General features: G+C 47.5%; 101 protein-coding genes and 1 pseudogene (2 of these 102 cut by a window edge). 30 read left to right on the top strand and 72 right to left on the bottom strand.

Annotated features, from left to right (window positions below; translation table 11 throughout):
- Positions 1-102, bottom strand: partial view of an EVE domain-containing protein gene (locus tag ABID47_RS25030; protein WP_354501220.1) — the 5' portion only. The gene continues 384 nt to the left of window position 1, outside the view; 102 of the gene's 486 nt are visible here — the first part of the coding sequence; it begins with the start codon at positions 100-102; its stop codon lies off the left edge, out of view.
- 149 nt (positions 103-251) lie between these two features.
- Positions 252-668: a hypothetical protein gene (locus ABID47_RS25025; RefSeq protein WP_354500801.1), complete on the bottom strand. Its 417-nt coding sequence runs from the start codon at positions 666-668 to the stop codon at positions 252-254.
- Positions 669-838: 170 nt separating this feature from the next.
- On the opposite strand from ABID47_RS25025, the gene ABID47_RS25020 reads away from it, so the two are divergent.
- The 4 genes from ABID47_RS25020 to ABID47_RS25005 all read left to right on the top strand — a co-directional run bounded on the left by ABID47_RS25020 (position 839) and on the right by ABID47_RS25005 (position 8993).
- Entirely contained in the window at positions 839-1660 is an 822-nt protein-coding gene (locus ABID47_RS25020) for a helix-turn-helix transcriptional regulator (protein ID WP_354500799.1), read from the top strand.
- Between the two features lie 107 nt (positions 1661-1767).
- The gene (locus tag ABID47_RS25015; RefSeq protein ID WP_354500797.1) at positions 1768-2718 is read left to right on the top strand and encodes an aldo/keto reductase; all 951 of its coding nucleotides are present in this window, start codon (positions 1768-1770) and stop codon (positions 2716-2718) included.
- 107 nt (positions 2719-2825) lie between these two features.
- A complete protein-coding gene (locus ABID47_RS25010; protein WP_354500796.1) occupies positions 2826-4247 on the top strand; it encodes a peptidase M56 in 1422 nt (473 codons plus the stop codon).
- Positions 4248-4511: 264 nt separating this feature from the next.
- Complete coding sequence (locus tag ABID47_RS25005) at positions 4512-8993, top strand: glycosyl hydrolase (RefSeq protein WP_354500794.1); 4482 nt, start codon at positions 4512-4514, stop codon at positions 8991-8993.
- 123 nt (positions 8994-9116) lie between these two features.
- Here the strand turns inward: ABID47_RS25005 and ABID47_RS25000 are convergent, their stop codons facing one another.
- Positions 9117-10244 (bottom strand): beta-ketoacyl-ACP synthase III, encoded by a 1128-nt coding sequence (locus ABID47_RS25000; protein ID WP_354500792.1) that lies wholly within the window; start codon positions 10242-10244, stop codon positions 9117-9119.
- Between the two features lie 452 nt (positions 10245-10696).
- On the opposite strand from ABID47_RS25000, the gene ABID47_RS24995 reads away from it, so the two are divergent.
- Positions 10697-11191 carry a DUF1036 domain-containing protein gene (locus tag ABID47_RS24995; RefSeq protein ID WP_354500790.1) on the top strand — a complete coding sequence of 165 codons (495 nt, stop codon included), beginning with the start codon at positions 10697-10699 and terminating at the stop codon, positions 11189-11191.
- Between the two features lie 180 nt (positions 11192-11371).
- Complete coding sequence (locus ABID47_RS24990) at positions 11372-11905, top strand: GNAT family N-acetyltransferase (protein WP_354500788.1); 534 nt, start codon at positions 11372-11374, stop codon at positions 11903-11905.
- Positions 11906-12225: 320 nt separating this feature from the next.
- Here ABID47_RS24990 and ABID47_RS24985 read toward each other — a convergent pair whose 3' ends face one another.
- Together ABID47_RS24985 and ABID47_RS24980 are read right to left on the bottom strand one after the other, a co-directional pair.
- Entirely contained in the window at positions 12226-13644 is a 1419-nt protein-coding gene (locus tag ABID47_RS24985) for an N-acetylmuramoyl-L-alanine amidase family protein (protein WP_354500786.1), read from the bottom strand.
- A 226-nt stretch (positions 13645-13870) separates the two neighbouring features.
- Positions 13871-14386 carry a DUF4241 domain-containing protein gene (locus ABID47_RS24980; RefSeq protein WP_354500784.1) on the bottom strand — a complete coding sequence of 172 codons (516 nt, stop codon included), beginning with the start codon at positions 14384-14386 and terminating at the stop codon, positions 13871-13873.
- Between the two features lie 138 nt (positions 14387-14524).
- On the opposite strand from ABID47_RS24980, the gene ABID47_RS24975 reads away from it, so the two are divergent.
- Positions 14525-14986 (top strand): copper amine oxidase N-terminal domain-containing protein, encoded by a 462-nt coding sequence (locus ABID47_RS24975; RefSeq protein ID WP_354500782.1) that lies wholly within the window; start codon positions 14525-14527, stop codon positions 14984-14986.
- A 192-nt stretch (positions 14987-15178) separates the two neighbouring features.
- Here ABID47_RS24975 and ABID47_RS24970 read toward each other — a convergent pair whose 3' ends face one another.
- Both ABID47_RS24970 and ABID47_RS24965 read right to left on the bottom strand, forming a co-directional pair.
- On the bottom strand, positions 15179-16063 hold the full coding sequence (locus ABID47_RS24970; protein WP_354501218.1) for an SDR family oxidoreductase: 885 nt from the start codon (positions 16061-16063) through the stop codon (positions 15179-15181).
- Positions 16064-16163: 100 nt separating this feature from the next.
- On the bottom strand, positions 16164-16922 hold the full coding sequence (locus ABID47_RS24965; protein WP_354500780.1) for a glucose 1-dehydrogenase: 759 nt from the start codon (positions 16920-16922) through the stop codon (positions 16164-16166).
- Positions 16923-17105: 183 nt separating this feature from the next.
- Here ABID47_RS24965 and ABID47_RS24960 point away from each other — a divergent pair, with 183 nt between their 5' ends.
- A complete protein-coding gene (locus ABID47_RS24960; RefSeq protein WP_354500778.1) occupies positions 17106-17744 on the top strand; it encodes a TetR/AcrR family transcriptional regulator in 639 nt (212 codons plus the stop codon).
- A gap of 159 nt (positions 17745-17903) precedes the next feature.
- Here ABID47_RS24960 and sigJ read toward each other — a convergent pair whose 3' ends face one another.
- From sigJ to ABID47_RS24915, 9 genes are all read right to left on the bottom strand, one after another.
- Complete coding sequence (sigJ, locus tag ABID47_RS24955; protein WP_354500776.1) at positions 17904-18809, bottom strand: RNA polymerase sigma factor SigJ; 906 nt, start codon at positions 18807-18809, stop codon at positions 17904-17906.
- Positions 18787-20094: a phytoene desaturase family protein gene (locus tag ABID47_RS24950; RefSeq protein WP_435530664.1), complete on the bottom strand. Its 1308-nt coding sequence runs from the start codon at positions 20092-20094 to the stop codon at positions 18787-18789. The genes sigJ and ABID47_RS24950 overlap by 23 nt, the downstream gene beginning before the upstream one ends.
- A 164-nt stretch (positions 20095-20258) precedes the next feature.
- Entirely contained in the window at positions 20259-21131 is an 873-nt protein-coding gene (locus ABID47_RS24945) for a copper amine oxidase N-terminal domain-containing protein (RefSeq protein WP_354500774.1), read from the bottom strand.
- A gap of 17 nt (positions 21132-21148) precedes the next feature.
- Positions 21149-21841, bottom strand: a complete 693-nt coding sequence (locus ABID47_RS24940) for an aspartate/glutamate racemase family protein (RefSeq protein WP_354500772.1) — start codon at positions 21839-21841, stop codon at positions 21149-21151.
- Positions 21842-22039: 198 nt separating this feature from the next.
- Positions 22040-23764, bottom strand: a complete 1725-nt coding sequence (locus tag ABID47_RS24935; protein ID WP_354500770.1) for an outer membrane protein assembly factor BamB family protein — start codon at positions 23762-23764, stop codon at positions 22040-22042.
- 163 nt (positions 23765-23927) lie between these two features.
- On the bottom strand, positions 23928-24761 hold the full coding sequence (locus tag ABID47_RS24930) for a carbohydrate ABC transporter permease (protein ID WP_145028565.1): 834 nt from the start codon (positions 24759-24761) through the stop codon (positions 23928-23930).
- Between the two features lie 3 nt (positions 24762-24764).
- On the bottom strand, positions 24765-25715 hold the full coding sequence (locus tag ABID47_RS24925; protein WP_145948464.1) for a carbohydrate ABC transporter permease: 951 nt from the start codon (positions 25713-25715) through the stop codon (positions 24765-24767).
- Positions 25716-25791: 76 nt separating this feature from the next.
- A complete protein-coding gene (locus ABID47_RS24920; RefSeq protein WP_354500768.1) occupies positions 25792-27105 on the bottom strand; it encodes an ABC transporter substrate-binding protein in 1314 nt (437 codons plus the stop codon).
- A 133-nt stretch (positions 27106-27238) separates the two neighbouring features.
- The gene (locus ABID47_RS24915; protein ID WP_354500766.1) at positions 27239-28165 is read right to left on the bottom strand and encodes a helix-turn-helix transcriptional regulator; all 927 of its coding nucleotides are present in this window, start codon (positions 28163-28165) and stop codon (positions 27239-27241) included.
- A 96-nt stretch (positions 28166-28261) separates the two neighbouring features.
- Between ABID47_RS24915 and ABID47_RS24910 the strand changes: the two genes are divergently transcribed.
- Positions 28262-29458: an acyltransferase family protein gene (locus ABID47_RS24910; protein WP_354500764.1), complete on the top strand. Its 1197-nt coding sequence runs from the start codon at positions 28262-28264 to the stop codon at positions 29456-29458.
- A 460-nt stretch (positions 29459-29918) separates the two neighbouring features.
- On the opposite strand, the gene ABID47_RS24905 is transcribed toward ABID47_RS24910, so the two are convergent.
- The 5 genes from ABID47_RS24905 to ABID47_RS24885 form a co-directional block, all read right to left on the bottom strand.
- The gene (locus tag ABID47_RS24905; RefSeq protein WP_354500762.1) at positions 29919-30761 is read right to left on the bottom strand and encodes a Gfo/Idh/MocA family oxidoreductase; all 843 of its coding nucleotides are present in this window, start codon (positions 30759-30761) and stop codon (positions 29919-29921) included.
- The gene (locus ABID47_RS24900; RefSeq protein ID WP_354500760.1) at positions 30758-31840 is read right to left on the bottom strand and encodes a Gfo/Idh/MocA family protein; all 1083 of its coding nucleotides are present in this window, start codon (positions 31838-31840) and stop codon (positions 30758-30760) included. Before ABID47_RS24900 ends, ABID47_RS24905 begins: the two co-directional genes overlap by 4 nt.
- A gap of 215 nt (positions 31841-32055) precedes the next feature.
- A complete protein-coding gene (locus ABID47_RS24895) occupies positions 32056-32439 on the bottom strand; it encodes a DUF302 domain-containing protein (protein ID WP_354500758.1) in 384 nt (127 codons plus the stop codon).
- 64 nt (positions 32440-32503) lie between these two features.
- Entirely contained in the window at positions 32504-32902 is a 399-nt protein-coding gene (locus tag ABID47_RS24890; protein WP_354500756.1) for a rhodanese-like domain-containing protein, read from the bottom strand.
- 108 nt (positions 32903-33010) lie between these two features.
- Positions 33011-33322, bottom strand: coding sequence for a rhodanese-like domain-containing protein (locus tag ABID47_RS24885; RefSeq protein WP_354500754.1), 312 nt, complete (start codon positions 33320-33322; stop codon positions 33011-33013).
- Positions 33323-33763: 441 nt separating this feature from the next.
- Here ABID47_RS24885 and ABID47_RS24880 point away from each other — a divergent pair, with 441 nt between their 5' ends.
- The gene (locus ABID47_RS24880; RefSeq protein WP_354500752.1) at positions 33764-34588 is read left to right on the top strand and encodes an alpha/beta hydrolase; all 825 of its coding nucleotides are present in this window, start codon (positions 33764-33766) and stop codon (positions 34586-34588) included.
- 449 nt (positions 34589-35037) lie between these two features.
- On the opposite strand, the gene ABID47_RS24875 is transcribed toward ABID47_RS24880, so the two are convergent.
- The 6 genes from ABID47_RS24875 to ABID47_RS24850 form a co-directional block, all read right to left on the bottom strand.
- Positions 35038-35940 carry an AraC family transcriptional regulator gene (locus tag ABID47_RS24875; RefSeq protein WP_354500750.1) on the bottom strand — a complete coding sequence of 301 codons (903 nt, stop codon included), beginning with the start codon at positions 35938-35940 and terminating at the stop codon, positions 35038-35040.
- A 195-nt stretch (positions 35941-36135) separates the two neighbouring features.
- Entirely contained in the window at positions 36136-37083 is a 948-nt protein-coding gene (locus ABID47_RS24870; RefSeq protein WP_354500748.1) for an aminoglycoside phosphotransferase family protein, read from the bottom strand.
- 378 nt (positions 37084-37461) lie between these two features.
- Positions 37462-38682 (bottom strand): multidrug effflux MFS transporter, encoded by a 1221-nt coding sequence (locus ABID47_RS24865; RefSeq protein WP_145141166.1) that lies wholly within the window; start codon positions 38680-38682, stop codon positions 37462-37464.
- A 199-nt stretch (positions 38683-38881) separates the two neighbouring features.
- Positions 38882-39256 (bottom strand): hypothetical protein, encoded by a 375-nt coding sequence (locus tag ABID47_RS24860; protein ID WP_354500746.1) that lies wholly within the window; start codon positions 39254-39256, stop codon positions 38882-38884.
- Positions 39257-39329: 73 nt separating this feature from the next.
- Positions 39330-40250 carry a GNAT family N-acetyltransferase gene (locus ABID47_RS24855; protein WP_354500744.1) on the bottom strand — a complete coding sequence of 307 codons (921 nt, stop codon included), beginning with the start codon at positions 40248-40250 and terminating at the stop codon, positions 39330-39332.
- 80 nt (positions 40251-40330) lie between these two features.
- Complete coding sequence (locus tag ABID47_RS24850; RefSeq protein WP_354500742.1) at positions 40331-40675, bottom strand: winged helix-turn-helix transcriptional regulator; 345 nt, start codon at positions 40673-40675, stop codon at positions 40331-40333.
- A 105-nt stretch (positions 40676-40780) separates the two neighbouring features.
- On the opposite strand from ABID47_RS24850, the gene ABID47_RS24845 reads away from it, so the two are divergent.
- Entirely contained in the window at positions 40781-41164 is a 384-nt protein-coding gene (locus ABID47_RS24845; protein WP_145141171.1) for a RidA family protein, read from the top strand.
- A 144-nt stretch (positions 41165-41308) separates the two neighbouring features.
- Positions 41309-41407: pseudogene (locus ABID47_RS24840) on the top strand (helix-turn-helix domain-containing protein); the annotation flags it as partial.
- Between the two features lie 23 nt (positions 41408-41430).
- On the opposite strand, the gene ABID47_RS24835 reads toward ABID47_RS24840, so the two are convergent.
- The 17 genes from ABID47_RS24835 to ABID47_RS24755 form a co-directional block, all read right to left on the bottom strand.
- Entirely contained in the window at positions 41431-42477 is a 1047-nt protein-coding gene (locus tag ABID47_RS24835) for an N-acetylglucosamine kinase (RefSeq protein ID WP_354500740.1), read from the bottom strand.
- Positions 42474-43985 (bottom strand): argininosuccinate lyase, encoded by a 1512-nt coding sequence (gene argH / locus ABID47_RS24830; protein ID WP_354500738.1) that lies wholly within the window; start codon positions 43983-43985, stop codon positions 42474-42476. Before argH ends, ABID47_RS24835 begins: the two co-directional genes overlap by 4 nt.
- A gap of 159 nt (positions 43986-44144) precedes the next feature.
- Positions 44145-46721 carry an NEW3 domain-containing protein gene (locus ABID47_RS24825; RefSeq protein ID WP_435530669.1) on the bottom strand — a complete coding sequence of 859 codons (2577 nt, stop codon included), beginning with the start codon at positions 46719-46721 and terminating at the stop codon, positions 44145-44147.
- Positions 46722-46895: 174 nt separating this feature from the next.
- Positions 46896-48638, bottom strand: coding sequence for an ABC transporter permease (locus tag ABID47_RS24820; RefSeq protein WP_354500736.1), 1743 nt, complete (start codon positions 48636-48638; stop codon positions 46896-46898).
- Positions 48639-48654: 16 nt separating this feature from the next.
- A complete protein-coding gene (locus ABID47_RS24815) occupies positions 48655-49737 on the bottom strand; it encodes an ABC transporter ATP-binding protein (protein WP_354501212.1) in 1083 nt (360 codons plus the stop codon).
- A 276-nt stretch (positions 49738-50013) separates the two neighbouring features.
- A complete protein-coding gene (locus ABID47_RS24810) occupies positions 50014-51093 on the bottom strand; it encodes an extracellular solute-binding protein (protein ID WP_089548848.1) in 1080 nt (359 codons plus the stop codon).
- Positions 51094-51128: 35 nt separating this feature from the next.
- A complete protein-coding gene (locus tag ABID47_RS24805; protein WP_354500734.1) occupies positions 51129-52298 on the bottom strand; it encodes an ROK family transcriptional regulator in 1170 nt (389 codons plus the stop codon).
- 529 nt (positions 52299-52827) lie between these two features.
- Positions 52828-55593 carry an Ig-like domain-containing protein gene (locus ABID47_RS24800; RefSeq protein WP_354500732.1) on the bottom strand — a complete coding sequence of 922 codons (2766 nt, stop codon included), beginning with the start codon at positions 55591-55593 and terminating at the stop codon, positions 52828-52830.
- A 335-nt stretch (positions 55594-55928) separates the two neighbouring features.
- Positions 55929-56360: a universal stress protein gene (locus ABID47_RS24795; protein ID WP_354500730.1), complete on the bottom strand. Its 432-nt coding sequence runs from the start codon at positions 56358-56360 to the stop codon at positions 55929-55931.
- A 5-nt stretch (positions 56361-56365) separates the two neighbouring features.
- Entirely contained in the window at positions 56366-57595 is a 1230-nt protein-coding gene (locus ABID47_RS24790) for a CynX/NimT family MFS transporter (protein ID WP_354500728.1), read from the bottom strand.
- Between the two features lie 193 nt (positions 57596-57788).
- Entirely contained in the window at positions 57789-58349 is a 561-nt protein-coding gene (locus ABID47_RS24785) for a helix-turn-helix domain-containing protein (RefSeq protein WP_145141191.1), read from the bottom strand.
- Positions 58350-58562: 213 nt separating this feature from the next.
- Positions 58563-59726 carry an epoxide hydrolase family protein gene (locus tag ABID47_RS24780; protein WP_354500725.1) on the bottom strand — a complete coding sequence of 388 codons (1164 nt, stop codon included), beginning with the start codon at positions 59724-59726 and terminating at the stop codon, positions 58563-58565.
- Between the two features lie 174 nt (positions 59727-59900).
- Positions 59901-61832, bottom strand: coding sequence for a fructose-1,6-bisphosphatase (locus ABID47_RS24775; RefSeq protein ID WP_354500723.1), 1932 nt, complete (start codon positions 61830-61832; stop codon positions 59901-59903).
- Between the two features lie 289 nt (positions 61833-62121).
- Positions 62122-63012 (bottom strand): alpha/beta fold hydrolase, encoded by an 891-nt coding sequence (locus ABID47_RS24770; protein ID WP_354501210.1) that lies wholly within the window; start codon positions 63010-63012, stop codon positions 62122-62124.
- A 32-nt stretch (positions 63013-63044) separates the two neighbouring features.
- Complete coding sequence (locus tag ABID47_RS24765; protein ID WP_354500721.1) at positions 63045-63659, bottom strand: DUF2239 family protein; 615 nt, start codon at positions 63657-63659, stop codon at positions 63045-63047.
- 169 nt (positions 63660-63828) lie between these two features.
- Positions 63829-64104: a hypothetical protein gene (locus ABID47_RS24760; protein ID WP_354500719.1), complete on the bottom strand. Its 276-nt coding sequence runs from the start codon at positions 64102-64104 to the stop codon at positions 63829-63831.
- 94 nt (positions 64105-64198) lie between these two features.
- Positions 64199-64648, bottom strand: coding sequence for a MerR family transcriptional regulator (locus ABID47_RS24755; RefSeq protein ID WP_354500717.1), 450 nt, complete (start codon positions 64646-64648; stop codon positions 64199-64201).
- Positions 64649-64821: 173 nt separating this feature from the next.
- Here ABID47_RS24755 and ABID47_RS24750 point away from each other — a divergent pair, with 173 nt between their 5' ends.
- Positions 64822-65673, top strand: a complete 852-nt coding sequence (locus ABID47_RS24750; RefSeq protein ID WP_354500715.1) for an aldo/keto reductase — start codon at positions 64822-64824, stop codon at positions 65671-65673.
- Between the two features lie 172 nt (positions 65674-65845).
- On the opposite strand, the gene ABID47_RS24745 is transcribed toward ABID47_RS24750, so the two are convergent.
- The gene (locus ABID47_RS24745) at positions 65846-66382 is read right to left on the bottom strand and encodes a dihydrofolate reductase family protein (protein WP_354500713.1); all 537 of its coding nucleotides are present in this window, start codon (positions 66380-66382) and stop codon (positions 65846-65848) included.
- Positions 66383-66503: 121 nt separating this feature from the next.
- Positions 66504-67433, bottom strand: a complete 930-nt coding sequence (locus tag ABID47_RS24740) for a DMT family transporter (RefSeq protein ID WP_354500711.1) — start codon at positions 67431-67433, stop codon at positions 66504-66506.
- Between the two features lie 117 nt (positions 67434-67550).
- Here ABID47_RS24740 and ABID47_RS24735 point away from each other — a divergent pair, with 117 nt between their 5' ends.
- Positions 67551-68450, top strand: a complete 900-nt coding sequence (locus tag ABID47_RS24735; protein WP_354500709.1) for a LysR family transcriptional regulator — start codon at positions 67551-67553, stop codon at positions 68448-68450.
- 270 nt (positions 68451-68720) lie between these two features.
- Here ABID47_RS24735 and ABID47_RS24730 read toward each other — a convergent pair whose 3' ends face one another.
- Complete coding sequence (locus ABID47_RS24730; protein WP_354500707.1) at positions 68721-69299, bottom strand: TetR/AcrR family transcriptional regulator; 579 nt, start codon at positions 69297-69299, stop codon at positions 68721-68723.
- Positions 69300-69418: 119 nt separating this feature from the next.
- Between ABID47_RS24730 and ABID47_RS24725 the strand changes: the two genes are divergently transcribed.
- The 3 genes from ABID47_RS24725 to ABID47_RS24715 all read left to right on the top strand — a co-directional run bounded on the left by ABID47_RS24725 (position 69419) and on the right by ABID47_RS24715 (position 71341).
- Positions 69419-70429: an NADP-dependent oxidoreductase gene (locus tag ABID47_RS24725; protein ID WP_354500705.1), complete on the top strand. Its 1011-nt coding sequence runs from the start codon at positions 69419-69421 to the stop codon at positions 70427-70429.
- A gap of 2 nt (positions 70430-70431) precedes the next feature.
- Positions 70432-70731 (top strand): putative quinol monooxygenase, encoded by a 300-nt coding sequence (locus tag ABID47_RS24720; RefSeq protein ID WP_354500703.1) that lies wholly within the window; start codon positions 70432-70434, stop codon positions 70729-70731.
- Between the two features lie 205 nt (positions 70732-70936).
- Positions 70937-71341: a VOC family protein gene (locus ABID47_RS24715; RefSeq protein WP_354500701.1), complete on the top strand. Its 405-nt coding sequence runs from the start codon at positions 70937-70939 to the stop codon at positions 71339-71341.
- 75 nt (positions 71342-71416) lie between these two features.
- Here ABID47_RS24715 and ABID47_RS24710 read toward each other — a convergent pair whose 3' ends face one another.
- From ABID47_RS24710 to ABID47_RS24665, 10 genes are all read right to left on the bottom strand, one after another.
- The gene (locus ABID47_RS24710) at positions 71417-73657 is read right to left on the bottom strand and encodes a helix-turn-helix transcriptional regulator (protein ID WP_354500699.1); all 2241 of its coding nucleotides are present in this window, start codon (positions 73655-73657) and stop codon (positions 71417-71419) included.
- A 104-nt stretch (positions 73658-73761) separates the two neighbouring features.
- Positions 73762-75396: an extracellular solute-binding protein gene (locus tag ABID47_RS24705; protein ID WP_354500697.1), complete on the bottom strand. Its 1635-nt coding sequence runs from the start codon at positions 75394-75396 to the stop codon at positions 73762-73764.
- 29 nt (positions 75397-75425) lie between these two features.
- On the bottom strand, positions 75426-76337 hold the full coding sequence (locus ABID47_RS24700) for a carbohydrate ABC transporter permease (protein ID WP_251678646.1): 912 nt from the start codon (positions 76335-76337) through the stop codon (positions 75426-75428).
- Between the two features lie 11 nt (positions 76338-76348).
- Positions 76349-77281 (bottom strand): ABC transporter permease, encoded by a 933-nt coding sequence (locus ABID47_RS24695; RefSeq protein WP_076176627.1) that lies wholly within the window; start codon positions 77279-77281, stop codon positions 76349-76351.
- Between the two features lie 432 nt (positions 77282-77713).
- Entirely contained in the window at positions 77714-78238 is a 525-nt protein-coding gene (locus ABID47_RS24690; protein WP_354500695.1) for a hypothetical protein, read from the bottom strand.
- A 25-nt stretch (positions 78239-78263) separates the two neighbouring features.
- Positions 78264-78683 carry a hypothetical protein gene (locus ABID47_RS24685; protein WP_354500693.1) on the bottom strand — a complete coding sequence of 140 codons (420 nt, stop codon included), beginning with the start codon at positions 78681-78683 and terminating at the stop codon, positions 78264-78266.
- Between the two features lie 605 nt (positions 78684-79288).
- The gene (locus ABID47_RS24680) at positions 79289-80827 is read right to left on the bottom strand and encodes a UvrD-helicase domain-containing protein (RefSeq protein WP_354500691.1); all 1539 of its coding nucleotides are present in this window, start codon (positions 80825-80827) and stop codon (positions 79289-79291) included.
- Positions 80808-82583 carry an ATP-dependent nuclease gene (locus ABID47_RS24675; RefSeq protein WP_354500689.1) on the bottom strand — a complete coding sequence of 592 codons (1776 nt, stop codon included), beginning with the start codon at positions 82581-82583 and terminating at the stop codon, positions 80808-80810. Before ABID47_RS24675 ends, ABID47_RS24680 begins: the two co-directional genes overlap by 20 nt.
- A gap of 94 nt (positions 82584-82677) precedes the next feature.
- Positions 82678-83400 carry a nuclease-related domain-containing protein gene (locus tag ABID47_RS24670; RefSeq protein WP_354500687.1) on the bottom strand — a complete coding sequence of 241 codons (723 nt, stop codon included), beginning with the start codon at positions 83398-83400 and terminating at the stop codon, positions 82678-82680.
- A 33-nt stretch (positions 83401-83433) separates the two neighbouring features.
- Positions 83434-84114, bottom strand: coding sequence for a restriction endonuclease (locus ABID47_RS24665; protein ID WP_354500685.1), 681 nt, complete (start codon positions 84112-84114; stop codon positions 83434-83436).
- A gap of 1370 nt (positions 84115-85484) precedes the next feature.
- Here ABID47_RS24665 and ABID47_RS24660 point away from each other — a divergent pair.
- Positions 85485-85826 (top strand): helix-turn-helix domain-containing protein, encoded by a 342-nt coding sequence (locus ABID47_RS24660; protein ID WP_354501208.1) that lies wholly within the window; start codon positions 85485-85487, stop codon positions 85824-85826.
- A gap of 293 nt (positions 85827-86119) precedes the next feature.
- Here ABID47_RS24660 and ABID47_RS24655 read toward each other — a convergent pair whose 3' ends face one another.
- Positions 86120-86635, bottom strand: a complete 516-nt coding sequence (locus ABID47_RS24655) for a copper amine oxidase N-terminal domain-containing protein (protein WP_354500683.1) — start codon at positions 86633-86635, stop codon at positions 86120-86122.
- Between the two features lie 578 nt (positions 86636-87213).
- Here ABID47_RS24655 and ABID47_RS24650 point away from each other — a divergent pair.
- The 3 genes from ABID47_RS24650 to ABID47_RS24640 all read left to right on the top strand — a co-directional run bounded on the left by ABID47_RS24650 (position 87214) and on the right by ABID47_RS24640 (position 90256).
- Positions 87214-87303: a hypothetical protein gene (locus tag ABID47_RS24650; RefSeq protein WP_354500681.1), complete on the top strand. Its 90-nt coding sequence runs from the start codon at positions 87214-87216 to the stop codon at positions 87301-87303.
- A gap of 919 nt (positions 87304-88222) precedes the next feature.
- Positions 88223-89470 carry a DUF4062 domain-containing protein gene (locus ABID47_RS24645; RefSeq protein ID WP_354500679.1) on the top strand — a complete coding sequence of 416 codons (1248 nt, stop codon included), beginning with the start codon at positions 88223-88225 and terminating at the stop codon, positions 89468-89470.
- A 174-nt stretch (positions 89471-89644) separates the two neighbouring features.
- The gene (locus ABID47_RS24640; protein ID WP_354500677.1) at positions 89645-90256 is read left to right on the top strand and encodes a hypothetical protein; all 612 of its coding nucleotides are present in this window, start codon (positions 89645-89647) and stop codon (positions 90254-90256) included.
- A gap of 253 nt (positions 90257-90509) precedes the next feature.
- On the opposite strand, the gene ABID47_RS24635 is transcribed toward ABID47_RS24640, so the two are convergent.
- Positions 90510-90755 carry a nuclease-related domain-containing protein gene (locus ABID47_RS24635; RefSeq protein WP_354500675.1) on the bottom strand — a complete coding sequence of 82 codons (246 nt, stop codon included), beginning with the start codon at positions 90753-90755 and terminating at the stop codon, positions 90510-90512.
- Positions 90756-91831: 1076 nt separating this feature from the next.
- Between ABID47_RS24635 and ABID47_RS24630 the strand changes: the two genes are divergently transcribed.
- Positions 91832-93055: a TRM11 family methyltransferase gene (locus ABID47_RS24630; RefSeq protein WP_354500673.1), complete on the top strand. Its 1224-nt coding sequence runs from the start codon at positions 91832-91834 to the stop codon at positions 93053-93055.
- Between the two features lie 10 nt (positions 93056-93065).
- On the top strand, positions 93066-94229 hold the full coding sequence (locus ABID47_RS24625) for a TRM11 family methyltransferase (RefSeq protein WP_354500671.1): 1164 nt from the start codon (positions 93066-93068) through the stop codon (positions 94227-94229).
- Positions 94230-94306: 77 nt separating this feature from the next.
- On the opposite strand, the gene ABID47_RS24620 is transcribed toward ABID47_RS24625, so the two are convergent.
- The 6 genes from ABID47_RS24620 to ABID47_RS24595 form a co-directional block, all read right to left on the bottom strand.
- Positions 94307-95296 carry an HNH endonuclease gene (locus tag ABID47_RS24620; RefSeq protein WP_354500669.1) on the bottom strand — a complete coding sequence of 330 codons (990 nt, stop codon included), beginning with the start codon at positions 95294-95296 and terminating at the stop codon, positions 94307-94309.
- A 21-nt stretch (positions 95297-95317) separates the two neighbouring features.
- Positions 95318-96313, bottom strand: a complete 996-nt coding sequence (locus tag ABID47_RS24615) for an HNH endonuclease (protein ID WP_354500667.1) — start codon at positions 96311-96313, stop codon at positions 95318-95320.
- Between the two features lie 885 nt (positions 96314-97198).
- Positions 97199-98689 (bottom strand): metallophosphoesterase, encoded by a 1491-nt coding sequence (locus tag ABID47_RS24610; protein WP_354500665.1) that lies wholly within the window; start codon positions 98687-98689, stop codon positions 97199-97201.
- A gap of 418 nt (positions 98690-99107) precedes the next feature.
- Positions 99108-100289 (bottom strand): DUF4317 domain-containing protein, encoded by a 1182-nt coding sequence (locus tag ABID47_RS24605; RefSeq protein ID WP_354500663.1) that lies wholly within the window; start codon positions 100287-100289, stop codon positions 99108-99110.
- A gap of 194 nt (positions 100290-100483) precedes the next feature.
- Positions 100484-101053: an SF0329 family protein gene (locus tag ABID47_RS24600; RefSeq protein WP_354500661.1), complete on the bottom strand. Its 570-nt coding sequence runs from the start codon at positions 101051-101053 to the stop codon at positions 100484-100486.
- A 32-nt stretch (positions 101054-101085) separates the two neighbouring features.
- Complete coding sequence (locus tag ABID47_RS24595; protein ID WP_186382123.1) at positions 101086-101391, bottom strand: hypothetical protein; 306 nt, start codon at positions 101389-101391, stop codon at positions 101086-101088.
- 134 nt (positions 101392-101525) lie between these two features.
- Between ABID47_RS24595 and hcp the strand changes: the two genes are divergently transcribed.
- The 3 genes from hcp to ABID47_RS24580 all read left to right on the top strand — a co-directional run bounded on the left by hcp (position 101526) and on the right by ABID47_RS24580 (position 104540).
- Complete coding sequence (hcp, locus tag ABID47_RS24590; RefSeq protein WP_354500659.1) at positions 101526-103214, top strand: hydroxylamine reductase; 1689 nt, start codon at positions 101526-101528, stop codon at positions 103212-103214.
- A gap of 203 nt (positions 103215-103417) precedes the next feature.
- Entirely contained in the window at positions 103418-103540 is a 123-nt protein-coding gene (locus tag ABID47_RS24585) for an IS3 family transposase (protein ID WP_354501206.1), read from the top strand.
- Between the two features lie 394 nt (positions 103541-103934).
- Positions 103935-104540: a hypothetical protein gene (locus ABID47_RS24580; RefSeq protein WP_354500657.1), complete on the top strand. Its 606-nt coding sequence runs from the start codon at positions 103935-103937 to the stop codon at positions 104538-104540.
- 228 nt (positions 104541-104768) lie between these two features.
- Here ABID47_RS24580 and ABID47_RS24575 read toward each other — a convergent pair whose 3' ends face one another.
- From ABID47_RS24575 to ABID47_RS24555, 5 genes are all read right to left on the bottom strand, one after another.
- Positions 104769-106805 (bottom strand): DUF5054 domain-containing protein, encoded by a 2037-nt coding sequence (locus ABID47_RS24575; RefSeq protein WP_354500656.1) that lies wholly within the window; start codon positions 106803-106805, stop codon positions 104769-104771.
- Positions 106806-107057: 252 nt separating this feature from the next.
- Complete coding sequence (locus ABID47_RS24570; RefSeq protein WP_354500654.1) at positions 107058-107993, bottom strand: copper amine oxidase N-terminal domain-containing protein; 936 nt, start codon at positions 107991-107993, stop codon at positions 107058-107060.
- A gap of 202 nt (positions 107994-108195) precedes the next feature.
- Positions 108196-108621, bottom strand: coding sequence for a hypothetical protein (locus ABID47_RS24565; RefSeq protein WP_354500652.1), 426 nt, complete (start codon positions 108619-108621; stop codon positions 108196-108198).
- A gap of 236 nt (positions 108622-108857) precedes the next feature.
- On the bottom strand, positions 108858-109796 hold the full coding sequence (locus tag ABID47_RS24560; protein ID WP_354500650.1) for a phosphotransferase: 939 nt from the start codon (positions 109794-109796) through the stop codon (positions 108858-108860).
- Positions 109797-109996: 200 nt separating this feature from the next.
- Positions 109997-110977, bottom strand: coding sequence for an aldo/keto reductase (locus tag ABID47_RS24555; RefSeq protein WP_354500648.1), 981 nt, complete (start codon positions 110975-110977; stop codon positions 109997-109999).
- A gap of 194 nt (positions 110978-111171) precedes the next feature.
- On the opposite strand from ABID47_RS24555, the gene ABID47_RS24550 reads away from it, so the two are divergent.
- From ABID47_RS24550 to ABID47_RS24540, 3 genes are all read left to right on the top strand, one after another.
- Entirely contained in the window at positions 111172-111795 is a 624-nt protein-coding gene (locus ABID47_RS24550; protein WP_354500646.1) for a CGNR zinc finger domain-containing protein, read from the top strand.
- Positions 111796-111924: 129 nt separating this feature from the next.
- A complete protein-coding gene (locus ABID47_RS24545) occupies positions 111925-112845 on the top strand; it encodes a pyridoxamine 5'-phosphate oxidase family protein (protein ID WP_354500644.1) in 921 nt (306 codons plus the stop codon).
- Positions 112846-112868: 23 nt separating this feature from the next.
- Complete coding sequence (locus ABID47_RS24540) at positions 112869-113237, top strand: hypothetical protein (RefSeq protein WP_076176581.1); 369 nt, start codon at positions 112869-112871, stop codon at positions 113235-113237.
- Positions 113238-113442: 205 nt separating this feature from the next.
- Here ABID47_RS24540 and ABID47_RS24535 read toward each other — a convergent pair whose 3' ends face one another.
- Positions 113443-114273 carry an SDR family oxidoreductase gene (locus ABID47_RS24535; protein ID WP_354500642.1) on the bottom strand — a complete coding sequence of 277 codons (831 nt, stop codon included), beginning with the start codon at positions 114271-114273 and terminating at the stop codon, positions 113443-113445.
- Positions 114270-114662 (bottom strand): MerR family transcriptional regulator, encoded by a 393-nt coding sequence (locus ABID47_RS24530; RefSeq protein ID WP_354500640.1) that lies wholly within the window; start codon positions 114660-114662, stop codon positions 114270-114272. Before ABID47_RS24530 ends, ABID47_RS24535 begins: the two co-directional genes overlap by 4 nt.
- 264 nt (positions 114663-114926) lie before the next feature.
- Here ABID47_RS24530 and ABID47_RS24525 point away from each other — a divergent pair, with 264 nt between their 5' ends.
- Positions 114927-115343, top strand: partial view of a copper amine oxidase N-terminal domain-containing protein gene (locus tag ABID47_RS24525; RefSeq protein ID WP_354500638.1) — the 5' portion only. 264 nt of this gene lie beyond the right edge of the window; the window shows 417 of its 681 coding nt (coding positions 1-417); its start codon is at positions 114927-114929; its stop codon lies beyond the right edge, outside the window.

Genomic DNA, 115343 nt, shown 5'->3' with positions numbered 1-115343 from the left:
ACAGAGCTGGGCAAATCCGCCTTGAACCCCCCGCTTCACGTGAGAGGCGGATACTACGCCGATCCAGTAGCGGCTGTTTTGCTCACCTGCGCTAACCGGCATGGTTTGATTCTCGTATTTCTTTTCCAATATGGGTGCCTCCTTAATAAATCATCTCCTATGACTATATAAAAACGCTGCTGACAACGGTCTGTCAGTAGCGTTTTAGCATCTGGGTATAAACCAATGATATGACTTCTAAATGGTCCTCGCTAATCCTGAGAAAAACGAAAAAACATGCTAAGAGGCATGGAGTGGTACTCCGGATATCCCTTGGCTTGCAGCAAACGGCCTAAAGCATGATCATAATCGTCCTCCTGCTGAAAGAGTACCGTGACATGGCAATGTGCTAGTGCCACATGATCCGTCAGATGTTCGGCGATGTGATACAACATGCGTTCTTCGCTATTCTCCAAACTTGTAGATGAAAATACATGCGCCGTGATATGATTTTCTCTTTTGTCCTCTCCTATTCCATCCTTAAGCCATGGAAAATCCTCATCACGGCTTGGCCGCCCCTCATCCACAATGATAATCCGGCAATCTTTACCGTTCATGGCAACATCCCATGCCTCCAAATCCTTTAATCTTAGGATTCTTTGAAGTTGTTTTAAAAAATCGATGTTCATGTTAGGCTCCTTTCAAAACGAAACTTACACCTGAGTGACGACCACTTGAATCAGTCCATTCCCTTCCTATCGCCACAGGCCCTTATGGTATACTTGTATCGTAAATCAGCCTCAATGATCATGCTGATACCTTGAACGAAACCCAAACCAACAGGTGGTGATCGACATTAATGACGGTACTTAACAGCAGGGCCAAAACGATGGGAGCGTTCCTCAAATCGCGCAGGGAACGTCTCTCGCCAGAGGATGCGGGATTAAACTTCTCCAGCGGTCAGCGGAAAACGCCCGGCCTTCGACGGGAGGAGGTAGCCATCCTGGCAGGCGTAAGCGCCACTTATTATACGTGGCTGGAGCAAGGAAGAGAGCTATCCGCCTCCAGGGAAGTCATCGAGAGCATTGCCAATGCTCTTCAACTGTCTCCGGACGAGAGAGGCCATTTGCTTCAGCTGTGGAATCCATATGAGCCCGATCCCAATGCTGCGAGTTCGGCGCCTCCGGCTGCCGTGGATCCACAGCTGCAGAAGATCATCGATCAAGTAGCCTACCCCTCATATATCACCAATAAGAGAACTGAGGTTCTCGCATGGAACGAAGCGGCCGGTCGGATGTTAACCGATTTTGCTTCCATTCCAGCCGAAGAGCGTTCTTTAATTCGGTTGGCATTTGAAAATGATGAATTGCGCCGACGGATCGTGAATATCGATGAATTCGCGAGTTATGGGGTTGCGGTATTCAGAGCCCATTACGATAAGCATCGGGACGATCCCTGGTTTGAGGCGACGGTGCAGCATCTGATCCAAAGCAGCGAGGAATTTAACCGCTTGTGGAAGCCCTACGAAATTCGGCTCAAGAAATTAGAGCGGGTCATCTTGCAGCCCTCTGCCTCTGATGATCCTGTTGCTTATGACATCCGGCCGCTCGCGAATCTCTCAGACAACCCGGATCTTCATATTTGCGTCTATATGCCGGCAGTAGAGGACAAGGAAAACTGACAGGTAATATTTTTACTAGTAAAAACGCTGTGTGGTTGCCTCAAGTTGGATCGCTTAAAATGGGTTCATGTTCGAGCGATACTAACGAAGGAAACGAGGGAATCTCTATGGTACAGACAAGAAAACTAGGTAAAGAACTTGAAGTGTCGGCCATCAGTCTTGGCACGATGACGATGCCGAATAACGAGGAATCCGTTCGCACGATCCAGGGAGCGTTGGATTTGGGCGTGACGATGTTCGATACAGCCGATTTTTACGGCGACCCGGAATTCCGCCGGTTCGGTGAAAACGAGAAGCTTGTCGGACGCGCCCTGAAAAGCCGACGCGGCGAGGCGATCATCGCTACCAAATTCGGGATCACACACGGCCAAGGCCCGAAAGGCGACCCCGCCTATATTAAAAAATCCGTCGATGCCAGCCTCTACAGCCTGGGCCTTGATTACATCGACCTCTACTACCAACACCGGCCCGACCCCAACACCCCCATCGAGGAAACGGTCGGAACGCTGGCCGATCTCGTTCAGCAAGGAAAAATCCGTTACATCGGGTTATCGGAGGCACCCGCGGACATCATCCGGCGAGCCCATGCCGTCCACCCTATCACCGCAGTTGAAACCGAATATTCACTATGGAGCCGAGAAGTGGAGGATGAAGTTCTCCCTGTTCTTAAGGAGCTGGGTATCGGCCTTGTCCCTTACAGCCCGCTTGGCCGCGGCTTTCTAACTGGTCAGATCAAGAAGCCTGAGGACTTGCCGGCGGACGATTACCGGCACCGTTTCCCAAGGTTTCAAGGCGAGAATTTCGTCAAGAACGTCGAGGTTGCTTCCTTGGTCGAGAAGCTAGCTGCGCAAAAAGGCTGCACCCCCGCCCAACTAAGCCTGGCATGGCTCCTGGCGCAGGGTGAGCAGATCGTTCCGATTCCGGGAACAAAGCGGCTCGACCGTGTGCAGGAAAACCTTGGCGCGCTGAATGTAAAGCTAACGGCCGACGATTTGGCTGAGATCGAGCGAATCTCTCCGAAAGGCGTTGCCTCCGGCAGCCGTTTTCGTCAAGCCTGACTCATATAAAAACCGGTGAGAATATGACTCTTAAACAGATGAAGGGCGCCCAATTGGGTTGCCCTTACTTTATTTCTGCTGGCAAGCACTAGGAGCCCTTGAGCGTCTTGAATCCTAACCCCTTTCCCTTGCATCAAAAAGAAATTCGTAACATCCATGCATCCGATTACGTTATACCAATGTGGAATGCCCAAGCTGTAGGTTATCTGCACTTTTTGGTGTTAACAACAAGGAAAGGAAGATATTGCATGATCCCCAAATACAATAAGGGCCGCTACACGGTCTCCGTTGCGGTGATTGTTGTCCTGATCATAGCCGTAGGCGCCGTATTGCTGACACAAGGTCACAAAACCGGGGAACACAACTCATCGGATCAAAATACTCAGACCGCTCCCCAGGTCCAAAGCGCCTCATTTAAGATCGAAAGACCGATGGACTGGTTCAAATGGTTTCACAGCCTCGACCGGGCAGCCGATTTTTCCAAATTCGAATACAAGGTCCCGGATTACTTGCCCGATGGTTATCAGCTCAGAAATGTAGATCAGAATATGCTCTTCTCCACTCCCGATCGGAGGGATCTCTTAGATGTCGTAATCATCAGCTTTGTATCCCAATTCGGGAACAACAACGAACAAAATATTGAAATAGTGGCCTCCAAGGGGCCAGGTAATATGCTCGAGCAGGGTTTATTGTGGGGCGCTCCCCGTTCATCTTCCTCGGGAACAGCCGATGCTCCGTCTTTCCAGGAAGAACAAGTGACGCTCGGACATGTTACAGGCGTACAGTACACAAAAACTCAGGGCATCGAGCGCAAGCCGAATGGAGCCACAAGCTTTGTCTGGCAGGATGGTGGCGTCTCTTATGCAATCAACTACTATAGCGGGAACGAGACTTCAAAAGAAAAACTTCAGCTGCACCGCGGAACACTCACGCAAGAGGATCTGGCGCAAATCGTCCAATCCTTCGTTCCCCCGCAGCAAGTCCAACACATTCGCTACGACGGGGAGGGGAATTCCTTCCCTCTTTACGATGAAACGGATTTGTCCGAGGCGCAGAAGTTTCTCGGTTTCCAACCGAAATTTCCCATGAATATGCCGGACACTCAGCTTAAACTAATTGACTCGACTTTGCTGCGTCCGAAAGATCAGAACACCGGTTTCGATCTTAGACCCTCTGCAGACACACTGTGGAATATTTATAGCCCACCCTATGATTCAACCATATATAATCTGAACGACCAGCTATGGCTGTATGAGAGTAAAAAATATCTGGTCGATCCGGCGAAGCTGCCATTCCTGCGCAAGCTGGAGATCGATGGCGTGGAAATCATGGCGTATAACGACAACGCCCACGTCTATTTTGGGCCATTTTACGGTGCGGACAAGACAAAAATAAAAACCCAAACCTATTATTTATGGAAGCGGGACGGAATCTGCTATACCGCGGTCTTCGTAGGACTGGACAAATATCAGGAAGAGAACCTTAAAACGCTGATTCTTGCTCCCTCCCCTCCATTGAAAAACACATAATCCCTCGGCCTCCTCATTCTTTTCGAATGCGGGGGCTTTTTCCTTTGAACGATGATCCAGGCAAAAGATAACAATTTAATATTTGTTATCATTTTATTAGTAAATTAATATAACTAAATTATTGCCAGACACACCCCGTTATGATAGTATATTGACTCGAAAAGGAATAAATAAAGCGGTTACATATTTTTTAAATATGATCTCCTGTTAGCACGGAAACCGCTTTGTTAGCCCTTTATCTTCTATCAATCAAGGGGAGTTTTCATGAAAAAGTCATCCAAATGGCTGGGTACTACCCTATCGGCGGTATTGATCGCTTCACTAGTGTCTCCCGCCTACGGATCAGCAGCTGTCCAAGCAGACCGCAGCGGCATGACCGCCAAGGACCTTACGGGGCACTGGGCACAGGCCAGCGTGCAAAAATGGCTGAGCAGCGGGCTGATCCAGGGCTATCCGGATCACACCTTCCGCCCTAATGCAGAAATCACGCGTGCAGAATTTGTCTCGCTCATAAATCATTTGTTCGGCTTTACGGCCCAGTCGAAGGAAGCTTATGCGGATGTCCCCGCCGACTCCTGGTTTGCAAGCGCTTTCTCGATTGCCAGGGAAGCAGGCTACTATACCGGATATCCCGGCAACTCGGCCAAGCCCGGTGAACCGCTAACCCGTCAGGACGCTGCAGTGCTGCTGGCACGGGCGTTTGAATTCAGCGGAAACGGAACAGCCTCTACCCTTAACTATCCGGACCAAGAGCACATCGGGGTTTACGCCCGCGAAGCGGTCCAGGCGCTATCCGGTTACTTCCAAGGCTACCCGAACGGAACCTTCCGTCCTGAGGTACCTATTACCCGCGCGGAAATCGTTACCCTGATCGATAAGCTGGTCAGCGCATACTATCCGGCTGCGGGTACTTATACCGCCGGGAAGATTCAAAGCAGCGCCGTGGTGAACCACGGGGGTGTCATCCTGAAGGACGCCGTCATTCAAGGTAATTTGTATCTGGCGCCAGGGATCGGCGACGGCGAGGTTACCCTCGATCATGTCACGGTTCAGGGCACCACTTTTGTCGAAGGCGGCGGCGCCCACACGGTCATCGTGAAAAACTCCGATCTCGGCAGCGTTCTCGTCAACCGCCGCGACGGCCAGGTGCATGTACAGCTGTCCGGTACGACCCATATCGGGCAGCTGGCGGCAAACAGCCCGTCCAAGCTGGACGCGGGCGACAGCTCGAGCATCGACAGTGCTGAGTTCAACCAGCCGGTGCAGCTGAGCCTCGGCGCCGGTTCCTCCATCGCTTCCTTGACCGTGAACCCATCGGCCGCAGGCACCGCAATCACGGGCACGGGCAGCATCAAGCAGGCGGTGATCCAGGGCAGCGGCGTCACGCTGAACGGCAAGGCGCTTCCGCCTGGAACGACCAGCATCTCAGGTGGAGCAGCCAATGCAAGCCCTGCGCCTTCCGGAAGCACAGGCACCACAGGCGCAGGCGGCAGTCCTTCGGGCAGCACAGGCGGCGGTTCCAGTTCCGGCGGGAACGGAAACGGCAGCGGCGGCGGTCCGGTGGAAAACGTCACGACCGTCAACCTGACGGACGCAGCGGCAACCGACCGCACCAAATCGCTGTTCGTCTATTTGAACCAGCTCCGCGGCAAGAACATCCTGTTCGGCCAGCAGCATGCCACGACCGAAGGAATGTCCATCACAGCTAAGGACGGAACCCAGTCCGACACTTTCAACAGCGTCGGTGCCTATCCGGGGCTGTTCGGCTGGGATACGCTGAGCCTAGAAGGCAAGGAAAAGCCGGGCGTGGCCGGCAATGCCGAGCAGAGCCGCGACAACCTCGTCGCCGTCATGAAGAAAGCCTACGCCGACGGCGGCGTGCTGACGCTCAGCTCGCATATGCCGAACTTCGTCACCGGCGGGGATTTCTACGACACCAAGGGCAACGTCGTGTCCCACATCCTGCCGGGCGGGGACAAGAATGCGGCGTATAACGCTTTTCTCGATCAGATCGCCGACTTCGCCCTGCACCTCAAAACCGATGACGGCAGGCCGATTCCGGTCATCTTCCGGCCGTTCCACGAGCAGAGTGGAAGCTGGTTCTGGTGGGGGGCCGCTTTTACAACGACTGACGAATACAAGGAGATCTACCGTTATACGGTCGAGTATCTCCGCGACAAGAAAGGCGTTCACAACTTCCTGTACGCCTACTCGCCTGGCGGCGGTTTTGGCGACTCTGCGGATACCTACTTAAAAACCTACCCGGGCGAAGACTACGTCGACATCCTCGGGTTCGACAGCTACTACAACGGCGAGGGTGACTCCTGGTTTAATGGCGTCAAGACGGAAGCCAAAACCGTGTCCAACATCGCAGACAGCCGCGGCAAGGTCGCTGCCTTCACCGAATTCGGCTACCAGAAAATGAAGGTCTCTGGCAATACGACGCCCGACTTCTACACGAAGCTGGCGGACACGCTCAAATCCGATCCGGACGCGAAAAAGATGGCGTTCATGCTGACCTGGGCCAACTTTGGGCCGGACTCCATCTACGTCCCTTACCCAACCGGCGACCCAAATCAGGAGCATGAAATGCTGCCGGATTTTAAAAAGTACTACCAGGATGCGTATACGCTGTTCAGCGACGGGGTGATCGGCGCCTATGATAAAAAGGTCAATACCGCCTCCGAGAAGGGCTTCATGCATATCGCCTCTCCGACGGCCCAAAGCACCATCAAAGAGGCTTCAACGACCATTCGCGTCCGCGTCCTGAACGAAACGCCGGATCGCGTCGTCTACAGCGTACAAGGTTCGGATACCGAGTATCCGATGACGCTGAACCCGGACAGCGGCTACTACGAGGTGCAATGGACGCCGGCAGCGGAGCAGAACGGCAAAACCGCGGACATCACCGTTAAAGTGTATGGCAGCAGCGGGGCCGTGCTGCATGAACAGACGAACACGGTGTTCGTGAAAATCGGCGAGGTGCTGGCCGGTGCCTACACTTTCGATACCGCCGCTGACACGGAAGGCATCCAATACAACGGCGAATATACTAGTTCTTCGGAAGGAACGAATGACGGAAGCGCGGCGTACAGCGATTTTAACGGCGGATCCCTGAAGATCAGTGCGCCGCATTTGAACGGAACCGATTCATGGCAGGAGCTGAAGCTGGAGTTAAAGAACGCCAAGGCTAAAGCCGGCGCCAGCTCGCTCGCGGGTATCCAGCGGGTCAAAATGGACGTGTGGGTCCCCGCTGCAGCCGGGGCATCCAGCGAACAGGCCAGCCTGCGCGCGATCGGGCAGCTCCCACCCGACTGGACTAATAAGTACGGCATGGACACGACGTATTCGTCGTTTGTGTCCCTGCCCAAAGAAACGATCGATGGCGTGGAGTACGTTAAATTCAGCCCGACGATCGATTTTACGAACGCGGATGCGCTGGCGGCCGCCGACGACATCGCCTTGTCCATCGTGGGCAGCGCGCTGCAATCGGATGGAGATACGCTCCCGGTTTACGTCGATAACATTAGGCTCTACAGCGCCTATGCCGAATCGTCGGGCGACCCGTCCGTCGTCGACGACTTCGAGAGCTACCTGGGCAGCAGCGACGCCTTAGCCAGCAAGTTCGTGCACGCCGGCGGCGACCCGGCCGGCGCTGCGCTGGACGGCACGCACAAGCACGGCGGCAGCTACGGGCTGAAGTACACGTACACGCTGGCAGGAAGCGGCTACGCCGGCATCACCAAGGCGATGAACGGCGCGGATTGGTCCGGCTACAACGCCCTGCAATTCTGGTACCAGCCGGACGGCCAGGGCCAGAAGCTGGTGATGCAGATCAACGCGGACGGCAAGACGTACGAGTACTACCCGGACACCAAGACGACCGAAGCGGCACTCATCACCGCTCCGTTCAACGAGTTCAAGCCCGCCAACGGGGCGACCGGCACGTTGACGAAGACGAACCTGAAGAACGTCCAGGCGTTCTCCATCTATACGAACGCGGTGCCGGACGGCAACCGGCTGACGTCGTCGATGTATTTTGACGACATCCATGCCCTGCTCGATCCGAACGCTGGCACCGTGCCAAGCGGCAGCGCAGGCGGCGGTACCGCGCCCGGCGTGCTGTTCGACTTCAACAGCTCCATCGCCGGCTGGTCGCTGAACGACGACACGCTCGGAGCCGGCAACCTCGCCAATCCGGAGGATGGCGGCAGCAAGGTGCTCAGCGCGGACTTTCCGTCGGCGGGCGCAGCCGACAAGCACTTTGAGCTCACCTACATGAGCGACCAGGACCTTAGCCAAGGCAGCACGCTGATGGTCCGCGCCCGAGTGGCCGGCGGCACGGCCAAAGCGAAGCTGTTCATCAAAACCGGGTCGAATTGGGCCTGGGCTTCCACTGACGAAGTGGAGCTGACCGGCGAATACCAGTGGATCAAGCTGAACCTGAACGGCAAAGACGCCAACGGCGCCGCCATCGATAAAACGCTGATCAAGGCCATCGGGCTGCAGATCGCTTCACCAAGCGGTGAAGGAACAATGACCGTGTATGTGGATGACGTGACGCTAGATGAGAAGGGGCTGGATTCCATGGTGAATGGCGGCACAGAGGTCAACGAGGATGGTGCTGCTAGTAATACAGGAAGTGACGTCGCAGGTTTCAGCGAAGCCGGTAACGCCACTGATGAAGGTACTAACAGTCAAGGTACTGTGAGTGAAGGTGGCGAGAATGAGGGAACGCATGAATGAAAGCCTGGAACCATCTTCATGACTAAATTCTCCTTAATCAACGAAACAAAAAGGACCCTCCGCTGAGGGTCCTTTTATGCAAGTTATGGAAATCGTATTGGATACATTGTTACAAGGTGGCTATCAGACCCCAACCACGGTCAACAGCATCGTCGAAGCCTGAAAGCGGCCGCTTTCCGGAACGACGCAGACGATTTGCTGCCCCGCGGAGAGGCGTCCGGAATACAGCAGCTCCTCCAGCATGATGTAAATCGAAGCCGCCGCCGTATTTCCTTTGGTGTACAGATTCGTAAACCATTTTTCCTCAGGGATCGTCACGCCGCCCTGCTCCAGCAGCTGGAAGATCTCTTCCCTGAACACATGCGACGAATAATGGACCACCATCCAATCGACCGCGTCCGGGTCAATCCGCCCTTCTTCCACCAGCTCCAAAAAACGCCGCGTCCCGACCTTCGTAATTTCATTCACCAGCCGGACATCCTGCTTCAAATTCAGCGCGCCGTGATCGGCCGCTTCATGAATAGAGGCGTAGTCCAGCCATGAACGGCCGCCATCCTCCTTGCTCATGCCGGAATACATGCAGGTCTCGTACTCATTGGCATACGACTTGTTGTCGATCCACTCGATGCGCAGGGAGAGCCCCTGTGCAGAGGGTTCATTTTGCAATAGGGCTGCCCCCGCTCCGTCCGACAGCATGAACCGCAGAAAATCCGTGTCAAACGGTACCCGGCCGTTGCTGTAAATGCCCTGCGCCTCGAATTTCGTATGTTTGAACTCGCGGCTCAAAAACTCGCTGGAACAAGCGATGGCCGTCCGGTGCTCTCCTGACTTGATATGTAAAAAGGCGTTCTTCAGCGCATGCATCCCGCTCGCGCATAACCCCGAGTGCGAAGAAATCTCCATCACCGGCAGTCCCGTCTCGGCGTGCACCATACTCGCAAAACCCGGCAGCAGCAAATCCGCTCGTGTCGTACCGGTCGCCAAGAATTCGACGTCCTCCGGACGGACACCGGCGCTGCGCTCCAACGTCTCTCGTATGGCCAGGGCCGCCATCTCCGCGTTGGTGTACAAGCTCTTCTGCTCCTTGTCCATCGCGTAGTAGCGCTGCTTGATCTGATTCTTTTCCAAAATGATGCGCTTCGTCTTGGAGGATCTGCCTCCGATTTTGCCAAGATAATCTTCCATTTCCTCATTGCCCACCGGGGCGCCGGGAAGGAACTTCCCCATGCTCGTGATATAAACGGATTTCATATAACACCTCACTAAAGATATGATTACTAATTATGATATTAATCCCACTAATTGTAAAGTAGATGAAAAATTAGTAGATTCAAATACTCTCCAGGTGTGTTTTTAAACAACAAAAAAACCGCTTTATTCAGGCAGCGGCAGCCTCTGCGATCCACTCTTTTACCGTTGCAGTCACGGGATGAAGGAAGCCGGTTCGAATGCAGCGCAGACAATGAAGATAATCCAGAAAGGCTCAATCAAGAATGGCATACCATATCTTATTGGAAAAGCGTTCATGCGTGTTGGGTAAAGGCGGGATTCAGATCAAAATGGTTGTCTGCCTTCACAATCGGTCCCATGCGGCTGTCTTCAATTTGGACTCTTTCATCTTCCATTTGTCTATGACCCTTTCAAAAATCTCACATAGATTAATAGTGCAGTACCGATTCTTTGATCAGGATGGAGTGGATGCTATGAGTTTTTATGTTAGAAACAGTACGCCGAACCCCGTATGGGTCGCGGTGGGGTACTATGATCCGGATTGCAGCCCGATCACTTATTCAAAAGCTGGCTGGTACCGCATTACCCCTGGAAGACGTATGCTCCTCGTAACGGGATCCTCCGTAAATCAAACGTATTATTACTATGCCTATGATCAATTCGGCAATACGTGGAGCGGAGATTTCCCCACCTATGTTCCGAGTACGGCTTTCAATATGTGCTGGATCGAAAGATGCCAAGGTACCGGCTGCAGAGAAGTAGGGTTCGACGAGGTCAATGTCGGCAATTCCCAAAACTATACCATTACCCTGGTAGAAGCCGCAGGCGCAGCGAAATCAAAAAATATGAGAGCACCAAAAAAGAGTACGCGGAAGTTTAAATTAGGCAAGGCCAGCTTGAGAAAAACTCCTGGTAAATTGGGCAAACTGGGCAAAGTTAGAAAGCCGAGATATGGTAAACGGAAATAACGCTTCATTCCAAAGCCGCAAAGATTCTTATCGGGAATCGGCGGCTTTTGCTATTTTTCACACATCATGCTATAGTCATTAGTCTGCTTAGATTCTTTTACATAATTAAGATGACGACGAAGGAATAGGCCACCCGTATTCAGAATGATTAGTATCCATATCAACCGGTAGGAGTGATGAATGATGAATCAACACGAGTTTGATATTGTGGTCAAACCAGCCGAGGATTCTCAATTGGATTTGCTTGAGGAAGTGTTCAGCCCCGGGAATCTGACATATCCCCAGCATCGCCGATTCGAAGTACAGAGGAAAGGTGATGGCGTATTTCTGATCGCATGGCATACAAATCATCCGATTGGACATTTCTTACTGCGATGGAGTGGCCCTGACGATCCTTGTGTAACTCAATATATCGATGTGACTCACAGTGCCTTTCTGGAGGGAGGACTCACGAAAGAGGGCTATCGCAAAAAAGGTGTAGCAACGGCGATCATTCGTGAGGCTGAGAAATTAGCAAGCGAAAGAGGCTGCACCCATATCGGTTTGGAAGTGAGCAGCAAAGACAATCCCGAGGCAAGAAGGCTATATGAACACCTGGGTTATATCGACTGGGGTTACGGTGAATTTCAGATCAGTTGGGAATACCATGATAAGCACGGAACAAGCACCCGCTCTGATATTGTTATTTTTATGCAAAAACCAATAGTCTATTGATCAAGCGAAAGCCCCCCATTCCAGCCAAGGATATGGGGGGCTTTTCTATCGATTGATCTTATAACCTATCAAATTGTGCCTGTTTGTCCAGTCAAATCGATTCGTAAAAGCATAGATTGTTAATATAGGAGGTGATCATTATGTGTTGTAATCGAAAAAAAGTAATCGTCGTCAAGCTGCACCCCGGTCAAAAAGCTGTAGTCATCTGTAAGAAAAAGAAAAAACATCGGCATGATCATTGGAAATTCTATTAATGCTCTCTGAAAGAACGCTCTTCGAGCGTTCTTTTTTTGTTTCTCTTCCTCCCTGCGATGTTCTCCCTATGTAATGCTTAAGTACTCTTTGATGCCATCAACAATCGCTTGAGCTGCCTTATACTGAACGGTGTCCGATAGCATGGCTTGTTCATCCGAGACATTGCTTAGAAATCCGACCTCTAATAGAACCGCAGCCATATGGGTCTCACGAATCACCTGCAGGCTGGTGTTTTTAACGCCGCGGTCTTTCAGCCCCATCGCCTGGACCAAACGCTTGTGAATCGCATCGGCGAGCTGTTTGCTGCTGCTCCGCTGATAATAATGGGTCTCTGTACCGGTTGCTTGCGGCGATTCCAGTACGCTGTTGCCATGGATCGATACAAAAACGTCCGCATTTAATGAATTGGCCAGCTGCACGCGTTCTGTCCGGGTAGGGTACACGTCGCTGTCACGGGTCATGATGACTTCAATTTCCGGTTCCTTAAGAAGAAGTTCCTGCACTTTCAGAGCAAGCGCGAGGTTAAAGTCTTTTTCATGTTTGTTGCTGATGCTCGTGGTTCCCGGATCGCTGCCCCCGTGTCCCGCATCAATGACTACGATTTTTCTTTCATTCTCGTCGCCTGAAGACACTGGAGTCTGGGGATCGCTGCCCGTCTCAGATAGATCTATAATGAGCTGATCGCCGATAAACTCCTGATGATAGGAAGCCGGGTTACCCTGGCTTAACTCCACCACGACCCTGACTTGCTCGGGGTCCCTGCTAAATAGAGAATATCTGACTTCGGATACATCCGGCTGTCCGCTCACGTCCAATTTCCCCATCATGGCAGAATCCAGCGGCTGAGTCAGAGCCCCGAAGGTCGTATTGGGTAAATCAACAACGATTCGGGCGGGGTTGGCTAACGTTGAAATCTTGGGCGTCACTTGGCCATCCATACTAATGACGAGCTGTTGGTTTACATAATTGATCTGACTCACATGCGTCAACGGCTCTGTATTGTCTGCTTCGGACTCGGAGTTCGGATCTTTGCTTTGATCCGGGTTTTGAGGCGGGCTTGTCAGGTATACCGTTTTATTGCGGTTGTCCCAATTGACAGCGAGTCCCATTTGTTCGGTGACGAACCGGATCGGAACGACCACGCTTTGATTCATATTCCGGGGAGCCGTATCCAGCCGTACGAGCTGATCCGCGACCTTCGCCTCTTTTTTGCCGACGGTTAACAACATGGCTTTGGCGTTTTGCTGGATTGTAACGCTGTGGGACCGTTGATCCCAGTTCACCTGAAACTTTAAATTTTCCGCCACCACCCGAAGTGGAATCATCATGGATTGATCAATGATCGAGACCTTCACATCAGCCGGCAGGACCAGTTCCTGGCCGTCTAATACAATCTTGGATGGCTTGGATGCGGCACTGATTGAATTGGGGAGCAGGATCAGCAGGAACAAAGACAGGAACAGCAGAGACAAAAATTTCTTCATTATGCACCTCTGTTATGATTTGAACTTTCTATCATGATTCTAGTAAAAGCGACAAAATACCATTTACAATATATAACAATAAAAACGAAAAATAGTTGCGCTTGAAGTGAAAATGAGGTGAGTTCCTTCTATGAATAAAAAAAAAGATGACCCTCGAGAGAGTCATCTACCTGTAAATCTATTTAAAAACTTCTAGCAACCGTAATGATATCTACTTCAGAACTAACTAGCCCTTAATAAACACAATCTTCACGCCAACGACCTGATTATCTGCATTTACAGCCTTGTACACCCCATACGCCCCGTCGCCCATGCCTGTCCGCGATACGACGCCGCCATCCAGAACGCCTGCTTCCTCCCCGCTCTCGGTGAGATCGCAGCAGGCGAAATACCATTCGGTATCTTGGTCCTGTTTACCGTCAGGGGCATCGGCATCCGGGATCCGGTGCTTTTCGATATCAAAAATCCCCGCCTGCCCGCTGTCCACCCCCGCCACAAAAGAGCACTTGATCCATTCCAGCGGCGCCGCCTGTTCCGCCACGGAATGGTGGTAAGCCGTCAGCTTGGCGTTGGCTTCGCCCCAGTCGCGAACCTCGACCTTCTCCACTTCTCCTACCCATGTGCCAGTTAAGGCCGATTCCAGCACGCCCATAATAATCGTATCCCGATCCAATTCGTAACAAGGATCCGCTACGACCAATTGCCCGGAATTTACTTCAAAATTGCCTAGTTGAATGACCACTGAGGATACCTCCAATAACTGTGATGATTTGGGTTTATTTTAACATGTGTGGTGGAAAAAGCGTCTGTACTAATAGAATTTGTCCAAATGAAGCGTCCTATTTGATGCTATTAAACTTAAAAAAGGAGATGGTATTTGATGAAGCGCCGTTCTTTTCTATCCCTTGCTGTGCTGACTGTTTACATCTTAGTCTTTGGTGCACAAGCAGTGCTTGCTTCAGCGGGCCCGGATTCCCGCGGAGTATATCGTCCTACGATATACATTAGTGGGGAAAAACAAGCCTTAACAGCGGCGATTCCTCCAAGTGGATCAACCTTGGTTCCTTTCAGGGCATTTTTCTCGGCGTTAAAGATGGACGCTCAGTTTGATAATCAAACCAAAACCGTTACGGCTAAAAATAATGATACAACGGTTACTTTAACTGCCGGAAAAAAGATTGCTACTCTAAATGGCAAGGAAGTACAGCTTTTACAAGGTCCAGAACTTGTTGATGATGGTCTTATGTACGTAAATCTTCGGTTTATTGCTGAAGCTTTTGGTGGAAAGGTTCAATTTGATAAAACCAACCTAACGATACAAATCGATTTCCAGGATAAATGAATTCGTGGGCAAGATCACCTAAATGAAAAACTAAGCGTTTCCCTACCAACAAAAGTCTTGGCCTGTACCCAATACTTCCATGAAGGAGGTACCGAGTCACAAGCCAAGACCTTTTTATTCATAAATGTTACGATCAGGCGAATTCATTAGATAACCTTTAAAAAACCTCTTCATTTACCCAATCCATCAATTTTAGCGGTTAAAGTAGTGCCCCTGTTCCAGATCCGCGATCAAACCAGGGTTCACGGGCTGCCATCCCAGGCGTTCCTGGGTCAGGGCGCTCGACGCCAGATTGTCAGTCGACGCGGCGAAGGCGAGCCAACCGAAGTAAGCGTCTGCCTCTTCGCGGGAAATGCTGCGCACCGGCAGGTTCAGGTGGCGGCCGATGACCTCAGCGATCTCCCGGAAGGGCACGCCCTCATCGCCGACCCCGTGATACACGGCACCTGCGGCTCCTTTTTCCAACACCAGTCTGAACAGGCGCGCCGCATCAAGCTGGTGAACCGCCGGCCAGTGGTTAAGCCCCTCATCCACGTACGCCGCAAAACCTTTCTCCCGCGCGATGCCGATCAGAGTCGGAACAAAGCCGTGCTCGCCCGGCCCATGCACAGACGGTGACAGACGGACGACCGAAGCTCTCACTCCGCGTCCAGCCAGCGCGAGCGCAGCCTCCTCGGAGCGGCGCGGCGTAGACTGTGTCGACGCCTCTTCTTCCGTCCCGAGCCGCCCCGGCGTAAGCATCAGCGTTCCCGAGGTCGCCACGAATGGCTTTCCAGTACCCTCAAGTGCCGCCCCGATCGCCTCGATCGCCTTGCTATCCGCCTCGGCGGCTGCCGCAAAATCCGCGAAGTCGTGTTTAAAAGCCAGGTGAATCACGCCGTCCGCTGCGGCGGCGCCTTCCTGCAGGCTGTTAAGGTCGTCCAAGGAACCGCGCTGCACCTCAGCCCCGGCAGCCGTCAGCGATGCGGCAGACTTATCCGAGCGGGCGAGCCCGACGACTTGATGCCCCGCGGCAATGAGTTCGCGAACAACAGCGGAGCCGACGAACCCTGTTGCGCCTGTTACAAAGACGCGCATATTTTTTGCTTTTTCCATTGTTGCCATATAGATCCGCTCCCCTTCTTTTGGTTCATTTATAACATATCGGTTGGTTAGCCAACCACGAATTTAGACGTACTTAGATTTGCGAGCCGCCGCCGTCAACGGGGAGCTCTGCTCCGGTTGTGTAAGTCGCGTCGAACGCAAGGAATGCGACAGCTTTAGCCACCTCGCTGGGCTCACCGAAACGCAGCATTGGGTTCTCTTGTCTCATCTGCGCCTTGGTCTGTTCCGCGGCTTCGGCCGGCATCGATCTGTCCAGAATGCCTGTGTCGATCGGACCGGGACTGACTGCGTTCACACGGATTTTCCGAGGCAGCAGCTCGCGGGCGAGACTGCGCGTCATGGAGCGGAGCGCTGCCTTGCTGGCAGCGTACGCGCTGATCATCGGAATTCCAAGCACGTTCGCGACCGAAGTCGTGAGAACCACGCCGCTCCCCTCGTTTAGCAGCGGGACGAGCTTTTGCACGGTAAAATACGGCCCCTTGGCATTGATAGCGAGAACTTCGTCGTACACCTCTTCCGTAACGGACTCAAAAGGAACGAAACGCGTCACGCCAGCATTGACGAACAAGGCGTCGATCGTGCCAAACTCCGCCTTCACCCGGTCGGCCAAGGCGTTGATATCACTCAACGACGAGGCGTCACTCACGACAGCAACGGCATTGTTCCCCAGTTGTCTCAGAGCCGAATCGAGCGTGGACTGGGTACGTCCGGTGATCAATACAAGCGCTCCTTCATCCACCAGCATCTTCGCTGTCTCCAGGCCGAAACCGCTGCTTCCTCCTGTAATGACGACCCGCTTGCCTTCGTATTTCCCTTTTTCCACAGTACTCATCGTTTATTTCCTCCCTTGGCTTAGAAAATCATTTATTTTTGCAAGACCGATTATAACTCCACAAATTAATAAAGTAAACAAAATTAATAAAAAAAGTTAATTTATTAATTTTCGTAAAAAACGTTTGTGATCACAACGAATTCGTTATAATATGTTGTATAAGCACAAAGGAGGCTTCATTTCGTGAGAAAAGCCGTAAGCGCCGATCATTACATCGAGAAAATAAAACCGGTCATTCGAAAGAACAAGTTCAGCCAACTCAAAATAGACGATATCGCCAAATATATGGACATCAGCAAAGTGACGCTGTATAAGCATTTTTCATCCAAAGATGACATCATTCAGCAGGTTGTAGAGTATGAGATGAACTACTTGCAGCAGGCCGATGCTGTGGTGAACGACGAATCCGTCTCTTATATCAAGCGTTTTCAGCAAACGTTCCTGCAATCGCTGATCTGCGTCATTTTTATATCCGATTTGTTCCTGGAGGACCTCAAGGAATTCTATCCGCGGTTGTTTGAAAGTCTGGTTATTGCCCAGCAGAATCGGAATAAAAAGCTGGAGAGCTTTTTTGAAGCCGGGATGGATCAGGGAATTTTCAACCGGATGAATGCAGTGCTGTCTTTAGTTCAAGACGATGCTACGCTGCGGCGGATCATGGAACCGACGTTCAGCATCCAGTGGTACGACCTCACCTTGAAACAAGCCGTTATGGAGTTTTACCGTATGAAAAAATATCAAATGATTCGCCCTGAGCATTGGGACAAGGTTGATGAATTCCAGATTGAAGATGAAGTCGTTAGAATTTTGCAAACCATATAATTAATCATTTTGTTCATCGTTCCAGCACGACCTGATCCATGAACGCCAATAACCCCGCTGGCTCGCGCCGGCAGGGTCTTTTTCACACTTTCTTCTATTATTCCTCTAGCTTAACGATAATCGCGGTTGAGTCATCGTTTGGTTTGTTATCCGCGACTGTCACGGCGTGCCAAGTTCATCATCCCGCTGCTCGAATGCTGGCAGGTGCCTTATTTTCTCCGGATTTCCTACGGCATAGATCGATTGAATCTTGTCATCCTTAAAAGAAAAAGAATAAACGTACTGATCCCCATTCTCCATCGCAAGCCGGAAGCCCGGTATGCCGTTGACAGAAACGAACGAATACGCAAATTTACCCGCATGCATTTTGAGCAGATTAAGCAGCAGTTTGGTAACCTGCTCGAATCCAATGACAGGCACCCGTGCCGCCTTGACCTTGCCGCCGCCATCGGAGATCATGACAGCACCCTCGCTGACCAGTTCCAGTAATCGGCTTGTATTTCCTTGCAGAAGGGAACTGACGAAATCCCTCAGCTTCTCTTCGGCAATGGGAACCGGGAGAGTCTGCTCAGGCTCGGCCTGAATGCTCTTTTTGGCCCGGTGGAAAATTTGCCGGCAGTTCGCGGTGCTCTTGCCAACCATCCCGGCAATCTCATCGAACGAATAATGAAAAATTTCGCGGAGGAGAAATACGGCTCTTTCGACGGCACTCAGCTGCTGCAGGAGCAAAAGGTATGCCGTTGATATGGATTCGCGCCGCATATAGATCTCGGACGGATCGGCCTCGGCGGCATCCAGCAAACCCATCAGAGGCTCAGGAAGCCAGGGACCGACATAGAGCTCCCGTTTCTTCGTCGAGGAACGGAGCAGATCCAAGCAGCGGTTGGTCACGATTTTGTACAAAAAGGATCGCTCATTCCGTATCGCATCAGGTTCCTCCAGCCGGCCATAACTTATAAAGGCCTCCTGCACGATATCCTCCGCATCCATAACGCTGCCCAGCATCCGGTAGGCATAGGATATCAGCGGTTTTCTATAGGTTTCATACAATTCTTCTATGCTCATGGGTCGCCATTTCCTCGCTCTCCAAGGAGAGAATATGCCGCACAGCCCTTTTCGCGCTCGCTGTCGCGGCGTCGGTTAGTAATTCCCCGTGCGAAGCCCAATCTCCTGCCACGTACAGCCCCTTGATTTCCGGAACGGCAGGCCCCGGGTTCTCCTGACGGTTCAGGTGCATAAAATCGTGGCAAACCGTAATCTTCGGCAAATACTGCCGGATGACCAACTCATCCCTCCAGCCTGGCTGCACGAGATCCAGCGTTTGTTCGAGGTCTTGCAAATCCCCTTGGGGATCGCTTTCCAGCCCCTTATATTTCATCACGGAAACGACCTGGTATCCATCGTCGCTAAGATCAGCAGCACGCGACTGGTTGGAAAGAAAGACCGTCCTGTCGATGCCGTACACGAATTGCTGATCCGGCTTCGGCAGACGGCGGAGCGCGACATCCAGGCACGCAGCCGTAATTTCGACAGCCTGCTCCTTCCAGGTATGAAGGGCGGTCGTTTCAGCTCCGGGTACCAGCTGGTGAGCGACCGCGGGCGATGCGGCGACGATGACGGAATTCGCCTTGATTGTCGTTCCATCTTCGCAGAGCACATGCCGTACGGAGCCTTCAGCGTGCCCAATGGACACGGCATTGCTCTTCGAGAGCAGCTTCACGCCGCCATCCTCAGCCAGCTTGCCTAACTCGTCGACCATCGCGCCCCAGCCCCGGTCAAGATACAGCACGCCCTTCAGGGAGTTCTGAAGCTGCCGCAGTACTGGACCCGCCGCCTGCAGATCCGGCGCTACCACGTAGCTTGCCGTGCGAAAAAGCGAATAAAACAAATGCCGCAGCATGGGGTCCTTGATATTCCCCTCCAGCCATTCCCGGAGACTGACCCGCTCGTACCGGAGCGTATCCAGTTTGCCAAGCTTCGCCAGCCAGGAGGCCAGCTCCACCTTCCCTTTCCAGGACAGCAGCGGCGTGGTAAAGAGCGATTTGACCCCCATCGGCATGGTCACCAGCTTCCCGTTCCAAATGCCGAGTGCATCGGTGGAAGGCTGACCTCCCTGCAAACTTAGCCCCAGCTCGCGGAAGGTCACAAACGCATCGCCGTGGTACAGGGCGTGCCCGCCCAGATTGAAGTATGCTCCCTTCTTTTTCACCGTGATGGCTCGCCCGCCGAGGCGCTCCTGCTTCTCGATCAGAATCGTCCGCTTCCCCGCCTTCGCGGCATACACCGCCGCTGTCAGACCTGCTATGCCCCCGCCAACTACCGCCACATCGTAATCGTATTCCATCTCCATCTCGATCATCCCTTTCGGTGATTTTACCCGTATGACGGGGAGTGAGGATGGGATGTGACAACATCGGCCAGGAAATTTTATAAATATTTTCTGGCGTACTGGCGTTCTCCAAACTCTATATCATTTAAAAAACGCGCCCTGGCGGGCGCGCTGTCGATGAACTCCTATTTTAATTGGTCCGTACGAACTTCATTGGGGACCGGGAGTATAATCGTAGACAGTAATCCTCCGGGTGAGCTCCCGATGAGTGGCGTCTCATCCCCCACCCTTCCATAATAAATGGAGTCATCGATTCGATCCTTCGTGAAGAATACTTCAGATTTCTCCGGGGCGGGGCGCTCCCCTCTTTCTTTACTGTATCCGGATTCCGATTCAACGCCCTCCCAAACCAGCCGCTTCACATCATCCTGAATGACATAATAGGAAACGAGATCCCCCTGATTATAATAATATCTTAGCGCTTCACCCTCCGGAAAATGATACCCGTAAATTAGCCCTTCCTTAGTAGGTCCCAACGTGTTGGTATCCGAGGTCGGCAGGTCAGCGGCAATTTTGCGTGCCTCAGCCAGGTTCGTACCGCGATACAGCGTTTCATACTGCTGCACCCGATCCGAACTGCGGATGATCACCGTATTGGTGGTACCTTTCCACATCACTTCTGCGTTAAAGGCTTCGCTAATAAAACGCAGCGGCACCACAACGCGTCCGCCTCTCAGCAGAGCTGGTGACTCCAAAGTTAGTGTTTTCTCTCCAAGCTTCGCTGTCTTCTTCCCTACAGTCAAAATAAGCTTTTCTTTCGACTTAGGGGCCGCTGCGGTAACGGTTTTACTTTTGGAATTCCAGTCCAATGTGATATTCAGTGATTTTAGCGATGCTAAAGAAACCATCGTATGACCGTGCAGAATGACAGGCGGCGAGTCGGTCTGAATGACCTCACTGTTGATGACTATACGGGTTGAGGAGGCTGCCATCGACGGTACCGAAACGGAGAATAGTAACACCATACCGAATAATGAGGATAATAACTTCCTTTTCATCCAATGACCTCCAAGTTTCACGATTTCAAAGACATATTTACAGCCTCGCAAGCATGGATGTAGGTTGTGTCAAACAGAGGAACTTCTGCGTCTTCCGGCTTCACCAATAGTCCAATTTCTGTACAGCCTAATATAATCCCTTCGGCTCCAGATTCGATTAAGCCCTGAATAACCTTTTTATAATAATCTCTGGATTCCTGATGAATCTTGCCCAGGCATAACTCTTCGTAGATGATCTTGTTTACGGCCTCTCTGTCATCCCGATCTGGAACAATTACCTGAATCCCGTTCAGCTCCAGGCGTGATTTATAAAAGTCCTGTTCCATGGTGTACTTCGTGCCAAGCAGCCCAACCGTCTGAATCTGGCTTTCTTTGATTTGGGCTGCTGTAGCATCCGCTATATGCAAAATGGGGATGTTGATCTTGGACTGAATATCATCGATAACTTTGTGCATCGTATTGGTGCAAATGACGATAAAGTCAGCTCCCCCTTTTTCCAAAGCGCGTGCGGTTTGGCCTAGCACTTCTCCCGCCTTATCCCAGGCTCCTTCCGCTTGGTAACGTTCAATTTCTTCAAAATCAACACTATATAACAGGCATTTCGCAGAGTGCAGCCCGCCTAACCTACTTCTTACTTCTTCATTGACCATTCGATAGTACAAAGCAGAAGATTCCCAGCTCATTCCGCCAATAAGACCGATTACTTTCATTTTGTGCTCATCTCCATTGTCCTTGGTTTGTCTTTAAAAATCAGCCCCGATTAACCTTCAATTCTGTAAAGTGAATGTGGAAAAACGGCGGTCATCCCGCCGTTTTCAGTATACATTAGGCTGCTTAAGGACAATAGGAATTTTTCCATTCGTTCTGTGTTCCTTAACTCTGTCTCTAACCGCAAGGATCCGCCAACGTTATTTCGCGGCGGCCCCCTTAGTTACCTCCACCGTACGCTTGCCGGCGTTCCATTTCACCTGCACGCCCAGCAGATCACCGAAGTCCTTGATCGGCACGTAGAGCGAGCCGTTCAGCGTCGCCGGGGAGTAAGACAGTGCGGCTTGCTTCCCGTCTGTGAGAGCAAAAGGGGAGCCGTCGGCGATCGAGAAAACGCGCATTCCGTAGGTCACGGTCGTCCGCTTCGTCTTGGCGTCGTAAGCGACCTTGGCTCCGAGCGCTTCCGTCAGCGACCGGAACGGGATGAACATCCGGTTGTCTGCCGACATGACGCCCGCTCCAACCCGCAGCGGAAGTGCCTTCCCATCCAGCGAGACCTTGGCATCCGATTTCGCGAAGGCTCCCGCCGTGCTGCCCCCAGCAGCGGGCTTCGCCAATTCGGAAGGCAGCGGGTACGCATACAGCTGGCTTTCCGCCTGGACGAGCAGCATACCGCCCTCAACCTGAAAAGCTCCGTAACTGCGCGTCTTCGTCTGCGCACGGAACAAAGCCTTCCCCGTCGAGACGTTCAGCGCGTAGACGGTACCGTCACTCTGGCCGACGTACAAGCCGGATTGAATCATATCGATGCGGCTGACCGGATTATCGGGGCCGTTATAATTCACATACGAGCGATCCACGATTTTGCGCGCATGAATCCCGCGGCTGTCCTCATCGAGGAAAACCAGCTTGCCGTTATAGGGGCCCGCGATGAACTCTCCCCGATCCGCTATCAATTCCGGCTTCACAACAGCGGGATCGGCGTCGTAATTGAAGCGGAAGACACCCTCGCCGGCGACGGCCGCATAGACGTCATTGCCATTCATCAACACTTTATATGGGGGATAGACCGGGTTATCGTCAGCCTTTAAGGCAACAAACTTCTTGCTTGCTGTAATCTTGCCAGTCTTCACATCCACCTCGTCGATGTTCACCGCAGTCTCCACATAATCAGCATTCGGCCACTGGTCCTGGAAGTAAAGCTTATTCCCTTCCGACTTGAGAAGCCCCGTATGATCGCCCGGCAGCCGCCACAGCGTTTTGCCTGTGGCTGGATCGATCGCATAAGTTGTATAGACGGTAATCGCTCCCGATTCCACGGCGCCCGAGAGCAGCGTCCCGCCGACGCGCTGAGGCAGGGACTTACCGTCCTGATTCCGCCATTTCTCCTTGCCTGTAGCAGGATCCACCGAGATGAGTGAACCGCCGGCAAAGACGTACAAGGTCCCGCCGTCCACGGATATCTCGGGCGCATGCCCCGATGGAGCACGGTAGATGCGTGTGCCCTTGCCGGTCGCCTTATCGACCCGGTAAACCGAGCCGTCTTTGGCACCGACGTAGAGTTTCGTTTCGTCGGTACTCGTGAGGGTTGCATGGCCAAGTCCCATTCCGAACGACCACAGCGTCTTCCCGGTGGCGGCCCCCTTCGCGATCAGCTTGCCGCCCGCGATGTAGTAGACCTTCCCCTGCCCCGCTTTAACTACGGAAGGATTGGAGGCGGACGAGTCCTTCGGCGCATCAAGCGCCGCCGTCCATTTCGGCTTCGCGAGCGGTATCGGATTCGTCAAATAAAATTCCGAGCCCGGGCTAGAATAACTTGCGTTCGGTCCGGAGGTTTGAGCCCACGCCGACGGGCCTGTCCAGGCACTCCCGAGCGTCCCGGCGAGCAGCAGCCCGGCAGCGGCCATAGTCCATTTTCGCATCATCAGGTTCCTCCCAGCTTCTAACGAAATTTGCCAACTGTCTTATGGACGCTGCGAGCCGGAGCAAAGTTACAAGAATCAAAAAAGCTGATTGGGGTTTCCAACCAGCCTTTATATATGCGGCACAAACTTGCCTTCCCTTTGAGTTCGCCAAGGGATGAATGAATCATTTGAACCCCGTAAAAGCAGATCCGGATTGCATATAGTACTTCTGCCCGAAAAAATAGAGCAAAATCATCGGAATCGCCATGATCGTCGACGCGGCCATCAGCTTCTCCCATTGCGCCCCATGATCCTGCTGGAATCCCTGCAGACCGAGCGTCAGCGTCCACTTGGCGGCATCGTTCAAGTAAATGAGCGGTCCCATAAAGTCCGTATAAGCACCTACGAAGGTAAACAGGGCCACCGTCGCCAGCGCCGGCTTCAAGGTCGGCATAATGATTTGCGAGTAAATACGAAACTCGGATGCACCATCCATTTTCGCGGCTTCAGACAGCTCCTTAGGGATGCCTAAGAGAAATTGCCTCAATAAGAAAATGTAGAACGGTGCGCCGAAAAAGGCTCCGATCGTCAGCGGCAGGATGGTGTTGACCCAGCCCAGCTTGGCGAAAATGATGTACTGCGGAATCAACTGCACCTGTGAGGGCAGAATCATCGTTGCCAGGACGATCGCGAAAATGATTTTGCTCCCCACCCACGGAATCCGGGAGATCGAATAGGCCACCAGCGGAGAGGCAAACAATTGCCCGATAATGCAAACAACGCAGATAACCAGGGTGTTCAGCATATAGTGTCCGAAAGGCACCGTTTCGAACGCGGCCTTGTAATTCGACCATTGAAACGATTCCGGCAGGATGCGCGGCGGCAGCTCAAAAATTTCGTTCGATGACTTGAGCGAAGTGAACACGAGCCAAACGAACGGAAAGAGAAAAAAGAATGCGAACAAAATCAGCATCGTATGCGGAAAAATTTTCGTGCGAAACAGCTTGCCAGCGCTCATCCGCTATTCACCTCCGTAGTAGACCCAGCGTTTGGACGTTTTCAGGACCAGCAGCGTAATCAGCATGACGATCACGAACAGGATCCAGGCCAGCGCCGAGGCGTATCCCATTTTCAGATTGATAAAGGCTTCCTGGTACAAATTGACGGCATAGAACAATAACGACTGCCCCGGCCCGCCGAGAGCACCGCCGCTTGACTTGCCACCCGCCAGAATGTAGGATTCCGTGAAAATTTGAAAAGCCCCGATGAGTCCCATGATCAGCTGGAACAAAATGATCGGCGACAGCGCCGGTACCGTGATTCTCCAGAACCGGTGCCACCAGTTGGCGCCATCGACCTGGGCCGCTTCGTAGTAGGTTTGGGGAACCCCTTGCAGCGCTGCAAGAAAAATGAGCGCCCCCGCGCCGGAGCCCCACAGTCCCATCAGGATCAGGGAAGGCTTGGTGAACCGGGGGTCGAGCAGCCAGGCCGGATCGGGAAGATGCAGCCAGCGCAAGAAAATGTTGACCAGGCCGAAGTCCGGATTCAGCATCCAGGTCCAAAGCAGAGCGCTCGCCACGCCGGGAATGACGGCCGGGAGATAAAAGATCGTGCGGTAGTAGCGGATGCCCTTCACCTTGAAATTCAGCAGCAGCGCAATAAGAAGCGAGCTAAACAGCGTGACCGGAACGGATATGAACGCCATGAACAGCGTGTTGCTGATCGATTTATAGAAGCTGCGGTCTTTCATGATCGCGGCGTAGTTGTCCATCCCCACCCATTTTGGGGGATTGAACAGATCGTATTCCGTCAGGCTGAAGTAGAGGGAGCTGAAGAAAGGATACACGGTAAAAATCAGAAACCCGATGATCCATGGGGAAGCGAAGATCAGCCCCAGCCAAAAATAATGCCACTCCTTCCTCGTCCAGCCCCTTCTCCGCCTAGGCGCCGCTGAGGATATCGTTTCAATCATCTGCACGTCCTCCTCGTGATTGTTGGAATGCGGGCCCGGCCCAGGAGCGGACCGAGCCCGGATGTGAACAACCGGATTATTTGACTAAGGGCTGGATCTTGTCCTTCACCCGTTTCAACCCTTCGTCCAAGCTGACTTCCCCGCGCAGGATCGCGTTATACTGGTTCGAGAATTCGGTCATGTACTCCGTCGAAAAGGACGTGGCCGGGAAGGAATGCAGGTTCGGGCTGGAGGAATATTGTAAGAACTCTTGGAAGCCCGGCACCTCCTTATAGATTTCATGTGTCTGCAGTGAGGTTCGGGTCGGCAGATTGCCGATGGCTGCAGTGAACTCCGCCATCTGCTCCGGCTCGGTCATCCATTTCAGGAACTGCCACGATTCTTCCGGATGCTTCACGCCTTTCGGAATGTAAAATACGCTGGTCGAGACGTTGCCCGGGTCCTTCAGGCTCGGGTTGCTCTCATCGTACGGAATGGGCGCAATGCCGTATTTCAGGTTCGGGGCGTACTGCTTAATGAACGTCGGCAGCCATTCGCCGTCGATCGTCATCGCGTATTTGCCTGTAAAGAATGGATTCTGCGGCGACATGTACTGCCCCAGCCCGGATGCGAAGCGGTCGAGCTCCTTCGATCCGAATTGATCCCAGATTCCTTTTCCGAATTCTACGGCCTTCTTGACCCCCGCATCGTCGGGCGTGACCTGCTTCTTGTCCGCATCGTAATAGGATCCGCCGTAAGCGTAGCTGAACGTATAGGCATCGACACCGGGCCATAGGCCCAGCTGCTGGAGCTTGCCTCCATCCTCCTTGACGCTCAGCTTCGCGATGTACTCCTTGAGCTGGCCCATCGTCTCCGGCGGCCCGCTAAAGCCTGCCTTTTCCAGCAGCTCCTTGTTATAGAAAAGCATCGAGACGTGCATCGCGATCGGTAAAGCGTACGTTTTTCCATTCGATTGGGAAGAGCTCAGTGCAGCAGGAACGAAGTCGCCGAGGTCGACGTTGTCCTTCTTGATAAAATCGTCCAGCGGCATCATGGCCCCGCGTTCGCCCCACGGCACGACATCCTGACCGAAGTTGGACGCGACGTCAGGCGGATTGCCTCCGGTAATCGCCGTCAGCTGCTTCTGGTAATCGCTCTGGGACAGCCCCTTTACCTGAATGTCCGGGTTGGCGTCATTCCATTTCTTGATCAATTTCTCGAGGGCTTCCGCCTCCATGCCGGTCCAGCCGTACCAGAAGCTCAGCTGCACTTTTTCTTTCGGGGCATCGCCGCCCTTCGCTTCGCCGCCTTCCTGGCTACCCGTCGCCGCATCTTTGCCGCCGCAGCCCGACAAGACGGCGACCAGCAGGAAAACCATCATGAGCCCCCATGTACTCCCTTTTCGCATCATGTCTCTTCCCTCCTTAATTTGGGGCGGCAGCGCCGCCAATGCGCGCTTGCCGCCGTCAACTACCCACATGTTATCATGTAAGCGTTTTAGTTAATTTCACTATTGTCTCTAGTAATTGGATTATCGTTAAAACTTAAAATGGCTTGCCCATCACTTGTTTTCGGAACTGGTTCGGGGAAATGCCCGTGTATTTTTTGAAAATCCGGCAAAAATACGCGAGCTCGTTGAACCCTGTCGCATAGCACACGTCCGTGATGGACATGGACGGCCGCTGCAGCAGGACGAGCGCGTTGGATATCCGTAAATCAACGAGATAGCGGTTGAAGGTCTTGCCCGTCCACTCCTTGAACAGCCGGCAAATCGTCGGCTTTGACATGTTGGATATGGCGCAGATATGCTCCAGCTTGATGTCCTCATGCGCATTCCGGTCGATGTATTCGACGACCTTGTTCATCGTGTCGCGGTACCTTTCGATTTTTTGGAATCCGGCCTTCACCAGCTCTCCGTTCACCTGGCGGATGATGATCGACAGCAGCTGCAGGAGGCTGGCCTTCAGCACGATTTCAAAAAAGGGCGTCCGCTCCTCGTATTCCCCGAGCATATCCTGAAGCAGGCCGCGGATTCTGCCGTCCGTGACGCCGTCGAAGGCGATTTGCGAATGCGGCGTGCAGTCCGACTGCGAGAAATGCTTCAAATACTCGGCGTCGAAAAATCTCCGTTCTCCTGAAGGATCCGCAAAGCGCTCGTTAATGAAGGACGGCATAAATTCGCAGCCGAGGATCTCCCCCTCTGTCTCGAAGGCCTGCACGCGGTGCAGCGTAAAAGGGGGAACGAGGAACAAATCGCCTTGCCGGATCCGGTACTGCCGATTGGAGATCGTGTGCACGAACTCGCCTTTGGATACGTACCAGATCTGATAATAGTCATGGAAATGGGTGGACAGGCTGACGAGGGTGTTCATCCGGTACATCTTGCAGTGCAGATTTTCCAGCATCTCGAGCTTCGAGTTGAAATAGATGACTCCGGAGCGAGTCAATCGATCAATATCGAGCTTTTTCATTGGGCACGGCTCCTCTCATTTGATACGGAAGTACAATCTTTCCCCTCGCGAATCGCCTAGAATGGGATTCAAAAATCGAGGGAGGCTCGCACTTGTATGAAGACTAAAATCGCTTATTTGGATGGTTTAAGAGGACTGGCGGCCTGCGTAGTCGTGGTGTCCCATTTTTTTCAGGTCTTCGCGCCGTCTGTCTTCGAAGGAAAACCGGAGATCGCCCACTTTCCCTTTGAAGGCTTGGCCGCGCGAACGCCGCTGAACCTGATGTTCAACGGCAACTTCTCAGTTTGCGTCTTTTTCGTGCTGAGCGGATACGTGCTGAGCTGGCGCTATTTTCTCACGAAGGACAAAATGCATATTTACGCGTCCGCGCTGCGCAGGTTTTTCCGGCTCGCCATTCCGGCTTCGCTGTCCGTACTCCTCGCTTTCGCGGTCATGCGATTGGGCTGGGGATTTTATGACGACATCCGCCAAACAACCCAATCGTCGATGCCCGATCCCTTCACGGCCAGCCCTCGTGTGCTCGACATGATCCGGGAGGCGCTGTACCACACCTTCTTCACTTATGGATCCGGTTACAATCCCGTGTTATGGACCATGACCTACGAGCTGCTGGGTTCCTTCCTTATTTTCGGGTTTCTGCTGACCCTCGGCCGCTTCAGGCTGCGGATCATCGGTTACGCCGCTCTTGCGGTGCTTCTCGTCGATTCCTATTACCTCGGGTTCGTGCTCGGCATGGCGCTCAGCGACTTGACGTACAGCGGCCGCAACCGGCTGACCGCCGTTCTTCCGCCTTGGAGCGCTCCCCTGTTTCTGGGGGCCGGACTGTATCTCGGCTCTTTCCCTTACGTGGGGACCCAGAACACCATCTACTCCATTCTGGTATGGAAAGGCTCGTCCACCTTTTCGTTCTTCGTGTTCTACCATACGCTGGGCGCTTGCCTGACCTTAACGGCCTTGCTCATCTCGCCCGGCCTTAAGTCACTGTTCGGCCGGCAGCCCTTCCTCTACCTCGGCACGATATCCTTCTCTTTATACTTGGTTCACTTCACCATCATTTGCTCGCTGGGTTCCTATCTGTTCTATCAGTTCCACCTCCTGTTCTCTTACGGCCTTAGCACAGTCCTCACCGTTATCCTAACAACTCCTTTTATCTTTGCATTAGCCCATCTTTTCTGCCGGTTCGTCGATGCTCCCACGTTGGCAACGCTCGGTCCCTGGAGCAGGCGGGTCATGGAACGGCTGGTTCGGAAAAAGCCCGGCGGCATGCCGGTTGAAAAATCGAAGGGGATATAACATTAGCTCTGGCGTTTATGCGACGGAAAAAGGGAACAAAATTCTTAACATTGTGCAAAGTGGCCGCTGCGGTTACGGATCGTTCTTCCGATCGCTGTTGTCTCCAAATTTCTTGATTTTATATCACCAAAAGGTAGAAATTCGCAGACAAAGGCGATGCTTTCGAAGCGAGCTTTCCTGCGGAAAGCTTGTAGGCGAACGCTACCGCTTCTACAGATCGATTCCGTCCCCTCCACTGCTTTTGCTTACCAAGACTGCCAAAGCCCGTGATCGTTCGCTGGCCAACCCGTTCCAATGCAAAAAAATCTCCGGAGACTCATTGTCAACGCACAGCCGTGCACTGACAACGAGTCTCCATGAAGATCGAATGATGCCGCCCTAAATGAATTCAGGCCCAACGCAAAGCAGCCATTCCCGTACTCCGCGAAAATGGCTGCTTTGTTCTGTTTTTGCCGCCTTATTAAGTCTCCGGCAGATCGATCCAGCGATACGGCTGTTTGGCGGCGATTTGGCCGTTCTCGATGATCGACATGATGGCGACGGTCTCGGCAGGCGGCACGCTCGCCTGCCCGGTCTCGAAAAACGTCACCAGATCCCGAATGAAGCGCTGAAAATAATCCGATGCCGGCTGCATGACACGGCAGGCACCCGAATCGTAGTTGACGACCATCATGAACGGGCAGCCCTGACCCGGCTGCTGAATTGTGGCCTGCCGGCCGCCCGTGAACTCGATCAGCAGTGCCGGCACAGCCTCCGTGCCGACGAACATAACGCGCTTCGCGACCTTTCCCATGAGCGCGACGATCGGCTCAATCTGGTGAATCGAATAGTTCTCGAACAAGCCCGGGCCAAGGCTCGAAATCACCCGAATCCCCGCGCGCTCGATCTCCCCGTATTCGTCGGCATAACGCAGCGCGGAAGAGGAATACAGCGGTGTGTGATGCTGCGCGGCCCGCTCGAACAGGCGCAAGGCGGCTGCCCGGTCCGGGGCAAACGTCTTGTCCACGTACGTCGGCTTACCCGAGGCGAGTGGCAGCTCCGCCAGCGCCTCATGCTGCTCCGGGTTGTCAGGCGACAGCACGATCAAGTAGTCGCTTTGGGCGATCACCTCTTCGATCGTGTCGCACCACATCACGCCATGCTTTGCACACCATTCCTGATTGGTGAGCCCATGCTCCGCGTCCTTGACCGCATACGCAAAGGCGACCTCCATCGCCCCGCCTGAGGCGTCCTTGATCCATCCGGGATATTGGTTGGCATGCCATTCGTCCAGGTAATAGTCGATAAAGCCGATTTTCTTCATGCCGGTGCCACTCCAGCTTCCGTTAAGGAAATCTCGCGGCTTTCTTCAGAGGATTGGTAAATGGCCTCGATCATTTGCGCAGTCAAAATCACCGTGTCAATGTGCGACGACAGCTTTTCACCGGAATGGATGCCCGTGATAAAGCCGTCGATCTCCTCCTGGAACGCATTGGTCTTCGGATAGTTCGGCGTGCTTTCGATCAATGCGCCATACTTCGCCGAATATAGCGTGAACTCCTGACCATACTGGAGGCGAATGCCCGCCTTGTCACCAAGGAAATCAATGTACGTTTCTTCCACGCCGATGTTTTGCGCCCAGGCGCCGTTGACCGAAATCGACGGGCCTTCGGTCCGAATCATGGCCGTCACGAAGTCGTCGACGTCATAGCTGCCCTCATAGTTTGGAGGACCCGCCCACATGTTCAGATAAGCGTAATTTTGCATGTCTTTGCCCAGCTTGGAGTACGCCTGCCCCGTCACCGTCTTCGGCCGCGGATCTCCCGCGCAGTACATGACGATATCCAAATAATGAACTCCCCAGTCGATCAGAGCCCCGCCACCGGCCACCGCTTTGGTCGTAAAATCACCGCCGAGCCCGGGAATAGAGCGATGGGCGCGGAAGCTGACCACGACGTGGTACAGCTCGCCGAGCTCGCCGCTCTCAATCATCTGCTTGATGATGTTGACGCCTTTATTGAAGCGGTTGACGACGCCGATGTTCAGCGTCATACCGGTTTCGTGCTGTACCTTCTGCATCTCCAGCGCCTCCCGGTACGTCCGCGCCGCCGGCTTTTCGCACAGCACATGCTTGCCTGCGCGCATGCAGTCGATCGCGATCTTAGCATGAACGTTGTTCGGCGTGCAGATCGATACCGCCACCACATCCGAGTCCTGCAAAATGACCTGATAATCCTCCACCGCCGTGCCGCAACCGTACTGCTCGACGGCTTTCTCAGCCCGTTCCTTGCGAATGTCGCAGAAATACTTGATCTCGGCATCCTTGTTCGCCATGTACGCCGGGATGTGCGCATTGTTGGCAATGGTCCCGCAGCCGATCACAGCTACAATCGTTTTTGACATAACCTGTTCCCTCCGATGGTCCTGCACCCGGTTAGGCAGATCCGGATTGCAGAGAATATTTGACCGATATACGATTCATAAAAAAATGCCATCAGCCTTCTCAGCTGACAGCATTTCATTTATCTATTGTTCACGGCCAACTTACCGACATGTTATCATGTAAGCGGTTTAGTTGATTTTACTATCGTATTGGAAAATAGGATTATCGTATCCGTTTATATACTCTTATCCACACATGCCGTCAGGCGCTTTTCGATATCGGATGCAATGCTCATCAAAGCTTCGTTCTCTGCCAACCCGATCAATGCCGTTGGTTTCGGCATGCCGATCTTGGTTATTCCGTTCTCCACGTACACGGCCAGCTTGCACGGCAGGAAATATCCGACCAATGCATTTTCAGACAGTACCCGTTTAGCTTCAACCGGATTACAAACCTCCAGGATCTCATACGGCATATCGAACTCAACACCCTTTTCATTAAGCTTCTCCTTCATGTCCAACCGCCAAAGGACGCCGAACTTTTCCGCCTTCAGGTTTTCCGTCAGAGCTTCAATCGCTTGTTCAATCGTTTTGGTCGTTTCAACCGTGTAATGAAACATCGCATGTCAGCCTCCCGTTTTTATCTCACCATTAGGTTAACTTAACCAAACGTAATCATGGATATTACTTACGCGACAGTTTTCCGTTCCAGGCACCCAGACCGCCCTGTAGATGCGCCAGTTCCTTGTGCCCGTTTTTGAGCAGCATCTTCGCCGCGCTTTTACTGCGCATACCGCTGCGGCAGTAAAGGAGCACCGGTTGATCCTTGGGGATTTCAGTGAGCAATCCGGGAAGTTGGGACAGTGGCATGTTTTGCGCCCCGGCAATAAATCCTCCCTTAAATTCACCCGGTTCACGGACATCGATCAGCAGGGGTTTAACCGGCTTTTTCATTTCGTCACTAAACTCCTGTGCGTTCAGGCTCCGGAGTCCCTTAACTGGTTTTAACCTCGTAAATACAAACCATCCAAAAAGTACGATGATAACGAAGTTGATGATTGTTCCCGTTTGCAAAGTTTTCACATCCTTTAGCTTTTGCTTGTTTCAGAAAAGCATGAGCTTGTACCGTTAACAGCTGCCGGAACCCACACTTATGCTGAATACGGGCCATTTATATGGTTTTGCCGGAGGTCAGCGGACAACATCATTCCAGTTGTTCATGCCTCCCGTCATATTCACCACGTCGAATCCCTTTTCGTTCAGCAATTCACAGGCAAGACCGCTGCGATTGCCGCTGCGGCAAATCACGATAATCTCCTTCGACTTATCAAGCTCATGCAGTCGTCCGGAAAGCTGCCCGAGCGGAATATGTTTGGCGCCTTCTAAGTGACCCGCAGCCCATTCCTCAGGCTCGCGAACATCCAGCATATACAACTTCTCACCACGATTGAGTCTTAATGCTACTTCCTGCGGTGTCGTTGCTTTGGGAAATTTGAATGCCATGCTGTTTCACTCCTTATCGATGTTATACGTATACCCCTATAGGTATATTAGTTTCGATTTTCCCCTTTGTCAACTTTGGTAAGTCCCTATGAAGGAATTACCAGTGTTTAGAAAGCAAATCAAGGCCAGCTCATCAACTGAGCTGGCCTTTTTAAGCGGAACCATACGTCACCTTCAATCACCTATTTTACAATTGATCGGGTAAGCAATGCTTAGTGGTGACAAGACAACAAAAAAGCCCGGGATCGTCCGTCCTCGGGGCTTATAACATTCATTTCTTTAGTATATTCTGTTTATCATTATTGGATCAGTAAGTTCAGTTTGGAGATGACCTCCAGAATTCTTATCAAGTCCTGTACCTATGACCAATTCATTCATTGGGTTGGATTCATATTCAGTTCATAAAGCTGCTTTATGATCTTCCTACAAGGAGGAGATGAAATGAGTATGATAAAGACGGATATGTTAACTGTGCCTGGAGCAAGTATCCACTATGAGGTGCGCGGGGCAGGGCCTGTACTTCTGATGATCCATGGGGGCTGCGGTGATGCCGATGTATTTCTGGAGGTTGCGGACCTGCTTACCGATCAGTATACAGTCGTCACTTACGACCGCCGGGGCCACTCCCGCAGCAAGCTCACCAATCCGGCTGAAAATTACCGGATCGAGACGCACAGTGACGATGCTCACCGCCTCTTGGCCGCGTTAACCGATGAGCCGGCATACGTTTTCGGAAGCAGTTCCGGGGCAGTCATTGGACTTGATCTGACGATGCGCTATCCCGGACAAGTGCGTGTGTTGATTCCGCATGAACCGCCTTTGCTGGATCTTTTACACGGCGATGAACGATTACAGGCCAAGACGATTATGGAGGACCTGATCGCAGATTACCGTAATTTAGGCTTCACTTCAGCCATTGGACTTCGAGATGACGACGGCCCCAGCCCTTCTTCGCCGCCGAGCGATGAGCAAAAGGAACGCATGATTGCAAATATGGAGTACTTCATGGCGAAGGAAGCTCCGGGCGTGCTCGGATATGCTTTCAAACTGGAGCAGCTCCAAACTGCGCTATCTCATTCTACGGCACAAATCCGCCCCGCTGTAGGCAGTACTTCCAGACATTATTTTCCCGCCCGCTCCGCCGAAGGATTGGCAGAACGTTTGGAGGTAGACATTGCCGAGTTCCCGGAAAATCACATCGGCTACCAAGTGCAGCCAAAACCGTTTGCTGAGCGGCTGAAAGACGTTTTGAGTTCACTAGGATAGTGTACGAAAAATTATTTTTAAAACCCGCCCTCTACCGCCACTACGCAAGAAAAGCCAAGAAGGTGATGTTGACCTTCTTGGCTTTTTCCCATATCTCATAAAAACAGATGAATGTCAGTGACAATAACATTGTTAGCTGCGTAGATGTTGGACTAACTGAATAGCTATTTTAAGAGCCAGTTAATAGCCTCTAGTACATTTTCAGCTACAAAATCTGGAGCAGCTTGTTAAACGGTATCGGCGGCCGATATTTTGAAAACTGCAACGAGGTCGGACCTCGTGTTGGAGAGACTCAGTCGGGGCTCGCCTCTTACGCAATGAATCCCGACGCGGCTGAGGAATTGTGGAATGTGTCTATGGAATGGATTAATAGCTAATGAGTCACTAGCCTATTTCATACAAAAAGACCCCTTTACGAGGGGTCTTATGTTACGTTATTACATAATCGGCTATACCTTTTTTACCGGCCGCAGCACAGCATAACCATATCCTTCAGGGAAATGCCGTTGGTAGTCTTGTTTGATCCCTTCATCCCATTCGTAGCCCATACCTGTGGGGTCGAAGTTCCACGCCACTTCTTCAACGGTTCTCATCACAGCGCCATTATCCTTCAAATAGTCGAAAGGCGGGTGAAAAAAGACCAAATACTCCGATTCCGGAATTTCCCTGCACTCCATCCCTTCCGGAATGAGCCCCTCGTACTCCAGTGAAACGGGGATTCCATATAAGTACCCCTTTTGACCATTTTGGTAAAACCATCCCGCCGTCTGACCCATTTGTCCAGGGAGGGCGTGGTTGGACATACTCTCCAGCGTGCCACAGATCTCGTCACAAGAATGTCCCCTTTCCCAGAATTCCCCAAAGTTTGCTGCGGAAAGGTCCCAAATCCCGATAAATTTGTGCGCCGGAATGAACTCGACTTTGATCTCCGCTGGTTGCAAATGCACCTTGCTCATCTTATCCCGCTCCTTGATCAAATAATGATAAGGCGAGAATACCTCCTGACGAATAGCCAACTTAATAGGTCGGGGAGCTTTTTGGTAAGCTGCGGGGGTGAGCTGAAAAGCTTTGTTGAACGCACGCGTAAACGACTCTTGGGATGAGAACCCGTACTTTAAGGCAATATCCAGAACCCGCTGGTCCGTGTCACGGAGCTCCAAGGCGGCTCGACTAATTCTTCGAGTCCAGACGTAATCCCGTAATGTTATCCCGGTCAATTGGTTGAACTGCCTGGAACAATAATAAGGGGAATAGCCTAACTGCTCCGACATCTTCAATAAAGACGAACTCTCCGTTATATTGGCTTCGATCCAATCCACCATAAGCTGGACCATTTCGTTCCATTCGTACATGGAAGTCCTCCCTCCTTTCCCTTCGATCATAGCACCGGCGATCTTCGCATATTTGATTCGAGTTGCACAATAAAAACCTGGCGTTCCTTGTGGTAAGGTTCTCCGCGCTGTCTGTAACGGCAAGTTTTAGGGCCATCCTTTGTGGGATGGCCCTTTCTTAAAACTATTTGATACTACTTTTGGTCAAATTACCAGTCAAACATTAACTTGATACTGACTGTACCACTTAGGCACAGTTAACTCAAAGTTGTTATGGTCATCCATTACTTGGTGGATCTTCATCAACATTGCATCTAACTCATCCGGTTTTACCTTCAAGATCCATACGACGGATGAGATCAAAGTCATGGCTAGATAGAGTGAATAAAGTTGCCAGAACTCATCGTCAGGTTCATTGTAATTATTGTATCCCTGGATTTGACCGACTGAAAAAGGCACACTAACTTCTGCACTAAAAATACCGACTTTCACAAACTCATGAATTGGATCTCCCCAGTCGTACCTGTTGAAATCAATGATACCTGAAAGCTTCCCGTCCTTAACGATAAGATTTCCAATATGGTAATCATCATGTTGGAAAATATTAGGCCTACCCTTCATTAAGTACAGTTTGTCATCAATAAAGGATAACAACTTCTCTTCGTTATTTATTGCAACTCCGCATTTGGTATACTCCATTCGATATCGATGATGCTTGGCGGCCATTCTTTCATCCCAAGACTTAATGTTATCAGGACAGATAACCTGATGAATCTTCTTTAATTCGAAGCCCGATTGAATACCGATGTTGAATTGCTCTTCTTTCGTTAAAAGTAGTAACTCTTCTGATGCTTCATTTCCCTCAATGAATGAGACGATCATGTAACCGAGTTCTTGCTCAGGTAGGACCCCAATTTCAATAGGTCTAGAGCATTTCACATCATGCTTTTCCATCATCTTCAGTCTGCTAAATTCCAATTTCTTGTTTTCATCCTGATCTATGTTGTAGGTTCTTAATATGTATTGGGGGTGGCCATTGCTATCATATACGATGTATTTACCATCACTTGAGTATCCCTTGTGAATTTGTTCAAGCTTTGTACTGTTTCTTAGTAGAGGAATGGAGTTGCGAAATCGTTCATACTGATTCATGGAATCACTCATGCTTAACCCTTCTTTCTCTAATTTATCTAACCGAATCAAGTCCAAAATCAGATATATATTATATTCGTGACCTAATGCCAAGGCCCCTTGTTCGAGGGGGCATTTTCATCTTTCAGGAGGGATATACAAATGAGGATCATAAAGACACATCAAGACTTCCAATTCCTGTGTCGAGCCGGGGCACTCACAGAGGCACTCCTTGATCAGATCGAGGACTATTTTCTGCAATTAAGGAATGAGCTAGAAGACGATGCTGATAAGGTTCTCCGCGGTTGGTCTTGAAGTACAAATACAGCAGCCGACTAATTGCCGGCTGCTGTTGTGTTGTTTGTGGCTATTGTTCTCTGTAAGCTTTACTAACTCTGTCTGATCTAAAAATCAGGCTCGGATTTGCGCCTGTTGTGATGCACGCGGAGCTTTTCTTACCAGTCCGAAATAAGCGAGCATGGCTGCCGTACTCGTCGCTAAAATAATCAGGCCTAGCGGAACGGCGGTATTTTCACCGGCAATCCCAACCATAGGAGCAACCACCGCACCTAGCAGAAAAGGGATGACCCCCAGGAGTGCGGCAGCACTGCCCGCCATATTGGCCTGTCTTTCCATGGCTAGCGGAAATGCCGCAGTGGATGTAATGCCTATGGAGCAAACAAAGAAAAACAGCGGGATGACCAAGGCAAACAACGGACCATGGAATACAGCGACCACTAGAACGACGATACTCGCCGATAAGGCTACCCATAGGCCAAACAGCAGAAAAGCCTGTTCAGATATGCGATGCGCCATCCGCCCGACCAATTGCGAGCCTATAATCAAGCTGATGCCATTTGATCCGAATAGCAAGGCGAAAACAGCCGGTGTGACGCCATAAATATTTTGATAAATAAAAGGTGTTCCTGAAACATAAGCAAAGACACCCGCGATCATAATTCCCTGTGCCAGCATGTAGCCGACGAACTGACGGTCACGCAAGAGCATTCCGTAGCTGCGCAGCTGGTTCGCGAAGTTGGGTTTCTCGCGTCTTTCCGTGGGGAGCGTCTCTTTCAAGCGCCACTTTGTCATCGCCCACAAGTAAATCCCCAGCAGAGACAGCGCGATAAACACGCCGATCCACGTTGTAAACGAAAGAATACCGCTGCCTGCAATCGGTGCAGCAAGTGGACCCAAATTACCTACAAGCAGCAGCAAAGAGAAAAATTTAGTAAGTTCGTGGCCGCTGTACAGATCGCGGGCTATGGCTCGCGAGATGACGATTCCCGCGGAAGCGGAAAACCCTTGGGCGAATCGGAACAGAATCAGCAAGCCAATATTGGGTGCGAATGCGCAAGCCAACGAGGAGATGATATACACGGCCATGGAGATCAGCAGCGGATTCCGCCGGCCATACACATCGCTTAGCGAGCCCATAACGAGCTGACCTATGCCTAATCCAAGCAAACAAGCCGTCAGGCTAAACTGGACGAGTGAAGCGCTCGTATTGAAATTCTGTGCGATTTCAGGAAATGCCGGTAAATACATATCAATCGTAAACGGGCCTAACGTCGAAAATAAACCCAGCAACAAAGCCAGGCCGAAAACATTCCCTGCATTATTTTTGCTCATTATGAATTGAATCTCCAATTCTAGTATGGTTTCTATTTTCTAAGATCATTTTCAGACATGCCGATGAGGCAGCTCACATCTTTTTCTCCAGTCTCCTTTCCTAGTCTTCGTTAGATCTTCTGCGCTTCTTTTCATGTTTAGTTGAAGTATAAGGCCTAGAGTTAACTGTAGGTCAAGGATTTTCGCTTATAGAATTTCTTCATTGAATCACGTCCGCCTCCGGCAATGTAATATACACGGCGTCAATTTCACTTTTCTCATCCATTAATGCTTTTGCAATTCGATGTCCCCCATCAATTAATTGTCCGTCTGAACATAATAATATGGGGTACTCCATGTTGGCGTTGATAATCCGCTGACAATGAAGCGCAACATTCCGTATCGTTGGAATGGGTGTCCTCCTGCTATCTTTAAACCAACAATCCTGATCTAGTTCCTTTATTGAATCAATTTTGATTGTATGAACGGGTAAGTTCTTAGATAACTCCCATAGTTTCTCTACGTCCCAGAAATGATGCCTTCCGTCAATCATCCTTCCATGAATATGCTTCATTCGTGAAAGTAGCTCTTCCACAACAATCACCTCAGTTTTTCATATTAATCGATGGCATAGCGTCCTCCACTCCTTGACCGTGACGGGTAATCTGCTACGGTGAGAAGATCGCTGCATAATGAATTCTTTGATATTCCTCCTGAAAACCAAATTTTGTATAGAGCCCTTTAGCCGCATCGTTTTTGCTGTCTACGCTTAACCGGACATCAACTGCACCTGAATGCTGAAGCCTTTGCAATATTTCGGATAGCATTGCTTCCCCAATACCCCGTCTGTGCCATTCACGCTTTACTGCAAGGGTCGGTATTCTGGCATGAATTCCTCGAAGTGTAGCACAAAGGAGGCCAACCGCTGTCCCCGTTTTATTTTCACATAGCATATACAGGTTTTTGGAAAAACTCTCTCCCTGAAATTCGTGAATGACACTCTCAACCGTTTTGTTACCACCGAATGCATCGTTATAAATCTCTGCCCAAATTGGAGCATCTTCTAGCGTAGGGGGACGGAATTCAAATTCTGATGGAGGGCTCGAAACGTTGATGTGGTTTAGGTCGTTTAAGCACAAAATATCCAGGTTGTTTTGCTCCTGCATGCCAAAATTGGCACCAAGAGCGGTTTCTCCAGAAATACTCGTGAGTGCACGATGAATAAAGTGAATTTGTTTCGCCTCTTGTCGTGCGATTTCAGCCAGTCGTGTAAAAATAAACTTGAACATTGCCGTACCAATGCCTCGCCTGCGCCAATCCACGTCCACCGTCCCGTAACAATACACGGAAATGTGTGTAGTCCGTTCAACGAAACATAAAGAAAAATAACCGGCGGTTGTCTGTCCAAGCTCAACAACGAACGTGTTATCCCTAACTCTTTCCCTGGGTTCATCTAAATCCTGCTCAAACGCTTCGGTCGTTAGCCCGTTCAACATATGAAATGGGTCACGATTGATCATGGTTACAATGTTTGCTGTATCTGACCGTTCATGCAGGCGAATTACCAAGTCATCATCCGAAAGTTTCATATTTGGCCTCCAATGCATCGTAACGATTTATATCAATGCGGCCGGCATTGAACTAACATTTCCCGTTAATGGAAAGCCACTCATATCTTCGGTTGGTTTTTGACTCCCCACTCGCATAACCCTTCCAAAACGGGTAAGAGTGTCTCCGCCTTCTCTGTAAGACTGTACTCAACTTTTGGAGGAACTTGAGGATACTCTTTCCGTGTCACCATCCCATCCGCTTCCAATTCTTTAAGTTGTGAACTCAATGTTTTAAAAGTAATAGCCCCGATCTGTCTCTTCAGATCATTAAAGCGAACCGTTTGATTTTCTGCCAGGAGGTAGATAATCACCATTTTCCATTTGCCGCCAATCACGGATAATGTGTATCCAAAAGGTGTATCCTGAACATTTTTAACTTTGCCTTTATACTCAGCCATGCTCATATTTGCACTACCCTTTCTGATAGTACCTATCAATAAAGTGCGTACTATATTTTTATTTTTTCTCATCTTATACTTGCCTTACTTTGAAGTAAAGGAGAGAAAAAAATGACTACAGTGAAAACCTACAATCACGATCTTTGGGATCACGGCATCACCCAGGGCTACAGCGTCAATGGCACGATTTACATTTCGGGACAATTTTCCCATGATACAGAGGGAGCGTTTGTTGGCGAGGGAGATATCGAGGCACAGACCCGGCAGACGCTGGAAAATCTGGATCGAGTACTGGCGGGATTTGGTGTCACGAAATCGAACCTGGCTTATGTAGAGATCTATCTGACAAAAGCGCAAGAGCATTTCGAGCATTGCATTCGGCTGTTCAAGGAATACATCGGACAGCACAGGCCAGCCGGCAGCTGCATCGGCGTAACATATCTCGCGTCTCCCGAGCAGCTGATCGAAATCAGAGCCGTCGCACACACGGACTAACTCGGCTAACGTGGTTGGCCGGACTGCAAGGGCGCAGCATTTACGAAAAAAGACTGAACGCTCTATTCCGGGCTTCAGTCTTTTATTGATGATCGACAAAGTATTGATTGCAGTAAGATTTATTAGAGAGGCCAGCGGAGCGTCAGTGAACTAGAGAACGGAGAAAAAGCGCCTTCTAAGCTAACAGTGACTGCATTAGCAAAGGCGCTTCAAGCTAAGCCATTGGTTTTTGTTAAAGGGTAGGGGACAGATCGTTCCTCGACCGCCTAGAGCAGCCGCATCCCCTGCGCAATCACCCCGTAAATCGGCTCCATCTTTGCCTCGTCAACGCTGGCCAGAGGCGAGATGGAACGGATTCGTTCCGCCAATCGGCTTCGCACAAGCGGAATATTTTGCAGCACGCCTCCCTGCAAAATCAGGGCAAATGGCTCTTCCGCTGCAGCCAATCCGATTCTTTCGATCACGGCCCGGGCCCCTAGAAACAACTCGTCGGCAGCAGCCTCGAGAATCATGCGTGCAGACGCGTCTCCCTCCTGCTCCGCTTCACTCACGAGCTTGCTGAGCCCGGCTGTTTTCTCCACGCTGTATGCCGCGGAGTAGGCCCAGTTGAACAGTTCCTCTTCCGTGCGCAGCTTCAGATGATGCAGCAGCTTATCCGTTAGTGCCGTAGCGCCGCTCCTTCCGTCATATCCACGCAGTGCGGCGATGATGGCCTGCTTACCGATCCAATAGCCGCTGCCTTCATCGCCGACTCGGTGGCCCCAGCCGCCGGCACGGACGCTTTCACCGCTCGCGTTAATCCCGTACACGATTGAGCCGGTACCGGCGATGACCAGAATGCCGGGGGCGCCGCCTGTGGCACCGAGTAGAGCGGCCACGCCGTCATTCTCCACGATGATGCGGTCGGCCTGCACCTGCGTGTTTCGAAGCGCTTCATGGACAAGCTCCTCAATCACCTGACGGTCATAGTCAGTATCCAGGCCGGCGAGGCCGAACACCGCGCAGGCAACATGCAGCGGTGAATCTACTGTTACGGCAGGTGAAGGGTCTTCGGCCTGAGAAGGGAGAGGAGCAGCATCCCCGTCCAACGCAGACCGCGTATTCCCTTGAACATACAGATCCGCCAGCTGCCTCTTGGCTTCCTCGATCGCATGCGTAAGCTCAAGCGCCGCTGCTTCGCGCCCTACTCCCTGGTAGTTGCATGATCCCGCACGCCCGCTCGCCAGCACCCGGCCCTCGGCATCCGCAAGCACGGCCAGACACTTCGTCCCCCCGCCGTCTACGGCCAGCAGAGGAATGGTTGCCATGTTCATCGGCTGCCGCTCCAGCCGGCCAAGATGTCATCCAGGTTCTTCAAGGCTCCCTCCACCTGTTTGCGGGCTGCGTCCAGCCATTGCTCCTGAGTCTGCTGGGCCCCTTTCCGCTTCGTGATCACGCTTTGAATTTCCGAAGGAGCCGGTCCGCCGGGGAGCGTACGAATATCCACAAAATGAACCGGATCCAGCGCCATTCGCAGCTGCTCCTCCGTCAACGAGAGCTTGCGGCCGATGACCACCAGTGCGATCTCATTGACAAGCTCCAGTGTAATCTGGTTAGCGGCAAGTCCATCGGCGACAGCACGCTTCACGAGACGGCTTACGATATGATGGGAGCTGCGGAACGACAAACGGTCGGAACGCACCAGCGTATCTGCAAGCTCGGTCACCGTGGCAAAGCTGCCCTCGGTCCGCTTCCGCAGCACCTCCTTATTAACGTCCACAGTTCCGATGACGCAGGAGAGCAGACGGTACATCCGTTCCAGCACCTTCAGCGCCTTCCAGGCGTAAGGCTGCATATCGTCCTCGGTATCGACAATATCGCCGAATGGCGTGTTGTGCATCATGGTCAGCACGGTTTGGGTATTGCCGACGCAGCTGGAGAGCAGCGCACGCATATGCTCGAACGATACCGGATTTCTTTTCTGCGGCATGATCGAGCTGATTTGCACGTAAGGATCGGCCACGCGCAGCATGCCGAACTCCTGTGTGCACCACAGCAGGAAGTCCTGCGACGACCTGCCCAGGTTAATTGCGGCCAGCTGCACGGCCGTCATCATCTCGCCGACGTAATCCGCACCGCCAATCGCGTCGTAGGAGTTATAGATCAGCTCGTCGAAGCCGAGCAGATCCTTCACCCGCTCCCTGCTGATGGCGAAGCCGGATGTGGTCAGTGCTGCCGCCCCCATGCTGCTTCGGTTGCAGTTGGCATAAGCCGCCTGCAGCCGGCGAATGTCGCGATCCAGTGAATCGGCCATCGCCAGAATATAGTGGGCCAACGTCGTCGGCTGTGCCTGCTGTGTATGCGTGTATCCGATCATGATGGTGCCCTTATGCTCCTCCGCAAACGAAAGCAGCTGACTCTTGAGTGCAAGGGCTCCGCGAAGCGTTACGAGCAGCTTCTCCCGCAGCACGATCCGGTAAATCGCGATGCCCATATCGTTACGGCTGCGGGCGAGATGCAAATTGTCGGCAATGTCTCCGGCCGCTGCATGCAGCTCATGCTCAACCTGAAAGAACAGGTCCTCGAATTGTCCCGTATATTCCGCTTGGCGCAGCCCCTCCAGGTCAAGGGCGTGGATGGCCGACGCGATTTGAAAGGCTTCTTCCCCGCTTACGAGTCCCTGCTCCTTCAGCATGATCAAATGCGCTTTGTTGATCGCCATCATCGCCCCGAGCAAGCTGTTCTTCGCTTCATCGAAGGCAGGCTCGAGCACGGCTTCTGTATAGGTACGCCCCGGAAAATGTCCGCCTTCCCGTTCTAAAATCTGTTCCCGATTCCTCATGTTGCCCCAGTCCCCTCCATGGTTTGTTTTATGTACATTAAGCCAAAGTCTTTATCCGTGTGAAAATCCAGGGTCCGGCGCGAAGCCTATCGCTCCGCGCCATCCCCTTTCAAGCTAAATCCTTCAACGGTTCATCCTACATTCCAGCCCGATCATCCATTATTTTGGGGGAGTGGTTCCGGTGGAAACCGTCCCTCCCTGCTTCAGGCTGATCATGTTCACGAACATGCGAATCGAGCCTGGAACAAGGCTTGGCATTTCGCGGTACCAGACAATGGAGCTGTACGTGTAATTCCCTTTCCCATAAGGGGCTGTGAGGAACGTGCCCGTAAACTCTTTCTCACCCGGGTCGCCGTTCGAGATCAGCTCCGTGTACTCCTTGCCCCACTCCGATGGGTTGTAAGCCGAGCGGTCCTGGATCCAGTTCTCCCAGTCGGCCGATGTAATTTTATTCGGCGTGTTAAAGATCGGATGATCCGGCGCAAGCATCGTCACCTTGGAGTTTTCGTCCGTGACGCGCCATTCGATCAGCGGCGCGCCAATCTTGATCGGATACGGAGCGAGGTCCGGCGACCATTTGTCTTCCGGTTTGTGATACTGGACCACCAGGTTGCCGCCATTTTTGGCGTAATCGAGCAGACGCTGATTGCTAGGAATCAGTTCCGGCCGGAACGCATAGGCCCGAATGCCGAGCACAATCGTATCGTACTGCGACAGATCGCCGAACTGAATCGTTTTGGCGTCCAGATTCGTCACATTGATGCCCACCTGGCGCAGCACCTGATCAATGTTATCAAACCCGCTGGACACATAGCCGACCTTCAATCCCTCCGGCACCTTCAGATCGAACGCTTGAATGGCCAGGTTGGCCGGCTTGACGTAATAGGTTTTGCCGATATGCGGATACTGGATGACCTGTACCGTTCTGCTGCTGTCCAGCGTTCCGTCGCTCGATACAGCCGACAAGCTGTAGCTTCCCGCCTTCACGCCCTCGGGCGCCTTGACCGTAAATTCAGCCGTCTTGGTTTCGTATTTGGCCGCGAAGCTCAATTCCTGCACCGCAGGCTCCACTGTCCAGCCCTCCGGCGTTTTCAGCGAGATTTTCGTCTTCTCCGCGCCTGGCGCATAATTCGTCGCGGTCACCTTGACCGATACGGCGTCTCCCGATTTCAGCGTATTCAGAACCGCCGCTTCCGGACTTAGGGACAGCGCAACCGGCGGCAGTACGGCTACCGCATTATCCGGAACCGCATGCAGCGTTGCCGCCGTTCCAAACGCCTCATACCCGATATCCGCGGAAATCAGCGGAAGCGCATAAGGATTGAAGTCCTCCGCCTGTTTCGGCACGGTGACCTCAAATTCGGTTTGGACCGTTTTGTTTTTGTCCAGCTTGGCGAAGGTCGCCGCTCCTGACGCTTTTGCATTCCAGCCTTCGGGAACATTCAGCTTCAGGCTGACCTTGCCGACATTCACGTCTCCGCCGTTAAAGGCCGTTACCGTCACCTTCGTCGTTTGCCCCGGAATAAGCTCTCCGGTCTCCGGCTTCACCTTCACGACGACGGAAGTCGCCTCCTGGCTGGCTTTATTGAGCTGTCTTTCCTTCACGTCCAAGCGATGCAGCAGATCATTTTTCGCCGATGAATCTAAAGATGATGACTTCACAAGCTCTACGGCGGTTTGAACGTCCGCTTTCATTTCGTGAACTTCGCGGGCGACTTCCGCAAAAGCGGGATAAGCCGCAATGACTTCGCTCGCGTCCTTTTGCAGCGTGTCCAGCTGCTTGGCGACTTTGTTGTCTTTTCCTTTGGCATCTATTTCTTTGGCCAGATCGTCAAACGTAAAGGCGATTCCGCCGAACAACGACGCTGCCGGCTTTTCGTCCTTCTTGCCGTCCGCCGACGCCTGCAGTGTGTAGTAGGCCGTTCCTTGGCCTTCGTCCACTTGCCGGCCCATACCCTGGCTCTTATGCATATAGCGGGATTCTTCTCCGAGCTGGGCATAGGAAGCGCCGTACAGCTCGTTGTATTCGTTGACCGGCAAAGAGACATCGTATGCCTTCTCCGTTCCTGGTACATAGAGCTTTTTCGGCTGCCAAGGCTGCAGCCCTTCCTTCAGCTGCTCCGGGAAAATCTGCGGATTGCCCGCATCCTTGAAGGCACGTACGGTCAGCACGTTGATCGCGCGATGATGCCCGTGCGTCGAAGGCTCGTTCAGGAACGCCGGAATCAACACATCCGGACGTTTCTCCCGGATTTGGCGGATCAGCCGTTCATAAGCGACGTCTTCGCCCCATTTTTCCAGCGTTTCGTCCGGGCTTTTGGAGAATCCGAAGTCATAGATCGGATCGTCCAGCTTCTGGCTCAGGTTCGCCAGCGTCACATTCGTAATCTTCGATGCTTCCTGCAGCTCCCGTGTGCGGATGATTCCGAGGGCGTTGCCCAGCTCGCTGCCGATTTCATTCTGCCCGCCTTCCCCGCGGTTGGCGATGACACTGTATGTATCCACGCCGAGTCCGAGCGAAAGATACGCGAGTGTCGCACTATGCTCATCATCCGGGTGAGCCCCCGTATTCATCGCGCTGGCAATGGTGGTGAGGGGCTTGATGGCTTTCCATAAATCGACCCCCCCCCTGTCAGCAGATGCCTTTCCTGGACCGGCCTGAAAAGCAAGCGTTCCTGCCATCACCAGGCTCATCGACGCCGCCATCCATTGTTTCGCCCTGCGTTTCTTACTCAGTTCACGTTGACGCAAGTTACTTCTCCTCCTTCAAGCGTAAGTGTTGGCCTGCATCGGCACATGCCGCTGCCTGCCTGTATCATTATCGCAATCGGCTCGCCTTTTATCGGACAGGTCGCCGCGTAATGAAAAAAGGTATTCTTTTACCGCTTCAGGTTCAGGAAAATCTATCGGTCAAATCGCGGAGCCGGCATTGCCGCCGGTCAGCCTCCGGGAAACGTAAAGCACGAGAATAATCATGACGATTTGCAGCACGCCGTACGCGCAGGCAGTTCCGAATTCAAAGGCGTACATCCGCTGAAAAATCTCGACCGAGATCGGCGTCGTCTTGTTGGTATACAGCAGAATCGAGGCGACGAACTCGCCGATGCCTTCCACAAGCGCCAGCAGCGTGCCCGCCAGGATGCCGCTCAGCGCCATCGGAAACACGACGCGGCGGAAGGTGTACCACCAGGACGCTCCCAAATTTCGCGCCGCTTCCTCCACCGAGCGGTCGGTTTGCATCAGCGTGGACGAGGTCGAGCGGAAGATCAGCGGCAGATGCCGGACGAAATAAGCCAGCGGCAAAATCCAGAAGCTGCCGATCAGTACCTGTCCAAAGGAAAACGCATTGGGCTCGCTGAACGCCGTGATGAGGTTTACGGCCACGACCGTGCCCGGTAGCGCCCAGGGCAGCATGATCAGAATATCGAGCAGCGTCTTCCCTTTAAAGTTCATGCGCACGATGGCATAGGCGGCTGCGACGCCGAACAGCAGGTTGCCGATCGTCGCCGCGATGCTGATTTTGAAGCTGTTGGCGATGGGACGCCATGTTTTGCTGTCGGTGAAGAGATCCTTGAAATGGTCCAGCGTATAAGACGGCGGCAGCACTTGGGTCGTCCACTTCCCGTCTTCGGAAAAAGCAAGCAGCACGATCACGAGGATCGGCAGCATCAGCACGAGCACCCCGAGAAAAGAGAGAACCATCGCGGTGTTTCTGCCCGCTTTGCTTTTCACCTCGGTCCGGTGAACGCTGACGCCTTTGCTCATGTTTTGGTAGTTCCGCGCGCCTTGGTACCACCGCATCAGAATAAGAAACAGAATGGACACGACGGACAGCAGCGTCGATTGCGTCGAAGCCATATCCAAGTCGCCGTTGGTGCGGGACAGATAAATCTGCATCGTCATCGTCCGTTCAATGCCGAAGATCAGCGGCGCGGTGTACGACGCCATCGAGATCATAAAAACGAGCAGCGATGCCGCAACGATGGCCGGCGTCAGCATGGGCAGAATCACCCGGCGCCAGATGGTGAACCGGTTCGCCCCCAGATTCGCTGCAGCTTCCTCAAGCGACGGATCAAGCCCCTTGATCGCCGAAGACGCCGTCATATAAAAATAGGTGTACATCGTAAACGTATGGACCACCAGCACGCCCCAAATCCCTTTCAGCGTAAAAGGCGGCTTGTCCAGATGAAGCAGATGCTGCAGTCCCCGCGGAATAATCCCGCTGGAGCCGTACAAAAATTCAAAAGATAACACCCCGATCAATGGCGGCAGCGCCATCGGCACGAGGACAAGCACCGACAAGAGCTTGCGGCCGGGGAACTCGTACCTCTCGAGCAGGAATGCCATAGCCACTCCCACGATGCCGCAGGTGATCACACTGAGTACCGAAATGTATACACTCGTCCACAGGGCCTCCAGATTCGCCGTATGTTCCAGACTGAAGAAACGCGAGTAGTTTTGGAGCGAAAAGCCGCCGTCCAACTGCAAACTCTGCCGGAACGTCTGGAAGAACGGATAGATGACATATGCCAGTAGGATAAGAAATAACGGCGCAATCAGCACATATACAAAATGCGGCGATCTCGTCAGCGAATTCCATCGGCTGCTTGGGCGAATAGGCGGCGGTGCCAATTGAGGCTGAGGTTTGTTCATCGCTTCGGGTCACCCCCTATTCCAAAAAATAAATGCTGTCCGGCGCCACGTAAAACAACACTTCCTCGTCCCGCTCCCTCATCCGGTGCCCCTGCCCGACAAACATCGCCTTCACGGACAGCGGGCCGGCCTGAGCCATATAATTCACACTGATCCCGGTGAATTCCGATAGCAGCACCTTCACGGCCATCGTATTGGCCTCTCCGCGTTCGGACGCGGCGGCCTCCCGGACAGCCTCCGGGCGTACCGACAATGTAACCTTCTGTCCCACCGCCAGCTTGCATTCGGGCGAGGCGTTTTTGGCGAGGCCGGTCAGCCGCAAATCCGGTGCGAGCCGAACGTCTACCATCCCGCCTTCCAGCCGCTCCACCGTGCCTTCCCACAGATTGGACTCCCCGATAAACGAAGCGACGAAACGGTTGACCGGGCGGTTGTATATTTCATGCGGCGTACCGATCTGCTGCACGACGCCATCCTTCATGACCATGATCCGGTCCGACATGGACATCGCTTCCGATTGATCATGCGTGACGTAAATCGTAGTAATGCCCAGCTCCAGCTGAAGCCGCTTGATTTCCTGCCTTGTCTCTTCCCGCAGCTTGGCATCGAGGTTGGACAAGGGCTCATCGAGCAGGAGAATATTCGGCTCGATCACCAGTGCGCGAGCGAGCGCAACCCGCTGCTGCTGCCCGCCGGACAATTGATCGATACGGCGCTGCCCGTAGCCGTCGAGATGCACCAGCTTTTGGGCGCGCGTGACCTTCTCGTTAATTTCAGCTTTTCCCTGTTTCCGGACTTGAAGACCGAAAGCAATATTCTCGAATACGGTCATGTGCGGAAATAAGGCGTAGTTTTGAAATACCATGCCCGTGTTGCGCTTATTGGGCGGCATGTGGGTGACATTATGCTCACCGAACAAGATTCGTCCGTCGCTGGGGTAATAGAATCCGGCGATCATGCGCAAAGTGGTCGTTTTGCCGCAGCCGCTCGGACCCAGAAAGGTAAAAAACTCGCCCGGATTGATATGTACGTCAACCTCCTCCACACCCTTGGCCCCACCGAATGTTTTGCTGACGCGGTCCAGCGTGACTCCGATCATCATTCGTCCTCCTTCAAGTCATTAACGTTCAGATGCAAATAAGTAGCTACATAAGTTGATCTATTGAAATGGATGATGGGGGGGCAAGTACGTAAACTGTTCCTATGATCGCTCTTGTTTTCGGATTTCTTGATAGTATATGACCCTTAAGGTAGAAATCCGAAAGCCAAATGCGACCGCTCCGCTTCTTCGGAATCATTTTACTCCCTTGCCTGCATCGTATTCTTTGATTTAACTTATATGGTTGCAGAACTTTGCTCATCAAGCAGCAATCCGTTATTTGCCGCCCTTGCCTTTGATATTCTCATCCCAGTACTGCATCCATTCCTTCTCTTTATCCGCCAGAACCGTCCAATCCAGGTCCAGCGGCTTGGTATCGAGGTTTTTGTACCAGTCCGGGAACTGGCTTTTGTCGATATCGGTCCGGGTCGGAATCTGGAACAGCTTGTCCGCCTTTTCCTTAAGCTGGCCTTCATCAAAAATAAAATCAAAAAACTTCTTCGCCGCGTCCAAGTTTTTGGCACCCTTGATAATACCGACACCATCCACCAATATCGGTGCACCGCTGGTCGGATAGATGTAGTCAAACGGCTGCTTCTGCAGCTCCTTCTGGATCAGAATGTCCTGCAGGTTCCACAGCGACAGCTTTCCTTCCTGACGGGCCAGCTTCAAGTACAATTGGGTCGGGTCTTGCGTGTACTCTTTCGTATTGGCATCGAGCTTTTTCAGCCACTCGTAGCCTTTTTCCGGATTCGCGGGATCTTGGCGGTATATCATGGCATCATAGATCGTTCTCATCGTGCCGGACGCCATGACGCCGCGGATCAGAATTTGATCCTTCCATTTCGGATCGAGCAAATCATCCCAATCCTTCGGGGCATCCTCTTTCTTCACCGCCTCGGAGTTGTACATGATGACCTCGGGCAGCAGCATCTCCCCGTACCAGCGGTCCTGCTCGTCTTTGTATTCGGCCGGAATGCTGTCCGCATAGCTCGGCTTATACGATTCCAGCAGCCCTTCATTCGCCGCCGTGATAAAAGAAGACTGCGTGCCGCCCCACCAGAAGTCAGCCTGCGGGTTGGCCTTCTCGCCGCGCACCCGCTCCATGATCTGCTGGGCGCCCATCGTCATCACTTCGACGTCGATATCCGGGTTCAGCTCCTCGAACTTCGGCAGGATCTGCTCGACGACGTTTTTGTCGCGGGCGGTGTAGATGACGAGCTTCTGTGATCCTTTGTCCCCACCCGCTTCACCAGAGGCGGCCTGTTCCTTGTCTCCGCCGCCGCAAGCGGTCAGACCGACCGTCATTGTCAGAGCGATGGACATCATGCCGAGCTTGAACCATTTCTTTGCCATTGTTAATCCCCCTAATTTATAATTCGAAATATTAACTACCTGGATGCGTACGAATGCGCTTCAAGCACGCTGTGCACCGCACCCATGAGCCCCGCGCGCTCTCGCAGCGCCGCCAAGCGGATTTCTGGCATCACCGGCACCCAATCCAGCAGCAGCTCGCGGATCCGGTTCAGTCCGGCTTCGTTCAAATGCACCATCTCGCCGCTCAAGACCAGCATCTCGGGATCGAGCACACTGACCGTATTGGCGATTCCCGAAGCCCAGCCGTGATACACGTCATTTAGCAGTCCCTCCGCCTGCGAGCTTCCTTCCTCGCTCAGCTGGATTAACTGCCGGAGAATGCTCGTCTCCGGGTCGACTTCAAGCCCAAGCGCCTTCGCTTTACCGTGTATGCCGTTCACCGAGAAATTCTTTTCGAACACACCGAATTCGCCTTTGCGTCTTCCCGGCGAGTCACCGATCCGCATATACCCGATTTCTCCGGAGGCCTCCTTGCTTCCGCGGTACAGTTGCTTGTCAAGGATAATGCCGGCGCCGATCCCGGTTCCGACGTACATATACACCAGGCTGGATACGCCAGACCCGGCCCCGCCGAAAAATTCGCCCTGCGTCATCATGTTAACGTCATTATCCAGCACTACCGGCAGCTGAAGGCGCTCTTCAATCTCCTTGCCTACGGGGAGGTCCATCCAGCCCGTGCTTGGAGCATGGCTGACGGTGCCGCTTCGGCGCTGCGTAATGCCCGGAAGCCCAACGCCGATTCCGATCACCCGGCCCCGATCCGTCCCGCTCATATCCAGCAGACGCGCCAGCGTCTCCTCGAGCGCCTGAAGCGCGGATTCCCCATCCACCGGCTGCTTCAAACGCGTATGCATTTGGGCAATCAGCTCGCCCTTCATATCGGCTACCGCCATTTCAAGCTCGCTACCTTCAAACACCGCGCCTACGACCGCGTACGCCTGCACATTGTATTCCAACAGGATCGGCCTGCGCCCCCCTCTGGATTCTCCTGTACCCACCTCACGAATGAGCCCTTCATGAATCATCTCTTCCACCAATGCCGAGACACAAGGACGGCTAAGCTTCGTTTTTACTGCCAGTTCGGCTCGTGACAAGCGGGGCTCCTGCCGGAGCTGATGCAATATACCTTCCCGGTTCATCTGCTTGACGAATTTGGCGTTCCCGGTTTTCCCCCTACCGATCACGATGTCATCCACCACCTTACTTTGTTAAAATAACTAACAAATCCAAATTTAGGCTCAAGTATATGAATGCGCTTTTAATCAGTCAATGCGGTTTCCCGAAAATGAGGAATCATGCCTAGTCGTCGAAAAAACTCGAAACTCATGCTCACCTCCTCCTCTTTCCAAACGTTCAAATTCTCGCCTGCCCCGAAATGATACGCTTTTTCCAGTCTCCACCATCTGTGGAATATCCCTTTTCTTAGGATCGAATCAGAGTTAAACCGTTTTTGTGGGATACGACTTTCTTCCCGCACCCTTTTTTCCTATTTTGAAATTAAATTCCCACTAAATAACGAGAAAAAGCCGGACGACAATCAGGCGTAAATACCTGGGTATCGACCGGCTCCTCTTCGGGTAACTTTTACAAACTTTTAGCATGATACCTTCTGATAGAAAGTCATTTTTCAAATCGTCACAAAAAAAGGCCCCCAGCGTTTTATGCCGGGAGCCTTCTTCATAACATCAATCGTTCATAGGGTTAAAATTTCATCTACCCTCGAAGTACGAACATATTCAGCAGGACCGTCACAGCCTCAGCTCTTGTAGCAGCTTCTTGGGGAGCGAACCGGTTGCCGTCTTTCCCAAGTATAATCCCGTTTTGTTTCAGAAATGCAGCGCTGCCCTTGGCCCAATCCGGAATTTCGCTGTCATCCGCGAAGCCTGCTTCCGGAGTGCCCTTGCTGATCTGGCCCACAGCATTGGTAATGGTGACGGCTATCTCAGCGCGTGTGATTTCTGCGTTCGGACGGAAAGAACCGTTTTCGTATCCTTTCATCATGCCTAGCTGCACCACTTGTGCGACCGCATTTTGTGCCCAAGCACCGATACTGGCTGAATCGATAAAGGTCAGCTCAGCTCCTGTCTTTTTGAGGCCTAGCGTATTTACAAGCATTACCGCGAACTCTGCGCGGGTGACCGTTTTGCCCGGTTTAAACGTGCCGTCAGGATAACCGGTGACGATTCCGGTGCCTGCCGCCTGCTTGATGCTGGCTTCCGCCCAGTGTCCGGAGATATCGCCAAATTCCGCTGGGTTGCTGATGACGGTTAACCCGGTTACCTGATCTATGGCAAGTACTGCAAACTTTGTGAAGTGATCGACAGTGACAGCAATGCGGTTTTCCTGTACCCTGCCGGCCGGAACCATGATCCAAATTTTCTTCGCTTCATCATAATAAAAAACAGCCGCCGTTTGATTGCTTTTCAAGCTTGCCGGGTCAAATGCAAAAGTTAGTGTTACCGATTTATCGAAGTATGCCGGTACATTTTTTGAAAGCTCAAATACCGGGCTAAGGAAAACTTCATTATGAGTTATAAATTGATGAGTGTCCGGTATTTTTTCGATCGCTAATTTCAGCTCTTGCTTTGTCGCACATGCTGGAACAGAAATCGTGATGGCATCTCCTAATCGAACCTCTCCGACTTTACCTGGAGGAAGGGTTAATTGACCATCCGTAGAGATTATTTTGTTATCGCTCGGGATTACCGGTGTTGTTGAACAGCCGCTGCTTACACTTCCACCACTACTGACGCTGCTACTGCCACCATTGTCGCGGCTCCCGCCCTCATTTGTCTCGCGATTAGCACGTGTAACGGAGATCGTGTAGGTCTTAGTCGAAAGATCCTCAGCTATTACAACCACCGTAATGGAGTTTACACCTACGTTTAATGAAATATCCTGACTTGGTTGCCCGCTGGCTACCGGACTTCCGTTCACGGTCATCGTGGCGCTGTTATCCTTCATTGCCGCGTTTACTTTTATGCTGGATACAGCATAAGGAACATTGGCGGTATAGCTTGTCGTTTCGGGTACAAAAGCAGGGCTTAATGTGCCGCTCGATATGGTCAAATGGCTCAATGCCGCAGATGGCAGCACCGTATCGACAGTATAGGGATTGGATTTTGTTACTCCCTCCCCCAATGAATTGCCGGCCGCATTATGCACCATACTGTTGTCGAGCGTAACGAAATTGTCAGCCGTATTGACGTTAGCATTAGGCGTCAGCGTAACATTCCAAGTCCTTCCCCCGTCGATCGAAGTGAGATTACTTAGTGTCCCGTTACTCGCCGTAAGGCTGGATAAGTTAAAGTCTGACACCGCCTCCGAGAAAGTGATGGTCACAAGTGAAGTTTCGCCTGTCTTTAGCTCATTGTCGGCAACCACAATGGTGGCTGTTGGGCGTACAGTATCAATCTCGTAGTTGGCGGAATTGATAGTTCCTTCACCTACATTGCCGGCGAGATCCGCCACTCCTGTATAATCAAGCGTGATAATATTAGTGTTATCCTGTATACCCGAGGCCGGCGTCAGGGTCGCCGACCACATCTTGCCACCGTCACTCGAACTGAGGTTACTTAATGTGCCATTAGCCACCGTCAGGTCATATAAGTCGAAACCCATTACCACTTCTGAAAACGTAAATGTCACGGTTGTAGTCTGGCCGGCCATCAGTTTGGAATTGGCAATCGTAATCGTGGCCGTTGGCCGCTTTGAATCCAACTCGTAGGGGTTAGAGGCGATTGTTCCCGTTCCCGGGTTGCCTGCGTTATCCATTACACCCGCTAAGGTAAGCGTTATGACATTGTTTTGGACGTTGAGACCCGCTGCGGGCGTCAGGGTCACCGTGTACGTGATGTTGTCTGAAGTGCTTAGGTTACTTAAAATGCCGTTTTGCGGAGTCATGTCGGCTAGATCGAAACCGGTCACCGCTTCCGAGAATTTGATCGTTACCGTTGAAGTCTGACCGATGCCCAGCTTATCCTTGTCCGTCATAACCGCAGCCGTTGGGCGCGATGTATCAACCTCGTAATTGTTGGAATTTGTGGTTCCCGTTCCCGGATTGCCTGCAGCATCTTTTACACCCGTTAAGTCGAGCGTTATGACATTATCCTTGGCTTGGCTGTTCGGACTAGGAACCAGCGTCGCCACCCAGGTGATGCCGTCATCTGAAGAGGTTAAGGGATCTAATGTGCCGTTACCCACCTTCAGATCATCATTCGTAAATTCGGTCACCGCTTCCGAGAACGTGATCGTAACCGTTGAAGAATCCCCAATGATTAGTTTATCCTTGGCCACCACAACGGTGGCCGTTAACGGTCCCGTGTCAGACTGGCCCGTTCCCTGAGAGGGGGATTCGGCCAAATTAACCACATCGTCGCTGACTGGCGTGCTCCCCGCCGACTGGACAGCGGCTGCTTCAGCACTGGCGGACGCTTTATTGATAGTTGTTAAAGGAAGCGCCCCCGCTATAATGATCAAACACAGAAATAACCTCCATATTTTTTTCACATGGTACACATAGACCTCTCCTTGTTTTTCTATTCATCTATCAAACTGTTATTTTATTCCTTCCATATCACTCTCCATTATAGGTTTTAGCAACGAATCTAACAATCGACTTGCCTGGATTCTAAACATAATATTTTTAATAGAATCGCCTCGGGCAGCCTCTTGACTACACCAAAAAAGCCAAGAAGGTAATCTTCACCCTCTTGGCTTTTTCCCATATCCCCTGCTGACAGATGACATTAACCGATGTTCCATATCCAATGGCTTCATAAAAGCTACGTTTCTTCCCTGCATCTTCAATTGAGTTAATGCATAATGAGGACTGGACAATGGGATAGCTGTGAAACCTTGTGGCTGACGCTTCCAAGCATCATTTCTTTGATGCCCCTTAGCCCACGGCTTCCGATAATAATAAGTTGCTGCTCGGTATCCCTTGCATAATTTAATATTTCATGTGCAGGATCACCCTTAAGATGAACGGTTTCCGGGTTAATCCCCGCAGATTTCAATTTAGATTCGGCTTGCTGCAGCTGTTCCAAACCCGCTTTCTCCATTTCGTTCAATATGTCTTCCAAGAAATTCTCTGGTACATAGGTCATGCCATTCGACACATATTCCTGGCTGACATGAACCAAGGTAACTTGCGTTTTTTTCTTTTGGGCTATTTCAACGGCTGCATCAAGGAGCTTGTTCGTTATTTCAGCTTGATCAATCGCCACCATCATTTTGTCAAACATTCCAATCATCCTTTCCGTGGCAGCTCGTAACGATTTCGGCTACCTACATAACGGTTTTTTGCTGCGCCTAAACCGACTACAAAGAGTAAGACCGAAGCGCCAAGCAGAATGAAAAGCGGCAGGTTCCAACTATTTGTCGCATCATGCAGATATCCGATAAGGGCAGGACCGATTGCGGCAAGCAGATATCCGATCGATTGTGCCATGCCGGACAGTTCCGCTGCCTGATGCGCATTTTCAGTACGTAACCCGAAAAACATCATGGACAAACTAAAGGCGAAGCCTCCACCGATTCCGAGTAAGATGATCCACAACAGAATGATATCGGAGCTGCCGTAAAGGATCCCGAGCGTTCCCGTCAACAGCAACATGGTTGTGATAACTACTAACAAACGTTGGCTGGACATGCGCCCAGCAATAACGGGGACAATAAAGGTAAATGGAAGCATAGCCAACTGCATGATCGAGAGGTACCATCCGGATTGGCTGGAATCAATTCCTTGCTGCTTTAAAATTTCAGGCAACCATGCGATCAACACATAGAAAACCATGGACTGTATCCCCATAAACAAGGTTACTTGCCAGGCAAGCGGGGATCTCCAAACATTCACCTCGTTGCCGGCCACCTGTTGACTCGTCGTGGCCGTTTGCTTCGTTTGATTTCTTAATTGGGGTAACCAACAGAGGACCGAAACAAAGCTTAGCATCCCCCATATTCCCAATGCTCCCTGCCATTTTAGACCTGCGTTCACGGCTACTGGTACACTGATTCCCGATGCGATTGCTCCGCATAAACTCATTGAAATGGAGTAAACACCTGTCATGGAGCCAATTTTATTCGGGAAATCCCTTTTGATGATACTTGGCAATAATACATTACACACGGCAATGGCGAATCCAAGAATGGCTGTTCCAATAAACAGATCAACTGCGCCAGACAAAGAACGTATGACAATACCAACTGTCAGGAAGATGAGGGCCATCAAAATGATACGTTCAACCCCATATTTTCGTCCTAATTTCGGTACTAGAGGAGATAATAAAGCAAACGCAAGCAAGGGTACCGTTGTGATCAGGCCCGCTAATGTATTTGAAATATGAACGTCATCCCTTATGAGACTCACTAAAGGACCGACAGAGGTTAAGGGAGTACGTAAATTAGCTGCAATAACAATAATGCCGAGAATGATCAGCCCTATAGAGGATGGTACGGCTTTTATATTTTGTTTCGGCATTCTTCAATTCTCCTTCCTGAATTCATGCCTATGATGCAAGTACATTCGCGCGAACAACAAAAGTATATTATAGTATACTATTTTTAACAAGAAGTATTTTATAGTAAACCATATCTCATCTAAAAACAAAAATACAACTCTGAATCCCATCATGGAATTCGGAGTTGTACTTAATAAGAGGAATTTTCGATTTTTAGAAACCATACTTTAAGGATATATGGAGTACGGTTTCACTATCCGTAGGATTCGTATAAGAGTGAGCATAATCTGCACGAAAACTCATCGTATCATATTGATTCAATGTGTAAATCTCTCCGTTGACTTGTATTTCAATGGAACCCGTCATGACCGTCGCAATTTCTGTTGTATTCACATGATGACCTTCAGGGTAATATGAGCTATTCGGCTGTAAGTATGCCCGACACATTTCAATATCGTTGCTTTTAAAGACAGGTTCAATGATCCAATTTTTTTGACCATTAGAAAATCGCAGTCCTTCCCCTGCCCGATACAGACTAACAGGTTCTTCTGATTTGAACAAAGCCAATAGCGGTAAAGATATGCCTTTTGAAATTTTCCATATCATCCCCAACGTTGGATTTGTCTCGCCACGTTCGATATTCCCCAGAGTAAGTTTGCTGACGCCCGTTAACTCCGCTAAGTCGTCCAAGCTCATATTTTTTTCTTTTCTGTACTTTTTCAAGGCACCGCCGATTTGTAATACAATTTGTTTTGAGTCATCGATTTCTTCCATTTGATATTCACCTCAATAAAAAACAGTTATAGGGTTATAGATCTATGACATTCATTTCTTTAGTTCATTCTATACAGTATATTGTTTATCTGGATTCTTTTCCAGACGGCTAACCGGAGCAGCCCAAGCTGTTTGCCGAGCAGCTGAAGATGTTTGATGAAAAAGCCAAGAGGGTGAACATCACCCTCTTGGCTTTTTCCCATATCCCTGATATCAGCGGTATCTTCTGAAGAATGACTGAATGTCGGGAATCAGAAGATCCGGCGCATCCAAAGCGGCAAAGTGGGTGCCGCACTCAAACTCCGACCAGTGTACAATATTGGTATTGTCGCGTTCGGCAAACCGTTTTATCGATTTGAAATCATCTCCGAACACGGCCACTCCTGTCGGAGTCGTATTCGGTCCTTGCGGTTCCTGCTGCTGATGCGCGTTCTCGTAATATAACCGGGCGGACGATTCCGCCGTATTGGTCAACCAGTACAGAGTGACATTCGTCAGAAGTGCATCCCTGTCAATAAAATCCACATGATCGCCGAAACCGTTAAATAACTCGGCTATCCATGAGAGCTGACCTGCCGGCGAATCCGCAAGTCCGTAGGAGAGCGTCTGCGGCCGGGTGGATTGGATCGAATTGAAGCCCGCCCGTTCATGAAAATTCGCCAGAAATTGAAGCCGCTTCTGATCATCCTCCGATAAATCCACCATCTCGGCAGGATCTCCTGACGGGAAAGAAAATAACTGCAGCACATGGATGCCGCGCAGGCCTTCCGGCTTTTGTATACCAAGCTCTCTGGACACGAGTGCGCCGCAGTCGCTGCCGTGTGACCCGTACTCTGCATATCCCAAACGTTTCATTAACGTATCCCATGCCTTTGCAATGCGGGCAATATTCCAGCCGGAGCCGAGCGCCGGACCTGAGAAGCCGAATCCGGGAACGGAAGGGATGACGAGATGAAATGCGTTCGCCGGATCGCCGCCGTGGTTGCGCGGATCGCTAAGCGGACCGATCAATTCCAGAAACTCCACAATCGAACTGGGCCAGGCGTGGGTAAGCAGCAATGGGAATGCATCTGGCTCTGGCGAGCGAACATGCATGAAATGGATCTGGGCTCCGTCGATTGTCGTTGTAAACTGCGGGTACTCGTTCAATTGCGCCTCGTATTTCCGCCAATCATACTCATTCTGCCAGTAGGACGCCAACTCTTTGATGTAGTCGAGTGAAATGCCGTATTTCCAGCCGGCCCCGTTCATCGTTTCAGGCCACCGCGTCCGGGACAGACGATACCGAAGATCATCAAGATCATCCTGTGGCACGGCGATATGGAAAGGATGGATCGCTTCACTTACCTCGTAACAATTCGGGTTAACTGTAGTCATTTCATTTTCCTCCTCAAATGGGTTGGCGTTTGTCTTGCTTACATTACTAATATTAGACCACCCACCTTGACAGCATTATGTCAGGGTACTGCAGGAGGCAAAACATTTTAAAAATAAAAAAGCCGCCCTCGGGCGACTCCTTACCTAAAGCCATGGTTCCATTTCGCAGCTGCTTCATTTCATATAGCGATATTCCAGGAGATTCTTCAAATTGGATATTTTCTGCTGCAGCTTCTCCCCGACGTTGGTTTCCCTCACCAGCTTCCGCTCCAGTTCTTTGTCCACCAGTCTTTTGACAGACAATACGTCCGTCCCGTTACATAACACATCTTCTCTGGAATTGAATTTCTGATGGGCGACGAGCTGCATGCCAAAAGAATTATACAGCAACGTATACCCGGCAATGCCGGTTGTAGACTGATAAGCTTTGGAAAAACCGCCGTCGATGACGACCATTTTCCCGCCCGCTTTAACCGGGTTCTCTCCACGAATTTCTCTAACCGGCGTGTGGCCGTTGATGATATGTCCATGATCCGGATTCAGCCCGAAATCCAGCAGGATTTTCCGGCAAATCTCCTCATGTTCACGCAAATGGTAGTAAGGGTTCTTTCTCTCCTTATGGGTTTCTTTATCTTGGATAAAGTACCGCTCAAAGGTGGTCATTTCTCTTTTTCCAAAGAGCGAGGAGCACTCCCCTGTCCAGATGTACCACACCATATCCGTAGCCAGATCGTCCGTCTCTTCCGGATGCGCAAAGGCGTAACGTAAATAATATTCAAAAACATCGAGCAGCTGACGGCCTGAATACAGTTGATCTTCGATCTGCATTTCTTCCATATTTCCTTCTTCGTCCAAAGGAATACAGCCGTGGATTAACAAATTCCCGTTGTATTTTAAATAAAGGCTGCCCTTTTTCATCAGAAAATTCATATGTCTCGCCAGCTTTTCGGAATGCTGAACGGAGAACAGCAGCTTCTCCAGCACCTGCTGCTCCTCCTCTAACAATTGTTCAGGCTGCTCCGGGTTTACAGTAGCGAAACAGGTGTTTTCCAGCGGGTAAGTTTTCCCGCCAATGTTGATTTCATTGTTGTCGTAATCGATCTTCTCCAGCAAAAGCCTTTCAGACATATTGAAGTAAGGGCGTCTCTTGATAATCGGGATTTCAAGCTTAAACTGGATCATGGCAATGGCTTGATGAATTTTGGTAATCTGCACAATTTCCGACTCTGATACGTTGTGGTCCGCCTGCAGCTTCGGTCTGAAGACCGGATTGTCATCATAGTACTTCTCCGCCAAGTTCAGCAGTGGACGAAGATTGATTCCGTATACGTCTTCGATGATGTCCAGATTGTCGTATCTGGCGCAGATCCGGATAATATTCGCAAGGCAGACCAGGGAACCCGAATAGGCGCCGATCCACAGGGCATCATGGTTCCCCCACTGGATGTCTACTGAATGGTAGTTGATCAGGGTGTCCATAATTTTATCCGGTTCCGGCCCGCGGTCATAAATATCTCCGACCACATGAAGATGGTCAACCACCAGGCGCTGGGTCGTATAAGCAAGGCCGATAATGAGCTTGTCCGCCTGTCCCAGGGAGATAATTTGCCGGTATATTTCCTCATAATAAGGATCTTTATTGTGGGTCAAATCCGTTTTGTATAGAAGCTCTTCGACAATATATACAAACCGCTCCGGCAGAGCTTTACGCAATTTCGAGCGCGTGTATTTGGAAGAGGCATAAGAAATGAGCTTAAGCATGTGTTCGATCGTTTGTCGATACCACCGGTTCAAGGCTTGTTTATTGCACAGATCTCCTTTAACCAGCTGAATTTTTTCTTCCGGATAATATACTAATGCCGCAAAATCACTGATTTCTTGATCCGTCCATTCCTCACGGAACAAATCTTTGATTTTCTCTTTGACGGTACCCGAACCGTTCCTGAGCACATGCTGAAAAGCCTGGAACTCTCCATGCAAATCACTGACAAAATGCTCGGTTCCCTTGGGGAGGTTGGAGATTGCTTCAAGGTTGATGATCTCGGTGATCACTTTTTCTTCCGTATCATATTGCTGGGCCAATAAATCTAAAAACTGCGCATCCAAAACAGAGGTCCCCCTTCAAGGAAAAATGATGATGTATAAGATTTTTTAAGCTGGCGGCGTACCGTTATGCTTAGTGTAGACAATAAAAGGAAAAACATGACGGTTTCCTTGTTCCCTTGGTATTATGCTAACAGCTTCGCCTTTGGTGAATCAAATTTGCATGAAAAAGAAATAGACCGCCCTTTACAAAGGTTTACGGTCTATCTCTTGTGATCAGCACTGCGTCCCTGAGCCTGCACAGCCCTCTGGGCACCGCGGACTCCGGTTGGTCGCTCTTCAGGAACGCGTGTCAATTGCGGCGAGCCGTCCGCTCTATGCCATCAGCGATTTCTTCGTACAGTTGATGCGGCAAGTCGTGCCCCATGCCATCAACCAACATGAGCTCGGCGCCAGGAATGGCTGAAGCCGTGTCTTCGCCACACGCCGGGAGGAACATGGGATCGTCCACCCCATGAATGACAAGTGCGGGTACTTTGATCATTGCCAGCCGTGGACGACGGTCACCAGAGACAGCGATCGCAGCAATTTGTCGTCCGACACTGCCTGGATCGTAGGCTCGCTGGACTTCCTCCAGAATGAGCGCCCGATAAGCGTCCTCTTCAAACGGATAGCCAGTACCGGCAATGCGTTTAGCAAAAGAGAGGCTGTGCGCCAAAAATCCTGTTTCATCCTCAAAGGGGTTCGGCGCCGGTTGAGTCATCATCGCCATGACATCCGGGGAAGTTGGCGGAAGGGCGGGATTACCGGAACTGGACATGATGGAAGTGAGTGATAAAACCCGGTCAGGGTACTCACTGGCAGCAATCTGGGCGATCATTCCGCCCATCGACCTGCCAACGAAATGTGCCCGGTCAATGGAAAGGGCGTCGAGCAGTCCGATAGCATCGTTGGCCATGTCGTCGAGAGTGTAAGGAATGTCCGGACGCTGTCCCGACATGAGAGCAGCCGCCAGTGCGTTAAAATCCAGCGTCTGGTAATGGCTAAAGTGTGTCGAGCAACCCACGTCGCGATTGTCAAAGCGGATCACCCGAAAGCCCCGCGCTGCCAATAGTTCACAAAACGGAACCGTCCATCGTATCATCTGGGTTCCAAGCCCGGCGATTAAGATGATCGCCTCGTCATTTTCGTTGCCAAAACTGTCATAGGCCAAATCCATGCCGTTGACTTTCAAAGTGTTCATCATCATGTTCTCCTCCATCCACATGCTTTCATTCAGACGCTCTCTTCAAGGAATGCATTAGCGGATAATTTTTTGATATGGTCTCTGATATCAGGTGCCCAGTCATCGATAACGTGGTAAAAACGATCCACATCTCCAGCATACAGTGCCCGCAGCGCTTCCTCGTAATGATGAAAGTTCCCTGCCATGGCTGTCATAAAGTGATATGTCGCTTCTTGGGACTCTCGTCTTTTGCTCTGTTCTCCACCAGCATGGCGAGCTTCATCAATGAGTTTTCGTAATGTTACCGAAGCCCCTCCAGGTTGACTCTTGAGCCATTCCCAATGCCGCGGCAATAACGTAACCTCACCGGATACAACCCCCAGCTTGGGTCGGCCGACCCGCCGTGCAGGCTGATGATCCACTTTCGTATCGGGAGGCAAGTCACCGAACTGTTCTCCTAATCGATCGAGCACGTCGTCTGTCTTCCCGTGAAAATCAACATCGATTTGCTTCCCCGAGGTATCGTCAAATATAAGCAGCTGTGTGAGGTCCCTGTCATCCAGAGTATCTTTTACCGTAGAAACGACGTGCTGTAACGAACCACTGGCGACGACTCTCACGCCCAAAAATGCCGTGCAGTAAAATCGCGTTAGGTCATTTCCCATGCCTCTATCTCCTTCTCTGATTTCTTCACCAATTATACCCGGTTAAAAATAGTTAAGTCAATATTACCCGGATAAAATAAATTTTGTCGCTCGCCCTGGTCGTTTATCCAAATACAAAGAAACCAAGAAAGGTCAAACTCCCTTCTTGGCTTTATCCATTTTTTAAGCATTATCTGGTTTCAGATTTCAACTTATCAATATATTCTTTTCCCTCTAGCAGGGAAAGGCCTAAAGTTTCTCTTGCTTTTTTAATGGCTTTTACGTCTTCACCCTCTTTTATCAACTGACGAAGTTCATCATTTATTGGATTTTCAGGCAGTCCCGATTGTTGGGTTAACTGGTTTATGGTATATTGCATTCCTTTTATACGCCCTTCTAATTTACTCACCTTAGCCCATAAATTTATGATGATCAGGAGAGATATGATGATTAGAATATATTCCATTTCCGAATTAAACCTCCAAACTTTATGGTTGATCTGTAGAACTACCCATTTTCTACCCTTCGATTAACGCCTTTGACCCGCTCACGAATATCTCTTATGCCTTCTGAACCGAAGGCGAGTAAAATACGTCGCCATGCATATGCTGAATGTTGTCCCAGTTGCCTGGATTGGTCGTGTCTGGAGAGCGGTGCTCCAGAATGGCCTGATAGAGTTCCGTTTTTTGTTCCAAATGGGCAATGTGCCGCTGGGCTTCTTCGAGCTTAACGCGCGCGGCTTCTTTATGTTCCATGATGAGTTTGTAGCGCTGCGGAATAGACGAGTCCCCTTCGAGACAGAGATCGATGTACGTTTTGATGACTTCAATCGGCATCCCGGATTGCTTAAGGCATTTGACGCCAAGCAGCCAGTTGATCGATTCTTCGTCGAACATCCGAATGTTGTTTTTATCGCGCTGTACGCTCGGCACCAGACCTTTATCCGTGTAAAAGCGCACGGCGTGCTCGGTAAGTCCCGTGATCAAGGCGGCTTCTTTGACCGTATGCATGGTAATCCCCCTTGGAAAATAAATTTTTGATAGAGGCTTGCCTTCGTGTTACACGAAGGTAGTAGGCTTATTGTAAAGCAAACCGGCCCTAAGCGGAAGCCCCGCTGAGGTGCCCGATTTCCGGGATTCACGGCCGTTTGCGGTTTTACACTTAACCCATGGGAGGAATTACAATGCAAACCGTGACTTTAAATAACGGAGTACAAATGCCGATCATCGGCTTCGGTGTCTACCAAATTCCCGATGCAGAAGAATGCGAGAATGCGGTATATGAAGCGCTGATGGCCGGTTACCGCCTGATCGACACAGCTTCCGGGTATCTGAATGAGGAAGCAGTCGGACGCGCGATTAAGCGCAGCGGCGTACCGCGTGAGGAGCTGTTCATCACAACCAAGCTCTGGGTTCAGGATGCTGGCTACGAGAGCGCCAAACTGGCTTTTGCCAAATCCCTGAAAAAGCTGCAGCTCGACTATCTCGATTTGTACCTGATTCACCAGCCGTTTGGCGATTACTACGGCGCTTGGCGAGCGATGGAGGACCTGTACCGCGAAGGCAAAATCAAGGCGATTGGGGTCAGCAACTTCCTGCCCGACCGTCTGATGGACCTTATCGTGCATAACGAAATCGTGCCCGCCGTCAATCAGATCGAAACGCACCCGTTCTACCACCAGATCGAGAGCGCCGCTTTTATGAAAGAACAGGGGGTACAGCACCAGTCGTGGTCACCGTTCGCTGAAGGACGTAACAATCTGTTTAGCAACGAAGTGCTGATCTCGATCGCGGAAAAATACAACAAGTCCGTCGCCCAGGTCGTGCTGCGCTGGCTTGTTCAGCGTGAAGTTGTTGTCATTCCCAAATCGGTGAAAAAAGAACGTATCGTCGAAAATTTCAACATTTTCGATTTTGAGTTGAGCGCGGACGATATCGAACAAATTTCCACCCTCGATACGAGAGAAAGTCTTTTCTTATCGTACCGCGATCCGGAAGTCGCCAAAATGATGGGCAACTGGAAAATCGATCTGTAACCCTTAGTTTAGACTCCCCTCTACCGCCACTACACTACAAAAGCCAAGAAGGTGATGTTCACCCTCTTGGCTTTTCCCATTCCTCGAAACAAGGGGTCCTCTGACTGCCGCTACAGCCGGAGAACCCCTATGAAAGTAACGTGCCCTTTAGGCCGCTGAGTCAACCGCATAACTAAGCTGGAACGTAGGTCAACCGGATCACCTTCTCGCCAATTCGATCGCTTGCCACGAGGCGCAGCGGCGGCCGCGGACCGGCGAAGAACGGCTTGCCGTGACCCAGCACGACTGGATGGAGATAGAGTCGATACTCATCAACGAGACCGAGCTCCGTTAGACTGTGGGCCAACTCCGGCCCGGCAACTTCAATCTCCCCTTCATGCTGAGCCTTCAGCCCACGTATGGCCGCTGCGAGGTCGCCCTCGATCAGAGAAGCGTTCGGACCGACGGACTTTAACGTCCTCGACACCACCCACTTCGGTTTGCTTTGCCACGCCGCTGCGTATTCCCGTTCCGGCGCATCCCATTCCAAATGGTCTTCGTCCCAATACCGCATGGTCTCGTACATGCGGCGCCCGTACAGGCAGCCCGCCAGGCCGCGCACGTCGTCGATGAAATGACGGAATAGCACGGGGTCGGGCTGAAATGCCGGGTGGTCGTGGTCGACGAATCCGTCCAGAGACTGGTTCAATGCGAAAACGATCTTTGCCATGCGACTGACTCTCCTCCCTGGTTTTCTCGCACATTCATCATCAAGAGTACATGTTTCATATGCAGCCTCCTTTATGTCTGCATTTTATCATCCAACAGCATGTCCGGTTTCTCATGGATTGCTAATGTGCACAGTCCTGGCCTGACCGAATACATACCGGTTTCGTTCTGGCTTTTCCCGATCGGATGAGGTTAGCGGACAGCAGCATCCCCGTGATCACGATAACACCGCCAACCATCTGGGAGACCAGTAATGCCTGACCCGTCATCACAGACAGGATCGCCGTGAAAATCGGCATCAGATTCATCGTAATCGCGGCTTTGCCCGGTCCAAGCGCCTTGACTCCCTGGTTCCAGAACAGGAACGAACCGATGGATGGGAACAAACCCAGATAGATGACCCCGGTAATACCGATTGCAGTGATATGCCCGGTTTGCAAAGGCTGCATAAACAGCAGTGGAACCATACAAATGACACCGATCAAGGCTGTAAAGGCTACAAAAGTAATCGGGGGCAGATGCTGCGCCCTTTTGTTGACAATGGAATAGATGGCCCACAGGAACACGGCTACGAGCAAAATGCCATCTCCTTGGTTATAATGCGTGCTGAATACGCCAAGGAGGTGTCCCTTCGTCAATACCGTTAATACGCCCAGGAAAGATAAGACGAGTCCCACTCCCTGCCACACCGAAATCTTGTCCTTCAGGAACAACAGCGACAACAAGATCATAACTGCCGGAGTCAAGCTGTTGATCAGACTGCCGTTTGTCGATGAAGTATGCTGAAGTGCTGTATAGGTAAGCAGCGTGTAGAACACAACGCCTACTAGTGAAAAGAATAATAGAAGACCCCAGTTATTTTTCCACACCTTCAGCCAATTGGGTTTCTCCACCAGCTGGGCCATCGGGATTAATACGACAGCTGCAATCGCCCAGCGCAGGAAGGAAGCCCAGACCGGTGGGAAATCGGCCGTAACCGCTTTGCCGAAGATCAAATTCCCTGCCCAGAACAGATTAGCCAATACTAGAAAAAGCCATGCTCTAGCTTTCATTACCAAACACCTCTCCCCACTCTATTCCAAGTCTTTCTCTTGTTCTATAGTCATGTTACAATAACCCTTAACATAAATAAAATGAATATAAGTCATAAGGGAGATATCAAATTTGGTATGAATAAATCACTTCTTCAATTGATTGTTGCGATCTCGGAGACCCGAAGCTTTACGTCCGCCGGGGAAAAGATGAACATGACACAGCCTGCCGTCAGCCGTGCGGTCACCGCTCTGGAACGCGAGCTTGGAGTAACGCTGCTGATTAGAGACCGACGTCTGGGCGTTGCCCTCACACCCGTTGGAGAACGAATTGTGCGGATCTTTCGCGAGATTCTTCAAGGGTATGATAAGGTCGACCAGGAAATCGCCAGCGAAAAGGGAATGGAAACCGGCAGCGTCCGAATCGGCGCATTCCCGGTTGCCGCTTCTTATTTTGTTCCGAAGATCATCAGCCATATCAAACAACAATATCCAAAGCTCGAATTCAGCATTCTTGAAGGGACCATTGCGGACATACAGGAATGGCTGGATAACAGGGTCATCGATGTCGGGTTTGTTATCCCCTCGGATAAAACGACTCACTCTCATCCACTATACCGGGAAGGCATTTATGCCGTGATGAGAGATGATCACCCTTTAAGCGAAAAGTCCATCATCAGCCCGGAAGATTTGCGGGAGGAGCCTATGCTGATCTGCAAAGCCGGTTACGAGCCTCCTGTCCTGCAATGGTTCGACAGTGCCGGGGAAGAGCCTAATATTAAGTACATTCTCTACAACTACAGAACGGCTCTTCAAATGATTGCTGCAGGCGAAGGCTTGGCCGTCATGTCTGAGCTGTCCCTGTTGGACCTGCCTTCTGGCCTCATCCTCAAACGCATCTCACCAGCAGCCTACCGGGATATTCACATCGTCTCCGGTCCTGTGGAGGACTGTACCATTGCGGTCAAAACCTTTATCGAGACCGCTCAGGAGTTGTTTTCCATTCAGGCTGAGTATGAACCCTTGATTAAACTATAGGGTTTTGTCAATTTCCACAAAAATTTTAAAAAGAGATCAAAACGGCAGGCCACCGCTCCGGCTTTCTTTTCCGGACTTCGGCGGCCTGTCGTCTTGCAGTTTAGTTTTTGGCTATATTGCGGTATTGGATCGGCGTAGGTTAACGCAGCAGACGGCAGCCGATTTGGCCGGCTGCCGTCGTGTCATGATGGAGCTATGGTTTCCTGTTAGTTCCATCTTTTGCAAGCAAACCACAAGATCGTTGAGCTGCAGCCCCCTATTAGGGTAGCACTAATTTAGCTGCGCCCCGAAGTTGCTGCTCGATCGATCCGTCAAGATCGCGCTCGCGATAATACGGAAGAGATGCTCAGCCCGTGGCGCTGACGAGGGCTGGTTGCTAAGCCACGCAAGCGCAGCAGCTAGCGAGAACAGGTCATCCCCATCCATGTCGGTACGCGCCAGACCTTCGGCCTGAGCACGAGTGAGAAGTCGCGTGCCTGCCGTGCGCATCGTGATGCACGACGCGTGGAGTGCGGACTCCGGGTCCTCCTTGGCTGCCATCATCACGTCCACAACACCTTGATAGTTGCCCGTAAATGTAACGACGTCGCGTAGCCACGATACGAGTGCATCATCGGGTGAACTCGCAGTTTCGAGCTCACGTGCCTTTGTCGTAAACTCGTCGAAGCTTGAGCGGAGCAAAGCTTCGAGCAGCGCCTCTCTCGTCGGGAAATGACGATACAGCGTGCCTAGCCCGACACCAGCTCTGCGAGCGATATCGCGCAGCGATGCATCGACACCGTGCTCGGTTACAACGACGTTCGCGACTTCGAGTATGTGCTCATAGTTTTTCATTGCATCGGCTCGCATAGAATTCCTCCTTGACAATCGGAGCAGTGCTCCGTATAGTTATAAACGGAACAGTGATCCGATTATACGGAGCACTGCTCTGGTAAGTATAACTCATCTACATGAAAGGAGAAAGCAAGATGTCTATAGATACAATGAAGGCGATTCGTTTGCATGAATTCGGCGGCCCTGAGGTGCTGCGTTACGAGGAGGCGCCGCTTCCCGAGCTGAAGCCAGGTGAGGTGCTTGTGCGCGTTCACGCGGTTGGCATGAATCCCCCCGACTGGTACTTGCGTGACGGGTATAAGTCGCTTCCTCCTGAGTGGCGGCCGCCTGTGCCCTTTCCCATCATTCTGGGGTCGGACGTGTCGGGCGTCGTCGAGGCGGTAGCCACGGATGTGAAGGATTTCTCCGTCGGCGATGAAGTTTTCGGCATGGTTCGCTTTCCCAGCTTTGGGGAGAGCGCTGCTTATGCCGAGTACGTCGCCGCGCCAGCGTCGGACCTTGCACTCAAGCCAGCTGGCATCGATCACGTGCACGCTGCTGGGGCGCCGATGGCTGGCCTCACCGCGTGGCAGTTTTTGATCGATCTGGGGCACAATGAACCGAACCCGCTTCAACCGGAGATGCATCGCCCGGTGCCGCTGGACGGCAAGACGGTGCTCGTCAATGGTGCTGCGGGCGGCGTGGGGCACTTCGCGGTACAACTGGCCAAATGGAAGGGTGCGCACGTCATCGCGGTGGCATCGGGGTCGCATGAGTCGTTCCTGCGTGAGCTCGGTGCCGACGAATTCATCGACTACACCAAGAGCCTTCCCGAGGACGTCGTGCATGACATGGATCTCGTCCTTGATACCCTCGGCGGTCCGACCACCGGTCGTTTCTTGCGTACGCTCAAGCGTGGCGGCGCTTTGTTCCCCGTGTTCCTAGGCTTCTCCGATGCCGATGAGGCCGCGAAACTGGGTGTAACGGTATCGATGACCCAAGTGCGCTCAAACGGCCCGCAGCTGGCGGAATTAGGGCGCTTGCTTGATGCCGGGACGGTTCGCGCCGCTATCGACAGCACGTTTCCACTTGCCGATGCTCGCAAGGCGCATGAACGTGCAGCCGGTGGGCACATTCAAGGCAAGATTGTGCTCACGGTCGTGTAACCATGATTATACTCATGGGTTACGTTCACCTAAATCCGTCTGATGTGAATGAGTTTACTGCAGACGTTCAGTCCGTCGTTTCCAGCACGAGAGCTGAAAAGGGATGTCTCTTTTATGCCTTTACTACGGAAGATGCGCGCGCCGGACGCATGCTGACGGTCCAGCGGTGGCAAGATCAAGAATCGCTGTCGGCCCATGTTGAAAGACATGAGTCGGCGCCGTTTTTAAATAAATGGGGAAACAGAATGAGAATGGACATACTAAAATACGATATCACGAACGAGCGCTCGTTCATGGAATAAAAGCCCAATCGGCTCAATGAACATAACTCCACTGCCGTTAGTTCAAAAAACGAATGTTAAAACGCTACTGACATACTGTTGTCAGTAGCGTTTTTTTATACTCGGAGTATGTAACCGTAAGGAATGGGAGATCAATACGAAGGTTTATGACCCAAAATGATAATATACGGTTCTGTATCATGGATTATAGGAAGGATGGTATTTCATGAATTTTGCTTCTGTACGCATCATTACCGACGACGTGGATCGTCTTGTCGGGTTTTATGAGAAAGTCATGGGCGTGTCGGCGGAACGCCCCGCGCCCGTATTCGCCGAAATCGTTGGGTCATCGTGTACTCTGGCGATCGGCCACTCCCAGACGGTGCAGCTGTTCGGCGCTGGTTCCGCCGTGGCGGCCGACAATCACACGGTCATCCTCGAGTTCCGTGTCGACGATGTCGACGCCGAATACGAGCGCTTGAAGCCGTTTGTCAACGAGTGGGTCAAGGAGCCAACCACAATGCCGTGGGGGAACCGTGCTGTGCTGTTTCGGGATCCCGACGGCAACCTGATTAACCTTTTCACGCCAGTGACGGAGGAAGCGATCAAACGGTTCAGCGGCAGGTCGTAAACGGATAGTTGAAGTGAGTGAGACGATAAAGAGACCAGAGACCATAGCAATGAGCTAAGGTCTCTTTATTTTATCTCACCGGCATTCCGCCGACTCCGCATACTCATCAGGCTTGATGCCTTCATACCGCGCAAAGGCGCGTTTGAAGGAATACACATTCTCGTAGCCCACCGTGCGCGCGACGTGATCGATGCCGCAGCTTCGCTCCCGCAGCAGTTCTTTTGCCTTCTCCATGCGCAGACGGCATACATAATCATAGAAGTTGATGCCGGTCACCTCTTTGAATATTTTGGACACCTTCGATAGGGACATATGATACATCTCCGCCAGCTGCTTTAACGAAATGTCCGCGCTCGAATAGTTGTCATTCACATATTGCAGCAGTTCGGTGCCGGCCGACACGGCCGAAGACGTGTTGGCATACCGCTTCCGCTCGCAAATGAGCGTGCCGACTTCAAACATATAGCTCCACATGTCCTCGATGTTCGCCGCTTTGGCCCGGCTGCAAAACTGCTTCGTGTAGATATCCGTATCCAGATTCAGCTCATGCAGCACCCGCAGCATCGTCTCCATCAACAGGGAGAGCAGCCGGCTCACGCTGGCCTCGGCCAGCTCGCGCTTGTCGTTCTCGGCATGGATTTCATGCAGAATTTGCAGGGACGTATCCAGGTTTCCGATCTTGAGGTTATTGATGAGCTGCACTTCCCAATCCGTCGGATAATAGTAATCGACGCCGGCCTGCATCGTCTCCTCCTGCAGCACCTGAAAATGCTCACGCGAGAATATGGTGTAGCGCAGTCTTTCATTGGCCGTGTAATACGATTTGCTGATGCCGACCAGCCCTTGCTCAACCCCTCCGTATAAAATATCGGGATGAAATCCGCTCAGCCGCTCGATTTCGCCGGCCATTTCGGCAGCGATACGCTCGAGCATATCATCGTCTCCAAACGGCTGCCCGGAGGACACGATCATCGCCTTGTCTGCGTTCGTAACCTCGAACAGCGCATAGTCCAGCCCGTAACGGCTCATCGCTTTTTCCACGATCACCATCATCAGCATTTCGATCTTCCGGATTTTCTCGAAGTCGGAAAAGTCGCGAATGGCGTGGAAGCTGACCAGCATCGTGCAGTAATACATGTCCTCGGTATAAGCGATCCCCAGTTTGCCCAGCTCATTTTTCTGCTGATCGTCCATAAAATATCCCTTGAGCAGACGAAGATACAAATTCGACTTGGCAGCATTTTCGTAATCCTGCATCGATTGCTGAAGCTTGCGGTTTTCGTGCAGCAGCCGGTCGAACGATTTTTCGATAAAATTGTATTCGGAACCCGTCACCTTGCCGCTTCGGGAATCCTCCACCCGCGCCGCGGCGCTCAGCTTGCTCAGCAGAGCCCCGAGAGGACGGTAACTGATTTTGGCCAGCAGATAAGCCATTAACGCGCCAATAACGATGGATATCAGGATGGCCGCCAGCGAGCTGAACAAATTGCCGATGCCGATGACGCTGCTGTCCGTGTAGGAGATCGCATACTGCACATCACTGGCCTCCGACGACAAATGAATGGGGTAGGAAGCCGCACCGCCGCGGGCTGCCGGATCATTTCGGACTTGGCTGTAAATCAGCGCATCCCGGGACGTCATGACGATCTCCTGCGATTCAATCCCTCCAAACCGGTGCATATACTCTGAAAAGTAAGCGCTATCAATAAACAATACTAAAACCGCACGCGGATGATTCACCACCTCCAGGCTTTGCAGTACCGGAATCACGCGTTTATCGCTGCCCCACAGCTTCATGCTGACCGGAGGCATCATGGTAAAATACTGCTGCTGCGCAAAGGAGCTCTGCAGCTGCTGCTCGGCAGCTTCGTCGAATGCGACAATCGATTGAAAAAATTCCTTCAGCGGGAACATTCCCCACGAAGTCATCGCCTTCTGCTGCTCCGGAAACACCACCATGCCAAACGAGAGAATCCCCTGCGAACTCACGCTGTTGCCGAGACTGGTGCGAATGTCCAGCATCTTGGTAATATCGAATTCCTGATCGTATACATTCGTATCCTGCATCAGCTTCTTCACCCAGGATTCGTTGCTCAGCGTTTTGCCCAAGGTCTTGAGCTCATTCAGTTTATTATCCACCAGATCGGCGATCCGCTTGGCGTCCAAAGCATGTTCCTCATGCTGCCGGCGTTTCTCCTCGACGATGTTCCGCTGCACGTTTAATGCACTGAACACAATAATCGGGATGATCAAAATCGCGGTATAAGACAACAGAATTTTACGAAACGTGCCGCTTCCGAAGCTGCCATTGCGCACAGACTACCCCTCCCCCATTAGATAAGCAAAAACAGGAAAACAGCAGAGCCTCCAAAGCGAAATGGAGCCTGCTATTTTCCAAAGTCATACGGTTACAGTCAACGTTACTGGATGCTGTTGTATCTGTCGAGCAGTTGCTGATCGATTTCAAGCAGCTGGTCCAGCCCCAGCTTTTTCAGATCGGCCATATATTGATCCCAGTTGTCGAGCGATTTTTGCCCCAAAGCCAGCTTGGTTGCAAGCTCCGTGGAATACGTGTTCAGATTGGTCAAAATTTTCGTTTTCGCTTCCAGCTGCTGATCGTCGGGAATCGCCAAATAGTTGTCGTTCATATTGACGAAATACGGCTTGTATTTCAGAATATTGATCTCATTGTCGGCTTTGTATTTCGGTACGCCGGACAGCTCAAATTCGAGGTTCGCGAACTGAACCCGCGGGAACACCGTATCGCCGAACAACCGGAGCCCGGGGACCTGGCCCGTTTTGGCCAGCTCTTCGTCCGAGGCATTGTTGATGAATACATTCGCTCCGCTCTCATCCTTTTTATAGGTTTGTCCTTCGATTCCCCAATACAGAAGTTCGGCGTACTTATCCGAATAGATCGTGTCAAAATACTTGATCGCCGCTTCTACGTTTTTGCTGTCTTTCGTAATCGCGTATTTCTGCCACACCAGAAACGGCGGCTCAATTTGGGCTGCGGGCGCAATACCGTCTACCGCTTGCAGCGGCATGAGCGGAAGATATTCCCCGCCTCCTTTGATCGTCGGCTCCAGATACGTCTCCAGATTGTAATCTCCTGTGGAAGCAACCTGGTTCTCCGTCATCTTCTGCTGCTTCTGCTCCCCTGTCGCCCCGATCAGGCTTGTGTCGAGCACGCCTTCCTTCACCAGCTGCTGCAGGTAGCGGAAGTAATCCTTGATGCCGTCCTGGTACCACGGGGATACCACCTTCTTGTTCTCCACATCCACGGAAGAAATGCTGGTTCCCAGCCCGAACCACTGCGCGATCGGTCCCGAGAAAGCACCCGGATCGTAGACGAGCACCTCATCCTTTTGCCCGTTGCCGTTGGCGTCTTTATCGCGCATCGTCTTCAGCGTTTGTAAGTATTCCTCCGCACTTGTCGGAACCGGAAGGCTCAGCTTATCGAGCCAATCCTTGCGGAGGAGCATCGTTAAGGAGACCGGAGCCGGATCGGTGCCTTGATACGTCTTTTTGTGCAGATCGCTGAACCAGTACATTTTCCCGTCCGACGTCGTTGTCGTCTTTTTCGCATATGGGAACTCCTGCTCATACATCTTCTTGATGTTCCCGTTGCTGTACTTCTCGATCAGCGGATTCAGGTCCAGCAGCACGCCCTGCTTCGCCAGATTGAGCACCGTCGTATTGTCCAGCGCCGAAATGTTGACGATATCCGGAAGGTTGGAGCCGGACGCCATGCGCGTTTTGATGACGACGTTATACTGCTCGTTCGGAACGAGCTCGTAATCGAGCTGCAGGTTCGCATCGGTCAGCAGCTTGTCGACTTCCTTCCAGACTGGGTACTTCTCCCTGTCCTCGAATTTGATGAATTTGTTCGAACCGGTCGGCCCGAGAAGCTTCAGCTTGGCGGACTGCTGCCCGGCCGGGGCGTTGCTGTCAGCTTCTTCTAGTTTGCCGTCTCCCCCGCTGCAAGCGGTTACAGAAGCGATGAGAACAACGGCGACGATGGCAGACATGAACGGTTTTTTCCTTTTTTTCATACAACTCTTCCCCCTTCGGATGGCCTAGCCTATTCCTTTAATGAACCCAGCAGCGCTCCCTTGATGAAATACTTCTGAAAGAACGGATATGTAAAAATGACGGGTAACGTCGTAAAGACGATGATGGCGTATTTCAGTTGGATGTTCGAGAGCATGTTGGCGACCGCATTTTTCGCATCCTCCATCGACAGCATCTTCAAATCGACCGACTGCTGGACCACGACCCGGTACAGGTACATTTGCAGCGGATGCAGCTTCTCATTCGGCAAATACACCAGCGCGTCGAACCAACTGTTCCAGATACCCACGACCGAATAAATGGCGATGACCGCCAGGATCGGCTTGGATATCGGGATAATGACCCTGAACAGCAGCTGCAAATGGGAAGCGCCGTCGATAAAGGCCGACTCCTTCAGCCCGTCCGGAATGTTGGCAAAGAACGTCCGCACCAGGATGATATTCCAAATGCTGACCATCCCCGGAATGATGACCGCGAACATCGTGTCATACAGTCCAAGCTTGTTCACCAGCAGGTAGGACGGAATGAGGCCGCCTCCAAAATACATCGGGATCAGCAGGTACGACACGACCCATTTCCTGCCCATCAGATTGCGAACGGTGAGCGGATAGGCGCCGAGCACGGCCGTCAGACAGTTTAAAATCGTACCCGCACTCACATAGATCAACGTATTGGAATAAGCCCACCACATTTTCGTATCGCTGACGATCAGCTTGTACGAATCGAGGAACAATCCTTTCGGATACCAGAACACATTCATGGCCGCGACTTCCGTCGGATTGCTGATGGACATAATGATCACGAAATAAAAAGGATACAGCGTGATTAAGCAAAGGGCGAGCGCCAGCGCATACAACACGACGTCGACGACAACCGAGCCTTGCTTGATGGTGTTCGGATTTCTTTTGACCAAGGCGGCCATGGGACTCCCCCTTACCATAAGGCGTAATCGGAATATTTACGGCTGAGCGTATTGGCTGTGTACAGCAGTGTGAAATTGATGATCGAGATAAACAGTCCCACGGCCGTTCCTGCGCTGAAATTGCCGCCCAGCAGGCCGTCGCGGTATAAGTACGTGCCGATGACGTCGGCCGTCTCGTACACCATCGGGTTATAGATGAGCAAAATAAACTCGCTGTTGGCCGACAGCAAATTGCCAATCGCAAAAATCAGCAGGATAAAAATCGTCGGCCGGATGGCCGGCAGCGTAATATGGAGCATTTGCTTGAAGCGGTTGGCCCCGTCCATCTTCGCGGCTTCGTATTGATGCGGGTCCACGGAGGACATGGCGGCCAAATATAAAATGCTGCTCCACCCAAACGACTTCCAAATGCTCGTAATCGTATAAATCGCCGGAAAATACCCCGGCTCCGTATTCAGCGCCACCGGCGTGCCGCCGAACAGCTTGACGATGGCGTTCACGATGCCGTCCGTATTGATAAAAGACAGCACCATCCCCGCCACGACCACATTCGAAATAAAATGGGGCAAATAGCTTGCCGTCTGCACGTATTTTTTAAATACGCCGCTTTTCAGTTCATTGAGCAGCAGCGCAAACAGGATCGGCACCCAGAAGCCAAACACCAGAAAATAAAAGCTGAGCAAAAACGTGTTCCGCATCAATCGCCCGAAATACGGGCCGTTAAAGAAGTCGATGAAATGCTGAAAGCCGACCCAATCGGTTCCGTGCAGGGATAGAAACGGTTTGCCCGGGTAGTAATTCTGAAACGCGATCAGAATCCCGTACATCGGAATGTAGCTGAAAATAAAAATGTGAACCAGAACGGGAAGCATTATTAAGTACAGCTGGAGGTTGTCACGCACTCGAAAAGATTTTCGCTGATTCGGCTGACGAATGGCTCTCATGATCTTCCCCTTCCCTGATGATCTCGACGGAACTTGCAGGCCCGCTTCCGCATGGACTCATGATATGCCGAGCCCCGGATTTCAGGCAAGCAACATTTTTTGATGGGGTGAGCAATATTTTCGGGGGTGGGGGGGGGGTAAGCGGGAAGGGGGTGTTGGGGTTAGGTGCACGATGTAGGATGGTTTGAGGCAAGCATGCAGCATCGGATTTTAAGCAAGTCGCATTTTTTGATTGGTTGCGCAATGTTTGCGAGGGGTTGGTTTTGTTGCCAGATTATAAAGAGAATAAACCTGATATGTTCCATGCCCAAACGGAGAGAAGCCGAAAGAAATTACCCGCATTCTCTGCTTCTAAAAAATAAAAATGCGCCCTACGGGGCGCATTCTTTTCGATTAATACTTTTATTGGCGGGCCATTCATCTTCCTAAATATTAAGGGGTTACAATTTCAACTCCATTTACATACCAAGAATCCGAGTCACCACTTTTAGTTTTCAAATCCATCACAGCATATAAACCATTGGCTTTTTCCCAGTAAACTAGAGCTTGTGACTCATCTGGATTTATAAGTACAGCTGGCATATAATCGCCAACGTCAAGATTATTTTTTCTATCCTCACTATAAAAAGCGTCTAAAAAAGAAGATCGTTCTTGATTGGAAAAGGAAGATAACTTCTCATGAAGTTGAGTAAAATCTATAAATGTCCATTTTGACAAATCTTCATCTTTGACATTGGTTGCAAAAGCCTTTCCACCTTCGCTCTCTAATATTATATCCCGCCCTTTGGTCCATGACTCTGTTAATCGATTTTGAACTTCTTTTGCCCGATCTTGGTGTTCAGAACTTATAGTTGGAAAAAGAGTAGAAATTGTATTACTTGCATATACACTCGTGCCAGTTATTAAAACTAGAATTACAACTGTAAGGATTATAAATTTGCTTTTCATTTTTCTCATTTATTACACTCCTTCTTAAAAATAGTTAATTTAAGTAAAAACTTTCTTCTCCAGCGTCAGTCCAATCACTACCATTCCAATAGTAGCCTCCTACTCGACCTGCCCATGTCATTGTATACAGACCTGACTGACTGTGGGTCTTACTTGTAATAAGAGCAGTAGCAGATTTATCAAGATAGTAATTAGTACTTTCAGCTTGCTTCGATCCAAGAAAGGTACCGTCTCTATATAATTCATAATATGCCCTAATTGTACCTGGTACAAAATCGTGACCAGCAAAAACAGTAACTCCGCCTTCTAAATAGCCACTGGTTTCCCACATACTAGCACTTGCACTCGCTCCCGAACCCGCTGATACCGATGAAACTGAAGTCAACATGCCACCAATTATTGCTAGTGATAGAATACCATAGATTTTAATCTTTAACTTTCTTGATGTCTTCATTCAAATTCCTCCTTAAATCAAATTGTAATTTTATTACATATTTTATTATATATTACTTAAATTTAAATTTCCATAAATTTTGGCAATTATTATATTTATACCAATATGAACCCAATTATTTGAATATAATGAAAAAATTTAGTTTCTTAGTAGTTAAAGCACAATTTATTCCCGTTAGATATAAGATCGAGGTCCGGGATTCGAGCGTATTTTACCAATATATGTGTTATAATGCCATATTCTGTGGTTCCTTACCTGCTCAGATCATCCATATTAGTGAACTAGAGAACGGAGAAAAAGCGCCATCTTTGCTGATGATTACTTCATTAGCAAGAGCGCTTTAGGTTAAAGCTTCGGTTTTGGCTGAGGGCATAAGAGGAAACTGGAGGAATAATAGGTTGTTCCACTTAGAGAATCTTCTAAGATAGGTATAAGACATCTATCTCGGAAAATAGGCGTTAAGGCGATGTTAACAAATAAGTAAGTTTGTGCGCTTTCCACCAATTTCTTTTAGTTCTTCCTAGAAACTCGTCTAACTTAAAATTTCAAAGAATTGGGTAGCGCTCATATTGTTCTCTAAATTGGAATTATCAAGCAAAATTCCATCATAATTCATTGTCAATGTACCTAAACAACCTGCTAGAATCACTTAAACCATATGTCAAAGCAGTGCTTAGTACATGATCATGGTATTCTGTTGTATCGATCATCATTATAAATTTTTCTTTTGCTCTTGTTACACAGACATAATGATTCTGTACATCATCATTATTATGAATATTATAATAACGAGCGAAACTAATTACCTGATCAAATTCTAATCCTTTTGATGCGTAGACCGTCATAACTTTGTGTTTTTTTTCCATCATCTGAAAAGCCATTTCATATTGTGGATCACAAACACTTTGGCAAAATTTTGTTACTTCATCTGGTCCAACTGTTATTCCTAAGTAACTAGCAAGGTTACTAATTGTTTCTTCTATTTTTGTCACAACTAAATTGTCTGCCTTTTTCAAACTGCTAATGATCTTATTGATTTCAACCCTAGTCTGTGGTCTTTCGTCAACCCCTATTTTTTCCATAAAATCATAAATGGTATAAGTCGTGTTTTTAGCGAACATACCCAGCTCTTTTAGAAGATAGCCATTCGGTAATCCCTCATCAATAGGGGTTCTGGGAATAAACACAAAATCGTAGCCATTACTATTTAATAATTCGACAATTCTCTTTGCATGATTATTAACATTGGAGATAATCGTCACTTCTTTATTTAGATTGATAGTATTTTCATCAATTAAATTTGATAATATTTTTGGGATATTAGTAAATGTTCTAGATGGATATTTTATCAAGATAACATTATTAACCATATTATCTTGATTTTCATAATATCGTGTATTATGAAATAAATTTGCGTAATTCTCGATTTCTTTATGACATCTAAAATTTGTCACCAACTCATAACTGTTAAAGCTCTCTCTTGCTAAAATTTCAAAGATGTTACTCACAGCTCCACGCCACAAATAAATTGCCTGCTTTGCATCACCCACTATGAAAATTTTTATATTTAGCTCATTTTTTAAATACATAAAGAATTGGTGCATATCTTTATCTGAATCTTGGTATTCATCTATAAAAAGAGTAGCATATTTAGATTTAATATATTCTTGAGCCGCTACTGACCTTTTTATTATGGCAAGAGCAAGTTTAAATTTAAAATTATTCTTATTGTCATTAAAAGATCCAAGAATATTTTTTGATTTGAGTTGCTCTAAACCTTGTGTAGCAACCGTAAATTTATACTGGTTTCCGTATTCAACAGAAAAATCACCAGAAAAGTCTGGGCCAAACGCATCTTTAAGAAATGGTCTCGTTATTTCATTCTCTATAAATGAATCATTTGTCATAACTACAAATGGTTTCTTTATTGACTGCTGAGCTTTCCTTTTTATTTCATCCGTTGCCTTAACTGTAAACGTAATAGCTGCTATAGTTCTGTGATCTGTTAATTGGTCTAATTCAATACACATCTTTTTAACCATTATCGTAGTTTTCCCAGAACCAGCGCTAGCTGAGACTAATATGCTATTATCGTCTTTTAAAATGTTATCCCTTGCCTCCTGATCAACCAATTTCGATCTCATCTGACACCAACTTTCTTAATGCTTCAAATAAAGGATGCTTAATAACACTCAAACAATCTTTTTTTGATAATTGATTTGTTAGTTCAATCATATTAATCAATTTATGATCTTGTAGATATTTAATTGGTTCAGAACCTAGTACTGTCTCCATCTTTTGACCAATTACATCGTATAAGTCATGCTCTAGATCAATTTTTGATAAATAAATATCATTATCTTTTAATAAATTAATTTGAGTTTCATATTCTCTATATAGTTCCAGTTTTTTCTCTTTAATCATTTGATCTTTTTCACTTGGTTTGTAAACCTTTTTTCCTTGCTTATTTTCTCTGAAGTAATTAATTTCAACCGCTTCTAAAGAGACTTCATTATCTTTATTGCCTTCCAGAAGATTCAAGCACCTTTGGATACCTATTAAATCAAATTTTGTAGGCTGATTTCTTTTTGACTTCAGATCATTATCCGTTTTAACAATCACAGCAATATTCAAACCACGCAGCACTTTTACGTATGGCTTAAATTTAATTCCACTAACATCTAATATAAAGCCGCCGTTTAATTCATAAGTGGGATGAACTTCCTCTAATACTTTTTCAAATAGTACTTTTTCCGAAGGCCCTTCTACTAACAAGACTTTATCTGCAAATAAGGCTATTGCCAAGGAGCGATTCAGCTCTTTTTTTACATTTTTATACTCATTATCTACACGATAAATATAAGATTCACAAGTAGTACCACTGTGTGAATAAACCCTAATTAAGGAAGCGTTATCCATTTCGTAAAGTAATTCTGATGAATGCGTTGATAAGAAAAAATAATTATAAACTTTTGAGCTAAACAATTGTTTGGATAAGGCAATTTGCATCGATCTATGTAAACTATTTTCTGGCTCTTCAATTAAATAAATAATGATTTTGTTTCCTTCTTGTAACTGTATTAAGTGATTTAATAAAGAGTATGCTAATATTTTTTTTCTGCCATCACCTGAAGTTGGATAAATATTTTCATCATTGTCCCTTTTAATATAAGGAATTAAATTATTGAAATACCCATTAATGGAGAGTTCCGATTTCATCTCAATACTTATACGCTCGTTTTTCAACTTCTTATATTCATCAGTAATAGTCGACTGAAAAGTTTGAATTACACTCATGCTACTTATTTTATTGTTTAATGTTGTAGCCAGTTCTTTTATTTCATTCGATATAGAAATATCCGAATCATCTAATTTAGCCTGGTTAAATAACCTATTACGGTTCTTAGAAAAGGTCTTTTCCAAATCTATAGTAGGGTCGACATATACAACCTTGAATAGATTATCAAGACTGCTGAATATCCCATTTTGATTGATTTCTATTAACTCCTCCAATTTATTTCCCCAGTAAATTTTAGGAATACCAACATCTTCGCTTTTATCGTAAACACCTTCAATTTGAAAATAGAACTTATTTAACTCATCACTAGATCTCGCTCCACCAACTTTAGAAATAATATGTTTTGAATCATCATTGTGAGTTCGATCCGACAAGTCAACTCCTAATGTAATTTTAATGCTCACTTCCGTGTTGTTTTTATAATAATCCGATGCCTTGAACCCATTTTTCCTTACTTCTTTATCTAATAAAAATCTTAGTGCAAACATAAAATTGGTTTTACCAACGTCATTCATTCCAAATATAACATTTTGATTCGTTAAACTTACTATTACCTTTTCGAAATTCCGAAAGTTCTCTATCTCTAAACTTGTAAGCTTCAAAAAACTCTCCCCTAAGTATTATTTTTTTATCTAAAAAGAATCATTTTACAAAAAATACTTTTTTGTACAATGTCTTAATCTTAATTGCTGTGCTTTATCTCGTTACTCTTTTTTTCTTCCCCACACTCCCCGCCTTTTCCACATGTTCTGCCCGAATCTTCGGATCAGTAATATTCGCATCACTCAGCGCCTGATAAATCTTCTGGATATCCGAATCCGTCAGAACCATATCAGCCTTCTCCGCCTGAATTCGGTTCATTTTACGTTGGATATATTCAGACAGCTCCACATCATACACAATCAGTTCGTCCGACTGAATTTTTCTCAACTCAGGATCTACACTGAACCGACAACGCATCGTAAACGAAACAAGCGAGATGTATCGGCTGCCTTGGTAGTCGGAGAGGTAACTCTTAATCGCTTGAATATGGCCATAATTTTGCATAAACGGATTGTACATCTTAAAACGGTTGCTTACAGTCCATGACTTATCCTCACGCGTTCCCTTAATCTCTCCGTTGTAGTTCTTGGTCTCGATGACAAATAAACCTTGCGGGGTGATCACCACATGGTCGATCTGCGAATACCCCGTACGCGATTTCGGATTGGTTACCAATAAATCACTCAAATACTTGCATCCTTTAGGGAGTTGATCTAGCTGGATATTAATTTTATGCTCACCGAGCTCTCCAATTCGAGTCGGTTGAACTTTAGGCTTCGTGCTGCTTCCAGATGGTTTGGGGTTACTCTTTGCTTGTGCTTGATTCTTCTTTGGCGCTTCAGAGGATTTAAACATGGATGTTAATTTTTTCAACATACAAAAGCTCCATTCTTATGTATTGGGGTTTTACTAAACCCGCTTTTTCTTCTTCCATGAATTAAGCTTATTCTCAAGCGCAATCCCGTTAATCAGTTTGATGTTTAATCCCTCCGCGGCCTCCCTAGCTTTTTCAGTAAAATTGCTCGTAGTGACCACCCATGCATCGTAACATCCATGCACTTGTTTTCCAGCCTTTAATCTAAGTACAATATCGTTCCCTACATTCTGCTTCCACCTTTTACACTGAACTGCTATCTTATATCCTTCTTTTCCACGTAAAATCAAATCTACTTCATGGTCTCCAGCTCCACCAATTCGCTCAACAGAATACCCTTGATTTTTATAGTATAACTCCATCAATCTTTCAAAATCCGTTCCAGATAGACTATGAATATCCGCTGTAATCAGCTGAGCATCTGTTAATCTTCCTGAATTTTTAGCAGCAACTTGCTGTGTTTTGTTACTTTTTGAATCTGGGGTCCTCCGAGTTGTGCTACGCTGTTTGCCCCCGGATTTCTTCTGGGCTCTCTTCATTTCTACCCACAATTCCCCTACCAATGGACCAATAATAAGACCTGCGACAAAAACACCAATAAAAACTCCCCAGTGTAATTTGGGGAACAACAAAAATAACGACAATGCAATAATTGCAAACAAGGCCCTCAAACCAGTTGCGATTTGATGCCCTCTAGCTTTATAAGTTTTTGCCAAAACCCGTTCTCCTTTTACTACTAAATTCATATGATTAAAAGCACGCTCAAACTATTTTCTATTCAATTCGATGCGATTGTTCTCCAATAAGACTAGTTACCAACATTTCCCTTAAGTATTATATCATTAAAAATTGCATTTGAGAGAATTAATCTAGTTCAAATGTTATACCCCATCTCTATGGGTGAATCCATAGACCTATCTTTTCAAAAACAGAATGGTATGTTCAGAGGATAAAAGAAGTCTATGCGACAGACACTCAAGATGAGCTGAGCATTTTTTCGCGTCGATCGGTCTTAAATTAGTGCGCTGGAGAACGGATAAAAATACCCTCTACACACGCTTCGTCATCCTCCACTGTGTCTCCAAATCATTCTTCTTCTAATGTTCCTAAAACAATAAGCTGTCCCGTCTTGTTCCAGCTTCGATTTCCAAAACGCTTCAAACAGTATTTGACCGGAATGCATTCAGCAGTCTGCCGCTTCCCCAGCCTTCCAATTCGGATGAATGCGATTTTCCAGTGTGTCATATTCGTACTGCCCTTTGTCTTCAACGTATGGCTGAGAGATAACCTTTACCTGTTGACGGAAAGCCGTTCCTAACTGGCTACCGATATTTTCCTTGAGCATTAATTATCATTATTAACTTCACTTGAGTGAAGTATGGGACATCTTAATTGGAAAATATGGAACGGTACTCCTCCGAGCCATGGCTTGCAATCCTTCGTGATAAGAGAGTTAATACATCGTCCACTCTCCTTAACAACCTCTTAAGATGAGTGATTTGGATTTGTTGAAGGAGAGCAGTGTCTTTGAAGCTTGCCAGAAAGTGAATGGACTGAATAAACATCACAGCATCCAAATCAAAGCCAGAATCCTCAGCTGTAAGCCGAGCCACATCATCTAGGGATAGTGAATGAGGAAGATAAGTGAAATTGTTTTCTTTTATATACAGCGCCGTCAGCATAGAATCCAATGCTCGATCGCCTAACACAATGCAAATATGAGCTGAGGATTGGTTTATAAAACGAAATGCCGAATCCATATAAATCTGTGAGCGATCAAGTAACTTATTAATAATTCTCGTTTGAATAGTCCTGTTCTCTGTAATCTTGACGTCTTATTCATCGTATCTGTGCCATTATCCATGGAGGTTGAATGCTTATCCACATACTTCAGCTCCCACTTCGGTTTTGAACGACTCATATTGAAAACATTGCCTCGGATGTTATGAATTCGTGGATCGTGGAAATACTTATATTTACCATTATACACCAGATTAATATCTATAAATATTATTTTCAATATTCAAACACTGGTGTATAGCTGTTGTGATTTTATCTACACTTTTTAGTAGAGAGGTGTGGAATGATGATGGATAAAGAGATCCTTCTTCGATTAGGTGCTCGTCTACGTGATTTGAGAAAAGAAAAGGGATTAACGCAAGAAGCCCTCGGGGAAAAAGGCGGGTTTCATTTTTCATATATAGGACAAATCGAACGAGGAGAAAAAAACGTGGCTCTATTAAATCTAGCCAAGATTGCTGAGGCATTAGAGGTAGATATATCTCAACTCTTCACCTATACCAATGTAGAGAGTAACGAAGAATCGCAAGCTGATCTTCAAGAAATAGTGCATTTGCTCGAACAACAAAGTCCTCAGCAGATCGCTATGGCAAAGAATGTGCTAAAAGCGATCTTTAATCATAAGTAAATTATCTAGCATAGTAAAAAAGCTGATTGGAATGCCAATCAGCCTCATGTGTAAAGATCAACTATTAGATAACGAAATTATATCGTCCACCGAATCCCTATCACCCGCTTCACTAAATCCACCTGCTCATGATCCAGCTCCACCTTCACTGAACCCGCACGTCTCTGCTCATGCAACTGGATGACAACCTCTTCTTTCTCTAATTTCAGCTCAGCAATTTCCGCAGCCCGTTCAAAGATATTTCGAAGTATACAACGCCGTATAGCAATTAATTTCTCGTATAATTCTTTTCCTCAGGGATGTCTACAATATACAATAACCCCTTTGTTACCATCCGCTTCACCTATCTGTATGGCCTTTCCCTGCTCATTGATAATGCCATAAAATACAGCTGCGATAGCTCCAAAGTTTTTATAATATACAAAAGGCCCTTTCAAGCTTGGCTGCACTTTATAATAATCAATTCGGTTTTCCTCTTTCACAAAATACTCATCCGCTTTTCCTACAGGGAAATAGCAGATCACCGTCATTAATCCACCCGCATTAATCTGTTCCTTTAAGCTCACACGAGGTAGAGAGAGGACCCGGATTCGCTCCAAGGTGAGAGCACTTTTAGCATGACTACTTACCGTTAAACTCCCACCGGTTACCGTTTGAGTCTTTGCATCCCATGCCACCGGTTCACCCAACGCCTCTCCAACGAAGCTTATAGGAACCATGACCCTTCCATTCTTTATCTGGGCAGGCTGCGCTAATGGAGTCCCCTCATCTCCGATAATCCTATACTTTTCGTTAACCTTGAAGAACATGATCACTTCTTTTCGATATTAGATCCTAACCTGTTTGCGGATATTATCCCAAGACATATTGAGATTGCTTAGACCAAGCTTTCCAAATGATATTTTCGGTACCATCATGTTCCCTGCGTTAAGTAAGGTGCAACATCTGAGTAAATGGGGCCATTCTTCCCGATCACCTTGATGCTAGAGGCCAGTGCCTGATTATGTCCTCCAATGAACATGGATATCCCCAGTGCTGCAGTTGCGAATAAGGTTAGTGTCTCAAACTTTCTCATTACGCTCTCTCCCTTCACACCGGAGGTAAAGCCTCCTTAATATGTAAGATACTCTTTGTTTATAAATTGTTTTACAAAATCTGCAGAGATTGTCTAAAAAAGAGAATGTATCTTATCTTTGCTTTATTTTTCAAAATAGAATGGTATGTTTCAGAGGGCAAGTGAAGTCGATGCTATAGCAATTATGATTATTTCAACTATCCAATAAGGAGTTATAACGTGACTAATCATAGTGAGAAATCCATAGAATTGGTTGCTTTCGGCTGAGCCCTGCGTAAAATCCGCAAAGAAAAAAAGCTCACTCAAGATGAGTTGAGCGTCTATTCCCGCGTCGACCGGTCTTATATTAGTGAGCTGGAGAACGGAGAAAATGCGCCTCTCTGTTCACGATTACTTCATTAGCAAGGGCGCTCCAGCTTAAAGCTTCGGTTTTGGTTGAGGGTTATGAGAGAGAACTTTGGAGAAATAGTGGTTGGTTCCGTATTTTCAGTCCAAGAATCTTCTGAATCTCGGTTGATTGCCATCGTTACTTATCTTTACGTTAGAAAATCTCAGAAGTAATTTTGGGCCAGTCCCAAAAGTGATCTCTTTGGGAGACAATTAACCAATCCTGGAAAATCTCGAAGCTCAAAGAAAGCTCCTCTCCATCATGGTCGGGAGGAGTATAGATTGAGCGAACATATAGATACTCTCTTTTTTGTTCCTTGAGGCAGTTATGATGATTCAATTACTGCATTTTTTCGGAAAAACCAGCATCCATTCGCTTCTGTTGTGGCTGAGGCCGGATTTAATTGTTGCGTGGTGAATGCATAGCTTATAATCTAGGGATACTCCCAAAAAGACTGCATTAATTAAAGCATCTCAGATCGGCCCCATTTTATCATTTCTCGCTTTCAACATCTTTCTCCATAAAAGTCACATTCTGCACATGCTTTTAAAGTAAATAGTAAACAGTCAATGTTCCATACAGAAAATTTATAGTGGATTAGGTTAGCAACCACAAAATGAGGGCTGTTATATCTATGATGTTATAATTCAAGACATTTTTCTATGGATTCCAAAAACCGTTGAGACAGCTGAAGTAAAAATGCCTATTATATTTTTTACAACGAGTGTCTGTTGATACAGTGTTATAAATAATTATGATTCGTCAAAAGAGTACAGCATTATCACTTCAAACGGACGCTCACTATTGATTTGCCCTGCGCGGGCAAATCTTGCGAATTAACTCCTAATCACGATTGAGATTAAGGCTTAATTTCCAATTCATAGCCATTATCTGGTACTATTACATTATGATCAAATAGGGAGCTGAGGGAGTATGGCATACGAAGTTCAGGTATATGAAGTAGTAATCGCTTCACCTAGCGACTTAAAAAATGAGAGAATGAAAGTAAGAGAAACTGTCCTCCAATGGAATGCCGAACATTCAAAAAATTTTAAAATTATCTTTCAGCCAGTGATGTGGGAAATGGATACTGTCCCGGAAGTAAACATCCGTCCTCAGGAAAGTATAAATAGACAGATCATTCAAGATTCGGATATTATGATAGCCATGTTTTGGTCTAAACTTGGAAGTTCTACAGGTACCTCAATTTCTGGAACAGTAGAAGAAATCGACCTATTTATTGCTGCTGGGAAACCAGTAGCATTATATTTCTCAGATAAGAGTACTTCAATCTCTAACATTGATGCACCTCAGCTCGAAGCTTTGAGAAAGTATAAACAATCAATTAGCGAAACCTCATATTACAATATATTCAAAAGTACCAATGGTTTAAAGCAATTAATTTTCAAGTACCTTACAGTAACAGCACAAAAGTTGTCTAGAGATAGAAATAACCATTCTATATTACAATCAAATGATAATAATGAATTCATTCCAATTTCGTCGAATAATAGTATTTTTAAAGAATTATTCGTGCAAGCAAGTCATTCCAACGCAAACGGATATTGGTTGAGTATTGTCGCCGATTATAATGATGGTTATTCACATTTTGACACTGATAAAAAGCAACATGTCCTAGATTGGTCTACTCAATTACTTTACACAATATTTCCGCAAAGTGATGTTAATAAACAATATGGTAAAGATTATGTGTTAGTAACAAATCTATTAAATAATTCAATGATTCCCATCTTTCGAGTTCAGTACTTTAACGCTGGAGTCGTAATTATTCAATGGAGGGGAGACAGCTTATCTATACCTTTAGAATGGGTTATTACGCTGTGTTTAGTCTCTGTGATTCAGGTCGTTAATAGTCCAATAGTTACAGGTAAAAGCCTTGGACGACTAGGAATTGCTTTAAGCAATGCTCCTGAAGGAGGAATCAATACCAACGGTGTTTTTACAGCATCATCGACAGATGTATACCTTATGTCGCGTAACTCGACTTGGGAGTCAGTAATAGTTGGTAGCATTGATATAGATGAAATCATTAAAGAGTTTGTTCGTGATACATTATCATCATGGGGATATTACGGTTTTGAAAAAAATCTGAATGAGCTTATTATAAAAAATGTTAAACAGGAGTTCTTGCTCCAACAGCGTGGATTAACTTTCTTATAAAAATTTAATATCCTGAGTATAGCGAATTAGATGGTATACATCATTACGTTATTTAGTCTTTCGTCTCCTGTCTAAATCTTGATCACACAATATCACTAATGACAACTTTGGACCGTATAATTTTTTATACTGAAAGAAACTAAATTACCTTATCGAGTTAATAAAGGAGGTTCTATGAAAATCACTTGCATTGAGTCAGACTATGCTCATATTGGTTATGTGTATCTACAACCACCATTTGGAAAAATACCCCATCCAGCCAACTGCAAATTAAGTCAGTCCATTGATATTTCCCAGATCCAAATACCTTTTGAAAAGAAACCGGAACTGGGAACCTACCTCGACAACATGACTATGCTCCCTTATTCATTTAGAAGCGGATATCATCAAGAGAAATTTGAAACAGAATATGGAGTCGATTTTGACAGTTCCGGATACATTACCGGCTATGAAATCGGATTGTCTCCAACGAAATTTATAAAGCACATTGAAAGCCAGTCATACAGGCTATACGAATCGTTTTGGAGGAATCAAACCTATCATATCTTCTTACTTGATGAATATAGCTCGGTATTTTCTAAAAATAATATGATTTGTCCGATGAACCGAAAGGAGGACGTCTATCTTATCATTCAATTCGTTGAACCCGAAGCACTCGGTGTAACCGTCTACCCTTCGGAAGAAAAGAAAATTACTTTGATCAAGGCGCTTATCTCAGCGAAACCAGAGCTGTATCCATTGGGTTATTTGTTGCAACCCGACTTTGAGCTTTTCGAAGACAAGTAAACTCTAAACAAATCTAAATTGGGTATGGGAAGACTGCCCATGAACAGCCTTCCCATAAACAATCTATTATGCTTTCTTTCAATTCCCCACTCCCCTGCTTTCTCCACATGCTCAGCCCGAATATTCGGATCGGTAGTATTCGCATCACTCAACGCCTAATAAATCTTCTAGATTTCCGAATCCGTCAGTCATCTCCGCAAGTATCCGGTTCATTTTACGCTGGACTATTTGGACAGTTCAACAACATACATAATCAGTTCGTCCGACTGGATTTTTCTAAGTTCCGGATCCACGCTGAGCAGCAATACTTTGTATACGAAATGAGCGAGATGTAGCGGCTGTTTTGGTAGTCGGAGATGTGACTCTTAATCGCTTGAATATGGCTGTAATTTTGCATAAAAGGATTGTACCTCTTAAAACGAATGCTCACCGTCCATGACTTATCCTCACGCGAACCTTTAATCTCCCCAGTATAGTTCTTAGTCTCGATAACAAACAAACCTTGTGGGGTTCACCACATGGTCAATCTCTTCCGCCATTTTGGATTAGCCACTAATAAATTACCCAAATATTTACATCCTTTATGGAGCTGATCTAACTGGATGTTAATTTTATGTTCGTAGCTCTTCAAATCGAGTCGGTTGAACTTGTTGCTTCCTTACTCTTTGCTTCCACTGACTTTCTTCTTTCAGAGTATTTAAACATTGACATTAATTTTTCAACATACGAAAACGCCGTCCTTATGTAATGAGGTTTTTTATAATACCCTGCACTTGCTTTCCTGCTTTCAACCTAAGAACAGTATCATTTCGAACATTCTGTTTCCAGCGCTTACACTGTACTGTTCCCCCCAAAGGATCAGATCAACCCCACTGCCACCCGAACCACCCGCTCAACATAATACCCTTGATCTTTGTAGTACTAGTCCATATATCATTCAAAATCCGTTCGAAATAGATTTTGAATATCCGCTGTAATAAGCTGAGCATCTTTCAATTCCCCTGAAATTTTAGCGGCAGTTTTCTGTGTTTTATTACTTTTTGAAGCTTGTGCACTCCGAGCGCAGTACGTTGTTTGCCTCCTGATTTCTTCTAGGCTCTCATCTTTTTGACCCAGCGATCAGAATCCCAGACATCGGAATATAGCTGAAAATAAAACTGTGAGCCAGAACAGGATGCATTAAGTATAGCTGCAGATTGTCACTCACTCGAAAAGTTACAGGCCCGCTTCCGCATGACTCATGATATGACAAGCCCGGATTTCAGGCAAGCAACATTTCTTATGGGATGCATAATATCTCCGGGGGTGTGGGCAGGGGGACACAGGCAGGTAGGATGGTTTGAGGAGGCATACAGTATTCAAGTGTTTTTTTGATTTATTCGCAATGTTTGTGAGGGTTTTTGGATACTCAGTAACAACTAAACTTTCTTTAGTTTTAGTTCCCTTTGTAACATAAAGATGATACAATAGAGATAAATATAAGAACGTACGTTTGAAGTTTTTGTTCTTTTGATATTAACATCACATTATTATGATAGTGTGGGTATATGTTTTTAAGGAGGTTGAAATATTTATATGGCAAGTATCGTTAGTACCAAAAAAAAAAGAAGTTTATCAGGTACATTTACTCTTAACAAAACTGAACCTATTCATAGATGGTATAAATATGATGAAGGCTACTCTAGTGAATTTATAGTTAATGAATTTGAACGTTTACCAATAGAAGCTGAGACTCTTTTTGAACCCTTTGGCGGATCAGGTACAACCCCACTAGTAGCCTCACAATTCGGCATTCAATCATTCTTTAGTGAAATTAATCCGTTTATGGCTTTTGTTACTGAAACAAAAATCAATACAGTAAAGGCCTCGCATCAAAAAATGGATCAAGTTATTGGGCAACTCTTGAACTTAAAAAGTAATGTACTTGGTAAATTAGAGTTCGAGTCCTTTATTGGTTTGTCATTTGATGGATTTGAAAAATATTACAAACCTGAAGTTTTAGCGAAACTCCTGGCCATCAAGAAACTTATATTAAGTCTTAATGAACCTCTTTCAATAAATATTTCAAAAATTGCACTTGCTTCAATTACCATAAAAGTTTCTAACATGGTTAAGCGTGGTGATCTAAGATATGCAAAAGATAGTGAAAAAAAACAAGAAGACTTTGATGTTGTATTTCATTTCGTAAATAAATTAGATGAGATTATTTACGATATAGAAAACCATTCAGAGTCGGTTCATTCCAATACTAGCTTTATTCACTCAGATGCTAGACATGTCATTCTATCTAAAGAAGTAGATTGTGTTATAACTTCGCCCCCCTATTTAAATGGTACAAATTATATAAGAAATACAAAGTTAGAGCTAAAGCTATTAGATTTTATAAAGTCTGAAAAATGTTTACCTAACCTTCATTCAGGTGGGATAATGGCAGGAATCAACAGTGTATCTAAACGTCGAAACATACCAATCATCTTAGATGAGGTAAAAGAATATGTAACTCAATTAGAACCTGTTACTTACGATAAGAGAATTCCCATTATGGTTGCTGGATATTTTTATGACATGGACATTGTTTTCGGCAAATTAAAACAAATATTGCGTAATGATGGGATTTTTGTTTTAGATATCGGTGATTCTCAATTCGCTGGTGTACACATCCCTACCGATGCAATATTATCTGAACTTGCCGTGAAACATGGCTTTACTCTATACGACGAGGAAATATTACGTACTAGGAGATCTAAAAATCAGATGATACTATCTCAAAAAGTACTACGCTATCGGTTAAGAAAGTGAGGTGTTTCTTTTGATAAATGAACTAACAAAACAGAAAACATCTACTGAGTTTAAGGATAAAGCTGAAAAATTCATGGCTAATTTGCCATATAGAGAGAAGCCATACAGCGGACGGAACTGGGGGCATGCCTGGCACTCACTGTGTTCATATCACGGAAAATTAAAACCAGCTATTGCACACTTATTGATTAAAGAGTTTACTGAAGAAGGCCAGACAGTTCTTGATCCCATGAGTGGAGTAGGTACTATTCCATTTGAAGCATGCCTGCAAGGTAGAATAGGTATTGGAAATGATTTAAGTGAAATGGCTTATACTGTCACTAAAGCAAAATTAGAGATTACAGATAAAAAGAAGGTTGAAAGAATATTAACAGAACTTGAAGATTACATTAACAAGAACACGGTAGAATATCGTGCTGATGATATTCCTTATTCCGATTTTGGTTTAAATGGAAAAGTACCCGAATACTTTGACCCAAAAACATTTTCAGAAATTATAGCTGCTCGAAGATTTTTCATAGATAAAGAAATTGCATCTCCGGAAGATGCATTTATTTTTTCTTGCTTTTTACATGTATTACACGGAAATAGGCCATATGCTTTATCAAGGAATTCACATCCGCTAACACCTTATGCTCCTTCAGGGAAATTTATATATAAAAAAGTGATTACTCATATTAAAAATAAAATTGAGCTTTCCTATAAGAAAGGCGAATGGGATAATTTCATGGAAGGACAAGCAATTTTTGGAGACTTATTTGATCTCCCAAAAAAGGTGAATAACGTAGATGCTATTATCACATCGCCTCCCTTTTTCGATTCAATTCGATTTTATAGTAGTAATTGGTTAAGACTATGGCTTTCTGGTTGGGAACCTGAAGACTATAAAAATGCAGAAATGCGATTTTTAGAGGGGAAACAAAAAAGAGGCTTAAATATTTATACCGAATTTTTTAATGTCTGTAGCAATCTACTGAAAGAAAATGGAAAAGTCATACTTCATCTTGGTAAATCAAATAAATGTAATATGGCAACAGAGCTTGCTAAGCTTGCTATTCAGTATTTTCAGGTTGTCTACGTTGGAGACGAAGATGTGGAGCATTTAGAAAAACACGGAGTATCTGACAAAGGGTCTACGACTGCACATCAATTCTTATTCTTAATCAAGAAATAGATGTTGTATCAAACAAGCACTGCCTTTCAAATATGAATAGCAGTGCTTAATTAATTTTATTTTTAAAACTCCACTATCTAACGTGCAGCATTAGCTCGAGAAATTAAATCCTTCGAAATATTTGGCCCTTCAAAAAAATCGAAACCCTCATATTCAATAATGCTATTGCGTAATGAAATTAATTTATCTTCATATTTGGCAAATTTGTTGACCAACTTCTCAACTTCTTTTGAATCTTTTAATTTTTCAATTGCAAGAGGATTATAGTGAGCATCACCACTTAAAATGGCATACGGTATACCTGTAAGCCTATGTAATTCCCCTAACTGGTCTACTTCATAGAATTCAGATGGCCATTTGTCTGATTTTCGTGTATTACAGGTTTGGCATAATAATGTGGCATTTTCCGTAGTTAACGGCCACAAAAACTTAACAGGTAAGGTATGATCTAAAGGCTTTTCTTTTGAATTCTGATAAATTTTCAAATCTTTACCACAATTAAAACAAGAGTGGTTAAATCTTGAATAAACCTCTGTACTATTAAGTTTATGATTTCCGGCAATATTTACAAACAGCTTTCTTTTCTGAGCATATTCTCTATGTTGATCAATAGTCCGTATGGGGTTTGCTAAATTGTTATATATATCTTTACATGTCTTACATTCGCTTTGATGACCAGAGCTTGACTTTGACTTTAATCTTTTGAGTGTTGAAAATGCGGAAATAGGTTTTAACGCATTACATAAAACGCAGTATTTAAATTCACTAGCTTCTGCTATATAATTGTCGTGTGAAACAATAAATTTATCTTCTTTAATTATTTCGCCGTCCACTTTATATTTATAGTCAAAAAACTCAGTTTCTCCACCGTATTCAAACTTAAAGTTACATTTTGAACAATATAATTCAAAGTCTTCGCATATATCATCCTTTTTAACAAACAAAAAATGTTCACATTCGTGATTCAAACATTGGAATCCAATATATATAGTTTGCCCCTTTACATGTGTTGCCTTTTTTCTGTTCTCCTTAATTAATTCATTCTTTTTCTGTCTTCTACTACTCATAGAATTACCTCTCTTATTCCATTATAAACTTTTATCGGCCTGGTCAATCCAAATACTTGAAATTGTATTAGAATACTTAAAAAAATCAAAATTAATATCCCTTAATAATCTATTTCGCAACTTTATAATTTCACCAATGTATCTGCTATACTTTACTAATAATTCATCCACTACTTCTGGGTCACTTAATCTTTCTAAAGCTTCAGGATTATAGGTGGGTTCCCCATTTAACAATTCAAATGGATAACCAGTCAATACTGTAAGATACTGAATTTCGCTTGTATTATAAAACTCTGTTGGCCAATTGCCTGACTTTTCCCCATTACATTTACGGCATAATAATGTAGCATTCTTAGTGTTTAAAGGCCATAAATAATAAACTGGAAGAGTATGATCTAAATGTCTTTCAATAGAACTCTCAACACTAGAAAGATCTTTTTTACATTTAAAGCATCGATAATTGTATCTTTCGTATATTTCTTTACTAATAATTTTTTCATCGCCTGACAGATCCATGTACATTCTTCTCTTTTGGGTTGATTCCCTGTGTTGATCGGATGTTCGTGTACCATTCTTTATGCTGTTATAAATTTTCTTACATAAACGGCATTCCCCCTGTCTTCCTGAATCTCTTGAGCGATGGTTATCGAAATATGATAATGGCTTCATAGTATTACAAACTATGCAATATTTAAATTTCTCAGCCTCATAAACGTATTCTTCATGAAGAACTGTAAAATTTCCACTTTCTGCAATGATTCTAGCACCATCATGATCTACTTCCATATCGTACTGAAAAAAGGTTGTTTCACCACCAGCATACATCGAATAACTGCATTTCTCACATACAATTTTGAAATCTCCGTTCAACTGGTCTTCTCTAACAGTAATAAAATTCTCACAATAGGGATTTAAACATTGAAACACCTTAAATACTACATCCCCCATTCCTTTTACATGATCAGCCCTAATTTGACCATGTTTTTTAACTTTACTATATGCTTTTCTTCTAGCCATACGTTAACCTCCTTTAATCAATATATTATACATTCAAAATTATGGTAAAGACACCTAAGCTATAATTGGTTGCTACAATAAACTTTTCACCTAAAGTTCACCTGTAATTACTAGATCTTTAGGTTCGGACAAAAATGTACCGGATAATTGTATATCATCCTGTAGCTGTCTACCAACCTCTCTGCAAGGCTTCCTACGCCACAGTGCTTTCCAACTTTAAAAAGTTATCTCCGGGGCGTTTTCGTGTTATTTTCTTTTAGCATCAATGCTCCGGAGGAATCCCGATTAATCCTAATAATCAATTCAACCTCTGGAGCATTCCTGCTTCCCGTTAATCTCATAAGCCTAACCAATACCTTATGGTGGTCTTTTTCACTTTGAGCTGTCAGTTACGGTAAGTTTTTAGTACTCGCTCTTACGAGAAAATTACTCTAACATAAAATGCATGAAAAGGGCCCATCTTTCAGGGCATATTTTAGCAGTTTTATTCGTAATCCATTGATTGTTCAAGTTTAAAATCAAAACAAGTTACTTCCGATTCCACTGCTCTATGATCTCCCTTTAACATGATTCCACGTTGAAGGAGATTAAGCGTATGGGACGATCATTCCCTTCCGCTTCTAGGGCAAAAAAGATTCATAACAAAACAATACCGCAGTGGCTTCGATTCCATTAAGTTATGATTTACTTTTTTCTAGATATTTGGGAATTAAGTAACAGATAATTTCTTAGGGTAGGCCGCTCCCTAGAGCGACTTTCCGACTTAAGTATATTGTCTAATTATATGGAAATTTATTGGTACTGATGGCAGGGTCGTCACGCTATCTGAAACGAAAACCGTCCATTTCATCACAGTACACGAATCCGATTCGGGTGTTACAGGCGTCACATTAATGTGTTTTGATCTTCTAATAATGTGACTGGTCGAGGCAACAACGGTGTTATTTGCATCAATATTTGTACCTCATCTGCATTAAGCGACAAGTTGTTTATTGCTGGCAAGTACATATCAACGTTGCAAAATGTGATGCGGTTTTTTTTGTCACTTCGCACAGTATTAATCGACTCCATGTCAATTCCATAACGCTTTATTGTTAATAACATTAACCAAAACCTCATTACATCGTAGTCATCCAACGGTCGCATTCCTTCTATAAGTAAGGGCATTCTGTTATAAACATATCCAGTTATTACAGCCGTAGTAACAAAGGCTCTTACGTCTGAGAAATCTCCGCTTTCTATGATTGCAATTGAGTGATAAATAGCTTCTAACACTTGCCTGGATATATTTCCAGAAAGATTTAATCCAATATATGTATCTCTTAAATATCCATTAGTTATTTCTTTTACACTTTTCAGATAAGCGTCCGGTGAATTGGCGAGAACTGCAAAATTATGCTTGTTTGCAGCGCATCGCCTATACCCTTTTAGTTTTACCTTAGAAACTAATTCCACTTCACTTTTGGCGTTCGACACAACGATAGGAGAGTGGAATTTAGATATGGACTCAAAATTACTCCGAGCAATAATGTTATGTTGGTCTATAGATTTTTCCAATATCCCAAAGTGACAGGAAGAGTACTGCTTCCCTCCTTTTCGTTCTAAATCTTCAACATCATTATTGTAGTATCCACGCTGTGATGAAACATTGTTGTATTGCTGCTCGCTTCTGTGGGTATGACCAAATACTCGCCAACTATTGTCACCTTTGAGTACAGTTGTCGAACTCCACCAGCAGTCTTTATCTTCTTTCGTGAAATCAACCATAGGGAAATGGGTAACAATCAATACCTTTTCTTCTTTGTTTAATGTATCGTTAGCGAAAGACACCCACTCATCGTGTAATGCTATAATCCTTTTAGGGTTAAAATCTTTTACTTTTTTGGCATCCGGAAGACCCATAAACTGCCTCAGTGTTACTTGGCGCTTTCCACGCCGAAAGCTCGTCCAACCAGTATCTCCTATAACACAAATATCGTTATAATAATATTTGCTGCCCGTAACGAGAAATTTAAAATATTGATTATCTTGCGTTTCATCAGAAAATAGATTGATAATATCCTGATGACTCTTTGTTCCATTGTTCCAGTAATCATGATTTCCAAGCACGAAAAAACCCTTTATTTGTTTTTCCTCTAGCTCTTTCACAAACGAAAGTGTCTTTTTATAGCTATCGAAAATATCTCCTGCCAAGCATAATATGCTGTCCGAATACCTCTCTTTTATAAATGAAATAAAATCGCTTTTCATTTGAGAGGCTGCTTTTGCCTTAAATTTTCCTTTCGTATAATCAAAATGCAAATCAGATATAAATACAATCGGATTCTCTGTTTTTTCGATAGGGACATTGTTATTTGAGATTACTAAGTCAGCCATTAGAATTATCGCTCCTACTATATTCAAAGTAGCTATTAATTACTACAACGGCAGTAAGCTCACCTTAAAATTTCTCCGTTACTTATGGTGCGGTTCTCCATTCATTATCATAAGTAAAGAGTATGGTTGTCAATTGGTTATAAACCACACTCCCATTAGAAAAGAACATTGTATTTCCAAGACCAGTATAGTCACACTTCTCCACATACACCATCCACGAAAGTATTTCCACGCCGTTACCGCCAAGGCCTTGTCCCCTCCATCTCACCACGTGATGGTCTTTCCAGAAGTGCACATGATATATGCACCTAATTAACAGACTCAATAAAGCAAACATAAAAAACGCTCCCCTCACGTTAGACAGGTGAAACCATAAACCTGCCTTCGTAAGGGGAGCATCTCAAAGGCTCTTATCCCTTCATTCCGCCTTCTCCAACAACGTCTCTGTGGTCAGCGTAAAGCCCTCGATGACAGTATCTTCGTCAACCTCAATCATAATGCAGCGTTTGCCTTGAAAGCTCACCTGTTTAATATACCTTAAGTCCTGTGGACTGATCGTAATCGTGGCTACCTTGGTTTCGATCTTGATCGATTTGGACGTGAATTTCGGGATCACGCTGTTCGCCTTCAGTTCGTAGTTCTTATCGTCAACGATCGTCTCAAACGCCCGTTCCACGGCTTCCTTGGTCACGTTATCCACGCCGCTTGCGGTCAGCACGCGTTCCACATCGGTGTAATCCAGCTTCGCAGGTTCTTCCTCATCCTGGTGGGATTCAATCACTTGATGGATCTCCTCGTACACGTGTGCGATGGTAGCGGAGTCCAGCTGTTCACCCGCCACTTCCTTTACGATGTCTTCAAAAATCTCTCGCTCTTCCATAGCCGTCACAGAGCGCTCCGCGTTCAACACATCGGAGATAAAGCGCTCATTCGGATCATTGGATTTCCCCGTCGCATAGAGAACCCGGTTCACATCGGAATAATTGTCCGTCACGCTGGGATAGAAGAACCCTTGCTCCGGTGTGCTGAGCTTGATAATCGGATCGACAATAACATTGTACTTAAACTCTCTCTCCACATAGTCGAACAAGAGCGCCTTCCGCTGCTTCTCGGTAGAGTTCACGCTGCATAGAATGAACGGATGTCCGAACACCTCGTCGTTCCCGGTCTCCTCCGCTGCATCATTCCTCGCCTTGGTCGGCCGGTAGTATTGTCCGCGTACGAACGTGATGACCGTATCCCGTTCATACGTCGTGTCCGCCAACATTTTGTTCACGAGCAGCATCATCAGATCCTGCCACTCCTCCGGATCTCCCGTCTGGATCGCTTGGTGAAGCAGCACCTTCGAAGGGTCCTCCGCTTCCTCCTGAAACTTGAGCTCGAACAGCTTATGATCCAATTCACCGGTCAGCAGCTTTTTGAAATTGCCCATGTACAGCTCCTGCTTCTCCCGGTCCACTAGCTCAAAAGGATTCCGCTCCCAGTGATAAATCTCGTTCGTTTCTTTCATAATGTACACGTTCAGAATATCGAAAATCTTCATTAATTCATTATCCATCTTAAACTGCTTGCGAATGTGCGCGATTTCTTTCTTGTTCATAGTTCGTCAGACAACTCCTAGAAAGTAAAATTGGCTATATCAGTATAAACGAAACAAAAACCCTTCGCTATACAGAATGAACTAAAGCCATGTTATAGTCCGCGGTCGGACGCTACAACAAGGAAGTTCTGATGCACAACTCTAGTTCAGTCGATATAGACGGGGTTCTCGTCAAATACAGAAGTTATAGATTCTCAACACGTGCTGCGCCGCAGCTCATAAAAATACTGCACAACAGGATGCTTTAACTTCATTTTCTCGGACATGTTCAAAATCCGCTTTTTCCCAACTCGTCTGTCTACCAAAGCCAGAATATTCAATAAAATATCTTTGCTCTCGATGCTTTCTTCTATAGAAGTAGATAGAAATTGATTAGCTACAGCGACAAAATTGGATTTACTTAATGAAGCCTGTGCTAACATAAGCTCCTTGGCATATCCTGTTATCTTTCGGTTTCTGGCAATAACTTTTAGACGATCCTCTGGAACGTTTCCCTGGGTATCCTTTCGGACCGCTTCCATTTCTTCATCGCTGATCGGAATTTGGATATCCGGGTCATTCTTAATTTCCAGCTCCGTCTGATACCACCTTATTGGACTCGCCTTATCATTCATTCGGAGGACGTCCTTTTTATCTACCGAAATATAACAAAGCCCTGCTTTATCCGGTAAATAACGATAACCCGCTGCGCGGTATTCAACCCTTCCAACTAACGCAGGACTGAGGAAACTCTCCAGCTGCTGCTTCAATTTACTCCAGGACATGGTTCCTCCTATATTCTCAACTAAGCTTTCTTCTATTTAAAAATAACTCTCGTTTCATTGTGCCTCTGTTCAGTATGAATAACCCCATGCCAAAAAACAACCCACAAAGTCTGCACTTTTATTCTCCTTCGTTTCGGTGTCGCACTTTTTCCGTACAAACCGGAACAAATTATCAAGGTCTCTCGTTTCAAAATCAGCCAACGCCGCTCCACTTCTTTTTCCAATTCGCCAAGCATTTCTTTATTTTCTCCCTTGAGCAGGGGTCCTGATGTTCCTATATACTTCAGCCAGTCGCCGATCGGTACCCGTTTGTTCTTCGCTTCCGGATCATATGTCATGTTCGTTTGTCCCTTAGTGATGTTCATCACTTTTTCGGTGATCGCAGCGGAGTATACTGTTTCTGACAGTCCAATGACAACGCGGAAGTATGTTGACCTTAGGCCACCAATCACTCACGAAACGGGGGAGAATCATGAATAACAACGCGACAGAGCCGTCCTTGAATCATCAGCCGTCCATGTTCTGCTTTCAATGCCAGGAAGCATCCAAAGGAACCGGCTGCACCCTTGTCGGCGTATGCGGCAAACCGCATGACGTGGCGAACCTGCAGGATTTGCTGATTTATCTGCTGAAAGGGATCTCTTATCTCAGTCTGGATGTCCGGCTGCCGGAAGCGCTTGAACAGCGCGTATCGCTGTTTATCATGGACTCCTTGTTTGCAACGATTACGAACGCCAACTTTGACCGCGAGGTATTTGTGGGGAGAATCCGAGAAGCGATCTCGCTCCGCGGCGAGGTACGTGCCTATTATAACGAACAATATCCGCAAAGAACGTCTCATCTCCCGGATGCGGCCGTCTGGGAAGCAGAACATGAAACCGCAATGGATGAAAAAGCACGTACGGTTGGTGTCCTCTCCACCCCCAACGAAGACATCCGCTCGCTGCGCGAATTGATTACGTACGGCTTGAAGGGGATGGCTGCTTATACGTACCACGCGCTTCATCTGGAGCGAGATGACATCGAATTGAACCGGTTTATGCGCCGTGCGCTTGCGGCTACGCTGGACGATAGCCTTGAAGTGCAGGATCTGGTCGCTTTGACGATGGAAACCGGCAAATACGGCGTAACCGCCATGGCGATGCTGGATGAAGCGAACACATCCGTGTACGGACATCCGGAAATTACGAAGGTTAATATCGGGGTTCGAAACCGGCCCGGCATTCTCATCAGCGGCCACGACCTGAAGGATTTGGAGGAGCTGCTGAAACAGACGGAAGGAACCGGCGTGGACGTGTACACGCACAGTGAAATGCTGCCCGCCCACTATTATCCGGCCTTCAAGAAATATGAGCATTTTGTAGGCAATTACGGAAATGCCTGGTGGAAGCAGAACAGCGAATTTGCCTCCTTTAACGGGCCGATTCTAATGACGACCAACTGTATCATTCCGCCGAAGGACAGTTATAAGGACCGTATTTATACGACGGGCAACACCGGCTTTCCGGGTGTCCGCCATATCCCGGAAGGGACGAACGGCGCTGCCAAGGACTTCTCCGTACTGATCGAGCAGGCAAAAGAGTGCCTGCCCCCAACGGAGCTGGAAACCGGCGAGATCATCGGCGGCTTCGCCCATGCGGCTGTGATGAACGTGGCCGATCAAGTCGTCGATGCCGTGAAATCCGGCGCGATCCGCCGCTTCTTCGTCATGGCCGGCTGCGATGGACGGATGAAATCCCGGAATTATTACACGGATTTTGCGGCTGCACTTCCCAAGGATACGGTCATCCTGACCGCAGGCTGTGCCAAATACAAATACAATAAGCTGGATCTAGGAGAAATCGGCGGTATTCCACGGGTTCTGGACGCCGGGCAGTGCAATGATTCCTACTCCCTGGTTGTCATTGCCTTGAAGCTGAAGGAAGTATTCGGCTTTGAGGATATCAACGAACTGCCGATTTCCTACAACATTGCCTGGTACGAGCAAAAAGCGGTGATCGTGCTGCTTGCCCTGCTGTATCTTGGCGTCAAACATATCCATCTGGGCCCTACGCTTCCTGCATTCCTGTCGCCTAACGTGGCCCAAGTCCTCGTGGATAACTTCGGGATCGGCGGCATTACCAATGTGGAAAATGACATGAACATGTTCTTGGGTGCCTGATTTCTGCATCTAAACCAAAAAGAAGACACGTAGGATCTGAAGTGCACCCCTTAGAATAGACATTGGAAAAACCCCCTTGGTTTTACCGATGAATTTCTAGGGGGTGTATTTTTAATGGCTATTAAGGGTCAAAAAGATTAAGACGTATTCTGAGGAACTTAAAATGGAGGCAATTCGCCTGCACGTAGAGAAAAAATGGACATATCAGCAGATCAACGATCATTTGGGAATCCAAGAAATACATACGTTTTTACAACCGAAGACTACCACAGCGTAAATTAAACAAACTGACGCCGGTAGAGTACCGGCGCCAGTTTCTAGCTTAGGTGTTTTTTCAATGTCCACTAAATGGGGTCTTGACCATGTGCTAGCAGGGTGTTTTTAGAACTTGACAGGATGATCATGATCCTTGATGAAGAGGCATTAATATTATTGGGGTCAGCAACATCCAATCCACTAACCAACAAAATTTTAGTATATATGGGAAATTTTATGAGGAATAACTTGAAATATTGCACATTTTGGTATATTTTAGGAGATAAGGCGCCTTAATTTTCCATAGAAGGGAGTCGTTGATTATTTTCCTTTGAATAAAAACTTTATCAAGCCGACTGCTACAATTGCTAAAATTAAAACTATTGATATTACCATTATTATAGCATCCCAGTTTATTGTCATTTCATCACATCCTAACTTAAATTAAATTGGAGGAATAGTATCTTGAAAAAATTAATTTCTGCATTGTTTTTGATGGCAGTTTTTGTTTTCCCCATGTCAGCTTTTGCTGATAGCGCCTCATCGGAAGAGCCTCAAACATTAGATCAAATTAAAGAACATTATGAATACATTTTTAACAAATATCAAGTAAATGAGCCATTTTCTGCTGAAGATGCTGCATTTATCCAGGAACATGCGAAAGACGTAGGTGCTGTAGTTGTAAAAGATCCAGGAACTCCTACGACATTTGAAAGTGGGACAAAATACTTCAAAGGATCAAATACTAACTACGCTCTTACAGGTTACATTAATTATGATTACAGTGCCCTCGGAAAAAACAAGTGGGATGTATATATGACTGCTTGGGATATTGCAGGAATCAAAAGAAACATTACCGGTTCGGTAAAAATTGATGGCTTTGGAGTTGTTGACATTAGCACTGGTGCCGTAGGTAAAGTATATACCAGCACGCTTTCTTCATCTTCTTCTTCCAAAGTTTCTTCGTTTGATATGTCAAAAAACGATAGCTATTCCGGTTTACTTTTCATCGTATACTATTATCCTAAAGCGACATTCGATGGATATGATCTTCCTGGTACTATACAATAAAAAATAAGAAGAACAGCTACCTTTTGGTAGCTGTTCTTCTTATTTTTCCACTGTTATATATTGGAACCAGGATTGCCCAATCGCCCAATTATAAACGTAGGCCCCTGTTTGTTTAGCGCTGGCGAAGGATGCGGGAAGCCCGATGGCGAATCCGGTACGGTACTAAATCCGGGTTTTCTTCCAGCGGATCGAGATACCATTCTTTTTTGACCATCCATCCGTCGCCGTTTATCCCAGCACTAACTCAAAACGGGCGAAAATATCTTCTTCATACCACATCGTGAAATTCGTTCCCCATGTGGTGTTCAATAGTGTAAACGTAAATTTATGGTTGTCTGGATGGTATTTGTTGTTATAACTTAGATTGTTATGTGTTCCGATTCCCAACAGAGGGGCATCAATAGGTTTAATGTTGATTTTTTTATCACTGCCATCGTAAATTAACTCTTCAATCATGTGCTGCAGCTTATTTCCGTGACCTACCACTGCAAAAGGTGAAATCACGGTATCCATTTTACGAATCTTCGTTAAGTACGGCGAATTCAAGCGTGGTGTCATGTCAAAAGAATAAATTTCCGGATAACGAATGGCATCTTTATCCTGTAATAAAAGTGCAATCTCTACTTTATCTCCAAATTGATATTTAACCTTGACCACTCTTGGAGCACCATACTCCTCCACAGCTCTTTGGCTATATTTTAAAGTGGCAATGATCGAATCATTTTCCTTAACTAATTTAATAACATGTGGTGTGAAATGTTCACTCAATTGAATGCGTTTTTGAATCTCCATTCCTGGCTTTAAAAAGTCAATGGCCCACCAATTATGCTGCAATTCACGCAAATAGTTGTAACGCAGGTTATCATAGTCATTTTGCCCGGCAATGGTATAGCTCAGCACCCCGAGTTTGTTGTCCTGATCAAAGTAGAGGATTCCATCCTTCTCTAAATGGTTGATAGAACCATCGCTAGTAAACATCACTTGATACCCGTTTATCGAAATCAATTCTTCTAAACCACATTCAGTCCCTTGGTTATCAAAGATATGATAGGGGACTTCGATCCGTTGTTTAATGTGATGTTGATCTTCAGGCTCCAAACAAGCGATTGCACGATCAATGTTCTTGCGTTGTTCTTTCCAGGAAGACTCATAAAATGTGTACGAACGATCCGTCCACTCATTATAAGTGAATTTCATTTCGCCAACCGTTGCATCTTTAACAATCCCATAAGCGTAGGTTAAATCAGCATCGGTAATTTGGTCTAAACTGCGTGCTCGCTGGAAGTCTTTCTTTTCATAATTCATATAGTCACTGAAATAGCGTTTGATATCCATTCCCCAAGTATGCTCTGGAACTAACATCGCATAGAAATTAGCATCATCATTTTCTATTTGGTGATTAGACATGTATTTCGTTACAATCCGGTAATCCCGAATGATTTTCGGATCAGACATCGTTCCGTGAATCCATGTGTCCCCAATCTCCTCTGTAATCACTGGCAGTTGGTCACGTACTTCCCAAATTTCATTGGCAAACTGATCCATGGAAGTCATCTCAAGCTCATAGTCCGGATACTCATTCGCCATTTTTGACAAATACGCGTTAATTTTCTCTTGTGTTCCTGGACCACTATTATCATGAGTATGCATAAACGCCAGCTTGTTATCCATGCAATCCACTCCGATGACACCGCCATAGTCGTCTGAATAAGAGACAATGATCTCACTTTCGCCATGCTTCCATAGAAATGTATCTGGAACTTCTGGAATGGAGCTCGAGCCATTTACACCAATGTGTAGAAATTTTACTCCTTGACGATATAACTCATCAACAATCCCGATCGTATGTCCTGGGACGTCCGTCATCTTTGCGCTTGTTGTTGTGTATCCATAACGAGCATCTAACTTCTTGGAGATGGAAATGATGTAATGTAACGTTTGAGGTGTCATCGCTTCAGAGTGAAACGTACACGGGATGGCGTGCCAGCGTATGTAACCTTTCTTGATGGCGTCGTCCAGCTTTTGACAAGCTTCTTCATCCATGTTTTTGAAGTAATATTCAATAAGAAAGCTGCCTGTTGTCCAAACAAAATCTTTGCCCTCTTTTCTTAAGTCTTCCGCTAAAGTGATCGCGTTTTGAATGTAATCATGGCAATACTTGTGCAGGACATTTTCTGCTAAATCGGTAAAACCAATGTCCAAATGAGTTTTGTTGACCACATAGATTTTTTTCATTGCTATCATCACGCCTTTCTTAGTCATCATACATCGTGAATATCTACTAGCGAGAACATGAATTTGGATCGTGTTATCTGATATGATAAACGCCCAAACGATATCATTCTTTGAACGAACGAGACAACATTTTGTATGGTGTGGACATGATGATGAATAAATGAACAGAGTAAAAAAAGGGCCCATTTCATTTCGAATGGTCCCTTGCTTCTTTTCTTATGGCTTGGCAGTTCCGTTAATCTTATCAAAATACGGGGCCATCTTGGAGACGAGGCGGTTCACTTAAAGTTCATCCTTTGGTTCATCATAAACCACAACGGTTTTACTTTCTTCTTCCCATTGGACGGTTGCACTCAATGCCTCACTTATAAAACGCACTGGCACATAAGTACTGCCCTTTGTAATAGTGGCTGGCGCATCCAAAGAGACGTTGGTGCCATTAACTGTTGCGGTCTTACTGTCGACCACCAGTTTAATGCTCACCCCATCCTTCATAACCATAATGGAGCGTTCTTCAGGATTCCATACTACTTCCGCATTCAAAGACTCAGCTATGGTGCGAAAAGGAACAAACGTATTGCCTTTTTTGAGAAAAGGCTCAGTGGCAGAAGCTTCTCCATTCACATATAGCTTTACTTTATCCTTATCACCCGCTTTTTCATGAAGTTTTGCCATGGTTTTGTACAGGTCCAAATTTGTAAAATTTGCTTTAATGGCTTCTTCCTGCAAATACACTGCGTCCGTCACGCTACCATTTTCTTCAAGCATTTTCGCTGCAGTTTCCAATGCTTTATCCTGTTCTTTGATGACTTCAAGTTCCTTTTTTTGTTCTTCCGTCAGCTCAGTCGCATATGTTGTAAGCAATATGTCAGCCAATACGGCACCTGCAGGTTTATCTTTCACATGTTGAATAGCATTTAGCAAACCTTTGTATCCTTGGGAACCCTTCTTCTCAGATTCTGATGTGTTGTTGTCTGCATTCTCGGTCTCCGATGTTGATGAATCCTTAATTTGGCCATCGTCAGTGACCACCGTTACTGGAGACTCGACTTCCTGGGTCTGTTTCACCTCAATTTGAGATTCCTTTTTTTCAGGTGCTTTTGACGATACCTCGTTTTTTGTTTTCCCGGGTGGAGTGTTTCCCGATTTGGCTGAGGTAGTGCCTGCGGACGCAAGTATTAATGCCAGACTGGTTAGCAAGATGACTGTTTTTTTCACTGAAGATTCCTCCTGAAGAAAAAATGTATGCTCCTTCATTATCGGCAGAATAAAAAGGTTCTGATAGGAATTTAATAAAGAATTTCAACTCCACTTGGATCTTCGACCAGGTTCATCTTTACCCTGTTATTATAACTTCTAAATCCTTCAGCATATTTGAATGAAAACAGCTAACAACCTGCAAAATGCTTTCAGCTTCTACTTATTTCATTTCATTGATATATTCTTGAACAAAACTATTAATCTGTTTTTTTGTAACTAGTAAACATAATGCCGGTCCAGTTTCAGTAGCTATATTTTGATTTATTTCTCCTGCATCTAATACAAATATTAGCCTAAAAAGAACATCATCTATACCGTTTCTTGGTGATTCAGGAGTGTAATATATAGATAGCCCAGGATCTTGTGTTGTAAATACCTTTGGAGTGATTGTATCTATATTTTTCATATCTAAAAAAGCAGAAATTAGATCCTTCTGTAAACAAGAAATATCGGCTTTCAATTCTGGAAAGCTGGTACCAAAACGAAAAAAGACTGTGCTGATTATCCCTTCTTCTTCTTTTTCTTTTAATATAATCTCAAATTCACAACCATTAAATGGGTACGCTGCATCCTTTAAGATTGCCATACTTCTCCTCTTTTCTCGATAATTTTACCAACTCCAATTACTAAGTTGCCAAATCTACCTTTGGAGCGTTTTGAAAGTATACAGTCGAAATATATAAACCCGTAGATTATGGAATAGTTTTACTTATTCGATCCTTTTACTGATCTATCCTACCCGTTAGATGAGGAAAAAGGCGCCGCTTTTGGGTCGGCTGCCTTAAAATGTCTTCATTAAGCTATCGTGTTCCGCACAATCTGCTAATCCATCGCAATATCTACTACTTGTTTCGCGAATGCAGCATAGGGTTTGACTAGATCCGGCCTTTGATCAATAGACCACCTAAGGTTATCAAAAGCCCGTAATAACAGATAATTCCTTATGCCAGAAAGGTCTTCTCCAATTATTCCGTAACCATCTATAAACGCTTCGAATTCTTCAGCATTTGGGCTTTCATCCAGCCCCAGGATTTGGTAATGCATCAATTGAGCAACAGTTGCATGTGGTACCACGCTTACTTTTGCATTCCAATCCAGCAAGATCACTTGGTTTGCCTGATTGATAATCGTATTCTTTAAGGAGATATCACCATGGATTAACCCGAAACGGAACGGTTCACTCTTTATATCCTCAAACCGTTGTTTTATTCTCTGTGATTCCGCCTGATTGATTACTCCAAGTTCAATCAAGGGATCATGCTCAGTCAAACTATTTATATTATGCTGTACATACCCTTGCCATGTACCGTCTGATCCAGCATGAGGTGGTGACTGAAACTCTCCGTGGACAGGATCAATCAGATTTTCTCCGTATCCCTTCACTTGAATAGAATCAATAAGCTTGGCATATTCGCCCAGTCTTCTCCAAATAATAGACTTTTGTACAGTACTGTCTCCCCCGTTGACTCCCTCAATAAAGCCTTGAATCATATATGCTGTCTCATCAACAATGCCAATGGACATTACCTTAGGTCCAGGAACGCCTACTTCAGCTGCTTGCTCGATACACCATTTCTCTTTGATAAAGCTTTGATATTCATCCTTTACGTTCATGCGGACAACCACTTTATTGATCTCTGATTCAACTACGCATACCTGATTTGTGATGCCTTTTCCTTCGATCTGATAAGAGGTTTTAACTTCTTCCTGAAGAAAATTGCCTGCAATTCGTGCTGCTAGTTTAACTAAAGACTCTTTCATTGTGAGTTGTATCCTCCCTCAAGTACCCTGCTTTGAATAGTTTACCACGAACTTATTTGGGAGATCGTTTGATAAACTATACTGCCCGTTAGCGTAATAAAATGAGCAGGCTGCAGCAGCCTGCTCAACATCAAGTTTCATTCAACTAACGTTCACCGTTAGTTTATTTCAATCAACACTTTCCTATCAAATATTCCCTGCTACAAGTTTACGCTTCTCATATCCGGATATCGGGTTCCGAAGGCCGCTCCTTTGGGAGCAGTTTCGTCAATTCGCACCAAATCCTCTTTAGTTAGTTCGACAGAGATAGCACCGATATTTTCCTCCAGGTACTTCCTGCGTTTGGTTCCCGGAATCGGTACGATGTCGTCTCCTTGTGCCAACAGCCAAGATAAAGCTAATTGGGACGGCATGACACCTTTCTCGGCGGCTATTTCTTTTACTCGTCTTACGAGTTCCAAATTTTTAATGAAATTATCACCTTGAAACCGGGGTGAGAACCGTCGATAATCATCATCCGCCAAGTCTTCAAACTTTTGGATTTGACCTGTAAGAAATCCGCGTCCGAGCGGACTGTATGGCACAAAGCCAATACCGAGTTCGCGACAAACCGGCAAAATCTCATCCTCCACATCGCGGCTCCAGAGTGAATACTCCGTCTGCAGCGCCGTGATCGGGTGTACGGCGTGCGCTCGCCGAATAGTCGCAGCGGCGGCTTCTGACAACCCGATATAGCGGACTTTGCCCTCACTCACCAGTTCGGCCATAGCGCCGACCGTCTCTTCGATCGGCGTATTTGGGTCTACCCTGTGCTGATAGTACAGGTCGATATAGTCAAAGCCAAGGCGCCGAAGGCTGGCGTCACAAGCTGCTTTTACATATTCCGGTCTGCCGTTGATCCCCAGAAATTTACCATCTTCACTTCGCACATTGCCGAATTTCGTTGCCAGAATGACTTCGCTGCGCCGCCCTTTCACCGCTCTGCCGATTAGCTCTTCGTTTTTCCCGACGCCATACATATCAGCCGTGTCCAGAAAAGTAACTCCCACTTCTATAGCTCTATGTATGGTCCGAATGGCCTCTTCTTCATCACGACCGCTGTAAAAGTCGGACATGCCCATACAACCGAGTCCAAGCGCTGATACCTTTAAGCCGCTGTTACCTAACGATCTTTGCTTCATTATTCATTCACACCTTTCCATCCAAGAATTGGAATATATTCATCTTACATCTTAAAGTACACTCTAAGGCAAGCATTATTTATCTTCCCCTCACTTGATCTCAACCTTATCGACGGGCCATGGCGACGTCCTAGGCGAATAACAGCAGAAAGACTATAATGATGAAAGAATAAGTTTGTAAGGAGTTCGGTAAGATGCCTAAGAAAATTGCCCCTGCTTTTCAATTTATCGGGAATCATCCAGCACTGGATTTTATCAATACGAAAATTGCGGTGGGCGGACAACCCGTAGAATTACTGTGTAGCTGGGAAGACGTGCTTGAATGGTTATCCCTAATGAATTTCTACACGAAAGAACAACTCGATGCTGTGATACAGAAATGGGAGTACGGGAAAGGAGAATCGCTGGTTGAGGAAGCAATAGCGCTTAGAAAAAGTATGCTCACGATGGTCCAGAATAGAACGCGGAATATCGAAGTCTCTGAAGAGGACATGTCATGTATCAACAAGGTACTTCAAGAGCAGGTCATCACCACAAAACTGATCAGAACCGATCACCGATTTGCAGCCGAGAAGCAGGTTGCCCTTCGGAAACCGAACGATTTACTCATTCCCGTAGCAGAAGCTGCCGTCGATCTATTCTGTCATTATGATATTCGTCTGATCAAGAAGTGCGAGAACCCGGCATGCGTACTTTATTTTTATGACAATAGCAGGAACAGCACCCGCCGATGGTGCAGCCAGAAAACGTGCGGCAACCGCATGAAAGTCACGGCCTATTTGGAGCGGCATAAGAATAAAGATACCAAGGAGTCCTAGATTCATAATTGTCTAGGACTCTTTTTTGCAGTCATTTATTAATACCCATATTTAATATTTACAGGTTAAATAAATCAATATATAATACCCATATGAAGTTTATGATGGTTAAAAAAGGAGGTGTAATGCGTGATTGGTGTGTATCATGCCGGGGAATTGGCCGTTCAAAAGCTGGCGGGTGAAGAATTTCTCGCGGAACAGAACAGTAAAAGCATAAGGTCTGTTATTTTTAAGGGTGCAATGGCATTTATCCAGACACAATCCATGATCATTGCTTCCACTGTTGGTGAGAACGGGAAGGTATGGATTTCCTTTTTAACCGGTGAACCAGGGTTCATCAGCGCTGCATCGGAGAATATGGTAACCATCATGTCCTGTCCTCCTGCAAGCGATCCCCTCATCAAAAATTTGCTTTCTAACCCGGAGATCGGATTGCTTGCGATCGATTTCAACCGAAGAATCCGAATGAGAATAAATGGAAAGGGAGAAATCGATGAGAGCGGACGATTGACGGTCACAACGGAGCAGGTATACGGTAATTGCCCCAAATACATACAGAAGCGATCGCTCCAACCGAGTGGGGGGTTCCGCCGGACGCAAAGACATGCACAACACAGCAACAAGATAAGTTCCGAGCAACAGGAATGGATTCGCCTAGCGGATACTTTTTTTATTGGCAGCGCAAGTTTGGAAGGGAAAATGGACGCCTCTCATCGTGGAGGTCATCCTGGGTTCGTAGAATTGTTGGATGAGAGTACCCTTCTTTTTCCGGATTATTTCGGGAATTCCATGTTTAATACGCTTGGCAATCTTTACAGCAATCCGAACACCGGTATGTTGTTTATTGACTTTCAAGCGGGACATTCGCTTCAACTGACCGGGCGCTCCTATATCATTTGGGATAAATGCCAGATTTCTCTTCATCCGGGGGCAGAGCGGCTGGTTCGGTTTGAGATCGATGAAGTTCTGTATATTGAAAATGACACGCCGATTATCTGGGACTTTCACGAGTTTTCCCCTGCAAATCCATCTCTTGTACGCAATTATTAAAAATGAAATTGGAGGTATTCAAAATGTCAGTTTCCAATAAATTTGTCATCATCATTCAAGCGAATCAACAGGATCTCGGTAAGGCAGTTCATGGTTTGTTGTACGGGCAGGAGCTGCACGAAGAGGGCTTTGAGGTTGCAGTTCTCTTTGATGGAGCCGGAACGGAGTGGCCAAACGAACTCAGCAAGGCGGATCATCCATTTAACGGTTTGTATAAGCAGGTGTTGAAATCGGGAATCGTGAAGGGCGGCTGCCAAGCCTGTTCGGGATTCTTCGATGTGGAGGACGAAATCCAGGAAGCTGGGATCTCTTTGGTCGGAAACGAATTGACCGGGGGACATATTCCGTTCGCACAATATATAAAGGATGGCTTTTTCCCAATCGTTCTGTAAATGAGCAGGATAAGGATCACACGTAAAATTTATAGTATTCTGCCTGTTAGTTTAAGAAAAAGGCAGCCGGCTTTTGTGGCGGCTGCCTTCAAATGTATTCATTGAGCTATCGTCTACCGTTAGCTTAACAATTCAGAACGAATCGTTGAACGTATCGCTACCAACGATGTGTGCTCTGACACGACTGTCTAATAAAATAAAAGATTCAAGCGTTATCCGAATTGATAAAAAATCCTGCATTCTCCTTGACCCACTCTGCGAACGTATACGGTTTGTGTCCTGTTACTTCCTCCACTGTCGACATAACGGTATAAGCAGATTTAGGCGGATTAAGGTGCCAACGAATCACGTAATCTATTGCATCCTCCTGAACACCCATTTTCCTCATCTGTTCACGTTCTTCTTCTTCAGAGCTTTCGATAAATTGAATTTCACGTCCAATAACCTCACTGATTATCCGAACTTTATCTTGAACCGACAAACTCTCAGGCCCTGTTAATGTATATATTTGACCTGCATGACCTTCCCCAGTTAGTGCAACTGCTGCGACTCTTCCAATATCGGCTTCATGAACAGGAGCAATCCGTGATCCTCCGAACAGGTCTCGAACAACCCCCTCGGAGCGTATAGAGTTCGCCCATTTCCGTGCGTTTGCCATAAATTCAAAAGCTTGAAGCTGAGTCCACTCCAGACTGCTTGACTCAACCGCCTTCTCAAAAGGGCCCTTCTCTCCGTTCCACAAAACTGTAACCCTTCGCACTCCGGCCTTCTCAGCAAGCTCAACGATTTCTGGTCCTGTTTGTAACGGGGCATATTCGGCGCCTGTTGTAATTAAATGCATGCCGCTGATGCCAACCAACGCAGAAACTAGCGTACTTGGATCACTTAAATCTCCCGCGACAACCTCTACACCATGAGGAAGATTGGCTTGCTGCGGATTACGTGTCAATGCACGTACCTTTTGCCCCCTTTGAAGGAGTTGGTCCACGACATGCCGTCCTACGGTTCCCGTTGCCCCAGCAACTAATATCGTCATTTATTATCCTCCTCCCGTTTTTGTACCATCTGATTGATTTTTTCAGCCAAATTGAACTTCGCTTTGGTTAAAGCAGCTAATTGTTGGTTAATCTCGTTCATTTTCGACTGATACATAAGCAGCAATTCCTCACAATAGACGTCTTTATCTTTATGCTCCTGTTGCTCAGGAAATCTACAGAAGATAATGTCCCGAATTTGGTCAGTTGTCAGCCCTAATCCTAAATAAAGTTGAATTGTGTTAATGGATTCGATTGTCTTTTCGTCATATTCTCTATAATTATTTTCTTGACGAGATGTTTTGATCAATCCTTTCTCCTCATAATAACGAATCGACCGGGCACTAACTCCAGTTATTTTTCTTACCTTTCCGATTTTCAAGACGATCACCTCATCGATTGGAAACGTTAGCTTAATTATAAAGCTTCACATTAATGTAAAGGTCAAGAAAAAAGATTAAATAAAAAAGAGCCCCTTAGGGGATGGCAATTAGTCTAGTCATAACTCGCAGGATGTTGTTCGGTTTCGTAACAAGATCCGCCATCGAAAACGAAATAAAACCGGCTGTTAGGGGAAGCACTCTGAAATGATGAAGATAACAATTTCGGGTAATATGACGTTTAAGAGTATAAGAAGGAATGGAGGGATTTCATTTTGAAAAATAAAATTCTTGTTGGGCTTACCGTTCTTATGGCTTCAATCTTATTGTGCGGCACAATTTTTGCGGCGACTGGTAAAATCAAAATCATCGTCGACGGTAAAGAGGTTGCAACGGATGTTGCTCCCAAAAATGAAAACGGGCGTGTCCTCGTTCCCATCAGTACGATTTCGAAGGCACTGGGGTCGGATGTCCAATGGAATGCGAAAACGAAGTCCGTAATCATTAATTCGAAACCAGATATTTGGAACGATGACTTAAATTTTATCAGTACTAATATCATCGAAATTGATAATTTATTCCATTCGTATTTTAACTACTATAGCACTAAAGAAACCGGTTACGCTGATTTGGTAACGTCAACATTCAAAAGTGATTTTGTAGACCCGAAAACGATCATATCGAAGATCCAA

It is taken from the genome of Paenibacillus favisporus (assembly GCF_040545415.1).
Lineage (GTDB): Bacteria > Bacillota > Bacilli > Paenibacillales > Paenibacillaceae > Paenibacillus_AQ > Paenibacillus_AQ favisporus.
Note: the sequence above shows the minus strand (reverse complement) of the source record. Positions and strands in the feature narration are given on the sequence as shown.

What these genes read in the sequence shown, in the direction of transcription:
- ABID47_RS25025 (WP_354500801.1), bottom strand. Translation starts at nt 668, where the DNA reads ATGAACATCGATTTTTTAAAACAACTTCAAAGAATCCTAAGATTAAAG.
- ABID47_RS25020 (WP_354500799.1), top strand. Translation starts at nt 839, where the DNA reads ATGACGGTACTTAACAGCAGGGCCAAAACGATGGGAGCGTTCCTCAAA.
- ABID47_RS25015 (WP_354500797.1), top strand. Translation starts at nt 1,768, where the DNA reads ATGGTACAGACAAGAAAACTAGGTAAAGAACTTGAAGTGTCGGCCATC.
- ABID47_RS25005 (WP_354500794.1), top strand. Translation starts at nt 4,512, where the DNA reads ATGAAAAAGTCATCCAAATGGCTGGGTACTACCCTATCGGCGGTATTG.
- ABID47_RS25000 (WP_354500792.1), bottom strand. Translation starts at nt 10,244, where the DNA reads ATGAAATCCGTTTATATCACGAGCATGGGGAAGTTCCTTCCCGGCGCC.
- ABID47_RS24995 (WP_354500790.1), top strand. Translation starts at nt 10,697, where the DNA reads ATGAGTTTTTATGTTAGAAACAGTACGCCGAACCCCGTATGGGTCGCG.
- ABID47_RS24990 (WP_354500788.1), top strand. Translation starts at nt 11,372, where the DNA reads ATGATGAATCAACACGAGTTTGATATTGTGGTCAAACCAGCCGAGGAT.
- ABID47_RS24985 (WP_354500786.1), bottom strand. Translation starts at nt 13,644, where the DNA reads ATGAAGAAATTTTTGTCTCTGCTGTTCCTGTCTTTGTTCCTGCTGATC.
- ABID47_RS24975 (WP_354500782.1), top strand. Translation starts at nt 14,525, where the DNA reads ATGAAGCGCCGTTCTTTTCTATCCCTTGCTGTGCTGACTGTTTACATC.
- ABID47_RS24970 (WP_354501218.1), bottom strand. Translation starts at nt 16,063, where the DNA reads ATGCGCGTCTTTGTAACAGGCGCAACAGGGTTCGTCGGCTCCGCTGTT.
- ABID47_RS24965 (WP_354500780.1), bottom strand. Translation starts at nt 16,922, where the DNA reads ATGAGTACTGTGGAAAAAGGGAAATACGAAGGCAAGCGGGTCGTCATT.
- sigJ (WP_354500776.1), bottom strand. Translation starts at nt 18,809, where the DNA reads ATGAGCATAGAAGAATTGTATGAAACCTATAGAAAACCGCTGATATCC.
- ABID47_RS24950 (WP_435530664.1), bottom strand. Translation starts at nt 20,094, where the DNA reads ATGGAGATGGAATACGATTACGATGTGGCGGTAGTTGGCGGGGGCATA.
- ABID47_RS24945 (WP_354500774.1), bottom strand. Translation starts at nt 21,131, where the DNA reads ATGAAAAGGAAGTTATTATCCTCATTATTCGGTATGGTGTTACTATTC.
- ABID47_RS24940 (WP_354500772.1), bottom strand. Translation starts at nt 21,841, where the DNA reads ATGAAAGTAATCGGTCTTATTGGCGGAATGAGCTGGGAATCTTCTGCT.
- ABID47_RS24935 (WP_354500770.1), bottom strand. Translation starts at nt 23,764, where the DNA reads ATGATGCGAAAATGGACTATGGCCGCTGCCGGGCTGCTGCTCGCCGGG.
- ABID47_RS24930 (WP_145028565.1), bottom strand. Translation starts at nt 24,761, where the DNA reads ATGAGCGCTGGCAAGCTGTTTCGCACGAAAATTTTTCCGCATACGATG.
- ABID47_RS24925 (WP_145948464.1), bottom strand. Translation starts at nt 25,715, where the DNA reads ATGATTGAAACGATATCCTCAGCGGCGCCTAGGCGGAGAAGGGGCTGG.
- ABID47_RS24920 (WP_354500768.1), bottom strand. Translation starts at nt 27,105, where the DNA reads ATGATGCGAAAAGGGAGTACATGGGGGCTCATGATGGTTTTCCTGCTG.
- ABID47_RS24915 (WP_354500766.1), bottom strand. Translation starts at nt 28,165, where the DNA reads ATGAAAAAGCTCGATATTGATCGATTGACTCGCTCCGGAGTCATCTAT.
- ABID47_RS24910 (WP_354500764.1), top strand. Translation starts at nt 28,262, where the DNA reads ATGAAGACTAAAATCGCTTATTTGGATGGTTTAAGAGGACTGGCGGCC.
- ABID47_RS24905 (WP_354500762.1), bottom strand. Translation starts at nt 30,761, where the DNA reads ATGAAGAAAATCGGCTTTATCGACTATTACCTGGACGAATGGCATGCC.
- ABID47_RS24900 (WP_354500760.1), bottom strand. Translation starts at nt 31,840, where the DNA reads ATGTCAAAAACGATTGTAGCTGTGATCGGCTGCGGGACCATTGCCAAC.
- ABID47_RS24895 (WP_354500758.1), bottom strand. Translation starts at nt 32,439, where the DNA reads ATGTTTCATTACACGGTTGAAACGACCAAAACGATTGAACAAGCGATT.
- ABID47_RS24885 (WP_354500754.1), bottom strand. Translation starts at nt 33,322, where the DNA reads ATGGCATTCAAATTTCCCAAAGCAACGACACCGCAGGAAGTAGCATTA.
- ABID47_RS24880 (WP_354500752.1), top strand. Translation starts at nt 33,764, where the DNA reads ATGAGTATGATAAAGACGGATATGTTAACTGTGCCTGGAGCAAGTATC.
- ABID47_RS24875 (WP_354500750.1), bottom strand. Translation starts at nt 35,940, where the DNA reads ATGTACGAATGGAACGAAATGGTCCAGCTTATGGTGGATTGGATCGAA.
- ABID47_RS24870 (WP_354500748.1), bottom strand. Translation starts at nt 37,083, where the DNA reads ATGAGTGATTCCATGAATCAGTATGAACGATTTCGCAACTCCATTCCT.
- ABID47_RS24865 (WP_145141166.1), bottom strand. Translation starts at nt 38,682, where the DNA reads ATGAGCAAAAATAATGCAGGGAATGTTTTCGGCCTGGCTTTGTTGCTG.
- ABID47_RS24855 (WP_354500744.1), bottom strand. Translation starts at nt 40,250, where the DNA reads ATGAAACTTTCGGATGATGACTTGGTAATTCGCCTGCATGAACGGTCA.
- ABID47_RS24850 (WP_354500742.1), bottom strand. Translation starts at nt 40,675, where the DNA reads ATGAGCATGGCTGAGTATAAAGGCAAAGTTAAAAATGTTCAGGATACA.
- ABID47_RS24845 (WP_145141171.1), top strand. Translation starts at nt 40,781, where the DNA reads ATGACTACAGTGAAAACCTACAATCACGATCTTTGGGATCACGGCATC.
- ABID47_RS24835 (WP_354500740.1), bottom strand. Translation starts at nt 42,477, where the DNA reads ATGAACATGGCAACCATTCCTCTGCTGGCCGTAGACGGCGGGGGGACG.
- argH (WP_354500738.1), bottom strand. Translation starts at nt 43,985, where the DNA reads ATGAGGAATCGGGAACAGATTTTAGAACGGGAAGGCGGACATTTTCCG.
- ABID47_RS24820 (WP_354500736.1), bottom strand. Translation starts at nt 48,638, where the DNA reads ATGAACAAACCTCAGCCTCAATTGGCACCGCCGCCTATTCGCCCAAGC.
- ABID47_RS24815 (WP_354501212.1), bottom strand. Translation starts at nt 49,737, where the DNA reads ATGATCGGAGTCACGCTGGACCGCGTCAGCAAAACATTCGGTGGGGCC.
- ABID47_RS24810 (WP_089548848.1), bottom strand. Translation starts at nt 51,093, where the DNA reads ATGGCAAAGAAATGGTTCAAGCTCGGCATGATGTCCATCGCTCTGACA.
- ABID47_RS24795 (WP_354500730.1), bottom strand. Translation starts at nt 56,360, where the DNA reads ATGTTTGACAAAATGATGGTGGCGATTGATCAAGCTGAAATAACGAAC.
- ABID47_RS24790 (WP_354500728.1), bottom strand. Translation starts at nt 57,595, where the DNA reads ATGCCGAAACAAAATATAAAAGCCGTACCATCCTCTATAGGGCTGATC.
- ABID47_RS24785 (WP_145141191.1), bottom strand. Translation starts at nt 58,349, where the DNA reads ATGGAAGAAATCGATGACTCAAAACAAATTGTATTACAAATCGGCGGT.
- ABID47_RS24780 (WP_354500725.1), bottom strand. Translation starts at nt 59,726, where the DNA reads ATGACTACAGTTAACCCGAATTGTTACGAGGTAAGTGAAGCGATCCAT.
- ABID47_RS24770 (WP_354501210.1), bottom strand. Translation starts at nt 63,012, where the DNA reads ATGAACACTTTGAAAGTCAACGGCATGGATTTGGCCTATGACAGTTTT.
- ABID47_RS24765 (WP_354500721.1), bottom strand. Translation starts at nt 63,659, where the DNA reads ATGGGAAATGACCTAACGCGATTTTACTGCACGGCATTTTTGGGCGTG.
- ABID47_RS24760 (WP_354500719.1), bottom strand. Translation starts at nt 64,104, where the DNA reads ATGGAATATATTCTAATCATCATATCTCTCCTGATCATCATAAATTTA.
- ABID47_RS24755 (WP_354500717.1), bottom strand. Translation starts at nt 64,648, where the DNA reads ATGCATACGGTCAAAGAAGCCGCCTTGATCACGGGACTTACCGAGCAC.
- ABID47_RS24750 (WP_354500715.1), top strand. Translation starts at nt 64,822, where the DNA reads ATGCAAACCGTGACTTTAAATAACGGAGTACAAATGCCGATCATCGGC.
- ABID47_RS24745 (WP_354500713.1), bottom strand. Translation starts at nt 66,382, where the DNA reads ATGGCAAAGATCGTTTTCGCATTGAACCAGTCTCTGGACGGATTCGTC.
- ABID47_RS24740 (WP_354500711.1), bottom strand. Translation starts at nt 67,433, where the DNA reads ATGAAAGCTAGAGCATGGCTTTTTCTAGTATTGGCTAATCTGTTCTGG.
- ABID47_RS24735 (WP_354500709.1), top strand. Translation starts at nt 67,551, where the DNA reads ATGAATAAATCACTTCTTCAATTGATTGTTGCGATCTCGGAGACCCGA.
- ABID47_RS24730 (WP_354500707.1), bottom strand. Translation starts at nt 69,299, where the DNA reads ATGCGAGCCGATGCAATGAAAAACTATGAGCACATACTCGAAGTCGCG.
- ABID47_RS24725 (WP_354500705.1), top strand. Translation starts at nt 69,419, where the DNA reads ATGTCTATAGATACAATGAAGGCGATTCGTTTGCATGAATTCGGCGGC.
- ABID47_RS24720 (WP_354500703.1), top strand. Translation starts at nt 70,432, where the DNA reads ATGATTATACTCATGGGTTACGTTCACCTAAATCCGTCTGATGTGAAT.
- ABID47_RS24715 (WP_354500701.1), top strand. Translation starts at nt 70,937, where the DNA reads ATGAATTTTGCTTCTGTACGCATCATTACCGACGACGTGGATCGTCTT.
- ABID47_RS24705 (WP_354500697.1), bottom strand. Translation starts at nt 75,396, where the DNA reads ATGAAAAAAAGGAAAAAACCGTTCATGTCTGCCATCGTCGCCGTTGTT.
- ABID47_RS24700 (WP_251678646.1), bottom strand. Translation starts at nt 76,337, where the DNA reads ATGGCCGCCTTGGTCAAAAGAAATCCGAACACCATCAAGCAAGGCTCG.
- ABID47_RS24695 (WP_076176627.1), bottom strand. Translation starts at nt 77,281, where the DNA reads ATGAGAGCCATTCGTCAGCCGAATCAGCGAAAATCTTTTCGAGTGCGT.
- ABID47_RS24690 (WP_354500695.1), bottom strand. Translation starts at nt 78,238, where the DNA reads ATGAGAAAAATGAAAAGCAAATTTATAATCCTTACAGTTGTAATTCTA.
- ABID47_RS24685 (WP_354500693.1), bottom strand. Translation starts at nt 78,683, where the DNA reads ATGAAGACATCAAGAAAGTTAAAGATTAAAATCTATGGTATTCTATCA.
- ABID47_RS24680 (WP_354500691.1), bottom strand. Translation starts at nt 80,827, where the DNA reads ATGAGATCGAAATTGGTTGATCAGGAGGCAAGGGATAACATTTTAAAA.
- ABID47_RS24670 (WP_354500687.1), bottom strand. Translation starts at nt 83,400, where the DNA reads ATGTTGAAAAAATTAACATCCATGTTTAAATCCTCTGAAGCGCCAAAG.
- ABID47_RS24660 (WP_354501208.1), top strand. Translation starts at nt 85,485, where the DNA reads ATGATGGATAAAGAGATCCTTCTTCGATTAGGTGCTCGTCTACGTGAT.
- ABID47_RS24655 (WP_354500683.1), bottom strand. Translation starts at nt 86,635, where the DNA reads ATGTTCTTCAAGGTTAACGAAAAGTATAGGATTATCGGAGATGAGGGG.
- ABID47_RS24645 (WP_354500679.1), top strand. Translation starts at nt 88,223, where the DNA reads ATGGCATACGAAGTTCAGGTATATGAAGTAGTAATCGCTTCACCTAGC.
- ABID47_RS24640 (WP_354500677.1), top strand. Translation starts at nt 89,645, where the DNA reads ATGAAAATCACTTGCATTGAGTCAGACTATGCTCATATTGGTTATGTG.
- ABID47_RS24630 (WP_354500673.1), top strand. Translation starts at nt 91,832, where the DNA reads ATGGCAAGTATCGTTAGTACCAAAAAAAAAAGAAGTTTATCAGGTACA.
- ABID47_RS24620 (WP_354500669.1), bottom strand. Translation starts at nt 95,296, where the DNA reads ATGAGTAGTAGAAGACAGAAAAAGAATGAATTAATTAAGGAGAACAGA.
- ABID47_RS24615 (WP_354500667.1), bottom strand. Translation starts at nt 96,313, where the DNA reads ATGGCTAGAAGAAAAGCATATAGTAAAGTTAAAAAACATGGTCAAATT.
- ABID47_RS24610 (WP_354500665.1), bottom strand. Translation starts at nt 98,689, where the DNA reads ATGGCTGACTTAGTAATCTCAAATAACAATGTCCCTATCGAAAAAACA.
- ABID47_RS24605 (WP_354500663.1), bottom strand. Translation starts at nt 100,289, where the DNA reads ATGAACAAGAAAGAAATCGCGCACATTCGCAAGCAGTTTAAGATGGAT.
- ABID47_RS24600 (WP_354500661.1), bottom strand. Translation starts at nt 101,053, where the DNA reads ATGTCCTGGAGTAAATTGAAGCAGCAGCTGGAGAGTTTCCTCAGTCCT.
- ABID47_RS24595 (WP_186382123.1), bottom strand. Translation starts at nt 101,391, where the DNA reads ATGACATATGATCCGGAAGCGAAGAACAAACGGGTACCGATCGGCGAC.
- hcp (WP_354500659.1), top strand. Translation starts at nt 101,526, where the DNA reads ATGAATAACAACGCGACAGAGCCGTCCTTGAATCATCAGCCGTCCATG.
- ABID47_RS24575 (WP_354500656.1), bottom strand. Translation starts at nt 106,805, where the DNA reads ATGATGACTAAGAAAGGCGTGATGATAGCAATGAAAAAAATCTATGTG.
- ABID47_RS24565 (WP_354500652.1), bottom strand. Translation starts at nt 108,621, where the DNA reads ATGGCAATCTTAAAGGATGCAGCGTACCCATTTAATGGTTGTGAATTT.
- ABID47_RS24560 (WP_354500650.1), bottom strand. Translation starts at nt 109,796, where the DNA reads ATGAAAGAGTCTTTAGTTAAACTAGCAGCACGAATTGCAGGCAATTTT.
- ABID47_RS24555 (WP_354500648.1), bottom strand. Translation starts at nt 110,977, where the DNA reads ATGAAGCAAAGATCGTTAGGTAACAGCGGCTTAAAGGTATCAGCGCTT.
- ABID47_RS24550 (WP_354500646.1), top strand. Translation starts at nt 111,172, where the DNA reads ATGCCTAAGAAAATTGCCCCTGCTTTTCAATTTATCGGGAATCATCCA.
- ABID47_RS24540 (WP_076176581.1), top strand. Translation starts at nt 112,869, where the DNA reads ATGTCAGTTTCCAATAAATTTGTCATCATCATTCAAGCGAATCAACAG.
- ABID47_RS24535 (WP_354500642.1), bottom strand. Translation starts at nt 114,273, where the DNA reads ATGACGATATTAGTTGCTGGGGCAACGGGAACCGTAGGACGGCATGTC.